The sequence below is a fragment of the Streptomyces sp. NPDC045678 genome, from assembly GCF_056432085.1.
Window position 1 is genome coordinate 1265105 of the sequence record NZ_JBWKJS010000001.1, and the last position, 114021, is coordinate 1379125.

Annotated in this window: 104 protein-coding genes, 1 tRNA gene and 1 pseudogene (2 of these 106 only partly in view); 62 read left to right on the forward strand and 44 right to left on the reverse strand. The window is 70.8% G+C overall.

Annotation, left to right across the window (positions count from 1 at the left end; genetic code table 11):
- On the forward strand, nt 1–1049 hold the 3' portion of the coding sequence (locus AC07DO_RS05585; protein WP_479057289.1) for a lysine N(6)-hydroxylase/L-ornithine N(5)-oxygenase family protein. It extends 403 nt beyond the left edge of the window; 1049 of the gene's 1452 nt are visible here — the last part of the coding sequence; its start codon lies beyond the left edge, outside the window; it ends in the stop codon at nt 1047–1049.
- Nucleotides 1050–1062: 13 nt separating this feature from the next.
- Here AC07DO_RS05585 and AC07DO_RS05590 read toward each other — a convergent pair whose 3' ends face one another.
- Nucleotides 1063–1458, reverse strand: a complete 396-nt coding sequence (locus AC07DO_RS05590) for a hypothetical protein (RefSeq protein WP_479057291.1) — start codon at nt 1456–1458, stop codon at nt 1063–1065.
- Between the two features lie 105 nt (nt 1459–1563).
- Here AC07DO_RS05590 and AC07DO_RS05595 point away from each other — a divergent pair, with 105 nt between their 5' ends.
- The gene (locus AC07DO_RS05595) at nt 1564–2745 is read left to right on the forward strand and encodes a GDSL-type esterase/lipase family protein (RefSeq protein ID WP_479057293.1); all 1182 of its coding nucleotides are present in this window, start codon (nt 1564–1566) and stop codon (nt 2743–2745) included.
- A 24-nt stretch (nt 2746–2769) separates the two neighbouring features.
- Here AC07DO_RS05595 and AC07DO_RS05600 read toward each other — a convergent pair whose 3' ends face one another.
- Nucleotides 2770–4578: a bifunctional metallophosphatase/5'-nucleotidase gene (locus AC07DO_RS05600; RefSeq protein WP_479057295.1), complete on the reverse strand. Its 1809-nt coding sequence runs from the start codon at nt 4576–4578 to the stop codon at nt 2770–2772.
- Between the two features lie 156 nt (nt 4579–4734).
- On the opposite strand from AC07DO_RS05600, the gene AC07DO_RS05605 reads away from it, so the two are divergent.
- Nucleotides 4735–5457 carry an SIMPL domain-containing protein gene (locus tag AC07DO_RS05605; protein ID WP_479057297.1) on the forward strand — a complete coding sequence of 241 codons (723 nt, stop codon included), beginning with the start codon at nt 4735–4737 and terminating at the stop codon, nt 5455–5457.
- 119 nt (nt 5458–5576) lie between these two features.
- Nucleotides 5577–7013, forward strand: a complete 1437-nt coding sequence (gene pyk, locus AC07DO_RS05610) for a pyruvate kinase (protein WP_479057299.1) — start codon at nt 5577–5579, stop codon at nt 7011–7013.
- Nucleotides 7014–7025: 12 nt separating this feature from the next.
- Here pyk and AC07DO_RS05615 read toward each other — a convergent pair whose 3' ends face one another.
- A complete protein-coding gene (locus tag AC07DO_RS05615; RefSeq protein ID WP_479057301.1) occupies nt 7026–7802 on the reverse strand; it encodes a transcriptional regulator in 777 nt (258 codons plus the stop codon).
- Between the two features lie 106 nt (nt 7803–7908).
- Nucleotides 7909–7983 (reverse strand) — tRNA-Leu (locus AC07DO_RS05620).
- 100 nt (nt 7984–8083) lie between these two features.
- Between AC07DO_RS05620 and AC07DO_RS05625 the strand changes: the two genes are divergently transcribed.
- The gene (locus AC07DO_RS05625) at nt 8084–8740 is read left to right on the forward strand and encodes an ANTAR domain-containing response regulator (RefSeq protein ID WP_150183561.1); all 657 of its coding nucleotides are present in this window, start codon (nt 8084–8086) and stop codon (nt 8738–8740) included.
- 82 nt (nt 8741–8822) lie between these two features.
- Here AC07DO_RS05625 and AC07DO_RS05630 read toward each other — a convergent pair whose 3' ends face one another.
- The 5 genes from AC07DO_RS05630 to AC07DO_RS05650 all read right to left on the reverse strand — a co-directional run bounded on the left by AC07DO_RS05630 (nt 8823) and on the right by AC07DO_RS05650 (nt 14499).
- Entirely contained in the window at nt 8823–9539 is a 717-nt protein-coding gene (locus tag AC07DO_RS05630) for an ABC transporter ATP-binding protein (protein WP_479057303.1), read from the reverse strand.
- Nucleotides 9536–10360, reverse strand: a complete 825-nt coding sequence (locus AC07DO_RS05635) for an ABC transporter ATP-binding protein (RefSeq protein WP_479057305.1) — start codon at nt 10358–10360, stop codon at nt 9536–9538. The genes AC07DO_RS05630 and AC07DO_RS05635 overlap by 4 nt, the downstream gene beginning before the upstream one ends.
- Before the next feature lie 3 nt (nt 10361–10363).
- Nucleotides 10364–12211: a branched-chain amino acid ABC transporter permease gene (locus AC07DO_RS05640; RefSeq protein WP_479057307.1), complete on the reverse strand. Its 1848-nt coding sequence runs from the start codon at nt 12209–12211 to the stop codon at nt 10364–10366.
- Nucleotides 12212–12216: 5 nt separating this feature from the next.
- Nucleotides 12217–13146 (reverse strand): branched-chain amino acid ABC transporter permease, encoded by a 930-nt coding sequence (locus tag AC07DO_RS05645; RefSeq protein ID WP_479057309.1) that lies wholly within the window; start codon nt 13144–13146, stop codon nt 12217–12219.
- Nucleotides 13147–13248: 102 nt separating this feature from the next.
- Complete coding sequence (locus AC07DO_RS05650; protein ID WP_479057311.1) at nt 13249–14499, reverse strand: branched-chain amino acid ABC transporter substrate-binding protein; 1251 nt, start codon at nt 14497–14499, stop codon at nt 13249–13251.
- 523 nt (nt 14500–15022) lie between these two features.
- Between AC07DO_RS05650 and AC07DO_RS05655 the strand changes: the two genes are divergently transcribed.
- Nucleotides 15023–15226 (forward strand): hypothetical protein, encoded by a 204-nt coding sequence (locus tag AC07DO_RS05655; protein ID WP_479057312.1) that lies wholly within the window; start codon nt 15023–15025, stop codon nt 15224–15226.
- 148 nt (nt 15227–15374) lie between these two features.
- Here AC07DO_RS05655 and AC07DO_RS05660 read toward each other — a convergent pair whose 3' ends face one another.
- The 3 genes from AC07DO_RS05660 to AC07DO_RS05670 all read right to left on the reverse strand — a co-directional run bounded on the left by AC07DO_RS05660 (nt 15375) and on the right by AC07DO_RS05670 (nt 18634).
- On the reverse strand, nt 15375–15758 hold the full coding sequence (locus AC07DO_RS05660; protein WP_479057314.1) for a hypothetical protein: 384 nt from the start codon (nt 15756–15758) through the stop codon (nt 15375–15377).
- Nucleotides 15759–15837: 79 nt separating this feature from the next.
- On the reverse strand, nt 15838–16305 hold the full coding sequence (locus AC07DO_RS05665) for a PaaI family thioesterase (protein ID WP_479057316.1): 468 nt from the start codon (nt 16303–16305) through the stop codon (nt 15838–15840).
- Between the two features lie 49 nt (nt 16306–16354).
- Nucleotides 16355–18634, reverse strand: a complete 2280-nt coding sequence (locus AC07DO_RS05670; RefSeq protein ID WP_479057317.1) for an FdhF/YdeP family oxidoreductase — start codon at nt 18632–18634, stop codon at nt 16355–16357.
- 124 nt (nt 18635–18758) lie between these two features.
- On the opposite strand from AC07DO_RS05670, the gene polA reads away from it, so the two are divergent.
- The 5 genes from polA (at nt 18759) to pgfA (ending at nt 26099) form a co-directional block, all read left to right on the forward strand.
- Nucleotides 18759–21512: a DNA polymerase I gene (polA, locus tag AC07DO_RS05675; protein ID WP_479057319.1), complete on the forward strand. Its 2754-nt coding sequence runs from the start codon at nt 18759–18761 to the stop codon at nt 21510–21512.
- A gap of 325 nt (nt 21513–21837) precedes the next feature.
- Nucleotides 21838–22803: a serine hydrolase gene (locus tag AC07DO_RS05680; protein WP_479057321.1), complete on the forward strand. Its 966-nt coding sequence runs from the start codon at nt 21838–21840 to the stop codon at nt 22801–22803.
- A 219-nt stretch (nt 22804–23022) separates the two neighbouring features.
- Nucleotides 23023–24771, forward strand: a complete 1749-nt coding sequence (locus AC07DO_RS05685) for a lytic transglycosylase domain-containing protein (protein WP_479057322.1) — start codon at nt 23023–23025, stop codon at nt 24769–24771.
- A 174-nt stretch (nt 24772–24945) separates the two neighbouring features.
- Complete coding sequence (locus tag AC07DO_RS05690) at nt 24946–25080, forward strand: SPW_0924 family protein (RefSeq protein WP_150166643.1); 135 nt, start codon at nt 24946–24948, stop codon at nt 25078–25080.
- Between the two features lie 20 nt (nt 25081–25100).
- Nucleotides 25101–26099 (forward strand): cell envelope lipid trafficking protein PgfA, encoded by a 999-nt coding sequence (gene pgfA / locus AC07DO_RS05695; protein WP_479057323.1) that lies wholly within the window; start codon nt 25101–25103, stop codon nt 26097–26099.
- On the opposite strand, the gene hrpB is transcribed toward pgfA, so the two are convergent.
- Both hrpB and AC07DO_RS05705 read right to left on the reverse strand, forming a co-directional pair.
- The gene (gene hrpB / locus AC07DO_RS05700) at nt 26096–28645 is read right to left on the reverse strand and encodes an ATP-dependent helicase HrpB (RefSeq protein WP_479057324.1); all 2550 of its coding nucleotides are present in this window, start codon (nt 28643–28645) and stop codon (nt 26096–26098) included. The genes pgfA and hrpB overlap by 4 nt on opposite strands.
- 4 nt (nt 28646–28649) lie before the next feature.
- Nucleotides 28650–29600, reverse strand: coding sequence for a class I SAM-dependent methyltransferase (locus tag AC07DO_RS05705; RefSeq protein ID WP_479057325.1), 951 nt, complete (start codon nt 29598–29600; stop codon nt 28650–28652).
- A gap of 227 nt (nt 29601–29827) precedes the next feature.
- On the opposite strand from AC07DO_RS05705, the gene rpsA reads away from it, so the two are divergent.
- Complete coding sequence (gene rpsA, locus AC07DO_RS05710; protein WP_150183547.1) at nt 29828–31336, forward strand: 30S ribosomal protein S1; 1509 nt, start codon at nt 29828–29830, stop codon at nt 31334–31336.
- Between the two features lie 152 nt (nt 31337–31488).
- Here the strand turns inward: rpsA and AC07DO_RS05715 are convergent, their stop codons facing one another.
- Entirely contained in the window at nt 31489–32460 is a 972-nt protein-coding gene (locus AC07DO_RS05715; RefSeq protein ID WP_479057326.1) for a right-handed parallel beta-helix repeat-containing protein, read from the reverse strand.
- A 233-nt stretch (nt 32461–32693) separates the two neighbouring features.
- On the opposite strand from AC07DO_RS05715, the gene AC07DO_RS05720 reads away from it, so the two are divergent.
- The 3 genes from AC07DO_RS05720 to AC07DO_RS05730 all read left to right on the forward strand — a co-directional run bounded on the left by AC07DO_RS05720 (nt 32694) and on the right by AC07DO_RS05730 (nt 34859).
- Nucleotides 32694–33632 (forward strand): PAC2 family protein, encoded by a 939-nt coding sequence (locus tag AC07DO_RS05720; RefSeq protein WP_479057327.1) that lies wholly within the window; start codon nt 32694–32696, stop codon nt 33630–33632.
- A 24-nt stretch (nt 33633–33656) separates the two neighbouring features.
- Nucleotides 33657–34256 (forward strand): dephospho-CoA kinase, encoded by a 600-nt coding sequence (gene coaE / locus AC07DO_RS05725; protein WP_479057328.1) that lies wholly within the window; start codon nt 33657–33659, stop codon nt 34254–34256.
- Nucleotides 34257–34493: 237 nt separating this feature from the next.
- Nucleotides 34494–34859 carry a tetratricopeptide repeat protein gene (locus AC07DO_RS05730; RefSeq protein ID WP_479057329.1) on the forward strand — a complete coding sequence of 122 codons (366 nt, stop codon included), beginning with the start codon at nt 34494–34496 and terminating at the stop codon, nt 34857–34859.
- A 42-nt stretch (nt 34860–34901) separates the two neighbouring features.
- Here the strand turns inward: AC07DO_RS05730 and AC07DO_RS05735 are convergent, their stop codons facing one another.
- On the reverse strand, nt 34902–35162 hold the full coding sequence (locus AC07DO_RS05735) for a DUF6343 family protein (RefSeq protein WP_479057537.1): 261 nt from the start codon (nt 35160–35162) through the stop codon (nt 34902–34904).
- A gap of 129 nt (nt 35163–35291) precedes the next feature.
- On the opposite strand from AC07DO_RS05735, the gene AC07DO_RS05740 reads away from it, so the two are divergent.
- Together AC07DO_RS05740 and AC07DO_RS05745 are read left to right on the forward strand one after the other, a co-directional pair.
- Nucleotides 35292–36191: an acyltransferase domain-containing protein gene (locus AC07DO_RS05740; protein ID WP_479057538.1), complete on the forward strand. Its 900-nt coding sequence runs from the start codon at nt 35292–35294 to the stop codon at nt 36189–36191.
- Nucleotides 36192–36261: 70 nt separating this feature from the next.
- On the forward strand, nt 36262–36957 hold the full coding sequence (locus tag AC07DO_RS05745; protein WP_479057330.1) for a class I SAM-dependent methyltransferase: 696 nt from the start codon (nt 36262–36264) through the stop codon (nt 36955–36957).
- A gap of 40 nt (nt 36958–36997) precedes the next feature.
- Here the strand turns inward: AC07DO_RS05745 and AC07DO_RS05750 are convergent, their stop codons facing one another.
- Nucleotides 36998–37504 carry an RNA-binding S4 domain-containing protein gene (locus AC07DO_RS05750; protein ID WP_479057331.1) on the reverse strand — a complete coding sequence of 169 codons (507 nt, stop codon included), beginning with the start codon at nt 37502–37504 and terminating at the stop codon, nt 36998–37000.
- 165 nt (nt 37505–37669) lie between these two features.
- Here AC07DO_RS05750 and AC07DO_RS05755 point away from each other — a divergent pair, with 165 nt between their 5' ends.
- From AC07DO_RS05755 to AC07DO_RS05780, 6 genes are all read left to right on the forward strand, one after another.
- Entirely contained in the window at nt 37670–39040 is a 1371-nt protein-coding gene (locus AC07DO_RS05755; RefSeq protein ID WP_479057332.1) for a M20/M25/M40 family metallo-hydrolase, read from the forward strand.
- Complete coding sequence (locus tag AC07DO_RS05760; RefSeq protein ID WP_479057333.1) at nt 39037–40620, forward strand: YfcC family protein; 1584 nt, start codon at nt 39037–39039, stop codon at nt 40618–40620. The genes AC07DO_RS05755 and AC07DO_RS05760 overlap by 4 nt, the downstream gene beginning before the upstream one ends.
- Before the next feature lie 84 nt (nt 40621–40704).
- Nucleotides 40705–41436 carry a uracil-DNA glycosylase gene (locus AC07DO_RS05765; protein ID WP_479057334.1) on the forward strand — a complete coding sequence of 244 codons (732 nt, stop codon included), beginning with the start codon at nt 40705–40707 and terminating at the stop codon, nt 41434–41436.
- An 87-nt stretch (nt 41437–41523) separates the two neighbouring features.
- A complete protein-coding gene (locus tag AC07DO_RS05770) occupies nt 41524–42660 on the forward strand; it encodes a nitrate/nitrite transporter (protein ID WP_479057539.1) in 1137 nt (378 codons plus the stop codon).
- 25 nt (nt 42661–42685) lie between these two features.
- The gene (gene pip / locus AC07DO_RS05775; protein WP_479057335.1) at nt 42686–43639 is read left to right on the forward strand and encodes a prolyl aminopeptidase; all 954 of its coding nucleotides are present in this window, start codon (nt 42686–42688) and stop codon (nt 43637–43639) included.
- A gap of 207 nt (nt 43640–43846) precedes the next feature.
- Complete coding sequence (locus AC07DO_RS05780) at nt 43847–44800, forward strand: glycoside hydrolase family 6 protein (RefSeq protein WP_479057540.1); 954 nt, start codon at nt 43847–43849, stop codon at nt 44798–44800.
- A gap of 3 nt (nt 44801–44803) precedes the next feature.
- Here the strand turns inward: AC07DO_RS05780 and AC07DO_RS05785 are convergent, their stop codons facing one another.
- The 4 genes from AC07DO_RS05785 to AC07DO_RS05800 all read right to left on the reverse strand — a co-directional run bounded on the left by AC07DO_RS05785 (nt 44804) and on the right by AC07DO_RS05800 (nt 48615).
- Nucleotides 44804–45217 (reverse strand): RidA family protein, encoded by a 414-nt coding sequence (locus AC07DO_RS05785; RefSeq protein WP_479057336.1) that lies wholly within the window; start codon nt 45215–45217, stop codon nt 44804–44806.
- 97 nt (nt 45218–45314) lie between these two features.
- Nucleotides 45315–46316, reverse strand: a complete 1002-nt coding sequence (locus AC07DO_RS05790) for a TolB-like translocation protein (protein ID WP_479057337.1) — start codon at nt 46314–46316, stop codon at nt 45315–45317.
- Nucleotides 46313–47611 carry an MFS transporter gene (locus AC07DO_RS05795; protein WP_479057338.1) on the reverse strand — a complete coding sequence of 433 codons (1299 nt, stop codon included), beginning with the start codon at nt 47609–47611 and terminating at the stop codon, nt 46313–46315. The genes AC07DO_RS05790 and AC07DO_RS05795 overlap by 4 nt, the downstream gene beginning before the upstream one ends.
- Before the next feature lie 20 nt (nt 47612–47631).
- On the reverse strand, nt 47632–48615 hold the full coding sequence (locus AC07DO_RS05800; RefSeq protein ID WP_479057339.1) for a metallophosphoesterase family protein: 984 nt from the start codon (nt 48613–48615) through the stop codon (nt 47632–47634).
- A gap of 301 nt (nt 48616–48916) precedes the next feature.
- On the opposite strand from AC07DO_RS05800, the gene AC07DO_RS05805 reads away from it, so the two are divergent.
- On the forward strand, nt 48917–52135 hold the full coding sequence (locus tag AC07DO_RS05805) for a DEAD/DEAH box helicase (protein ID WP_479057541.1): 3219 nt from the start codon (nt 48917–48919) through the stop codon (nt 52133–52135).
- Nucleotides 52132–54261, forward strand: a complete 2130-nt coding sequence (locus tag AC07DO_RS05810) for an SWIM zinc finger family protein (protein ID WP_479057340.1) — start codon at nt 52132–52134, stop codon at nt 54259–54261. The genes AC07DO_RS05805 and AC07DO_RS05810 overlap by 4 nt, the downstream gene beginning before the upstream one ends.
- 49 nt (nt 54262–54310) lie before the next feature.
- Here the strand turns inward: AC07DO_RS05810 and AC07DO_RS05815 are convergent, their stop codons facing one another.
- The 5 genes from AC07DO_RS05815 to AC07DO_RS05835 all read right to left on the reverse strand — a co-directional run bounded on the left by AC07DO_RS05815 (nt 54311) and on the right by AC07DO_RS05835 (nt 58245).
- Complete coding sequence (locus AC07DO_RS05815) at nt 54311–54895, reverse strand: DUF4291 domain-containing protein (RefSeq protein WP_479057341.1); 585 nt, start codon at nt 54893–54895, stop codon at nt 54311–54313.
- Between the two features lie 131 nt (nt 54896–55026).
- A complete protein-coding gene (locus AC07DO_RS05820; RefSeq protein ID WP_479057342.1) occupies nt 55027–55548 on the reverse strand; it encodes a DUF3574 domain-containing protein in 522 nt (173 codons plus the stop codon).
- A 190-nt stretch (nt 55549–55738) separates the two neighbouring features.
- On the reverse strand, nt 55739–56356 hold the full coding sequence (locus AC07DO_RS05825; protein ID WP_479057343.1) for a 2'-5' RNA ligase family protein: 618 nt from the start codon (nt 56354–56356) through the stop codon (nt 55739–55741).
- Nucleotides 56353–56913, reverse strand: a complete 561-nt coding sequence (locus AC07DO_RS05830) for a heme-binding beta-barrel domain-containing protein (RefSeq protein ID WP_479057344.1) — start codon at nt 56911–56913, stop codon at nt 56353–56355. The genes AC07DO_RS05825 and AC07DO_RS05830 overlap by 4 nt, the downstream gene beginning before the upstream one ends.
- A gap of 375 nt (nt 56914–57288) precedes the next feature.
- A complete protein-coding gene (locus tag AC07DO_RS05835) occupies nt 57289–58245 on the reverse strand; it encodes an endonuclease/exonuclease/phosphatase family protein (protein ID WP_479057345.1) in 957 nt (318 codons plus the stop codon).
- 126 nt (nt 58246–58371) lie between these two features.
- Between AC07DO_RS05835 and AC07DO_RS05840 the strand changes: the two genes are divergently transcribed.
- From AC07DO_RS05840 to AC07DO_RS05850, 3 genes are all read left to right on the forward strand, one after another.
- The gene (locus AC07DO_RS05840) at nt 58372–59895 is read left to right on the forward strand and encodes an amidohydrolase (protein WP_479057346.1); all 1524 of its coding nucleotides are present in this window, start codon (nt 58372–58374) and stop codon (nt 59893–59895) included.
- 213 nt (nt 59896–60108) lie between these two features.
- Entirely contained in the window at nt 60109–60792 is a 684-nt protein-coding gene (locus tag AC07DO_RS05845; RefSeq protein ID WP_479057347.1) for a DUF899 domain-containing protein, read from the forward strand.
- Between the two features lie 164 nt (nt 60793–60956).
- Complete coding sequence (locus AC07DO_RS05850; RefSeq protein ID WP_479057542.1) at nt 60957–61148, forward strand: hypothetical protein; 192 nt, start codon at nt 60957–60959, stop codon at nt 61146–61148.
- 47 nt (nt 61149–61195) lie between these two features.
- Here the strand turns inward: AC07DO_RS05850 and AC07DO_RS05855 are convergent, their stop codons facing one another.
- Together AC07DO_RS05855 and AC07DO_RS05860 are read right to left on the reverse strand one after the other, a co-directional pair.
- Nucleotides 61196–61618: a hypothetical protein gene (locus AC07DO_RS05855; RefSeq protein ID WP_479057348.1), complete on the reverse strand. Its 423-nt coding sequence runs from the start codon at nt 61616–61618 to the stop codon at nt 61196–61198.
- Nucleotides 61619–61698: 80 nt separating this feature from the next.
- Nucleotides 61699–62208, reverse strand: a complete 510-nt coding sequence (locus tag AC07DO_RS05860) for an ATP-binding protein (protein ID WP_479057349.1) — start codon at nt 62206–62208, stop codon at nt 61699–61701.
- Between the two features lie 158 nt (nt 62209–62366).
- Between AC07DO_RS05860 and AC07DO_RS05865 the strand changes: the two genes are divergently transcribed.
- The 3 genes from AC07DO_RS05865 to AC07DO_RS05875 all read left to right on the forward strand — a co-directional run bounded on the left by AC07DO_RS05865 (nt 62367) and on the right by AC07DO_RS05875 (nt 64424).
- Nucleotides 62367–63227, forward strand: a complete 861-nt coding sequence (locus AC07DO_RS05865; RefSeq protein ID WP_479057350.1) for a helix-turn-helix domain-containing protein — start codon at nt 62367–62369, stop codon at nt 63225–63227.
- Nucleotides 63228–63330: 103 nt separating this feature from the next.
- Nucleotides 63331–63546 (forward strand): DUF397 domain-containing protein, encoded by a 216-nt coding sequence (locus AC07DO_RS05870; protein ID WP_479057543.1) that lies wholly within the window; start codon nt 63331–63333, stop codon nt 63544–63546.
- An 80-nt stretch (nt 63547–63626) separates the two neighbouring features.
- On the forward strand, nt 63627–64424 hold the full coding sequence (locus AC07DO_RS05875) for an SAM-dependent methyltransferase (protein ID WP_479057351.1): 798 nt from the start codon (nt 63627–63629) through the stop codon (nt 64422–64424).
- Between the two features lie 19 nt (nt 64425–64443).
- On the opposite strand, the gene AC07DO_RS05880 is transcribed toward AC07DO_RS05875, so the two are convergent.
- Complete coding sequence (locus AC07DO_RS05880) at nt 64444–64923, reverse strand: anthrone oxygenase family protein (protein ID WP_479057352.1); 480 nt, start codon at nt 64921–64923, stop codon at nt 64444–64446.
- Nucleotides 64924–65105: 182 nt separating this feature from the next.
- Nucleotides 65106–65819 (reverse strand): DUF2293 domain-containing protein, encoded by a 714-nt coding sequence (locus AC07DO_RS05885; protein WP_479057353.1) that lies wholly within the window; start codon nt 65817–65819, stop codon nt 65106–65108.
- A 108-nt stretch (nt 65820–65927) separates the two neighbouring features.
- Between AC07DO_RS05885 and AC07DO_RS05890 the strand changes: the two genes are divergently transcribed.
- Together AC07DO_RS05890 and AC07DO_RS05895 are read left to right on the forward strand one after the other, a co-directional pair.
- Complete coding sequence (locus tag AC07DO_RS05890) at nt 65928–66569, forward strand: nucleoside/nucleotide kinase family protein (RefSeq protein ID WP_479057354.1); 642 nt, start codon at nt 65928–65930, stop codon at nt 66567–66569.
- A gap of 112 nt (nt 66570–66681) precedes the next feature.
- Complete coding sequence (locus AC07DO_RS05895; RefSeq protein ID WP_479057355.1) at nt 66682–67101, forward strand: CBS domain-containing protein; 420 nt, start codon at nt 66682–66684, stop codon at nt 67099–67101.
- Between the two features lie 88 nt (nt 67102–67189).
- On the opposite strand, the gene AC07DO_RS05900 is transcribed toward AC07DO_RS05895, so the two are convergent.
- Complete coding sequence (locus tag AC07DO_RS05900) at nt 67190–68335, reverse strand: magnesium and cobalt transport protein CorA (protein WP_479057356.1); 1146 nt, start codon at nt 68333–68335, stop codon at nt 67190–67192.
- 146 nt (nt 68336–68481) lie between these two features.
- Between AC07DO_RS05900 and AC07DO_RS05905 the strand changes: the two genes are divergently transcribed.
- On the forward strand, nt 68482–69330 hold the full coding sequence (locus AC07DO_RS05905) for a methyltransferase domain-containing protein (protein ID WP_479057357.1): 849 nt from the start codon (nt 68482–68484) through the stop codon (nt 69328–69330).
- 22 nt (nt 69331–69352) lie between these two features.
- Here the strand turns inward: AC07DO_RS05905 and AC07DO_RS05910 are convergent, their stop codons facing one another.
- Together AC07DO_RS05910 and AC07DO_RS05915 are read right to left on the reverse strand one after the other, a co-directional pair.
- Nucleotides 69353–70345, reverse strand: a complete 993-nt coding sequence (locus AC07DO_RS05910; protein ID WP_479057358.1) for a carbohydrate kinase family protein — start codon at nt 70343–70345, stop codon at nt 69353–69355.
- Nucleotides 70342–71247, reverse strand: coding sequence for a pseudouridine-5'-phosphate glycosidase (locus tag AC07DO_RS05915; protein ID WP_479057359.1), 906 nt, complete (start codon nt 71245–71247; stop codon nt 70342–70344). The genes AC07DO_RS05910 and AC07DO_RS05915 overlap by 4 nt, the downstream gene beginning before the upstream one ends.
- Before the next feature lie 109 nt (nt 71248–71356).
- Here AC07DO_RS05915 and AC07DO_RS05920 point away from each other — a divergent pair, with 109 nt between their 5' ends.
- Nucleotides 71357–71722, forward strand: coding sequence for a cupin domain-containing protein (locus AC07DO_RS05920; RefSeq protein WP_479057360.1), 366 nt, complete (start codon nt 71357–71359; stop codon nt 71720–71722).
- Between the two features lie 37 nt (nt 71723–71759).
- Here AC07DO_RS05920 and AC07DO_RS05925 read toward each other — a convergent pair whose 3' ends face one another.
- The 3 genes from AC07DO_RS05925 to AC07DO_RS05935 all read right to left on the reverse strand — a co-directional run bounded on the left by AC07DO_RS05925 (nt 71760) and on the right by AC07DO_RS05935 (nt 74641).
- Nucleotides 71760–73022 carry an MFS transporter gene (locus AC07DO_RS05925; protein WP_479057361.1) on the reverse strand — a complete coding sequence of 421 codons (1263 nt, stop codon included), beginning with the start codon at nt 73020–73022 and terminating at the stop codon, nt 71760–71762.
- A 113-nt stretch (nt 73023–73135) separates the two neighbouring features.
- The gene (locus tag AC07DO_RS05930; protein WP_479057362.1) at nt 73136–73693 is read right to left on the reverse strand and encodes a methylated-DNA--[protein]-cysteine S-methyltransferase; all 558 of its coding nucleotides are present in this window, start codon (nt 73691–73693) and stop codon (nt 73136–73138) included.
- A 57-nt stretch (nt 73694–73750) separates the two neighbouring features.
- Nucleotides 73751–74641, reverse strand: a complete 891-nt coding sequence (locus AC07DO_RS05935; RefSeq protein ID WP_479057363.1) for a glycerophosphodiester phosphodiesterase family protein — start codon at nt 74639–74641, stop codon at nt 73751–73753.
- 275 nt (nt 74642–74916) lie between these two features.
- Between AC07DO_RS05935 and AC07DO_RS05940 the strand changes: the two genes are divergently transcribed.
- The 6 genes from AC07DO_RS05940 to AC07DO_RS05965 all read left to right on the forward strand — a co-directional run bounded on the left by AC07DO_RS05940 (nt 74917) and on the right by AC07DO_RS05965 (nt 83288).
- Nucleotides 74917–75801 (forward strand): MHYT domain-containing protein, encoded by an 885-nt coding sequence (locus AC07DO_RS05940; RefSeq protein ID WP_479057364.1) that lies wholly within the window; start codon nt 74917–74919, stop codon nt 75799–75801.
- A 99-nt stretch (nt 75802–75900) separates the two neighbouring features.
- Complete coding sequence (gene uvrB, locus AC07DO_RS05945; protein WP_479057365.1) at nt 75901–78054, forward strand: excinuclease ABC subunit UvrB; 2154 nt, start codon at nt 75901–75903, stop codon at nt 78052–78054.
- A 177-nt stretch (nt 78055–78231) separates the two neighbouring features.
- On the forward strand, nt 78232–78810 hold the full coding sequence (locus AC07DO_RS05950; protein WP_479057366.1) for a TerD family protein: 579 nt from the start codon (nt 78232–78234) through the stop codon (nt 78808–78810).
- 99 nt (nt 78811–78909) lie between these two features.
- Nucleotides 78910–80862, forward strand: coding sequence for a TerD family protein (locus AC07DO_RS05955; RefSeq protein ID WP_479057367.1), 1953 nt, complete (start codon nt 78910–78912; stop codon nt 80860–80862).
- Nucleotides 80863–81113: 251 nt separating this feature from the next.
- On the forward strand, nt 81114–82112 hold the full coding sequence (locus AC07DO_RS05960; RefSeq protein WP_479057368.1) for a TerC family protein: 999 nt from the start codon (nt 81114–81116) through the stop codon (nt 82110–82112).
- Nucleotides 82113–82187: 75 nt separating this feature from the next.
- Nucleotides 82188–83288, forward strand: coding sequence for a calcium:cation antiporter (locus AC07DO_RS05965; protein ID WP_479057369.1), 1101 nt, complete (start codon nt 82188–82190; stop codon nt 83286–83288).
- On the opposite strand, the gene AC07DO_RS05970 is transcribed toward AC07DO_RS05965, so the two are convergent.
- A complete protein-coding gene (locus AC07DO_RS05970; RefSeq protein WP_479057370.1) occupies nt 83278–84570 on the reverse strand; it encodes an MFS transporter in 1293 nt (430 codons plus the stop codon). The two genes, AC07DO_RS05965 and AC07DO_RS05970, sit on opposite strands and share 11 nt — an antisense overlap.
- A gap of 101 nt (nt 84571–84671) precedes the next feature.
- Nucleotides 84672–84863: pseudogene (locus tag AC07DO_RS05975) on the reverse strand (LD-carboxypeptidase); the annotation flags it as partial.
- Nucleotides 84864–84946: 83 nt separating this feature from the next.
- On the opposite strand from AC07DO_RS05975, the gene aroQ reads away from it, so the two are divergent.
- The gene (gene aroQ, locus AC07DO_RS05980) at nt 84947–85414 is read left to right on the forward strand and encodes a type II 3-dehydroquinate dehydratase (protein ID WP_479057371.1); all 468 of its coding nucleotides are present in this window, start codon (nt 84947–84949) and stop codon (nt 85412–85414) included.
- 16 nt (nt 85415–85430) lie between these two features.
- Here aroQ and AC07DO_RS05985 read toward each other — a convergent pair whose 3' ends face one another.
- A complete protein-coding gene (locus tag AC07DO_RS05985; RefSeq protein ID WP_479057372.1) occupies nt 85431–86087 on the reverse strand; it encodes an MBL fold metallo-hydrolase in 657 nt (218 codons plus the stop codon).
- 10 nt (nt 86088–86097) lie between these two features.
- Complete coding sequence (locus tag AC07DO_RS05990; RefSeq protein ID WP_479057373.1) at nt 86098–86781, reverse strand: maleylpyruvate isomerase family mycothiol-dependent enzyme; 684 nt, start codon at nt 86779–86781, stop codon at nt 86098–86100.
- Between the two features lie 229 nt (nt 86782–87010).
- On the opposite strand from AC07DO_RS05990, the gene uvrA reads away from it, so the two are divergent.
- Together uvrA and AC07DO_RS06000 are read left to right on the forward strand one after the other, a co-directional pair.
- Nucleotides 87011–90169 (forward strand): excinuclease ABC subunit UvrA, encoded by a 3159-nt coding sequence (uvrA, locus tag AC07DO_RS05995; RefSeq protein ID WP_479057374.1) that lies wholly within the window; start codon nt 87011–87013, stop codon nt 90167–90169.
- A gap of 173 nt (nt 90170–90342) precedes the next feature.
- Entirely contained in the window at nt 90343–91131 is a 789-nt protein-coding gene (locus tag AC07DO_RS06000; RefSeq protein WP_479057375.1) for a crotonase/enoyl-CoA hydratase family protein, read from the forward strand.
- Between the two features lie 60 nt (nt 91132–91191).
- Here the strand turns inward: AC07DO_RS06000 and AC07DO_RS06005 are convergent, their stop codons facing one another.
- Entirely contained in the window at nt 91192–91767 is a 576-nt protein-coding gene (locus AC07DO_RS06005; RefSeq protein WP_479057376.1) for a YceI family protein, read from the reverse strand.
- Between the two features lie 118 nt (nt 91768–91885).
- Here AC07DO_RS06005 and AC07DO_RS06010 point away from each other — a divergent pair, with 118 nt between their 5' ends.
- A complete protein-coding gene (locus AC07DO_RS06010) occupies nt 91886–92740 on the forward strand; it encodes a helix-turn-helix domain-containing protein (protein WP_479057377.1) in 855 nt (284 codons plus the stop codon).
- 21 nt (nt 92741–92761) lie between these two features.
- Here AC07DO_RS06010 and AC07DO_RS06015 read toward each other — a convergent pair whose 3' ends face one another.
- Nucleotides 92762–93712, reverse strand: coding sequence for a carbohydrate kinase family protein (locus AC07DO_RS06015; protein ID WP_479057378.1), 951 nt, complete (start codon nt 93710–93712; stop codon nt 92762–92764).
- A 177-nt stretch (nt 93713–93889) separates the two neighbouring features.
- On the opposite strand from AC07DO_RS06015, the gene AC07DO_RS06020 reads away from it, so the two are divergent.
- Nucleotides 93890–94315 (forward strand): Rieske (2Fe-2S) protein, encoded by a 426-nt coding sequence (locus tag AC07DO_RS06020; protein ID WP_479057379.1) that lies wholly within the window; start codon nt 93890–93892, stop codon nt 94313–94315.
- 25 nt (nt 94316–94340) lie between these two features.
- Here AC07DO_RS06020 and AC07DO_RS06025 read toward each other — a convergent pair whose 3' ends face one another.
- Nucleotides 94341–95300 (reverse strand): hypothetical protein, encoded by a 960-nt coding sequence (locus AC07DO_RS06025; RefSeq protein ID WP_479057380.1) that lies wholly within the window; start codon nt 95298–95300, stop codon nt 94341–94343.
- A 224-nt stretch (nt 95301–95524) separates the two neighbouring features.
- Between AC07DO_RS06025 and AC07DO_RS06030 the strand changes: the two genes are divergently transcribed.
- Entirely contained in the window at nt 95525–96241 is a 717-nt protein-coding gene (locus AC07DO_RS06030) for a papain-like cysteine protease family protein (RefSeq protein WP_479057381.1), read from the forward strand.
- Between the two features lie 5 nt (nt 96242–96246).
- Entirely contained in the window at nt 96247–97083 is an 837-nt protein-coding gene (locus tag AC07DO_RS06035; protein ID WP_479057382.1) for a hypothetical protein, read from the forward strand.
- 69 nt (nt 97084–97152) lie between these two features.
- Here the strand turns inward: AC07DO_RS06035 and AC07DO_RS06040 are convergent, their stop codons facing one another.
- Nucleotides 97153–98100, reverse strand: a complete 948-nt coding sequence (locus AC07DO_RS06040; protein WP_479057383.1) for a L,D-transpeptidase — start codon at nt 98098–98100, stop codon at nt 97153–97155.
- Between the two features lie 124 nt (nt 98101–98224).
- On the opposite strand from AC07DO_RS06040, the gene AC07DO_RS06045 reads away from it, so the two are divergent.
- The 14 genes from AC07DO_RS06045 to AC07DO_RS06110 all read left to right on the forward strand — a co-directional run.
- A complete protein-coding gene (locus AC07DO_RS06045; RefSeq protein WP_479057384.1) occupies nt 98225–98779 on the forward strand; it encodes a SigE family RNA polymerase sigma factor in 555 nt (184 codons plus the stop codon).
- Nucleotides 98769–99398, forward strand: coding sequence for a L,D-transpeptidase (locus AC07DO_RS06050; protein ID WP_479057385.1), 630 nt, complete (start codon nt 98769–98771; stop codon nt 99396–99398). Before AC07DO_RS06045 ends, AC07DO_RS06050 begins: the two co-directional genes overlap by 11 nt.
- Before the next feature lie 36 nt (nt 99399–99434).
- The gene (gene uvrC, locus AC07DO_RS06055) at nt 99435–101633 is read left to right on the forward strand and encodes an excinuclease ABC subunit UvrC (protein ID WP_479057386.1); all 2199 of its coding nucleotides are present in this window, start codon (nt 99435–99437) and stop codon (nt 101631–101633) included.
- Nucleotides 101630–102565: an RNase adapter RapZ gene (gene rapZ / locus AC07DO_RS06060; protein WP_268770561.1), complete on the forward strand. Its 936-nt coding sequence runs from the start codon at nt 101630–101632 to the stop codon at nt 102563–102565. The genes uvrC and rapZ overlap by 4 nt, the downstream gene beginning before the upstream one ends.
- Nucleotides 102562–103584 (forward strand): gluconeogenesis factor YvcK family protein, encoded by a 1023-nt coding sequence (locus AC07DO_RS06065; RefSeq protein ID WP_479057387.1) that lies wholly within the window; start codon nt 102562–102564, stop codon nt 103582–103584. Before rapZ ends, AC07DO_RS06065 begins: the two co-directional genes overlap by 4 nt.
- Nucleotides 103575–104564, forward strand: coding sequence for a DNA-binding protein WhiA (gene whiA, locus AC07DO_RS06070; protein ID WP_150166515.1), 990 nt, complete (start codon nt 103575–103577; stop codon nt 104562–104564). Before AC07DO_RS06065 ends, whiA begins: the two co-directional genes overlap by 10 nt.
- Before the next feature lie 150 nt (nt 104565–104714).
- Nucleotides 104715–107675 carry a M14 family metallopeptidase gene (locus AC07DO_RS06075; protein WP_479057388.1) on the forward strand — a complete coding sequence of 987 codons (2961 nt, stop codon included), beginning with the start codon at nt 104715–104717 and terminating at the stop codon, nt 107673–107675.
- 189 nt (nt 107676–107864) lie between these two features.
- A complete protein-coding gene (gene gap, locus AC07DO_RS06080) occupies nt 107865–108875 on the forward strand; it encodes a type I glyceraldehyde-3-phosphate dehydrogenase (protein ID WP_055566781.1) in 1011 nt (336 codons plus the stop codon).
- Between the two features lie 101 nt (nt 108876–108976).
- Entirely contained in the window at nt 108977–110188 is a 1212-nt protein-coding gene (locus AC07DO_RS06085; RefSeq protein WP_479057389.1) for a phosphoglycerate kinase, read from the forward strand.
- Nucleotides 110189–110194: 6 nt separating this feature from the next.
- The gene (gene tpiA / locus AC07DO_RS06090) at nt 110195–110971 is read left to right on the forward strand and encodes a triose-phosphate isomerase (RefSeq protein ID WP_479057390.1); all 777 of its coding nucleotides are present in this window, start codon (nt 110195–110197) and stop codon (nt 110969–110971) included.
- Between the two features lie 104 nt (nt 110972–111075).
- Nucleotides 111076–111306, forward strand: a complete 231-nt coding sequence (secG, locus tag AC07DO_RS06095) for a preprotein translocase subunit SecG (RefSeq protein WP_150166510.1) — start codon at nt 111076–111078, stop codon at nt 111304–111306.
- 159 nt (nt 111307–111465) lie between these two features.
- Nucleotides 111466–111801 carry an RNA polymerase-binding protein RbpA gene (locus AC07DO_RS06100; protein ID WP_003957010.1) on the forward strand — a complete coding sequence of 112 codons (336 nt, stop codon included), beginning with the start codon at nt 111466–111468 and terminating at the stop codon, nt 111799–111801.
- 189 nt (nt 111802–111990) lie between these two features.
- On the forward strand, nt 111991–113643 hold the full coding sequence (pgi, locus tag AC07DO_RS06105) for a glucose-6-phosphate isomerase (RefSeq protein WP_479057391.1): 1653 nt from the start codon (nt 111991–111993) through the stop codon (nt 113641–113643).
- A gap of 87 nt (nt 113644–113730) precedes the next feature.
- Nucleotides 113731–114021, forward strand: the 5' portion of a protein-coding gene (locus AC07DO_RS06110; protein WP_479057392.1) for a DUF2087 domain-containing protein. Its footprint extends 204 nt past the window's final position; only the first 291 of its 495 coding nucleotides appear in the window; it begins with the start codon at nt 113731–113733; its stop codon lies beyond the right edge, outside the window.

The following is a 114021-nucleotide window of genomic DNA, read 5'->3' on the forward strand; positions in this document are numbered from 1 at the left end:
TCGACGCCGTCCGCTGGAACCCCGAACGCGACCTCTTCGAAGTCGACTACACCCAACTCGACACCGAAGGCGAAGCCGAAGCCCTGGGCCGCACCCACACCAAGAACATCGCCCTCGGCATCGGCACCGCCCCCCACATCCCCGACCCCCTCAAACCCCTGGCCGAAGCCCCCAACGTCCCCGTCATCCACTCCGCCCACTACCTCGACCATCGCGAACACCTCCTCACCGCCGACCACATCACCGTCATCGGCTCAGGCCAGTCCGGCGCCGAAATCTTCCTCGACCTCCTGCGCGCCCGCCCCACCGGACGCGAAAAAATCCACTGGCTCGCCCGCACCGAAGCGTTCGCCCCCATGGAGTACTCCAAACTCGGCCTCGAACACTTCACCCCCGACTACACCCGCTACTTCCACGCACTCCCCGAAGCCGTACGCGACGGCCTCGTCCCCCACCAATGGCAACTCCACAAAGGCATCGACACCGACACCATCACCGCCATCCACGACGAGCTCTACCGCCGCACCCTCCACGGCGGCTGGCCCGACGCCGTCCTCACCCCCGGCGTCTCCGTACGCACCGCAGGACGCGTCGCCACCACCCGCGTCGAACTCCACCTCGAACACCTGCAACAAGGCACCCGCTCCCGCCTCACCACCGACGCCGTCGTCCTCGCCACCGGCTACCGCGAACGCCCCCTCGACCAACTCCTCGCCGGCCTCGACCCCTACATCCGCAAGGACTCCTCCGCCCGCCCCCGCATCGACGACCAGTACCGCCTCGTCCTCGACCCCTCCGTCACCGGCTCCGTCTACGTACAGAACGCCGAACGCCACACCCACGGCGTCGGCGCCCCCGACCTCGGCCTCGCCGCCTGGCGCAGCGCCACCATCCTCAACAGCCTCACTGGCCGAAACCCCTACCCCCAGCCACAGCGCACCGCCTTCACCAGCTTCGGCCTCCACACCCCCGACCGGCCCACCCACACCACCGGCACCACCGGCCGCATCGGCGAACAGCGCGGAAACCTCGTACGCCTCAAGACATGACAGACACTCCGCCCTAAGACTCCTCCACAGGGCCACCCAATTCCCCGATCCGGGCCGCCACCCGCCCCGACCTCGGACACGACCACACCGCGACACCCCTCACCACCCCGGCCGCCAACGGATGCGCGTCGGGGTGCTCCGGACACTCCGGCCACACCGCGGGCTCCCGCTCCGCACACAGCGCCTCGACCGCCCAGTCCTGCGCCTGATCCGCGAAGTCCGCCACCCGCTCGGCCGCACTCGACCCGAACCGCGGCACAAGCCCCGCACCCGAACCGTCCGGACCGTAGAGCACCACCAACTCACCGACCGCGTCGTCCCACTCCTCCCGGACCTTCATCCGCACCGCACACGTGGCCCTCACATCGCGGAGCACCGGATCGAGCAGCGTCGCAAGTTCCTCATTCATGGGCTGAATTGTCCGGCCCCAAGCGCTCGTACGCCCGCGAATATTCCTTCACAAAAAAGGGCCCACCAGCGAAATAGCCCGCCCCGCACGCTGGTTCGGACCACCATGACCACAGACTCCACCGCCGCCTGGACCGCAGCTTTCCGCTCCGCCGTCATCAGCCCGTACGAAAGCATCGACCTCTTCGGACTCCGCGGCTTCGCAGGACACACCCTCCGCCAGATCATCCGCCTCGACGGCGGCGGCACCGCCCTCCGCATCCGCCTCAGCAACCGCTACGGCAAGGAACCCCTCCACATCGGCGGCGCCCACCTCGCCAGACGCACCGAAGGAAGCGGCATCGACAGCGGCACCGACACCCCCCTCCGCTTCTCCGGCGCCGAAGACCTCACCATCCCCGTCGGCGAGGAAATCGTCAGCGACCCCGTCGAACGCACCGTCACCGCAGGCGACGAACTCGCCCTCACCCTCTGGCTCCCCGACGAAACCGGCCTCTCCACCTACTCCGCCGTCCCCCTCCGCACCGGATACGCCGTCCCCGGCAACGCCCTCACCGCCGACACCCTCGACGGCACCGAAGGACTCGAAGAGCTCACCACCCGCCACTACATCACCGGCGCCGACGTCCTCGCCCCCGCAGGCAACCGCATCGCCGTCGCCTTCGGAGACTCCTGGTTCGAAGGCACCGGCACCACCAACGACACCGACCGCCGCTTCCCCGACCTCCTCAACCAGCGGCTGCGGGACACGGGACACACCGGCTGGGTCGTCAACCAAGGCCTCTCCGCCAACCGGCTCCTCACCGACGAAATCGGCGAACACGCCCTCGCCCGACTGCAACGCGACGCCCTCGACGTCCCCGGCGCCACCCACGCCCTCATCCACTTCGGACTCAACGACCTCGGCATCCCCGGCCAAGAGTCCTACCCCGAACCCGCACCCACCCCCACCGCCGCCGACCTCATCGCCGGCTTCACCGCCCTCGCCGACCGCCTCCACACAGCAGGCCTCACCACCACCATCACCACCATCGGCCCCTACAAGGACACGATCTACGAGGGCTACTCCACCCCCGAAGGCATCGCCGTCGCCCGCGAAGTCAACGACTGGATCCGCAGCGGCAACCACCCCTTCGACTCCCACGCCGACTTCGCCGCCGCCGTCGCGGACCCCGCCGACCCCGACCGGATCCGCGACGACCACGACAGCGGCGACGGCCTCCACGTCAACGACGCCGGAGCACAAGCACTCGCCGACGCCGTCGACCTGGACACCCTGAAGATCTAGGGCCGAAGGCCCCGCACCGAGGGCCTAGAACACCGGCGTGCCGTCCCGGGTCAGCTTCCAGTCCACCGACGCGAACCGACCCGGGTCCACCGTCCCCTTCGCCTTCACCCACCCAATGATCGTGTTCCGGATCTCCTCCGAATTCGCCCACAACTGCTTCGCCTTCGCGATGTGCGGGAAGTTACCGCCACCACTCGCCCGATAATTGTTCACCGCAAGCACGAACTCCGCCTTCGGATCCAGCGCCTTGCCCTCGAACATCACATTCACGACCCGCGAACCCACCGGCTTCGCGATATCGATCTCATACGTCAGACCACTCACCGCGTCATAGTTGTAATCCGGGATGTTGTCCGCGTTCGTCAGCTTCGCCGGATCCACCGGACCACCCGCCGGCGTCTGCACGTAATACCGCGCCGAGAACTCCAGATACTCCTTCACCTGCGCACCCGTGAGCAGCCGCGCCTCCAGGGTGTTCTCGAACGGGTACAAGCCCGCCGCATCCCGAATCGTCACCTCACCGGCAGGAATCTGCGCCGTACGCGAGAAACACGACGCCTGCGACAGCACAGGCAGCGCCGCATACGCGCCACCCTTAAGCGCCTCCGCGACCGTCTCCCGCTGGACGAGGTTGATCAGGTCGATGATCGCGACATCCTTCACCGGACCCTCGGCCGTGCTCATCGCCGCCGTCGACGTACCGATCACCTGGTTGACGTACGCCACGACCTTCTTGTGCTCGTCCGCGAGCAGCCGCGTGACCTTCTTGTCCTCCTCGACCGTGTTCGAGTTCAGCACCTTCGCGCCGACCTTCTCCACCGTCCAGCGACCCTTCGACCACACCAGATCGAAGTCGAACAACGTCAGCCGCTGCCCCCACTTCAACGGCTCCGACAGCACGACCTTCTTCCCCGTCTTCTTGTTCTCCACGAAGTACTCGGGAATCTCCGTGTGCGCATGCCCCACCAGAATCGCGTCGATCCCCGGCACCTGCTCCGCCACCAGACCCGCCGCGTTCTCCACATACGGCAACTGATCCCCGTACGACGACGTACCACTCGAACCCGAATGCGCCGACACGATCACCACATCCGCACCCATCGACCGCAGCCTCGGCACCCACTTCGCCGCCTGCTCCTCAAGACCCGGGAACGTCATCTTCCCCTGCACATTCGCCTTGTCCCAGATCGCGATCCCCGGATTCGTCAACCCCAGAACCGCCACCTTCACATCACGACCGTGCGGCGTACGGAGCCGCTTCATGAAATACGGCGGGAAAGCGGGCTTCTGCGTCTTCGCGTCCAGCGCGTTCGCCCCAAGCAGCGGGAAATCACACTGCTCCTCGAACTTCCGCAACACCGGAATACCGTAATTGAACTCGTGATTGCCGAGCGCCGCCGCGTCGTACCCGATCGCGTTCATCGCCTGCGCCATCGGATGCACCGGACCACGCTTCGCCGTGATCGGATCGACCTTCGCGTAGTAGTACGACAGCTGCGTACCCTGAATCGTGTCGCCCGCGTCGATGAGGAGAGTGTTACCACGGCCCTTCTCCTTACGGACCCGGTTCACCAACGTCGAGATCTTCGCCAGACCCACATCGTTGTGGTCCTTGTCGTCGAACTCCTTGTCCGTGAAGTAATCCCAGTTGAAGACGTTCCCGTGCAGATCCGTCGTCCCGAGCACCGTGAACGAGTACCGCCGCGGGCGACGCGAGGGCTTCCCGGAAACGTGCGCGGACGCGGACGACGGCGCGACCGCCGCACCCGTCACCGCCACCCCCACACCAGTCGCGGCGGACGTGCCCAGGAACTTCCTGCGGTTCAACGGCATCTCTGAACTCCTCGCTACGGCCACAGGGCCACACTCAACTCAACGCACATGGTTAACGCGCGTAGATTCTGTCCCCAGCGCCCACACGGACAACAGACCCCGCAGGTTGCGATCCGATGACTGTCCGGTACGCCCACGCGATGCCAGAGTGACCCCATGGACACAGACCCGCACCCCACCCCGGCCACCCCCTACGGCACCCCCGACGCCCCCCGCCTCGCCGTCCGCGGCGAAGCACACCTCGAAGTCGACCCCGAAATCGCCCGCATCGGCATCACCGTCCAAGCCCGCGGCACCGACCGCCGCGACGCCCTCAACGACCTCACCCACCGCAACACCACCGTCCTCGACCTCATCAAGACCTACGGCCAAGCAGTGGAGAGCATCGAAACCGGCACCTTCTCCATCAGCCCCGAACTCACCAAACACGGCCGCGGCGAACGCATCCGCGCCTACCACGGCCGCGTCCACACCACCGCCGAACTCACCGACTTCACCGCACTCGGCGAACTCACCACCCGCCTCGCCGACCTCGACCTCACCCACGTCGAAGGACCCTGGTGGGCACTCCGCCCCGACTCACCCACCCACCGCCACGCCAGGCAACAAGCCGTCCGCGAAGCCGTCCAACGCGCCCGCGAATACGCCGAAGCACTCGGCACCGGACTCGCGGCCCTCGTCGAACTCGCCGACATCGGCGCCGACAACCCCCCACCCCCCGCCTACGGAGGCTTCGCCGGCGGCATGCGCTCAGCCGCCGCCTACGGAGGAGCCCCCGACCTCACCGAAGCCGCCCCCCTCGACCTCGAACCCCAACGCCAACACGTCTACGCAACCGTCAACGCACGCTTCACCATGACCCCACCGCACCTGTCGTAACGCTCATCGGAGCGGTGCCCCGCACAATTCAACACTTGTCAATAACCCTTCATGCAAAGGTTGTTGAGTAGTCACCCCCGACCAATTCTCTACCCACGGGTAAGGCCTAGGGTCGAACCATGCGCCGAGCGAAAATCGTCTGCACCCTGGGACCCGCAACCGACTCGTACGACCAGATCAAGGCACTGGTCGAAGCCGGAATGGACGTGGCACGCTTCAACCTCAGCCACGGCACCCACGCCGAGCACGAGGAGCGCTACCAGCGCGTGCGAAAGGCCTCCGAAGAGACAGGACGCAGCGTCGGCATCCTCGCCGACCTTCAAGGCCCGAAGATTCGCCTCGGCCGCTTCCGCGAAGGACCCGTACTACTCGAACGCGGCGACGAGTTCACCATCACCGTCGAAAACGGCATCGAAGGCGACCGCCAACTCTGCGGCACCACCTACGACGGCCTCGCCGACGACGTCACCACCGGCGAACGCATCCTCGTCGACGACGGCAAAGTCACCCTCGAAGTCACCGCCGTCGACGGCCCCCGCGTCACCACCACCGTCATCGAAGGCGGCATGGTCTCCGACCACAAAGGCCTCAACCTCCCCGGCGTCGCCGTCTCCGTCCCCGCCCTCTCCGACAAGGACCGGGACGACCTCCGCTGGGCCCTGCGTTCAGGCTTCGACGTCATCGCCCTCTCCTTCGTACGCAGTGGACGCGACATCGAAGACGTCCACCGCATCATGGACGAAGAAGGCCACCGACTCCCCGTCATCGCCAAGGTCGAGAAACCTCAGGCCGTCGACAACATCGAAGACATCGTCGCCGCCTTCGACGGCATCATGGTCGCCCGAGGCGACCTCGGCGTCGAAATGCCCCTCGAACAAGTCCCGATCGTCCAGAAGCGAGCCATCAAACTCGCCAAGCGCAACGCCAAGCCGGTCATCGTCGCCACCCAGATGCTCGACTCCATGATCGACAACTCCCGCCCCACAAGGGCGGAAGCGAGCGACGTCGCCAACGCCGTCATCGACGGCACCGACGCCGTGATGCTCTCCGGCGAGACCAGCGTCGGCAAGTACCCCATCGAGACGGTCAAGACGATGGGCCGCATCGTCGAAGCGGCGGAAGAGGACATCCTCGCGAAGGGCCTCCCCCCGCTCACCGAACGCAACAAGCCCCGCACCCAAGGCGGCGCCGTCGCCCGCGCGGCAGCGGAAATGGGCGACTTCCTCGGCGCGAAGTTCCTGGTCGCCTTCACACAGTCCGGCGACACGGTCCGCCGCCTCTCCCGCTACCGCTCACCCATCCCGCTCCTCGCCTTCACCCCCGACAAGGCGACGCGCTCCCAGCTGAACCTCACGTGGGGCGTGGAAACGCTGCTCGGCCCGCACGTCGACTCCACCGACGCGATGGTCGACCAGGTGGACGAGCTCCTCCTCAAGATCGGCCGCTGCCAGAAGGGCGACACGGTCGTCATCACGGCCGGCTCCCCGCCCGGGGTCCCCGGCTCCACGAACCTGGTCCGCATCCACCACATCGGCGAGGACGACAGCCCGAAGTAGGGGTGGGGCGGGTCAGTGTTTCGGGCCGACGTGGACGTCCATGAGGGCCACGTCGGCTTTGCGGGCGACGGAGATGTTGTACGGGGTGCCGTGGCGGGTGCAGTGCGTCCAGCTGACGCCGAGTGCGTCGAGGGTGCGGGTGAAGAGCTCCCTGATGTCGTCGGAGACGTTGGTGAAGAAATAGCGGGGGTATTCGTAGCGCTTGCGCGCGCCCGCGACGACCCGGGTGGTCCAGTTGGTGATGCGGCAACCGTCGGAGTGGATGAGCCCCCGGACGAACTCCCACGGGTGGGCGTCGACGATCTCCTGTTGCCAGGGTTCCAGGGCGATCTTCCGGTCGTGCTTCTTGCCGGGCCCGTGCTGGGGAAAGAGGCAGGGCCAGTGTTTGCTTGAGGAAGTGACGTACTGGCAGCCGACGCTGCGGACACGACACACCTTGTTGTTCGGACGTACGGCCGAGATGGCTGCGGCGCAGGCTTCGATGAGGCCGGGCCAAGCATCGGCACAGGCAATCCGCAGGGAATGGACGCCGCGCGGCTGGAGGCTGATGCAGCCGTCACCGAGATAGAGCCCCAGCAGGTACGAGTACGCGGCGGGATCGTCGGGAGCATGCGGGCTGCCCGCACATCGAGGACAGGGATCGGCGCGGCCTCGGTCGAGTGGCTCGATGCGCCTCTGCCAGGCTCGGAGGGCAGCTCGCGAGACGCCGGTCTCCTTGCTGACGGAGTTCAGGCTGCGGCCCTGCCCGACCAGAACCATTGCCCGCTTGCGTGCGCTCATGTCGTACATGAGCTCACTGTGCGGGGCTCCGGAATTCGGCACGCAGCAAAAAGCGGATGTTCACGGGAACGGGAACATCCGCTTGCAGCTGCCGACCTTGGAGATTAAGGAAAAGTGCCCCGGGTGGGACTCGAACCCACACTGTAAGGTGTTTGAGACCTTCGTCTGCTGCCAATTGGACTACCGGGGCCCAGCAAATCAAAGGTTTACCCTGACCCGCTGCCCACCCACCATACCGCAGCTAGGTAGGCTCTTGGGAGCTGCACCCCTGCCCTGATCTAGGAGCCCCCGTGACCGCCCCCGAGTCGCCCCAGCCCACCGACGCGTCGGACGACGACAAGTCGCACGTGCCTCCGCTGACGACCCGCGTCGTCATCGCCGAGGACGAGGCCCTGATCCGGCTCGACCTCAAAGAGATGCTCGAGGAAGAGGGCTACAGCGTGGTCGGCGAGGCCGGTGACGGTCAGGCGGCCGTCGAGCTGGCCCGCGAGCACAAGCCGGACCTGGTGATCCTGGACGTGAAGATGCCCGTCCTGGACGGCATCTCCGCGGCGGAGAAGATCGCCGAGGAGTCCATCGCCCCCGTGCTGATGCTGACCGCGTTCTCGCAGCGCGACCTCGTGGAGCGCGCGCGGGACGCCGGCGCGATGGCGTACCTGGTGAAGCCGTTCAGCAAGAGCGATGTCGTGCCGGCGATCGAGATGGCCGTGTCCCGCTTCACGGAGCTGAAGGCGCTGGAGCAGGAGGTCGCGGACCTTTCGCAGCGTCTGGAGACGCGGAAGCTGGTCGACCGGGCGAAGTCGATTCTGCAGACGGAGTACGGTTTGACGGAGCCCGCCGCGTTCCGGTGGATCCAGAAGACGTCGATGGATCGTCGTCTGTCGATGCAGCAGGTGGCGGAGGCGGTCATCGAGGACGCCGAGGAGAAGAAGGCGTCGAAGGGCTGAGCGCCCGGTAGAGGCGTACGACGAGGCCCGCACCCCCGGGCAAGACCGGGGTGCGGGCCTCGTCGTACGAGGGGGGGGCGCCTCAGTCCTCGCCCAGGTACGCCTTCCGCACGGACTCGTCGTGCAGGAGGTCGCCTCCCGTGCCGGAGAGGACGATCTTGCCGACTTCCATGACGTGGCCGTGGTCGGCGAGGGAGAGCGCGGCCTGCGCGTTCTGCTCGACCAGGAGAATCGTCGTGCCGTTGGCCTTGAGCTCGGAGATCGTCGCCATGATCTTCTGCATCATGATCGGCGAGAGGCCCATGGAGGGTTCGTCGAGCATGAGGAGCTTGGGCTGGGACATCAGGGCGCGGCCCATGGCGAGCATCTGCTGTTCGCCGCCGGACAGTGTTCCCGCGGCTTGCTTCTTCCGTTCTCCGAGGATGGGGAAGAGGTCGTAGGCGCGGTTGATGTCCTTTTCGATGCCCGCCTTGTCGGAGCGGAGGTAGGCGCCGAGGCGGAGGTTGTTCTCGATGGTCATGCGGGGGAAGATGTGGCGGCCTTCGGGGGAGTGGGCGAGGCCCTGGGCGACGATTTGGTCGGCGCGGTATTTGCGGAGTGGCTTTCCGTTGAACTTGATGGAGCCGCCGACCGGCTTCAGCAGGCCTGACAGCGTGCGGAGCGTTGTCGTTTTGCCTGCGCCGTTCGTCCCGATCAGGGTGACGACTTCTCCGGCGTCGACTTTGAAGCTGATGCCTTTGACGGCTTCGATTTTGCCGTAGGCGACGCGGAGGTCCTCGACTTCAAGGAGTGCGGTCATTTGTTGTTCTCCTCGAAGGGTTCGCCGAGGTATGCGGCGATGACGCGGTCGTCCTGTTGCACGGTTTCGCTGGTGCCTTCGACGAGTTTTTCGCCTTGGACGAGGACGGCGACGCGGTCGCAGAGGTTGAAGATGAAGCGCATGTCGTGCTCGATGACGAGGACGGCGATGCCCATGTCGCGGATGGCGAAGACGAGTTCTTCGGTGGCGCGGGTTTCTTGGGGGTTCATGCCGGCGGTGGGCTCGTCGAGGAGGAGGAGGCCGGGTTCGCTGGCGAGGGCTCGGGCGATTTCGAGCTTGCGTTGTTCTCCGTAGGGGAGGTTGCGCGAGAGGTGTTCGGCTTTGTCGGCGAGGCCGACGAATTCGAGGAGTTCCATGGCTCGGGCCTTGGAGGCCGCCTCCGCCTTGTGGAAGCCGGGGCCGCGGAGCAGAGCCGACCAGAGGCCTTCCTTCGTCCTGGTGTGGCGTCCTACGAGGACGTTTTCGAGGACGGTCATGTTGGCGAAGAGGCGGATGTTCTGGAAGGTGCGGGCGATGCCTGCCGCGGTGACCTTGAAGGATTTGGCGGGGAGGATGTCGCCTTTGTAGCGGACTTCGCCTTCGGTGGGGATGTAGAGGCCGGTGAGGCAGTTGAAGAAGGTGGTTTTGCCTGCGCCGTTGGGGCCGATGAGGCCGACGATTTCGCCGCTGTCGACGGTGAGGTCGACGGAGCGTACGGCGGTGAGGCCGCCGAAGCGCATGGTGACGCCGCGGGCGTCGAGGATGTGCCGGCCTGTCGGGGTGGCGGGGGTGCGGTCCTCTTGGGTGGTGTCGGTGGTCATGGGTCAGACCCCTGTCTTGCTGAGGGCTGCGGGTGGCGGCGTCTCGCCGGGGCTGAGTTCGGCCTCGTGGAATTCGAGTTGGCGGCGGCGGTTGGGGATGAGGCCTTCGGGGCGGAAGCGCATGAGGAGGACGAGTGCGAGTCCGAAGGCGAAGAGTTGGTAGTCGCCGAGGAATTGGAGTTTGTTGGGGATGAGGTAGAGGAGTGCGGCGCCGACGAGGGGTCCGCTGATGGTGCCCATGCCGCCGAGGACGACGGCTGCCAGGAGGAAGGCGGAGTTGGGTGGTACGGAGTTCGCGAACTGGTATTGCTCCGGCGTCACGGTGTAGGTGACGTGTGCCTGCACCGTACCCGCGAGTCCGGCGAGTGAGGCGCCGAGGGCGAAGGCGATGAGTTTGACGCGGAAGCCGTTGATGCCCATGGCGAGTGCGGCGGTTTCGTCTTCGCGGATGGCGACCCAGGCGCGTCCGATGCGTGAGTTTTCGCTGCGTCGGAAGACGAGGACGACGACGAGGGTGATGAGCAGCATCAGGAAGAAGTAGTTGGCGAAGCGGCCGATGGTCTGGCCGAGGATGCTGTGTTCGACGCCGAAGTCGAAGCCGAGGATTTTGAGGTTGGGGATGGAGGAGATTCCGTTGGATCCGTTGGTGATGTCGGGTCCGGAGGAGCCGTCGGAGTTGTTGGCGGCGAGGCGGAAGATTTCGCCGAATCCGAGGGTGACGATGGCGAGGTAGTCGCCGCGGAGGCGGAGTGTGGGGGCGCCGATGAGGACGCCGAATATGAGGGATGCGCCGGCGCCGACGAGGATGGCTCCCCAGAAGGGGAGGTGGATGTCGAAGGGGGACGAAGGCGATCCGGAGACCATGGATGCGGCGTAGGCGCCGACGCCGAGGAAGGCGACGTATCCGAGGTCGAGGAGTCCTGCGAGTCCGACGACGATGTTGAGGCCGAGGGCGACGGTGGCGAAGATGAGGATGTAGACGCCGATGGTGGCGTATTGGTCGTCGCTTTGGGTGAAGGGGAATGCGGCGGCGGCGAGGAAGGCGCCGGTGAGGGTGACGTTGCGGTGGCGTGCCGTGTACGTGGACACCTGCGCTACGAGGCCGGCTTTGGCGAGTGCGGCGAAGCAGAAGCCGACGGTGAGGAGGAAGCCGATGAAGAGTTCGTCGTATTCGGTGCCGATGCCGTAGGTGAAGACGAGCAGGCCGACGGCGAGGGCCGCGATGATGATCAGGATCTCGAGGTACGAGTTGAGTTTGCGGGCCGGTGCTGGGGTGGTGTCGGCGGTGAAGGCGCCCTTGGCGATGGTGCTGGCGTTGCGGCAGCGGTGTTTGAACTGTTGCCAGGTGCTGTCTTCTTCGTCGACGGGGTAGGTGTGGGGTCGGGTGAAGGGGAGGGCGAGGGCGCCGGTGAGGGCGGTGAGGGTGGCGATGGCTGCGACCCAGCCGCCGGGTTCGAGGTTGGCGAGGCCGCCGAGTGTGTCGCTGATCGCGAAGATCGTGTACCAGGCGGTGGTGAATGCGGCGATGGTCGCGTATTTGAGGGCGGCGTCGGTGCCGGCGGGGGCGAGGGTGCGGAGGCCTTTTACTCCGTAGGAGGCGAGTCCGAGGAGTGTGGTGAGGGCGCCGGCGATGAGGACGAGGACTTGGAGGCCGCCGGGGTAGCCGTAGACGGTGAGGTCACCGGGGAATTTGGCGGTCCAGGTCCAGGCCATGAAGGTGGAGATGATGGTGAGGATGCCGCCGCCGGTGGTGAGGGCGCGGGCGGGGCCGACGGGGATGGGGATGAGCCCGGTGGGGGGCTTTTCCTTGTGCGGCTGGGGGCTGTCGGCCTGGGTGGTGTGTGTGGTCATTGGTGTCACGCCCTGTCCGCGACGCGCTCGCCGAGGAGGCCTTGGGGCCTGACGAGGAGTACGACGATGAGGAGTACGAACGCCCAGACGTCGGCCCAGGACTGACCGCCGAGCTTGTCCATGCCGGGTACGTCGTTGATGTAGGCGGTGGCCATGGATTCGGCGAGTCCGAGGACGAGGCCGCCGATCATGGCGCCGTAGATGTTGCCGATGCCGCCGAGTACGGCTGCGGTGAAGGCTTTGAGGCCGAGGATGAATCCCATGCGGAAGTCGATCTGGCCGTATTTGAGTCCGCGGGCGACGGCGGCGATGCCGGCGAAGGCGGCGCCGATGGCGAAGGCGACGACGATGACGCGGTCGGTGTTGATGCCCATGAGTTTGGCGGTGTCGGGGTCTTGGGCGGTGGCTTGCATGCCGCGTCCGATGCGGGTCTTCATGACGAACCAGCCGAGGGCGACCATGCAGATGGGGGCGGTGATGAGGAGGAAGACGTCGCCGGGTTGCATGGTGACGGAGCCGATGTGGATGGAGCCGCCGGGGAGTTCGGGGAAGGATCGGGCGGATTTGGCTTCGGGGTACCAGGCCCAGACGGCTTGTTGGAGGGCGAGGGAGAGGCCGATGGCGGTGATGAGTGGGGCGAGGCGTGGTGCTCCGCGCAGGGGTCGGTAGGCGAAGCGTTCGGCGCCGATGGCGATGGTGGTGGAGACGAAGATGGCGCCTATGAGCATGAGGGGGAGGGCGGCCCAGACGCTGGTGCCGGCGGGGAGCCAGAGCCAGACGGTGAGGGCGCCGAATCCGCCGGTCATGAAGATCTCGCCGTGGGCGAAGTTGATGAGCTGGACGATGCCGTAGACCATTGTGTAGCCGATGGCGATGAGGCCGTACATGGATCCCAGTAGCAGGCCGTTGACCAGCTGTTGCGGCAGTTCGTGCACCGCAGTCCTCCGAGTCTTTCGTGCGACGGATGCGACGCCGCGCGGGGCGCTTGTCTGCGGCGCCCCGCGCGGGGGTTGTCGTGTGGGCTACGGGCCGGGGGGTCAGTTGCTCCCGGTGTAGGTGCCGGACTCGACGGGCTTCCAGCCGCTCTTGGGGTCGGTGGTCTTGACCTGGTAGACGGTGAGCTGCTTGTTGGTGGCGTCGCCGTATTCGTCGAAGGAGACCTTGCCGGTGACCCCGTCGAAGGAGACGTCCTTCATGGCGTCGATGACCTTGGTGCGGGCGTCGTCGGGGAGTTTGCCGTCGTTGTCGTCGACGACCTTCTTGACGGCTTCGATGATGGCCCAGGCGCTGTCGTAGGAGTAGCCGCCGTAGGCTTCGTAGGCTTCTTTGAAGCCGGCTTTCTTGTAGTTGGCGATGAACTCTTTGGCGGAGGGGAGTTCTTCGACGGGTTGGCCGACGGAGGTGGCGTAGTCGCCGACGCCCTGTTTGCCGGAGAGTTTGATGAAGTCGGCGCTGTAGATGCCGTCGCCGCCGACGAGGGGGGCTTTGGATCCGGCTTGCTTCATCTGCTTGCTGAGGGGTCCGGCCTGGGGGTATTCGCCGCCGTAGTAGACGAGGTCCGCGTCGGAGTTGCGGATCTTGGTGGCGACGGCGCCGAAGTCCTTGGTGTCGGGGTTGATGTGTTCGGTTCCGACGACCTTGCCGCCGAGTTTGGTGAACTCGTCCTTGAAGGTGGCGGCGAGTCCGGCGCCGTAGGTCTTCTTGTCGTCGACGACGAAGACCTTCTTCTTCTTGGCCTTGTTGTACAGGTACTGGGCGGCGAAGGGGCCTTGGATGGCGTCGGTGGTGGCGGTGCGGAAGTAGGACTTGTAGGGGCGTGCCTTCTCGCCGCCGTTCCAGTCCGGGCCCTGGGTGAGGGCGGGGTTGGTGTTGGCGGGGGAGACCTGGACGAGTTTGGCGTCGTCGAAGACCTTCTGCATGGATTCGGCGACGGAGGAGTTCAGGGGGCCGACGGCGCCGAGGACGTCCTTGTCGGCGACGAGTTTGGTGGCGTTGGTCTGGCCGGACGAGGGCTGGCCCTGGTCGTCGAGGGCTTCGATCTTGAACGTGACGCCGTCGACGTACTTCTTGGCGTTGGCCTGTTTGGTGGCGAGGTCGACGGAGTTGCGGATGCCGAGGCCCAGCGCGGAGAGTTCGCCGGTCAGTGGCGCGTCGACGCCGATGACCACGGTGGTGCCGCCACCTGCTTCGTCTCCGTCGTCCTTGTCGTCGCGCGAGCCACAGGCGGTGAGGGTGAGAGCCCCCGCGGTGAGTGCAGCGGTGATGGCTATGAGCGAACGTTGACGCACGATCAGTCCTTTCCCCTGGCACGGCTGTCCCTTGTTGGGATGCCGAGTCGAGCGCGGAACCGAACTGACAGGAATCCGGTGGGCGCGGTGACTGGCCGTGACTCTAAGGGCGCCTTTGTTCTTGGTGGAGTGGTCGGACCAAGGCTGTGACGCTCTTGTTATGCCACGGAGTATTCCGGGCTGGAACGCGGGGGGCGGTTGGGGCTGAATATGGCCTTGTTCGGTGGATCTAGACGTATCCGCATGCTGAGAATCCCCAGGGCAACTTGCAGGACTGTCTTGCGGTTTGACTCATGACAGCGGTGTTCGTGGGCATGCGGCCGTCAGGGCGGCGGAAAGATCATTCGCGTATTCCGGACCCAGGATGTAACTCTGCTTCTCGTTTGCGCGCACATTACGCAGTGTTACTTCCAGGAAAGGGAGTCCCGCATTCCGGGGCACTTCTCCGCATTCGCGAATGTGCATCGTAATGATCAACTTCCGGGGTGATCCCGATTTGACCTCGAAAGGGGCGAGAGGAGACGTGCTGACCGAAAGGGCCGCGGACGGCTGGCCGACCCGCCGGACGGTCGTGGGCGGTCCCGACTCCTGCGCGAACGCGACGGCGAAGGTGAACGTACGGGCCCCGGCACGGGGGCGCGACATGTCGCCCTCGTACGTCACGGAGACGCTCTGTGACGGCCACGGCTGGGGCGGCGGGGGTGGCGGTTCCGGTCGCGTCACGTAGAAGCCGATCGCGGCGGCGCCGATGATCGCGGCGGTGGCGGCGGCGAAGGCGGTGCGGCGGAACCGGAAGGGGCCCGGCCGGGCGCTGCGAGGTGGTGCGGACTCGTGGTCGTAGGTGTCCTCGCCCGGCTCGACCGGTCCGATGGCCATCACGTCCACGGCCCGCCGCTCGGCCCGCCGTCGCGGTGCCGCTCCGCGCACCGTTCACGGGCCTGCCGGGCGAGCAACTCCCGCCCCGCGGACGTGTTTCCACGGCTGCGCTCGGCGCGCGCGGCGTCGAGGATGTCGCGCAGGATGAGGTACTGCCCGTTCGACAGGCCCATCGACTGGTAGTCGCCGTAGGTCCTGTCCCCCGCGTCGTAGATCTTCCGCGCCCACTTGGTGATGATCGTGGTGCACAGGTCGGCGGGGGACGTGGAGCCCTGGGAGGGGCTGCGGGCCGCATCCGGTTCGTCGGATCCGGAACCATTGCATCCGGCGATGGCGGTGAGGGTGGCGAGGACGAGCGCACAGAGCGATATCCGGTGCCTCATGAAGCGACGCTAGACCGAAGCCGCCGCTCCGACAATGCGCAGGCCCTTGATATCCCTCGTCCAGGCCCCTCGTGAAGGGTCAGCCCGCGGCGCTCTCCGCGTCCCGCAGCATGCACGTCAGGCGTGCGGTGCACACCCGCTTGTCGTGCTCGTCGGTGATGGCGATCTCGTACGTCGCCGTGGAGCGGCCCCGGTGCACGGGCGTCGCGACACCGGTGACCAGGCCGGAGCGGGCGCCGCGGTGGTGTGTGCAGTTCAGGTCGACGCCGACGGCCAGTTTGTGCGCGCCGCCGTGGAGCATCGCGCCGACCGAGCCGAGGGTCTCCGCGAGCACCGCGGACGCGCCGCCGTGCAGCAGTCCGTACGGCTGGGTGTTGCCCTCGACCGGCATCGTGCCGACGACGCGCTCCGCCGAGGCCTCCAGGATCTGCACGCCCATGCGGGTGCCGAGGTGCCCGGCCGAGAACAGGGAGGGCAGGTCGACCCCGAGCGACGCGTACTCGTCGAGGACTTCCTGCGGGAACTTCACGCTGTGCTGCTCACCCATGGGCCCGGCTCCGTTCGTTCGTCGTCGCGCTTGTCGACTGAGCGAACGCTCAGTCGACGGCCGATTGTTCCAGGCGGACGACGACGGACTTGCTGGCAGGGGTGTTGCTGGTGTCCGCGGTGGCGTCCAGGGGCACCAGGACGTTGGTCTCGGGGTAGTACGCGGCGGCGCAGCCGCGTGCCGTCGGGTAGTGCACGACGCGGAAGCCGGGGGCGCGGCGCTCCACGCCGTCCTGCCACTCGCTGACGAGGTCGGTGTACGTTCCGTCGGCGAGGCCGAGCTCGGCCGCGTCCTCGGGGTGGACGAGGACGACGCGGCGGCCGTTCTTGATGCCGCGGTAGCGGTCGTCGAGGCCGTAGATCGTGGTGTTGTACTGGTCGTGGGAGCGGATGGTCTGGAGCAGCAGCCGTCCCTTCGGGACGGCCGGGTATTCGACGGGGGCGGCCGTGAAGTTGGCCTTGCCGGTGGCGGTGGGGAAGCGGCGTTCGTCGCGGGGTGCGTGGGGCAGGGCGAAGCCGCCCGGGTGGGCGATCTTCGCGTTGAAGTCGTCGAAGCCGGGGATCACGCGGGCGATGCGGTCGCGGACGGTGGCGTAGTCCTTCTCGAACTCCTCCCACGGTGTGCGGGACGTCTCGCCGAGTACGCGGCGTGCGAGGCGGCACACGATGGCGGGCTCGGAGAGGAGCTGCTTGCTCGCGGGTTCCAGGCGGCCGCGTGAGGCGTGGACCATGCCCATGGAGTCCTCGACGGTCACGACCTGCTCGCCGCTTTTCTGGAGGTCGCGTTCGGTGCGGCCGAGTGTGGGCAGGATCAGGGCGCGCGCGCCGGTGACGACGTGCGAGCGGTTGAGTTTCGTGGAGACGTGCACGGTGAGGCGGGCGCGGCGCATCGCCGCTTCGGTGACGTCGGTGTCGGGGGAGGCGGAGACGAAGTTGCCGCCCATGGCGAAGAAGACCTTCGCGTCGCCGTCTCGCAGGGCGCGGATGGCGCGGACGACGTCGAGGCCGTGGTGGCGGGGCGGCGCGAAGCCGAACTCCTTCTCCAGGGCGTCGAGGAAGGCGGGCGCGGGGCGTTCGAAGATGCCCATGGTGCGGTCGCCCTGCACGTTGGAGTGGCCGCGCACGGGGCAGACGCCGGCGCCGGGGCGGCCGATGTTGCCGCGCAGCAGCAGGAAGTTGACGACTTCGCGGATGGTCGGTACGGAGTGTTTGTGCTGGGTGAGGCCCATCGCCCAGCAGACGACGGTGCGCCGGGAGGCGAGGACCATGCGCAGCGCTTCCTCGATGCGTTCGCGGTCGAGGCCGGTGGCGCGGAGTGTGTCGTCCCAGTCGGCGTCCCGGGTGGCGGTGACGAAGTCCTCGTAGCCGTGGGTGTGCTCGCGGACGAACTCTTCGTCGACGGCGCCCTCGGTCTCCAGGATGAGCTTGTTGAGGAGGCGGAAGAGGGCTTGGTCGCCGCCGAGGCGGATCTGCAGGAAGAGGTCGGTGAGGGCGGTGCCCTTGAGCATGCCCTGTGGGGTCTGCGGGTTCTTGAACCGCTCCATGCCCGCTTCGGGCAGCGGGTTGACCGTGATGATCTTCGCGCCGTTGTTCTTCGCCTTCTCCAGGGCGGAGAGCATGCGCGGGTGGTTCGTGCCCGGGTTCTGCCCGGCGACGATGATCAGGTCTGATTTGTAGAGGTCCTCCAGGAGGACGCTGCCCTTGCCGATGCCGATGGTCTCGGTGAGTGCGGAGCCGGACGACTCGTGGCACATGTTCGAGCAGTCGGGGAGGTTGTTCGTGCCGAGCTCACGGGCGAACAGCTGGTACAGGAACGCGGCTTCGTTGCTGGTCCTGCCGGAGGTGTAGAAGACGGACTCGTCGGGGGAGTCCAGCGCGGCGATCTCCTCCGCGACGATGTCGAAGGCGCGGTCCCAGGACACCGGCTCGTACCGCTCGGCGCCCTCCGCCAGGTACATGGGGTGGGTGAGGCGGCCCTGCTGGCCCAGCCAGTACCCACTGCGGGTGGCGAGGTCCGCGACGGGGTGTGCGGCGAAGAAGTCGGGGGTGACGCGGCGCAGGGTGGCTTCCTCGGCGACGGCCTTCGCGCCGTTCTCGCAGAACTCCGCCTTGTGCCGGTGGTCCGGCTCCGGCCAGGCGCAGCCGGGGCAGTCGAAGCCGTCCTTCTGGTTGACACGGAGCAGGGTGAGCGCGGTGCGGCGCACGCCCATCTGCTGCTGTGCCATGCGCAGCGTGTGACCGATGGCGGGAAGGCCGGCGGCCGCGTGCTGGACCTCGGCGACCTGCGGCGCGTCCTGGACCGGATCGCCCTTGGGCGGCTTGCTTGCCATGGTCGGCTCCCCTTCGAGCACGTACGTGAGCTACGTCTCCGATCCTCCCACGCACCGGTGACAATGCCGGGGGTCGGGGTTCGGTGGAGCCGGAGTGTCAGTGGGGCGTGGCAGGATCGGGGGCGTGGCAGAAACAGCATCGAAGAAGAAGTCCGAGACCGTGGCGGCCAAGGGCGGGCAGGCCGGTGGTGAGCGGCGCCCGCTCCTGATGCTCATGGATGGGCACTCCTTGGCGTACCGGGCGTTCTTCGCGCTGCCCGCGGAGAATTTCACGACCGCGACGGGCCAGCCGACGAACGCGATCTACGGCTTCGCGTCGATGCTGGCGAACACGCTGCGCGACGAGGCGCCCACGCACTTCGCGGTGGCGTTCGACGTGTCGCGCAAGACGTGGCGTTCCACGGAGTTCCCGGAGTACAAGGCGAACCGTTCCAAGACCCCGGACGAGTTCAAGGGGCAGGTCGAGCTGATCGGCGAGATGCTCGACGCGATGCACGCGGTGCGTTTCGCGGTCGACGGCTTCGAGGCGGACGACGTGATCGCCACGCTGGCCACGCAGGCGGAGGCGGCCGGTTTTGACGTGCTGATCGTCACGGGTGACCGTGACTCGTTCCAGCTGATCACCGACCACGTGACGGTGCTGTATCCGACGAAGGGCGTCTCGGAGCTGACGCGCTTCACGCCGGAGAAGGTCCAGGAGAAGTACGGGCTGTCGCCGAGCCAGTATCCCGACTTCGCCGCGCTGCGCGGTGACCCGTCGGACAATCTGCCCGGCATCCCCGGTGTCGGTGAGAAGACCGCCGCGAAGTGGATCAACCAGTTCGGTTCGTTCGCCGACCTCGTCGAGCGTGCCGAGGAGGTCAAGGGCAAGGCGGGGCAGAACTTCCGCGACCACCTGGAGTCGGTCAAGCTGAACCGTCTCCTGACCGAGATGGTGCGTGACGTCGAACTGCCCAAGACGGTCGCGGACTTGGAGCGCGCCCCGTACGACCGTACGGCGCTGGCGATGGTCCTGGACACCCTGGAGATCCGCAACCCGTCGCTGCGGGAGCGGCTGCTCGCCGTCGACCCGGGTGTGGAGGAGGCCGAGCAGGCCCCGGCCGAGCCGGGTGTGGAGCTGGACGGGTCGGTGCTCGGCACGGGTGAGCTGGCGCCGTGGCTGGCGGAGCACGGCAAGGCGGTCCTGGGGCTCGCCACGGTCGACACCTGGCAGCTCGGCACGGGCACGGTCACCGAGGTCGCGCTCGCCGCGGCCGGGGGAGCGGCCGCCTGGTTCGACCCGGCGACGCTGGACGAGGCCGACGAGAACGCGTTCGCCGCGTGGATCGCCGACCCGACCAAGCCGAAGGTCCTGCACAACGCCAAGGCCGTCATGCGGGTCTTTCCCGAGCACGGGTGGACGGTGGCGGGCGTCACCATGGACACGGCTCTCGCCGCGTATCTGGTGAAGCCCGGCCGTCGCTCCTTCGCGCTGGACGCGCTGTCCCTGGAGTACCTGGGCCGTGAGCTGGCGCCCGCCTCCGCGGCCGACGGGCAGCTCGCCTTCGGTACGGAGGAGGACGACCGGGCCGAGGCCGACTCCCTGATGTCGCAGGCCCGCACCATCCTCGACCTCGGTACCGCTTTCGGCGAGAAGCTGACGGAGGTCGGCGCGAGCGATCTCCTCGCGGACATCGAGCTGCCGACGTCCGCGCTCCTCGCCCGCCTGGAGCGGCACGGCATCGCGGCGGACCGCGAGCATCTGCAGGCTATGGAGCAGCAGTTCGCGGGCGCGGTGCAGCAGGCCGTGAAGGAGGCACACGCGGCGGCGGGCCACGAGTTCAACCTGGGCTCGCCCAAGCAGCTCCAGGAGGTCCTCTTCGGCGAGCTGAACCTCCCCAAGACGAAGAAGACGAAGACCGGGTACACCACGGACGCGGACGCGCTGGCGTGGCTCGCGGCGCAGACCGAGAACGAACTGCCGGTCATCATGCTGCGCCACCGCGAGCAGGCGAAGCTGCGCGTCACGGTCGAGGGCCTGATCAAGACGACCGCTGCGGACGGCCGCATCCACACCACGTTCAACCAGACGGTGGCGGCGACGGGCCGGCTCTCCTCCACGGACCCGAACCTGCAGAACATTCCCGTCCGCACGGACGAGGGCCGGGCGATCCGTCGCGGCTTCGTGGTCGGCGAGGGCTTCGAGTCCCTCATGACCGCGGACTACAGCCAGATCGAACTGCGGGTGATGGCGCACCTCTCCGAGGACGAGGGCCTCCTGGAGGCGTTCTCCTCCGGCGAGGACCTGCACACGACCGTCGCCTCCCAGGTGTTCGGTGTGGACGGCTCGGCCGTCGACGCGGAGATGCGGCGCAAGATCAAGGCGATGTCGTACGGCTTGGCGTACGGCTTGTCCGCGTTCGGTCTGTCCCAGCAGCTGAACATCGAGGCGGGCGAGGCACGCGCGCTGATGGACACGTACTTCGAGCGGTTCGGCGGGGTACGTGACTACCTCCGCCGCGCGGTCGACGAGGCCCGCGCCACGGGTTACACGGAGACGATGCTCGGTCGCCGGCGGTACCTGCCCGACCTCAACAGCGACAACCGCCAGCGCCGCGAGATGGCCGAGCGGATGGCTCTGAACGCGCCGATCCAGGGCACGGCGGCGGACATCGTCAAGATCGCGATGCTGAACGTCCACGGGGCCCTCACGGACGCGAAGCTCGACTCCCGCATGCTGCTCCAGGTCCACGACGAAATCGTTCTGGAGATCGCGCCGGGCGAGCGGGCGCGGGTGGAGGAGCTGGTCCGCAGGGAGATGGCGGGCGCGGTGTCGCTTCGAGCGCCGTTGGACGTCTCGGTGGGGGTTGGCCCGGACTGGGAATCCGCGGCGCACTAGCCCTCCCGGGCCGGGGAGCGGGCTGCCCTCCCGGGCGGGGATCCGGGAAGGTGCGGGGCCGCTCCGCGGGGGGTGTGGGTTCGGGTGCGGGGCCGCGGTGGCTGGTCGCGCAGTTCCCCGCGCCCCTGACTCGTCCACCCGGAGGCCACACGCTCCTCCCGCGTCCACTCAGGTGCGCGGGGACGTACCGTGACTCCCAGGTGGTCTGCCCAGGGGCGCGGGGAACTGCGCGACCAGCCACGACGGGCCCGCGGTCATGAACGCACCTCACCCACGTGGCCCCCAAGGAGGCGCCCCCCTCGACCCCCCGGGTCAGGATGACCGCATGGCTTCTCACCTGCGGAACTGCCGCGCAGCCTTCGCCGCGGCGCTCACGACGGCCCTGCTGGCCCCCATACCCGTAACCGCCGCCGAGGCCAGCCGGCCCCAGCAGGGCAGTGCCGCCCTCTGCACGGCGGGCCAGGACCGTGCCCTCGCCGCCCGGATGTCCAAGGACATCCGGGCGGCGCTGTCGTCCAGGGCGGGCAGCGTCTCCGTCGCCGTCCACGACACCCGCACCGGCCTCGCCTGCCACCTCGCGGAGGAGCGGCGCTACGACGCGGCGAGCGTCACCAAGGTCCTGATGATGGAGGCCGCGCTGCGCCGCGCGCAGGAGTGGAGCCGCAACCTCACCGCGTGGGAACGCCGCCGCATCCGTCCCATGATCACCTCGTCGGACAACAACGCGGCGGGCCGGCTCTGGAACGACCTCGGCCACCCCTACCTCTCGCGTTTCCTGCGTCGCGTCGGCACGACGGCCATCACGCTCGGCCCGTACGGACGTTGGGGCCTGACCCGGACCACCGCCGCCGACCAGATGCGGCTCCTCGGCGTGCTGACGGGGGCTGGTCACGCACGTGACGTACTGAAGCGGCGGGCGCGCGCATACGGCCTGCGACAGATGGCCGACGTACGGCGCGACCAGCGCTGGGGAGTACCCGCCGGTATGCCGCGCGGCGTCCGCGCCCACCTCAAGAACGGCTGGCTGCCCCGCGCCACCCTCGGCTGGCGCGTGCACAGCGTCGGTGTGTTCAAGGGCGAAGGACGGACGTACCGGATCGTCGTGCTCAGCCACGGGAACCCGTCGATGGCGTACGGCGTGCGGACCGTCGAGCGCATCGCGCAGGCCGTCCACCGGGGGCTCAACAAGGGGCGTGCTCCGGGGCAGGGGCTGACTCCGGAGAGCGAGATCAGTGAGGTTCCTGACGGCTCGGTGCCGCCGGAGGGGGAGCCCGGGGACCCCGCTGCGTAACAGACCTGTCGCGGCGGCCCGTCCAACCGGTAAAAACCGGGCACGAACGGGTGCCTGGGCGCGTGAAGTTGTCGTAGTGTCGGCTGAGTCGACCCACTGAGAGCACGCGCGTACGAAGGCAAGCGTGTCCGCGCAGGACCGCTGCGCTGCCGCAGATGAAGCGTGCACCGGGGGTGGGGCGACGCGCAACAGTCGTCAATGGGGAGGGGTGGCTCGGTCATGGCGCCGGTAATCGGCAGGCGACTGCGCAGAGGAACGGTGACCGCCGCGGTGGCCGCGGCGGCGGTGGCGGCCCTCGCCGCGTCGCAGGCACCGGGCGTGACGGACGTGGGGCGCGAGGGGCCGGCGGCAGGCGCGGCCGACACCCCGCCGCCGTCCGGTGATTCCGCGACCGGCGACTCCCCTTACTTCACCGACCTGCCGCCCCTGAAGAGCCCCGTCCCGCCGACCGCCCCGAACGGCGGGGACAAGGAGGACGAGGCGGGCGTTCCCGCCACGGTCCTCGACGCGTACAAGAAGGCCGAGGCGGCCCTCAACAAGGACAAGCCCGGCTGCAACCTGCCCTGGCAACTCCTCGCCGCCATCGGCAAGGTGGAGTCCGGCCAGGCCCGCGGCGGCCGCGTCGACGCGAACGGCACGACGACCAAGCCGATCCTCGGCCCGCCCCTGAACGGCAACGGCTTCGCGAAGATCACCGACACGGACAAGGGCGCGTACGACAACGACACCACGCACGACCGTGCGGTCGGCCCGATGCAGTTCATTCCGTCGACGTGGGCGACCTGGGGCCAGGACGGCAACGGCGACGGCCAGAAGGACCCCAACAACATCTACGACGCGGCGCTCGCCGCGGGCCGCTACCTGTGCGCGGGCGGCCGTGACCTGTCCGTCGAGGCCGACCTGCACAAGGCGATCCTGAGCTACAACCGGTCGACGGAGTACCTGAACACGGTCCTGTCGTGGCTGGAGTACTACCGCAAGGGCACCCACGAGGTTCCCGACGGCCAGGGTGTCCTGCCGGACGACCGCAGCGACACTCGTTTCCCGGGCCTGCGTCCGGACCCGACACCGTCGAACTCGCCGTCGTCCAAGCCGAAGCCGCGGCCGGGCTCCGGCAACGACAAGCCGGGGAACAACGGCGGCAGCTCCAAGCCGAAGCCGCCGGGCAACGGCGGTTCGCAGAAGCCCACGCCCGCGGACGTCGACGAGCTGGCGAACGCCGGGACGGGCGACCTCGTCGCGAAGACGGGCAACGCCTTCAGCGAGCGCGTCGCGGTGCGCGCCCTGAGCAAGTCGGGCGATTTCGTGCCCAAGGTGAAGGTGCGGTTCACCGTGTCCGGCGACACGGACGCCCGCTTCGAGGGAGGCGTGCGGGGCGTCACCGTCACCACGAACTCCCAGGGCAAGGCCACCGCGCCGGTGCTCGAAGCGGGGCAGAAGGCCGGCAAGTTCGTCGTGCAGGCCCGGGTTCCCGGCCGGGCGGCGTCCCGAGTCGACTTCGAGGCGCAGACCGTCGCCCGCGTCGCCGACGCGCTCGCCAGGACCGGCGACAAGCCGCTGGTCTGCGAGCCGGGCAAGGAGTTCGCGGAGCGGGTCGAGGTCAGGGCGACGCACCGGGGCAAGGTCGCGGACGGCGTCGCGGTGACCGCCACGATGATCAAGTCGGCGACGGACGCGTCCGCCAACGACAAGGGCCCGTACTTCAAGGGCGCGGACGGCAAGCCGGTCCGCACCCTGACGGGCCTGAAGACCGGCGCGAACGGCGTGCTGAAGCTCCCGCGGATGTACGCGGACGACGCGGCCGGCACGTACCTCCTGCGCATCGTCACGGAGGGCGGTGCCACGCTGACCGTCGAGCTGAAGGTGACCGCGCCGGAGCCCGACGCGACGCCGTCGCCGTCGGACTCGGCCGGCGCCTCGCCGAGCGCGTCCCCGAGCGCCTCCACGAGCGCTTCTCCCGGCGCCTGATCCGGACGGGCCGCTCGGGCCCGCCCCGCGACTCCACAGGACCGCCCCTCCGCCACCCCGGCGGAGGGGCGGTCCTGTGTTGTGCAACGTGTTCTCATCTCGCCCGTCCGTTGCTACGGTGCCCGGCCTGACGACCTATCAGTTCCGGCCGTACGCCGAATCGGGAGGCCCCGCATGCGCGCTCTCATCGCCGCCGCCGCAGGTCTCGCCGCCGCGCTCGCACTGGTCCTGACCATCACGGCGATCGGCGCCCCACCGGGCGAGACGTCCCCCGAGCCGCTCCTCACCACTGTCCCCAAGCACCCATAGACGTAGGGAGGGCCGCCGCGATGCGCCGCAAGGCCAGCCTCGTCCTGCTCGCCTTCGCCGTGTTCTGCACGGCCATGTCCCCGCTCATGCGCTGGTACGCCTTCCCGCGGCTCGCGAAGATCCCGCCGAGCCAGTACCAGGAGGCCGTCCTGGAGGCGGACGACCCGACCCTCATCGACTACGGCTCCATGAAGGCCAAGAAGATCGACAAGGTCACCATCGTCCAGACCCTCAAGGGCAACGTCGAGGCCTCCGAGAAGATCGAGAAGACGGCGGACCGCGACGTCGTGGTCTGGGACGCCCTCTCCTACGTCCAGGACGCCGACGGCAAGATGGTCTCCAAGATCCCCGAGCGGTACATCTTCGACGCACACAGTCAGGAACCCGTCCACGCCACGGGAGAAGCGGTCGACGGGGACCCCGTCAAACGCGAGGGCATCGAGTTCAAGTGGCCCTTCCTGACCGAGAAGCGGGACTACGAGTACTTCGACGCGCAGGCCCGCATCACCCGCCCCATCCACTACAAGGGCACCCAGAACTTCCGCGGCCTGAAGGTCTACTACTTCGAGCAGACCATCCCCTGGACCGAAGTGCCCTTCCCGAAGACGATGCCCGTCAAAGGCATCACTCCGGAGTCCCTCGCCAAGACGGGCACCACCCGCTGGTACACCACCGTCCGCAAGTTCTGGGTCGAACCCACCACCGGAGCGCCCGTCTACGGAGAGGAGATACAGAACAACGAACTCCGCGGCGGCACCCTCCTCGGCGGCCGCGACAAGGTCACCGTCTTCTCCGGGCACGTGAAGATGCGCGAGGACTACATCAAGGACACCGTCGACCTGGTCACGTCCCAGCGCGTCCTCGTCCTCCTGCTGACCTCGTACCTCCCCTGGGGCCTCCTCGGCCTCGGCATCCTCCTGCTGGCCCTCTCCCTCTGGCTGGAGGCCCGCAGCCGCAGGCCCGGCGACCCGGCCCCCACGGCGGAGAGCGACCCGGAACCGGAGCCCGTCAACGCCTAGGGCCCGTCCCCGGAACGCTGTTCGGAGCCCCGCGCGGCCTGCCGGGCCTTGGTGTAGCGGGTCGGCTCGGCCGTCGCCGGGTCCTCAGGCCACGGATGCTTCGGGTAACGGCCGCGCAGGTCGGCGCGGACCGCGCGATACCCGGACTGCCAGAAGGAGGCCAGGTCGGCGGTGACGGCCGCGGGGCGCCCGGCCGGGGACAGGAGGTGGACGACCACGGGGACCGTGCCGTCCGCGATGCGCGGGGTCTCGGCGAGGCCGAACATCTCCTGCAGCTTGACCGCGAGCACCGGCTGTTCGGGGTCGGAGTAGTCGATCCGGATCCTGGACCCGCTCGGCACCCCCAGGCGCTCGGGGGCGAGTTCGTCGAGGCGCGTCGCCTCGCCCGTCGCCCACGGCAGCAGCCGCGCCAGCGCCTGCCCGGCGTCGATCCTCGCCAGGTCGGTCCGGCGCCGGGCCCTGGAGAGCTCCGGCTCCAGCCACTCGTCCACGCGCGCGTGGAGCGCGTCCTCCGATACGCCGGGCCAGGGCGCCCCGAGGTGCCGGTGCAGGAACGCGAGCCGCTCCCGCAGCTCCCGCGCACCCCGGGACCACTTCAGGAGCCCCGTCCCCTCCTCCCGCAGCCCGGCGAGCAGCGCCTCCCGCACCAGCCGGGGAGCGGACTCCTTCAAGGGGCGCACCGCGAGCTCCACCGCGCCGAGCCGCTCCACGTGCCGCGCCACGACGTCACCGCCGCTCCACGCCACCTCGTCACCCTCGAAGTACAGGGGGGCTGCCGCGTCACGCGCCACGTCCTCGTCGACGTGCCCGGCCAGGAGCACGCGCGCGTGGCCCGCACCCACCGGACGGTCGGCCACGGCCACCGCGAGCCACCGCGCCCCCGACAGCGCGGAGCCCTGCCGGACCTCGGCCCGGGTCCCGCCCGCCATCAGATACGTCCCGCCGCCCACGCTCCGGGCCACCCGCTCCGGAAACGCGAGCGCGGCCACCAGACCGGCCACGTACTCGTCGCTCCCGTCCCCCTTGGCAGGCCCGCCGGAAGCCGACGACGCGAGGCGCCTCGCCTCGGTCCGCCACCGCGACCCGTACGCGTCCTTGCCGGCGCGCGCCGCCCGCCACGCGCCCGCCAGATCGTCGCCGTACTCGCGCGGCGGCTCCTCGCTCAGCAGCGCCACCGCCTCCGCCGCACGCCGGGCACCGACCCGCGGCGCCGCGTCGAGGAGGGCCCGCGCAAGGCGGGGGTGCAGCCCCACCCGCGACATCCGCGTCCCCCGCTCCGTCGCCCGTCCCGTGCCCGCGTCGACCGCACCGACCGCCGCGAGGACCTCACGGGCCGCCGCCATCGCGCCGCCCGGCGGGGGATCGAGGAGCGCGAGCCCGGAGGCGTCGGGATCGCCCCAGCACGCCGCCTGCAACGCGAACGCCGCGAGGTCGGCCACCTTGATCTCCGGCGCGGGAAAACGCGGCAGGCGCCCGTCCTCCGCCTCGGCCCAGCACCGGTACACGGCCCCCGGCGCCTCACGCCCGGCACGCCCCGCCCGCTGCCGCCCCGCCGCCTGCGAGGCTCGCACCGTCGTCAGCGCGCTCAGCCCGCGCGCGTGATCCACCCGCGGCTCCCGCGCCAGCCCCGAATCCACCACCACCCGCACCCCGGGCACCGTCAGCGACGACTCCGCCACCGACGTGGCCAGCACCACGCGCCGGCCCGCCGACCCGGCGAGCACCGCGTCCTGCACCGCCGCGGGCGCCCGCCCGTGCACCTGCAGCACCTCCACACCGCCGAGGCCCGTCAGCTGTCCGGCGACCCGCGCGATCTCACCGACCCCGGGAAGGAAACACAGGACGTCCCCGTCCCGCTCGGCCAGCGCCCGACGCACCACCGACGCCACATGGGACAGCAGCGCGGGATCCACCCGCATCCCGTGCGGCGGCCGCACCGCGCGCGGCGGCGGCGCCCAGACCACTTCTACGGGGTGAGCGGTCCCGCGCGCCTCCACCACGGGCGCGTCGCCGAGGAGCCGGGCCCAGCCCTCCGCGTCGGTCGTCGCGGACGCCGCCACCAGACGCAGCTCGGGCCGCAGCGCCGCCCGCACGTCCACCAGGAACGCCGCCACGGTGTCCGCGTCCAGATGCCGCTCGTGGCACTCGTCGAGGATGACCACGTCGACGCCCGCCAGCTCCTGGTCCCGCTGGAGCCGCTGCAGCAGGACGCCGGTCGTGACGACCTCCACGCGCGTGTGCGGGCCCACCACGCGCTCACCGCGCACGGTGTAGCCGACGCTGTCGCCCACCTTCTCGCCGAGCAGCCACGCCATCCGCCGGGCGGCCGCCCGCGCGGCGATCCGCCTCGGCTCGGCGACGAAGACGCGACGTGACCCCCGCGAGGCATCGAGCAGCCCGGCCAGGTCCAGCGGCACCAGCGTCGTCTTGCCCGTCCCCGGCGGGGCGCACAGCACGGCGCTGCCCGGCCCCTCCAGAGCGGAACGGAGGGCGGGCAGCGCGTCGCGTACCGGCAGGTCCAGCGCTTCGTTACGGAGACCGATCACGTACTCAGTCTCGTACGCAGACGTAGATCGCCGTCCCCGGGATCAGGTTTCCGCGCAGCGGGGACCAGCCGCCCCACTCCTGCGTGTTCCAGGCGGGCCACTCCGGCTCCACGATGTCGACGAGCCGGAACCCGGCGGCCACGACGTCCCGCACCCGGTCGCCGATCGTCCTGTGGTGCTCCACATAGACGGCGTTGCCCTGTTCGTCCTGCTCCACATAGGGAGTGCGGTCGAAATAGGAGGCCGCTACGGAGAGGCCCTCCGGACCCGGCTCGTCCGGGAACGCCCAGCGGATGGGGTGCGTCGCGGAGAAGACGAAGCGGCCGCCGGGCCGCAGCACGCGCCGCACCTCCTTGAGGACGAGCACGGGATCCGCGACGAAAGGCAGCGCTCCATAAGCGGAGCAGGCCAGGTCGAAGGAGTCGTCCTTGAAGGGGAGCACCCCGGCGTCGGCCTGCACCAAGGGAACGTTTCCGCCGATCCGCAGCGCGTGCTGGAGCTGGCGGTGGGAGAGGTCGAGCGCGACCGGCCTCGCGCCCTGCGAGACCAGCCAGCGCGAGCACTGGGCGGCGCCGGCACCGATCTCCAGGACGTCCTTGCCCTTGAGCTCCTCGGGCGGACCGAGCAGCTCCGCCTCCACCTCGTCGAGTCCTTCGGGACCCCACACGAAGCGATCGTCCCCGAGGAACGTGCCGTGCTCGATCTGGTACTCGTCGGCATTCCGGTCCCACCAGCCGCGGTTGGCGCTGCTGCTCTCCGTGACGTTCGCGTCACGCCGGGTGGCCTCGGGTTCGGGCAGCTCGGATTCTTGGATGATCGGCTCCATCGTCGTACTCTTCCGTGTCTTCCGTCGAACCTCGTCGCGAAGGGGGCGCGGTACGGCCCGTGTGGCCTCATGCGACAGGTTTTGTGCCGGGTATGCGGCGATCCGCCCCGGGTGTGCGCCTTCGCGCATTGACCCTGTCCGGCTGCCCCCGTATGCTACAAGTTGCGCTGCGAGCCTGCGCTCCTCAGACATAGCAGGCTGCGCTCGTGTCTGTTGTATGTCCCCTCGGTTCTCGAGGCGCCTTCCGTTCCGCGGAAGTCGCGCTTCCAAGGCTGTCCGGCTTCTACAGAGTGCGAAATCGGCTCCGGCGTTGCAGTACCTACGACTTCAATGTCCGTACCGGAGCCCTAACCCACATGACGAGCAGCACCGAGACCACCGCCACCACCCCGCAGGTAGCGGTCAACGACATCGGTAACGAGGAAGCCTTCCTCGCCGCGATCGACGAGACGATCAAGTACTTCAACGACGGCGACATCGTCGACGGCGTCATCGTGAAGGTCGACCGGGACGAGGTCCTGCTCGACATCGGTTACAAGACCGAAGGCGTCATCCCCAGCCGCGAGCTCTCCATCAAGCACGACGTCGACCCGAACGAGGTCGTCGCCGTCGGTGACGAGATCGAGGCCCTGGTTCTCCAGAAGGAGGACAAGGAAGGCCGTCTGATCCTGTCCAAGAAGCGCGCTCAGTACGAGCGTGCCTGGGGCACGATCGAGAAGATCAAGGAAGAAGACGGCATCGTCACCGGTACCGTCATCGAGGTCGTCAAGGGTGGTCTCATCCTCGACATCGGCCTCCGTGGCTTCCTTCCGGCCTCCCTCGTCGAGATGCGCCGCGTCCGCGACCTCCAGCCCTACGTGGGCAAGGAGCTCGAGGCCAAGATCATCGAGCTGGACAAGAACCGCAACAACGTGGTCCTGTCCCGCCGTGCCTGGCTCGAGCAGACCCAGAGCGAGGTCCGCCAGACCTTCCTCACGACCCTGCAGAAGGGCCAGGTCCGCTCCGGCGTCGTTTCCTCGATCGTCAACTTCGGTGCGTTCGTGGACCTCGGTGGCGTCGACGGTCTCGTCCACGTGTCCGAGCTCTCCTGGAAGCACATCGACCACCCCTCCGAGGTTGTCGAGGTCGGCCAGGAAGTCACCGTCGAGGTTCTCGACGTGGACATGGACCGCGAGCGTGTCTCCCTGTCGCTCAAGGCGACGCAGGAAGACCCGTGGCAGCAGTTCGCCCGCACGCACCAGATCGGGCAGGTTGTTCCCGGTAAGGTCACCAAGCTCGTTCCGTTCGGTGCGTTCGTGCGCGTCGACGAGGGCATCGAGGGCCTGGTCCACATCTCCGAGCTGGCCGAGCGCCACGTGGAGATCCCGGAGCAGGTCGTCCAGGTCAACGACGAGATCTTCGTCAAGGTCATCGACATCGACCTCGAGCGTCGCCGGATCTCGCTGTCGCTGAAGCAGGCCAACGAGTCCTTCGGTGCCGACCCGTCGGCCGTCGAGTTCGACCCGACCCTGTACGGCATGGCCGCGTCCTACGACGACCAGGGCAACTACATCTACCCCGAGGGCTTCGACCCCGAGACGAACGACTGGCTCGAGGGCTTCGAGACCCAGCGTGAGGCTTGGGAGGGCCAGTACGCCGAGGCGCAGCAGCGCTTCGAGCAGCACCAGGCTCAGGTCATCAAGTCCCGCGAGGCGGACGCCCAGGCCGAGGCCGAGGGTGCGGCGGCTCCGGCCGGCGCGGCCCCGTCCGCCGGTACCGGCGGCGGCGGTTCGTACTCCTCGGAGTCGGACGACAACTCCGGCGCCCTTGCTTCCGACGAGGCGCTCGCCGCGCTGCGTGAGAAGCTCGCCGGTGGCCAGAGCTGAGTCTCGCCCCCGGGCGTAGCTGAGTGACGCTGCGGGCCCGCGTTCCCCTTCGGGGGGATGCGGGCCCGTTTCGTTTGCCGTCACGAAGATGCGTGCCGTTACGAAGATGCGTGCCGCTACGAAGCAGTATGCCGTTACGAAGGTGGGTGCCGTTACGGAGTCACCGGGATGTTCGTCAGGCCCCTGCCGCCCGTCACCGTGTTGCCGGCGTAGACCGTGGTCGTGCACGATGTGCTCTGGTTCGTCACGTTGATCGCCAGCTGCTTGTCGCCCGTCGCGCCCGTCAGGGTGGACCTGTTGCCGCGGAAGACCGTGCCGCAGCCCCAGCCGGACTGCTGGGAGTGGGTCTCGTAGCCGTTGTTCGTGGTGTTCTTGCCCGTGTTGTTCTCGACGACGTAGTTGTTCCCCTTCACGTCGATCCACGAGTCGTCGTAGTGGTTGCCGGTCAGGCCCCTGCCGTCGAACGTGTTGCCCGAGACCTTGCCGCCCGTGGTGCCCTCCTTGAGGTCGACCGCCTCGCCGCCCACGTCCGGGCCGATCGTGTTGCCGAGGATCTGAACGCGGTCGCTGTTGTCGGTCAGCGTGTTGGCAGTGCCTACGTAGACGCCCTCTCCCATGCCGCGGTCGTCGTTCCCCGTGTCGTAGATCCGCGAATCCTTGATCACACCGTCGCTGCTCGACTTGCGGAAGTGGACGCCCTCCATGTCGAGGCCGTGGACAGTGACGGTCTCTATGACGACGCCCCGCGCGGAGTCGATCATGATGCCCTTCTGGCCGCCGGTGACGGTGACGCCCTTGACCGTCCAGTACGCGGCGCCGTTCAGGTGGAGGCCGTAGCCGCCGCCCGCCTTGAGCACGGCCTTCGACGAACCGGTCAGCGTGATGCGGGAGTTGGCGCTCGCCGCCATGGAGGTCTTGAAGTTCCCGGAGTACGTTCCGTCGGCGAGGTGGATCGTGTCGCCGGGGGAGGCGTCGCCGAGGGCCGCCTTCAGCTCGGCGGCCGTGGAGACCTCGATGGTCCGCGCCGGCGAGGGTGAGGCGGTCGCAGCGGAGGGCGCGGTCAGGAGCGCCGCGGTGGCTGTTGCGGCGAACAGGGCGGTGAGCAGCGGGCGTCGGGTGCGCATGGGTGTGGCCTTCCCGTCGGCGGGGTGCGGAATACGCTCGTGGGTGTGTTCTCGTACATGAACGTTGGATGTGGCTATGAACGTAGAGTGAGGGCATGTCCGCGTCAAGGTATGGACCAGCTCTTCAACTCCGAGGCTGCGCAAGGACGACTCCGAGGCTGCGCGAGAGCCGACGGGAATGCCCGTGACGCTGCGCGTGTTCTTCACTACGAACACGAGGAGGAGCGGTCACAGTGCTTGATCCGCAGGGTTTGTACGCATGGGAGCCGAAGGGTCTCGCCGTCGTCGACATGGCGCTCGCCCAGGAGTCGGCCGGACTTGTCATGCTCTACCACTTCGACGGATACATCGATGCGGGCGAAACCGGCGACCAGATCGTCGAGCGGCTCACGGAGAGCCTTCCCGGGCAGGTGGTGGCCAGGTTCGACCACGACCGGCTCGTGGACTACCGCGCCCGCCGCCCGCTGCTCACCTTCCGGCGCGACCGCTGGAGCGACTACGAGGTGCCGGCGCTCGAAGTCCGCCTCGTCCAGGACGCCACCGGCGCGCCCTTCCTGCTGCTCTCCGGGCCCGAGCCCGACGTCGAGTGGGAGCGGTTCGCGACGGCCGTCCAGCAGATCGTGGAGCGGCTCGGCGTGCGGCTCTCCGTGAACTTCCACGGCATCCCCATGGGCGTGCCGCACACGCGCCCCGTGGGCCTCACCCCGCACGGCAACCGCACCGACCTGGTGCCCGGCCACCGCAGCCCCTTCGACGAGGCGCAGGTGCCGGGCAGCGCGGCATCCCTCGTGGAGTACCGCCTCCTGGAGGCGGGCCACGACGTGCTGGGTGTCGCCGCGCACGTGCCGCACTACATCGCGCGCTCCGCGTACCCCGACGCCGCCCTCACGGTCCTCGAGGCCATCACGGCCGCGACCGGCCTGGTGCTGCCGAGCGTCGCCCACGGACTGCGCACCGAGGCGCACCGGACGCAGACCGAGATCGACCGGCAGGTCCAGGAGGGCGACGAGGAACTCGTCGCGCTCGTCCAGGGCCTGGAGCATCAGTACGACGCGGCCGCGGGCGCGCAGGAGCGGGGCAACATGCTCGCCGAGCCGCTCGACATCCCGTCGGCGGACGAGATCGGCCGCGACTTCGAACGCTTCCTCGCCGAGCGCGAGGGCGACGCGTAAAGCCGGGGCCCTATGCTTCCGGGCATGCTGAAAGTTGGCCTGACCGGCGGCATCGGTGCCGGCAAGAGCGAGGTGTCGCGGCTGCTCGTCGCGTCCGGAGCCGTGCTGATCGACGCGGACAAGATCGCGCGGGAAGTCGTGGAGCCCGGAACCCCCGGCCTCGCGGCCGTTGTTGAGGCCTTCGGGCCGGAGGTTCTTGCTCCGGACGGCTCGCTGGACCGGCCGAAGCTGGGCGCGGTCGTCTTCGCGGACGCCGAGAGGCTGGCCGCCCTCAACGCGATCGTGCACCCCCTCGTGGGCGCCCGCTCCGCCGAGCTCGAGCAGGCCGCGTCCGGCGACGCCGTCGTCGTCCACGACGTGCCCCTCCTCGCCGAGAACGGCCTCGCACCGCTCTACGACCTCGTGATCGTCGTCGACGCGAGTCCCGCCACCCAGTTGGACCGTCTGGTGCGCTTGCGCGGCATGAGCGAGGAGGACGCCCGCGCGCGGATGGCCGCCCAGGCCACGCGCGAGAAGCGTCTGGAGATCGCGGACATCGTGATCGACAACGACGGCCCGCTGGAAGGCCTCCAGGAGAGGGTCGGCGAGGTCTGGGCAGACCTGGAACGAAGGGCACGCGCGTAGCACCCGCATTGCGGCGGCGCTGATCGGCGGCGAGCGCACCGGTGTCGACCCGACCGGGCTTTCGTCGGCGCGGGCATCGCGCTGGTGGTGCTCGGGGCGGTTCTCGCCGTGACGGTGGGCTGAGGCAGCGAACCGCTGTCACGCCGCACGCGCGTGTGGGGCACGAGTTCACGCCCGAGCGGAATAGGGCGGGGTGCGGCGGGCGTTGACGCGGGGGAGCGAGGGAAGGAGCCCGGCGTGCCCGAAATCACCCCGGAGACCCATGTCATCGACTTCCGGGCGGCTGAGCAGCTTCTTGCCGCCCGGGACCCGCGCGGCGCGGTGAAACTGCTCGACACCGTCATCGCCGCCCACCCCGAGAACACGGCCGCCCGTCTGCTGCGGGCCCGCGCCTTCTTCGCCGCCGCGCAACTGCGCGCCGCCGAGCTGGAGTTCAGCATCGTCCTGGAGCGTGAGCCGGACAACGCGTTCGCGCACTTCGCGCTGGCCCGCACCTACGAACGTGGCGCGCGGCCCGACCAGGCGCGCCGCCACTTCCGGCTCGCGGCCGCCCTCGACCCGCAGCCCGACTATCTGGCGGCGGCCCGCTTCGACGAGCAGTAGGCGCACGTCGACCTCGATCTCGACCTGCCCGGCATCCGGTGGCTACCGGGCGCCGGGCGGTTCGTACGGCGGTACGCTCCTGCCCGGCTGGTAGTGCGGGCCCTGCCGCATCCGGTGTACGACCCACGCCATGTCGGCTGCGATCACGACGAGCAGCGCCCCGCACACCACCGCCCACCCCGTCCGGCCGGCGAGCGCGAAGGTCACGGTGCCGAAGACGGCCCAGGCCAGGCCCCATACGCTGAACCAGAGACGCATCCGCAGGGGACTGCGTGCGGTCACCGGTTCACTGCCTGTACGCATCATGGGAGGTCATCTCCTCCCTTACAGGATAAGGAGGGTGGGAACGTGCTGGAAGCGCTCAGGGCCGAGGAACATCTCGCCGCGTGGCTGAGGGACCTGGAGAGCGCCGGGGAGCCACGGGCCGCCGCGGTGCTTCCGGACGCCGACGCACTCCCTGAGGTGCTCCTCGATCTCGCCGTGCCCCACGAGGACATCAACCCGCTGGTGGCGCTGCGCGGCCGCTTGTGGGCCGATCCGGAAGCGCGCTGGCTGCTCGACCGCTGCACGGACGCCGTCGTGCGCGACATGGGGAAGGTCGGCGGTGGCCGCCTGCCCGTGCTGCCCGAGGCGTGGGGCGAGCTCGGGCGCTGCTTCTTCGTGTACGTGTACGTGGCGGCGCTGGAGCACGTGCGTGCGTACCACCGCGGCCGCGGCATCCCCGACGACGTGTCGCGGCGCACCCTCGCCGACCTCGGGCGCCACCTGGCGGTGCACCGCAGGGCGCGCGGCAGCCGTGGGCTCCTCGTGCCCGACTGGCTCGGCCTGCACTTCCGGGGCGAGCTCTACCAGTTGGGGAGGCTGCAGTTCCAGCGTGCCGTGCTGGGCGGGCGCATGGGCGGCGCGACCGCGGCGGCCGGGCACCGGGCGGGCCCGGGGGACCCCTGCCTGAACGTCCACATCACCGATTTCCGGGGCGCGTTGACGCCCGAGGCGTGCGATCGGTCGATATCCCTGGCCCGGGAGTTCTTCGCCCGCCACTTCCCCGAGGAACGATTCGAGACAGCCGTCTGCCATTCCTGGCTGCTCGACCCACAGCTGCGGACGTACCTTCCCGACGACTCGAACATCGTCCGCTTCCAGCGGCGATTCCGTCCGGCGGGCGGGTACGGGCAGGAGTCGTCGGACGGCGACCCCGTCGCCTTCGTCTTCGGCGACCGGGACCTTCCCGTGGCCGGACTTCCCAGGCGTACCCGGGTGGAGAGGGCCGTCGGCGACCATCTGCGGGCGGGCGGCCACTGGTACACGGGGCATGGCTGGTTCCCGCTGTAGCCGGCGGGACGCCACGGGTGCGGGGAACCGGACGCCCCGCACGCCTCGTTGGGCGGGCATGAGCGTGGAGATGCGTGAGGGATACGAGGGGACAGGACCGGGCGCGATCACGCCGGACGGGTGCGCGGTCGAGTTGTACGCGCGCCTGTCCGTCGGGGACGAGCCCGATGTCATCGAGGCCGCGGTGCCCGCCGGGGCGCACATCCTGGAGCTGGGCTGCGGTGCGGGCCGGGTGACCCGTCCGCTCCTGGAGCGGGGTTTCCGGGTGACGGCCGTGGACGAGTCCGCCGAGATGCTGGAGAAGGTCGCCGTGCTCGACGGCGGGGTGCGGACGGTCCGCAGTCCCATCGAGAAGCTCGACCTGGACGAGAAGTTCCCCGTGGTGATGCTCGCGTCGTTCCTCGTGCACACGGGCGACGCGGCGGTCCGGCGCGGGATGCTGCGCGTCTGCCGTAACCACGTCACGGACCAGGGGTGCGTGCTGATCCAGCGGGAGGGCGCGGACTATCACACGAACCTGCCGAGGGAGCGCGTCGACCCGGGTGGCTACACGGTGCGGATCGTCTCGGCGACGCCGGTCGGCGACGGCGTGAACGAGGTCTACGCGGAGTACGTCTTCCCGGACGCCGAATGGACGCAGACGTTCCGCGCCAGACCCCTCGACAAGGAACAGTTCGAGACGGCGCTCGCGGAGGCGGGCCTGAAGGTCGACGCGTACCTCACGGACGACGGCACGTGGGTGCGGGCCGTCCCGGTGGCGTCCTAGGGCCCGCCGGGGCCTGGCCTCCGCTTCCCGGAGCCGGGCCCTAGCCCTCCGCTCCCCGGAGCCGCTCCATCTCGCGGCGGTCCCGCTTCGTGGGGCGGCCGGTGCCACGGTCGCGGATGCCCGCGGGGGCGACCGCCTCGCGGGGCGGCGGGGGTGGCGAGTTGTCGACGTAGCACTCGACGGCGACGGGTGCGCCGACGCGCTTGCGGATGAGGCGCTTCACGACGACGATCCGCTCCCGGCCGCCGGCGTGCCGTACGCGCACCTCGTCGCCCACGTGCACGCCGTACGCGGGCTTGACGCGCTCCCCGTTGACCCGGACGTGGCCGCCCTTGCACGCGGCGGCGCCCGCCGAGCGGGTCTTGGCCAGGCGGACCGACCAGATCCAGCTGTCGACGCGCACCGAGCCCTCGCCCGCCGGACCGCTGCCCGGGCCGCTGCTCGGGCCGCCGCCCGGACCGCTGCTCGGACCACCGGCCGGTCCGGCGTCCGGACCACTGCCCGGTCCGGCGCTCCGTCCGCCGTCTCCTGAAGTCTCCGAAGCCATGTGTCGACCTTAGTCCGGCTTCGGCGCGGCATGCCCGCCTCCCGGCGAGCCGTCCGGAATCCGCTGACCCCGGCCGCCGATAATTCGGACCGATCGCATCAATTCGGTCCGGACTTCACGGTCCGGACGTGCGGACGTGCCACGCGACTCCCGGGAGTGCTGCCCATGACGTCTTTCGAAGCCACCGTCGACGGCCTGATGGACGGACTCCGCGCCGACCTGGAACGGCTCGCCGCGATCCCCTCGATCGCGTTCCCGGGGTTTCCCGCCGAGCCGGTCGAGGAGGCGCACGACCTGGTGGCCGGGCTGCTGCGCGACGCCGGGGTCCCGCACGTCGAGCGGCTCGACCTGCCGGACACCGCCCCGGTGATCTACGGGGAGATCCCGCCGCCGTCGCCGGACGCCCCGACCGTCCTGCTCTACGGCCACTACGACGTGCAGCCGCCCGGCGACGCGTCGCTCTGGAAGTCCCCGCCCTTCGAGCCGACACCGGTCGAGGGCGGGCTGCGCGCCCGGGGCATCGCGGACGACAAGTCCAACGTCATCGCGCACCTCGGGATGGTGCGGGCGTACGAGGGGCGGCCGCCGGTCGGGATCAAGTTCGTCATCGAGGGCCAGGAGGAGTACGGCAGCTCCTTCGACGACTACCCGCCCACCGACCCGGAGCGGTTCGCCTGCGATGCCATGGTCATCGCCGACCTCGGCAACCTGCGCCCCGGCACCCCCACCCTCACCACCGGACTGCGCGGCGCCGCCGAGGTGACCGTCGAGGTCCGCACCCTCGAGGAGCCGCGCCACAGCGGCGAGTTCGGCGGGGCGGCGCCCGACGCACTGCTCGTCCTCCTGAAGGCCCTCGCCACCCTGCACGACGTTCACGGAGACGTCGCCGTCGAGGGGCTGCGGCGCGAGGAGTGGGCCGGTACCTCGTACACCGAGGAGGAGTTCCGCTCCCTCGCGGGCGTGCGCGAGGGCGTGCCTCTCGTCGGCAGCGGCAGCCTCGGCGAGCGGCTGTGGAGCGGGCCCGCGATCACCGTCATCGGTCTGGACGCGCCGAGCGTGCAGCACGCCGCCTCCGCCGTGGTGCCGTACGCCAGAGCCAAGCTGAACCTCCGCTTCCACCCGAGGCAGGACCCGGGGGAGGCGCAGCGCAGGCTCGTGGAACACCTGCGCTCCCTCAGGCCCTTCGGTGTTCCGCTCACCGTCACGCCCGGCGACACCGGGCCCGGCTTCGAGGCCGCCACCGGTGGTCCCGCCTACCGTGCCGCGCTCGCCGCGCTGCGGGAGGGCTGGGGGCAGGACGCCTCGTACGTGGCGACCGGCGGGTCCATTCCGCTCGTCAACGGGCTCGCCGAGGCGGCATCCGGCGCCGAGGTGCTGCTGTTCGGGGCGCAGGACAGCATGTGCAATCTGCACGCCCCGAACGAGCGCGTCCTCTTCTCGGAGCTGCGCGGCACGGTCATCGCGCTGTGCGCCTTCGTACGGGAGTACGCGGACGGCTTCCGGCAGCAGGGAGAGTCGCGAGGCGGTGCCGCATGAGTACGGCACGGCCACCCCGGGACGAAGAGCCGCCCCGAGACGAAGAGCCGCCCCGAGACGGAGAGTCGGCCTTGGACGGAAAGCCGCCCGAGAAAGCGAAGTTCACCTTCCCCAGCGCCCTGACCGTCCTCGCGATCGTCACCGTCGCCGTCTGGCTGCTCGCCTTCCTCGTCCCCTCGGGACAGTACGACCGCAACAAGTCGGGCGCCCCCGTAGAGGGCACTTACCACCGCGTCGACTCCGGACAGTCCTTCGTCGACCGCCTCAACGACCTCTTCCTGTCGCCCGTCAACGGGCTCTACGGCATCCAGGACGAGAAGACCGCGCTGGTCGCGCCCGACAACACCGGCTCGTTGTACGGCAGCGCCGGGGTCTTCCTCTTCGTCCTCGCCATCGGCGCGTTCATCACCGTCGTCTTCGCGACCGGGGCGCTCGACCGCGGCATCGCACGGCTCGCGCACCGGCTGCGCGAGCGCGGGGCGCTGCTCATCGCCGGTGTCATGGTGGTGTTCTCGCTCCTCGGCACGGTCGAGGGCTTCGCCGAGGAGACGCTCGGCTTCTACGGTCTGATCGTGCCGCTGATGCTCGCCCTCGGGTACGACCGCATGACCGCGGTCGGCGTGATCATCCTCGGCGCGGGCGTCGGAGTGCTCTGCTCGACGGTGAACCCCTTCGCGACGGGCGTCGCCTCGTCCGCCGCGGGCATCTCGCTCGGCGACGGCATCGTGCTCCGCTCCGCCATGTGGATCGTGCTGACCGGCGTCACCGTCGCGTACGTCATCCGCTACGCGCAACGCGTCCGCCGCGACCCCGAGCGCTCCCTCTCCGGCTTCCTGCCCGGCGACCGGGACCGCGAGCGGGCCTCCGACGACGCTTCCGAAGTGCCCGGGCTCACCGGTCTGCACAAGGCGGTGCTCGTCACCACGGGCCTCGTCTTCGCCTTCATGATCTTCTCGGTCGTGCCGTGGTCGAGTGCGCTGACGGGCAAGGCCGACGCGACACCGTACGGCTTCGAACTCGGCTGGTCCTTCCCGCAGCTGGCCGCACTCTTCCTGTGCGCGGCGGTCCTCGTCGGGCTCGTCGCGCGCATGGGGGAGCAGCGGCTCAGCTCGACGATCATCCAGGGCGCCGCCGACTTCGTCTCGCCCGCGCTGGTCATCCTGCTCGCCCGCGGCGTCACGACGATCATGAACAACTCGAAGATCACGGACACCGTGCTCCACTCCATCGAAGGGGTCGTGAAGGGAACGTCCTCCGGACTCTTCGCGGTCATCGTCTTCCTGGTGAACCTGCCGCTCGCCTTCCTGATCCCCTCCACCTCAGGCCACGCCACGCTCGCCATGCCGATCCTCGCCCCGCTCGCCGACTTCGCCGGCGTCTCGCGGGCGGTCGTCGTGACGGCCTGGCAGGCGGCCAGCGGCTGGATGAACCTGTGGGTCCCGACGACGGCCGTCACCATCGGCGGTGTGGCGCTCGCGAAGGTCGGCTACGACAAGTACCTGCGGTTCGTGTGGCCGCTGCTCGCCGTTCTCGCCGTGCTGATCTGCGGGTTCGTGGCGCTGGGGGCGGCGGCGACCTGAGCGGGCGCCGGTCCGGGCCCGATCCGGGGCGGCAGCGGCGCAGGCCATGATCCAGGACGGCACGGGCGTACGTACGGTGGAGGCATGGACGGCCTGAGCGAACTGGACCAGCGGATCACCGAGTGCCGCGCCTGCCCCCGCCTCGTCGCGTGGCGCGAGGAGGTGGCGCGCACCAAGCGCGCGGCGTTCGAGGACTGGGACTACTGGGGGCGGCCCGTGCCCGGCTTCGGGCCGCACGACGCCGCGCTCCTCATCGTCGGCCTCGCGCCCGCCGCGCACGGCGCGAACCGCACCGGCCGGATGTTCACCGGCGACCGCTCGGGCGCGTTCCTCTACCCGGCGCTGTACGACGTCGGGCTCGCCTCCCGCCCCACGGCGGAGAGCGCCGACGACGGCCTGACGCTGTACGGCACCCGCATCACCTCACCCGTGCACTGCGCGCCGCCCGCCAACAAACCCACCACGCAGGAGCGCGACACCTGCCGCTCCTGGCTGGTGAGCGAGCTGAAGCTGCTCGCCCCGACGCTCAGGGCGGTCGTCGTGCTCGGCGGCTTCGGCTGGCAGGCCGCGTTCCCCGCCTTCGCCGCGGCGGGCTGGCAGGTGCCGAGGCCGCGCCCGACGTTCGGGCACGGGGCGCACGTGCGGCTCGCGGCCGACCCGGAGCAGGAGCCGCAGGAGCCGCTCGACGTGTTCGGCTGCTACCACGTCAGCCAGCGCAACACGTTCACCGGACGGCTCACCCCAAAGATGCTGCGGGAGGTGTTGCGCACGGCGGCCTTCGAGGCGGGGCTGCACCCGAACGGCCCAGCACAGTGAGCCGCGCCGGGCCCTGATTCCTACGTTGAGGACGTGGACGAGACTCGCACGGCCAAGCCCTCCGGCGCCGCCTACCGCAACCTGGCGATGGCGACCATCGGGTTCACGCTCACCTTCTGGGCGTGGGACCTGGTGGCCCCGCTCGGCAGCGACTTCAAGGACCGGCTGAACCTGAGCTCCTTCGAGCAGTCGCTCCTGGTCGCCGTCCCGGTGATCGTCGGCTCGCTGGGCCGCGTACCGGTCGGCGCCCTCACCGACCGGTACGGCGCCCGGAAGATGTTCCCCCTCGTCTCGGCGCTCACCATCAGTCCGGTGCTGCTGATCATCCCGGCCAAGCACAGCTTCGGCGCGATGCTCGCGGTCGGCTTCCTGCTCGGCCTCGGCGGGACGACGTTCGCCATCGGCATCCCCCTGGTGAACTCCTGGTTCCCGCCCGCCCGCAGGGGCTTCGCCCTCGGCGTCTTCGGCATGGGCATGGGCGGTGTGGCGCTCTCCGGCTACTTCACCCCGCGCATCGCCAAGCACGGCGAGAACCTGCCGTTCATCATCGTGGCGATCGCCCTCGCCGCCTTCGCGGTGCTCGCCTCGCTCCTCATCACCGACCGCCCCGACCGGCCCGTCCCCACCAGCTCCCTCGGCACCAGGCTCGGGCAGGCGGGACGTCTGAGGGTCACGTGGGAGCTCTCCGCCCTCTACGCGATCGGCTTCGGCGGAATCGTCGCCTTCGGGGTGTACCTGCCCACGTACCTGAAGACCTGGTACGACCTCTCGCCCACCGACGCGGGCACCAAGGCGGCCGGGTTCGCGCTCGTCACCGTGATCTTCCGGCCCATCGGCGGCTGGCTCTCCGACCGGATCCACCCGGCCACGGTCACCACGGTCGCTCTCGCGGTCGTCGCGCTCTTCGCCGTCGTGCAGGCCTTCGACCCGACGCTGAACCCGGTGGGCACGATCTGCTTCCTGCTCATGGCGGCGGGCCTCGGCACCGCGAGCGGCAGCGTCTTCGCGCTCGTCTCCCAGGTCACCCCGCAGGCGCAGGTCGGCTCCGTCACCGGCATCGTGGGCGCGGTGGGCGGTCTCGGCGGGTTCCTGCCGCCGCTGGTCATGGGCGCGATCTACAGCGCCAAGGACTCGTACTCGATCGGCTTCATGCTCCTCTCCGACCTGGCGCTCGCGGGCTGCGTGTACGCCTACGGGCGCATGCGAAACGCGAAGGCGGATTGAGCCGGGGCGCGGTTACCCTGCCCCGATGGCTCTCTATCCGGATATCGAACCCTACGACCACGGCATGCTCGACGTCGGCGACGGCAACCGCGTGTACTGGGAGGCCTGCGGCAACCCGCACGGCAAGCCGGCCGTGGTGCTGCACGGAGGCCCCGGTTCCGGCTGTACGCCCTTGTTCCGCCGGTACTTCGACCCCGACGCGTACCGGATCGTCCTGCTCGACCAGCGCGGCGCCGGCCGCTCCACGCCCCACGCGAGCGACCCGGCGACCGACATGGGCGTCAACACGATCAAGCACCTGACGGCCGACCTGGAGCTGCTGCGGCGTCACTTGGGCATCGGGCGGTGGCTCGTGTGGGGCGTCTCGTTCGGGTCCGTGCTGGGCCTCCGTTACGCGCAGACGTACCCGGACCGCGTCTCGGAACTGGTCCTCACGGGCATCGCCACGGGCAGCCGCGCCGAGGTCGACCTGCTGACGCGGGGGCTCGGCCGGTTCTTCCCCGAGGCGTGGGAGGCGTTCCGCGACGGAGTGCCGGAGGCGGAGCGGGACGGGGACCTGGCCGCCGCCTACAACCGGCTCCTGGAGTCACCCGACCCGGACGTGCGGGCGACCGCGGCGCGGGCCTGGACGGACTGGGAGACGGCGTGCGTACCGGCGCCGCCGCGGTCCGTGCCGCGCTACGAGGACGCGGCCTTCCGGGCCGGTTTCGCGCGTACCGTCACGCACTACTTCGCCCACGACCACTGGCTGGGCGGCGACGAGGTCGTCCTGCGGGACGCGGATTCCCTCCGGGGCATCCCGGGCGTGATGGTGCAGGGCACCCTGGACTTCGGGAATCTCCTCGGCATCCCGTGGCGGCTGCGGCAGGCGTGGCCCGACAGCGAGCTGGTGCTCGTCGATCTGGCGGGCCACAACGCGGGGGCGAGCGGTGTCGCGGAGGCGCTGACGGCGGCGACGGACCGGTTCCGTCGGCGCTGACCCCGAGCGGCGGCCGTCGGAGTGATTTTCGGGTGAACCGTGGTCGTGGCGGCGGGGGTTCGGGGTGCCGCGAGGGCGGGCCGACCGCAGACTCCGGGAAAGCGCCGGGCAGGACCGGCGCCGAGCCACTGGAGCCGCCCGGTGTCCCCGTCGTCCCCCCGCCGCCTCCGTTCGCGTCTTGCTTCCCTCTCTCCTCGCCGCCCCAGCCTGCGGGTGGCTCTCGCCGCGGCGCTGCTTCTGGGCGGGGTGGGGGCAGGCTCCGCCGGCACCGCCTCCGCCGATGCCGTCGCCCCCGCGTTCTGGGTCGACCCGCAGAGCGCCGCCGCCCGTCAGGCCGCGCAGTGGCGGCGGGCAGGGCGGGAGGGCGACGCACGGCTCATCGAACGCATCGCGACGCGGCCCCAGGCGGGCTGGCTGCACAGCGACGGGGCCGGTGCCGTGGTGCGGGAGCACGTCGAGGCGGCGTCCGGGGCGGGACGCACGGCGGTGCTCGTGGCGTACTTCATTCCGCACCGGGACTGCGGCGCGTACTCGTCGGGCGGGGCCCGGGACGCGGCGCACTACCGCCGGTGGATCGACGACTTCGCCTCGGGCCTCGGCGCGCGCGGCGCGTACGTGATCGTCGAACCGGACGCGGTCGCCCATCTGGTGGCGGGCTGCCCGGGCGCGGACGCGGCCGAACGGTACGAGCTGCTCGCCTACGCCGTCCAGCGCCTGAAGCGGCAACCGCACACGAAGGTGTACCTCGACGCGGGCAACGCGGGCTGGATCCCCGACGAACGGCGCCTGATCACCCCGCTGCGCAGTGCGGGCATCGCCCAGGCCGACGGCTTCGCCGTGAACGTCTCCAACTTCCAGACCGACGCGACCAGTTCCGCGTACGCCCACCGTCTCGCCCGAGAACTCGGCGGCGGCAAGCACTTCGTCATCGACACCAGCCGCAACGGAAACGGCCCGTACCGAGGCGCCCAGTCCTGGTGCAACCCGCCCGGCCGCGCCCTCGGCACACCCCCCACCACCAGAACCGGCGACCCCTCCCTCGACGCCTACCTGTGGATCAAACGCCCCGGCGAGTCGGACGGAACGTGCCGGGGCGGCCCACGGGCGGGCCAGTGGTGGCCGGAGTACGCACTGGGCCTGGCAAGTCGGGCGCGGGGGTAGGCCCTAGGGGCGGTCGGGTACGCCGGCGGTGGCGGTGATCTCGACGAGCTGCCCCCGATAGCCGAGGCAGGACGTGCCGAGCAGGGTGGACGTGTGCGGCCCGGCGTGCAGGGCGGAACCGCTCACGACCTCCCACGCCGCGCCGAGCGCCTCGGGCTGGTCACCGACCACGTACACCGTGCTGGCGACCACCTGCGACAGATCGCTGCCCACCGCGCGCAGGGCCTCGTCGAGATTGGCGATGACCTGAGCGGTCTGCCGGGGGATGTCGCCCTCCCCGACGAGGTTCCCCTCGGCATCGAGCGGGACGGAGCCCGCCATGAAGGCGAGCCGGGTGCCGGCCTCGACGACGGCGGCGTGGGCGTAACCGGGAGGCGGGAAGAGGGTGGGGACGACGGTGCGTTCGGGTGCGGTCATGGGACGAGCGTGCGGGGCCGTCGCCGCGTACGCATCCGATTTTCGCCCGGCTGCGAGGCGGCCCGGGGCGGCCTCGTGGTTCGGCCCTCCAGGTGGCTCACCGCACAGCCGCCGGTGAACTTCCCCCGCGTACCCGCAGAGCGGGGCTCCCCGAGCCGTCCGCCCGGGTCGTCCAGATGTCCTGCTTGCGGCCGTTCCCGCCCGGCAGGGCGTACGCGAGGGTGTCGTTGTCCAGCCAGGCCGCCTGGTCGTCGACGCTGTGCTGTTCGGCGAGCGGATGCTCGCGCATGGTGCGCAGGTCGAGGACGTACAGCCGCCACGGGTCCCGCGTCCCCTTTCGTACCCGCTTCTTGAAGGCGATGCGCGTGTTGTCGGGGGAGAGCGAGGGGCACTCGACGTTGGCACGCAGGGTGGTCGCCGACCACTTCGCCATGTCGCCACGGACCAGGTACGTCTTGCCCTTCGTCGACACCGTCGCGTAGAAGCGGTTGTCGTCCTTCGCGAAGGTCACGCCCCAGTAGTTGACGTCGGGGGAGTGGTAGCGGCGGCCGCCGAGGGTGAGGGGGATCTCCTCCATGTTCTTGATGAGGTAACCCGTACGGGTGTCCAGGATCGACGTGCGGGTGGAGAACGACGAGCCCGCGTACGAGTCGCCCGTGGCGAACATCGTCCAGGACAGCATCCGGCCCGACGCCGAGACGCGCGCCCGGTTGGGGATGCCGGTCAGGGCGATCCGGCGCTTCTCGCGGAGCCGGTCGTCCAGGACGACCGCGTACGACTTGGGCGGGATCCCGGACCTGCGTTGCAGGCACAGCCCCGTGCCCGCGGCGGCGTAGAAGCGCTCGCAGGACGGGCCGCCGCCGGTGCGTGCGCCGCCGCCCCCGCCGGAGACCGGGACGCGTGCGACCCGGCCCGCCGTCTCCGTCGTACTGCGGAAGTAGAGCTTGCCGCGGGCCAGGCCGAATTCCGACGTCGCATCGGCTGATGCGGCGCGGTCCGCCGCCTGCAGCGTGTACGTGACGGCGACGCCCGTGAGGACCGCCGCCGCGGCGGCCACGGCGACGACGCGGGAGCGGAGGGAGGGGGACTGTGACTTCACGAGGGGCCTCCGGAAGATGTGTCGGACCGCGGGAGCAGCACCGCCGCCCCGGCGACCGCCACCGTCAGGGCGAGCACCGCGCAGGTCAGCGCGGTCTCGACGCCCCACAACGTCCACGCCGCACCGAACCCGGCCGCGGCGACGAGCCGGGCCAGGGCCTGCCCGGTCTGCAGGACGGCCATGCCGCTCGCCCGCCGCTCCTGGGCGACCACGGGGGCGACCAACGCCATCAACACGCCGTCGGTGGCCGCGTAGAAGATTCCGAGGAGCAGCAGTACGCCGATGAGGAGAGGCCGGCCGTCGGTGGGCGCGAGCAGGAGGACGTAACCGCCGAGCAGCGCGACGTGCCCGGCGAGGAACGGCACGCGGCGCCCGACGCGGTCGGCGAGCCGCCCCGCCGGGACGGCGAGCAACAGGTAGACGGCGGCGGCGCCGAGCGGCAGCAGCGGGAACCACGAGATGGCGAAGTCGAGCCGCCGCTGGAGGAGGAGGTAGAGGAACGCGTCACCGATGGTGGCGCCGCCGAGCAGAGCCGCCGCGCCGAGGACGCGCCGGAAGGCGGGGGCGCGGAGCAGACCCAGGGCGCGAGGACGTGGGGCGGCGGGGTGGTGGCGGTCGGGGGCGGGGCTCGGTGGTCGCGGCGGTCGCGGTGGCGTCTGCGACAAGTGCCCCGGCACGAACGCGACGAGCATCAGCACCCCGAGCAGCCCGAAGCAGAAGCTGACGACGAACACGGCGTCGTACGCGTCCGCCGTCGCCCACAGCAGCGCGAAGGCGGCGAGCGGTCCGAGCAGCGCGCCCGTCGTGTCCATCGCCCGGTGCACACCGAAGGCGCGGCCCAGCGTGTCGGGCGGGCTGCTCAGCGAGATGAGGGCGTCGCGCGGCGCGGTGCGCACGCCCTTGCCGATGCGGTCGGCGGCGAGGGCCGCGCCGATCCCCGCGGTGGCGCCGCCCGCGAGGAGCAGTCCGAGCCGGGAGAGCGCGGAGAGGGCGTAGCCGCCGCCCGCGACCAGCTTGTGCCGGCCGCCGCGGTCGGCGGCGTACCCGCCGGCCAGCCGCACCAGGGCCGTGACTCCGTTGTAGAGCCCGTCGAGGAAGCCGAACTGGAGAGGGGAGAGGCCGAGTTGGAGGACGAAGTAGAGCGGCAGGACGGCGGTGACCATCTCGGAGGAGATGTCCGTGACCAGGCTGACCGCGCCGAGCGCGAGGACGGGTCCCGCGACGCGGCCGCGCCGGGCCCCGGACTGTTCCTGTTCCGAGGCCTTGGCGACCGCGTCGGTGGTGGCCAGATACATGGCGTTCGCGTTCGTCCGGCTCAGCGGCAGCTGTAGGACGGGCTGGTGTCCTTCGTGGACCCGTCCGTGCCGACGAGGTTCCAGGAGAAGCCGGTGTCGGTGAAGTTCAGCTTCACGACACCGAAGGTGTCGGTGAGCCGCTTCTGGCTGTTGGGCTGGACTTCCTCGATGTCGTACGGGTTGGCGCCGCCCATGCCGCCGAGCAGCTCGACGATGCCGTCGGCGTCGGCCTTGCCGTCCGCGTTCTGCGGGGCGAACCGTTCGTAGTGGTGGTCGTGGCCGTTGAGGACCAGCTCGGCCTTGTTGGCCTGGAGCAGCTTCCAGACCGGGCGGCCGACCGGGTCGTTGCCGTGCTCGCCGGAGGAGAAGAGCGGGTGGTGCCAGTACGCGGCGACGCACTTCTTGGAGTTGGCGGCGAGATCGTCCTTGAGCCAGTCGATCTGTTCGTCGTCGTCGAAGTTGTTGGAGTCGAGGGCGATGAAGTGCCAGTTGCCCTGGTCGAAGCTGTAGTAGCTCTCGCCTTCGGGATAGGCGACGGACCCGAAGTAGGACTTGTAGCCCTTGAACGCGCCCGCCGGGTCGTAGCTCTCGTGGTTGCCGGGGACGGGCCGCGTCTTGTTTTTGAAGGCGCCCCAGGTCGTGTCGTAGTACTTCTGGAAGTCCTTCAGGCGCGCGTCGTCGTACTGGTTGTCGCCCATGGTCATCACGAAGGACGGGTTGATCTGCTTGACCAGAGCGGCGGTCTTGGGGTGCTTGCAGCTGCTGCTGCTCGCCGTGCACTGCTCCGCGATGTCACCCGCGGCGACCGCCGTGAACCCGGCGCGGGCCGCGGCGGTGGGAGAGGCGTCGGCCTCCCCGGCGGGGGACCACAGCAGTACGCCGCCGACGAGGGCGAGCGAGGCGCCGGCGGCGATGGGGAGGCCCAGGCGCGCCTTGCGGGAGTTCTTACCGGGGTTCTTACCGGAGTTCTTGCGGGGATTCGTGGCGCGAGGGGTGAGCGGCATGTCCGTCTCCTCGGGTGGCGTGGGGGGGTGCCGAGCCGTCTTCGGGAATCCTGGCGATGCGGCATGTGCGCGTCAATAACTTGGGGTGAATTATTGTTAGGAAAGTTTCCTGCCAGTGTTCATGTGGGGTGGGTGCCCGGGGCGGGTGGGGAGTTCGGGGCGTGTGGGGTGATTCGGGCTGGGGGGGGGGCTTGCGGGAGGTTGCGGTGCTGGTTGCGGCGGCGTTGTCAGTGGCCTCGCCTAGGGTGGCGAGCACGAGTGGCAGGTGCGTGAGCAGGGGCTGAGCGAGGCGGTGGTGAGGATGGGGGCCGAGGTGCCGAAGGGTGGCGACGACGCCGCTCCCGTACGCTCCGGTGCCGCTCTTGTACGTTCCCGTGCCGCTCTCGTGCGTTCCTGTGCCGCCGTCTTCCTTCCGGCGGAGGTGCCGCGGGAGGGGCGGGTCGCCTTCTGGGACCCCGGCCTGAACCGGAACGCGAACCCGCATCCGGACCGGAGCCCGAGCCCGGAGAGCGGGTCCGTCGAGGCCGGCGTCGGCGGGCAGCTGCTGGACGGTTGCGGCGGCGTACGCGGTGACCTGGTCGTCGCCCGCAAGCACGGCAAGGGCGCGCGGAGCCGCACGGTGCCCGCGCTGTTCCTGCCGGTCGCCGAAGCGGTGCCGCTGCTGCTCCGTGCCGAGCGCCCGCACCCCGCGGTGGCCTGCTGGGGCGCCGCCGCCCGGCACGCCCTGCACCTGGCGGCGCGGGGCAGGATGCTGCCCGGCCTGACGCCGGGAGACGTGGACGCGTGGCGGGCGGGCCCGCTGGACGAGGCCGACGTCGTCCACCTGCGTGCCATCGCCGCGGCGCTCCCCGCGGAGGCGCACGCGGTGCCCCTGCCGGGGCGCGGGCCGGGCCCCCTGCTGCTTCCGCAGCCGTTCGCCCTGATCAGAGCCTTCGTGGACGCGGTGCTCGACGCCCTGCCCCGCACACCGGCCGCCCCGCACGCGGTCGGCGCCCCCTTCGCCGCGCGCGAGCCGCAACACCTGCCGGGCGCCCGGGAGTGGGCGGCCGAGGTGGCCGCCGGCATGGACGCGGGGGTACGCGTGTCCCTGCGCCTCGACCTGCGGGCCCACGAGGTGTTCGACGGGGGTGAGACGGAGGGCTCCCGGGGCGGAGCGGGCGACACCGGTGGGGAGGCCGCCGACGTGGCCGTCGCCGATGCGGGGGCCGACCCCGCGGAGCGCCGCGCCGCCGTCGCCAGTCCCGCCGCCGCTGTCGTCCAGGTGCACAGTCTCGCCGACCCGGCGCTCGTCGCGGACGTGCCCGAGCTCTGGGCCGGTACCGATCACTTCGGGCCGCGTGCCCGCGTCGACACACTGCTCGCGCTGCGCCGCGCGGCCCGCGTGTGGCCTCCGCTCGGCAGGCTCCTGGAGCGGCCGCGGCCCGACGTGCTGCCGCTGGGCGAGGAGGAGTTGTACGACCTCCTGGGTGCCGCGGCCGGCCGGCTCGCCGCGGCGGGCGTGGCCGTCCACTGGCCCAGGGAGCTCACCCGCGGCCTCACCGCGACCGCCGTCGTCCGCCCCGCCCCCGGTACCGCGGCCGACAACTTCGACTTCTTCAAGACCGAGGAACTCCTCGAATTCCGCTGGCAGTTGGCCCTCGGCGACCAGGCGGACGACCCGCTGACCGAGGCGGAGCTCGACGTCCTCGCGGAGGCGCACCGCCCGGTCGTCCGGCTCCGGGACCAGTGGGTTCTGGTCGACCCCGAACTCGTCCGCAAGGCGCGCAAGCGGGACCTCGGCCTGCTCGACCCGGTGGACGCCCTGTCGGTCGCGCTGACCGGCACCGCCGAGGTCGACGGCGAGCAGGTGCCCGCCGTGCCGGTCGGCGCGCTGGCGAGGCTGCGCGAGCGGGTGACGGGAGACCTCGACGTACTGGCGCCGCCGCCGGGCCTGCACGCGACCCTCCGTGACTACCAGCTCAAGGGTCTCGCCTGGCTCGACCGCATGACGTCCCTCGGCCTCGGCGGCTGCCTCGCCGACGACATGGGCCTCGGCAAGACGATCACCGTCATCGCCCTGCACCTGCACCGCGCGCAGGGCGAACACCCGGTCGGCGCGCAGATCGAACACCCGGTCGCCGCGGAGGGCGAACATGCGCTCGGCGCGGAGGGTGAAGACCCGCTCGCCGCGGAGGGCGAAGACCCGCTCGGCGCGCGGGCCGAAGACCGCCGGCCTGTGCGGGACGGCGGTTCCGCGCCGACGCTCGTGGTCTGCCCGGCGTCGCTGCTCGGCAACTGGCAGCGCGAGATCGAGCGGTTCGCGCCCGGCGAGCCGGTCCGCCGCTTCCACGGCACGGGCCGTACTCTCACCGGCCTGACCGGCGGCTTCGTCCTCACCACGTACGGCACGATGCGCACGAGCGCATCCGAACTGGCCGCCCAGAAGTGGGGCCTCGTCGTCGCGGACGAGGCGCAGCACGTCAAGAATCCGTACGCGGCGACGGCGAAGGCGCTGCGCACGATCCCCTCCCCGGCGCGCGTCGCGCTCACCGGTACCCCGGTCGAGAACAACCTGTCCGAGCTGTGGGCGCTGCTCGACTGGACGACGCCGGGCCTGCTCGGCCCCCTGAAGGCGTTCCGGGCCCGCCACGCACGCCTGGTGGAGGGCGGCGACCCCCCAGGGACCGGCGCGGACGACGACGCGCTGGACCGCCTGGCCCGCCTCGTCCGCCCCTTCCTCCTGCGCCGCAAGAAGTCGGATCCGGGTATCGCGCCGGAGCTGCCGCCGAAGACGGAGACCGACCACCCGGTGACCCTCACCCGTGAACAGACCTCGCTGTACGAGGCGGTGGTGCGCGAGACCCTCGCCCGCATCGAGGCGTCGGACGGCATGGCGCGGCGCGGCCTGGTCATGAAGCTGCTGATGGCGCTCAAGCAGATCTGCAACCACCCGGCGCAGTACCTGAAGGACGGCATGCTCACGACCCGGACGGGCCGCCCGCGTTCGGGCAAGCTGGAACTCCTGGACGAGCTCCTCGACACGATCCTCGCCGAGTCGGAGAGCGCGGGCGCGGTCCTGATCTTCACGCAGTACGTGGAGATGGCACGCCTCCTGGAGGCGCACCTGACCGCGCGCGGCATCCCTTCCCAGCTCCTGCACGGCGGCACGCCGGTCGCGCGCCGCGAGGAGATGGTGGACCGCTTCCAGTCGGGCGAGGTCCCGGTTTTCCTGCTCTCCCTGAAGGCTGCGGGCACGGGCCTGAACCTGACCCGGGCGGGCCACGTGATCCACTACGACCGCTGGTGGAACCCGGCAGTCGAGGAGCAGGCCACCGACCGTGCGTACCGCATCGGCCAGACCCAGCCCGTCCAGGTCCACCGCCTGGTCACCGAGGGCACGGTCGAGGACCGTATCGCGGAACTCCTCGCCGCGAAGCAGGCGTTGGCGGACGCGGTGCTCGGCGACGGCGGCGAGGCGGCGCTCACGGAACTGTCCGACGCGGAACTGGCGGACCTGGTCGCACTGAGGAGGGCGGCATGACGCCGCGGGGCAGGCCGGTACGGGGCGGCGGGCTCGGCTGGGCCAGCGGCATGAGCGAGACGAGCCGCATGGGCAGCGGCCGCGTCTTCCCCGCCCTGCCGAAGCATCCCGACCCCGGGGCGCCCTTCGCCACGTCCTGGTGGGGCAACGCGTGGATCGACGCGCTGGAGGAGAGTGCGCTGGACCAGGCGCGGCTGGCCCGTGGCCGTACGTATGCGCGCGACGGCGCGGTCGACACGATCACCGTCGCGCCGGGCCGCATCGTCGCGTACGTCCACGGCAGCCGTCCCCGTCCGTACCGGGCGGAGATCCGCATGCGGACGATGCTTCCCGAGCACTGGGACCGCTTCCTGGACGTGGTCGCCACGGATCCCGCGCGCATCGCCGCGCTGCTCGACCAGGAGATGCCGCACGCGCTGGCCGCCGCGGCGGACCGGGCGGACGTCCCCCTCCTCCCCGGCGCCCGCGAACTGGCCCCCTCCTGCACGTGCCCGGACCGCGGCCACCCCTGCAAACACGCGGCAGCCCTCGCCTACCAAACGGCCCGCCTCCTGGACGCGGACCCCTTCGTACTCCTGCTGCTGCGCGGCGGAGAGGAACAGGACCTGCTGGACGAACTGTCCCGGAGAAACGCTCGGAGAGGAGCGGCGGAGGCGGCGGAGGCGCTTCGGGGGGCGGGGGCCACGGATGAGCCCCGCGAGGCGGGGGCCGCGGGCGAACCCCGCACCGCGGGGGCCGCGGGCGAACCCCGCACCGCGGGGACCGCGAGAGGGCGCCGCTTCGCGTCGGGGACGGCGGGGGAGCGCAGGGGCGCGGAGGCGGCGGAACGGCCCTCGGCGGAGGCTGCCCGCCAGCCGTCCCCCGGTGAACGCCAGCCGCCCTCGGGTGACGGCCCAACCCCTCCGGGCGGACAGCAGCCGCACACGGACAGCGGGCCCGGCCCTGTCGGGAGACAGCAGCTGTACTCGGACGGCGGTTCCGTCGCTCCCGGCGAGCGGCAGTCGCACTTGGACGGCGGCCGGGTTCCTGCGGGCGGGCCGCAGTCGCACTCGGTCAGCGGTCCCGGCCCTGGCGGAGGGCAGCAGTTGTACTCGGGCGGTGGTTCCGTCGCTCCCGGCGAGCGGCAGTCGCACTTGGACGGCGGCCGGGTTCCTGCGGGCGGGCCGCAGTCGCACTCGGTCAGCGGGGCTGACCCGGCGGGCGGGCAGCAGTCGCACTCGGTCAGTGGGCCCGACCCTGTCGGCGGGCAGCGGTTGTACCCGGACGGCGGTCCCGCCGGCCTCGGCGAGCAGCAGTCGCACCCGGACATTGCCCCCGCAGGCGGACAGCAGCCGACCCCGGACAGCGGCCACGCCCTTCCGGACGGACAGCAGCCGACCCCGGGCACCCGCCCCGCCCCTTCCGGCGGCCAGCGGTCGTACCCGGACAATGGCCACGCCCTCCCGGGCGGACAGCAAGCGCCCCGGGACACCGGCCCCGTCCTCCCCGGCGTCCTGGCTCGCGAGGCTCTCGCTACGGCGTATCGCTCACCGTTGCCGGCTCCGCTCGCGCCACCGTCGCATCCGGGCGAGCCCCCGGTCCTTCCCGCCCTCCCCGGCGCCCCGGACCCGACGGCGTTGGAGTTTCTGGTGACGGACGCGGCGCGCAGGGCCCACGCGTTTCTCACGGCGGAGGCGGGTGCGGAGCCGTTCGCGGGGGACGCTTCCCTCTGGCACGACGCGGTCCGCCTCGCGGCCTCGCACCCGGGCCTCACCGGTCGCCGCACTTTCAGCCGTCAGTTCGCCGAGCTGGCCCGGTCGGTGGGGCGCACCCCCGCCGACCTCTCCCGCGCGGCGGCCGCCTGGCGGCAGGGCGGTGAGGAGGGTCTGAGAACGCTGGAGAGTCCCTGGGACCCGCCGGCCGGCCCCTTCGACAGGGCCCGCGGTGCCCTGGTCGCGGCCGACCTGCCGCGGATGACGATCCACCGCAACCGGCTCACCAACGCGCAAGGCACGCTCCAGCTACGCTACGGGACGGACGGCCGCTGGTACCCGTACCGGAGCGAGCCGGGCGGCGACGGCTGGTGGCCCGAGGGGGAGGCGGACGTCGACCCGGTGGGGGCGCTGGCGGGCGTGGCCGAGGCGTAGGTCGGGCCAGGGATCAGCCCCGAGATCACGTCAGGGATCAGGCCCGGGATCAGGCCCGGAGGTGTGACAGAAGCTCGTCCCCCGCCGGGTAGGGGCGCTCCTCCGGCAGCAGCCGAGCCGCCGCTTCCTCGTCCCCGTCCCGTACGAGGCCGTGGATCTCACGCGCACGGTCGGTGACGTCGGTGATCGAGACCGTCCACTCGTCCGCGAAAGAGCGGGATGCCTCGCCGGAGAGGCCCAGTTGAAGGCTGCGGTACGGGAGGGCGTTGAGGTGGAGGTCGCGTTCCGGGTCCCACTGGACGCGGGCGGGCGAGCGGCGCAACTCGCGCTTCCACGCGGCCTCATCGGTGTGGAGGCCGCGCACGTAGTGGGAGAGGCACGCGTTGCGGAGCGCCCAGTCGAAGCCCTCACGGGTGATCTCGACGGCCAGGACGGTCTGTTGGTCCTCCTTGGTCGCCCAGCCGCAGCGGTACATCATCCACAGGAAGGACGGCTTGATCCACGTCATGCGGTCCCGCTTCCAGGCGGCGGGAAACCGCCCGGTGCGGGCCGCGGGGACGCCGAGTGCCGGGGCGTACGCCTGATAGACGGTGATGGTCGTGTCGGTGTGCAGGGCACGGATCCGGTGGTTCATAGAAGATCAGCCTGCAGCCGCAGGTGGCGGCGCGCCAGCGAATTTCACCCGGTCAGGAGGGCGTTGAAATACCTTCGGAGATACTTTCGTACATGCCTTGGGACATGCCTTGGGAGATGTCCTGGGGGTCCTCAGAAGTCGACCCGGGTCCGTTCGTCCAGCCGCGCCACCGAGTCCTGCGCGAACTTCTTCTCGTAGTCGCTGCGGATCTCCTCGATCTGGACGTCCCGCCTGCGCGCCTCGGTCGTCGGGTACAGCAGGATCAGTTCGTACGAACGCTCGCGCTCGATCTTGCCGTTGGAGTCGCGCCACTGCCCGCGCCCGTTCTGGATGGTCAGCCCGTCGGGGAAGCCCGGCGTGACCTCCTTGTCGATGAAGGCCATGAACTGCTTGTCCGTCACGGCGGGCCCGCCGTCGGGGCGTTCGGTGCCGAAGAAGAGCCGCGTCTCGGTGAAGGGCTTGCCACGGGCGACGGTCGACGCGGCGGTCGACGTGGCGGCCTGCGCGTCGGACGACGAGGACGAGGGCGGTGTGGACTTCGCTCCGTCGTCGAGTGAGGCGTAGGCGGCCGGGGCGCCGACGGCCAGCACGGCGGTCGCCACGCCGGCCACGGCGAGGCGGGTGCCGGAGAGGCGGGGGAGGGTGAGGGCCATGGCGGGTTCCCTTTCCGGACAGGGGTTGGGGGACGAGGGGAAGGGGCGGGGGTTTTGGCGGCGCCGACCCCCGCGTACGCGCGTAGCCGAGGCGGGAGTCGTGGATCCTTGACGGCGGCAAACCGTAGCGGAACCGGATGCGTCCGATGCCCTTCTTCCTGCGGTATGGCCTGTTTGGCCCCCTGTTGGTTTAACGCGGGCGTGACACTCGCCCCGTTCCCAGCCGGTAGGCCCTGAGGTCCCGCCAGCCCTTCCCCGGGCCGTCCGTCGCGATCAAGTGGACGGAGCTCACGTGGCTGGTCAGGGGCAGCGACGGGGCGAGCTGCGACTCCAGGGCGTCGTAGGCCGCCGCATAGGTGTCCGGGCCCTCGTCGTTCGCCAGGGTGAGGTGGGGTGCCGGGGGCGGGGTGAAGATGCCGCGGTAGGGGAGCGCCTCCGGCCAGCGGTCCGTGAGGGACCGGGTGAGGGCGCTCACGGGGGTCTCCGGGGTCGGTGCGAGGTACAGGACGCCCGGGTAGCGGCGGAATTCGTCGAACGTGAGGGTGAAAGCGGGGTGGGCGGCGAAGAGGTCCGTCAGGTCGGCGTGGGTGCTTGGGGTGAGGCGGGACTCGTTGAGGAACGGGTAGAGCACCGTCACGTGGGCGGGAAAGCCGGCCCGCACCAAGGGGTTCGCCTCGGGGATGCGGAGGGTGAGGGCCGTGTCGCCGGGGACGTCGGGCCAGCCGTCCGAGTCCGCCGCCCCGGCTTGCGCCGTCCCTGTCTCCGCCGCCCCGCTTTCCTCCGTGCGTTCGCGTGTCTCCGTGCTCACTGCGTGCGGCGCAGGTGTGCCGAGAGGTGGTGCTGCAACGGCTGGTTCACCGCCGCCATGTCGTGGGTGAAGGCGAGCGTGCCGTCGTCGGCCAGCGTGTAGCGGCGGCGGGTCGCCGTGACGTTCTTGGCGGTGGGGGTGAGCGCGACGTCGTGCGTGGAGAGGTCGACCGTGCCGTCGGCCGCGTGGCCGACCGCGATCTCCGCGATGCCGGTGGGCTGGGTGACCAATGCCTCCACCCGGCCGTCGGGCTGCAGCCGCCACCAGCCGCTTTCCCGCGCCGCGGGCCGCAGCGGGGCGTCGTCGGCGTCGAGCAGCCAGGCCCTGGCCTCGTAACGGAGGAAGGGCCGGCCGTCGTGGCTGAACGTCACCTCCTGCGCGTACGTGAAGTCCGCGGGCAGCGTCGGGTACTCGCCCCGGCCCCGCCCGTGCCACCGGCCCAGCAGTCCGAGCACGGGCGCGAGCAGCGCGTGCGGGGCGGGGGCCGCCGCGGTCTCGCCGCTGTGGCTCTCGGGGTACGGGTACGAGGACGGGTGCTCCGGCGCGGGGTCGAACACGGTGGGGCTCCTGGGGGAGGGGCGACAGGTGAGCTGACTCGGCGAAGCTTAGGGCTCCCGCTCCCACGCGACCCACGGACGTCACCCCGACCCCGCACAGACACCCCCCCGCCCCCGGCGACAGGCGCGACCCCACCCTCGGTGACGAGCACCCTCCTGCCTCGGGTGACGGGCCCGGCTCTGCTTCTCGTGACGAGCACCCTCCTGCCTCGGGTGACGGGCCCGACTCTGCTTCCCGTGACGGGCGGCGCCCTGCTTCCCGCGACGGGCCCGGCCCTGCCTCCCATGGGCACGGCCCCGCCTCCCCCGGCAGGCACAGCCCCGCCCCCCCGGCAGGCACAGCCCCGCCTCCCCCCCCACGACCGGCACCGCCCCCTAAGGCTGAATCCGTATCCACACCGGCGCGTGGTCCGACCCCGGCGCCTCCCTCCGTACCGCCGGATCCCCGTCCTCCACCGACGGCAGCGCGCTCGCCGCGGCGCCCGGCGCGCCCGTGCCCGCGCCGCGGACCTGGTCCATCAGGCCACGGCTCACCAGCACGTGGTCGATGAGTTCGCGGCGGCCCGCGTGGATGCGCGAGAAGCGCTGGTCGGCCGGGATCAGTGGCGCGACGTTCCACAGCCGCGTCGCGTCACCCTTGTCCGGGCGGTCGAAGCCCGGCGTGCCGATCTCGGAGCCGGGCGGGCCCAGCAGGATCTGCGTCGTCGCGGCCCCCACCTCGTCGTTGAGGTCCCCGAGCACGGCGACCCCGTGCTCGCGACCGTCGCCCCGCAGCCGCTGATCGGCGACGGCACGGACCGTGGTCGCCTCGGCCGCGCGGCGGTTCAGGGCGTACGCGCCGTACCGCGCGCGTTCGCCCTCGCCGTGCGGGAAGAAGCGCCCGCCGGGGTACGACAGCAGCTTCGACTTGAGGTGGCACACGACCGCGTCGAAGAAGAACGCCCGCGTCGACACCGTCACCGCGAGGACGCCCCGCCCGGCCCGCGCCGTCGTCCGGCCCGAGTCGTCGACCTGCACCGGCCGCACCGGCTCCGGGAAACCGGACTCGTCGGCGACGACGAAGACGGGGAGGCTGGTGAGGAAGCCGACCCGTATCCCCCGGTCGTCCGCGTGCTGCGAGAGCGTGACGTGCCAGGTGCCCTCGAGCAGGCCCGCCAGATCTTCGAGCGCCGCAGGGTCGCCGACCTCCTGCACCCCGAGGACGCTCGGCCTCAGCGTGGTGATCGTCGCCGCGAGCGAGGCCAGCTTCGCCTCGTACGCGGCCTTGTCCTTGGGGCCGAACTGCCCGCCGGGGCGGTAGAGGTTCTCCAGGTTCCACGTGCCGATGATCATCGCCGACTCCTCGTCCCGACTGCCTGGTCCGCGTCCCCTCGGCCGATCGGCGGGTAGGGCCAGCGTGCCCGCGAAACCGTCCCCGCGACAGGGCTGCCGGATGCGCACTCGCACTACCTTGAAAGGATGACGCCGCCTCCCGCGCCCGGACCCGCCGGACTCATCACGCACGGCCCCGACGGCCCCGCCGACCTCGTCATCACCGGCTGCACCGCGCTGACCCACGATCAGCGAGGGGAGATCGTCTTCGTCGAGGACGCCACGATCGTCGTACGGGACGGAATCATCACCTCAGTCACATCAGGCGCTCCCGCAACCGCCACTGCCCCTGCAACCGCAACCGTTCCCACAAACGCCACTACCCCTGCAACCGCAACCGTTCCCACAAACGCCACTGCCCCCGCAACCGCAACCGTCCCCACAAACACCCCCGCAACCGCGACCGTCACGCACATCGACGGCCGCGGCACCGTCGCCCTCCCCGGGCTCATCAACTGCCACACCCACACACCGATGGTCGCCCTGCGCGGTCTCGCCGAGGATCTGCCCGCCCACGCGTGGTTCAACGACTGGATCTGGCCCGTCGAGTCCAACCTCACCGAGCGCGTCGTCGGGCTCGGCGCGCGGCTCGCCTGTGCCGAGATGATCCGCGGCGGCGTCACCACCTTCGCCGACCACTACTTCGCGATGGACGAGGTCGCCGCCGCCACCGACGAGAGCGGCCTGCGCGCCGTCCTCGGCCAGGCCTGCTTCAGCACGCAGGGCCCCGAAGGCCGTGCCGCCTCCCTCGACTTCGCGCTCCGGCAGCGGGGCGCGGCCGACGGGCGCATCACCACCTGCCTCGCCCCGCACGCCCCCTACACCGTCGACGAGGCCGACCTCGCCGCGACCGCCGAACTCGCCCGGCGGCACGGCCTCCTGGTCCACATCCACGCCGCCGAGAACCGCGAGCAGACCGACAACAGTTTGGCCCGCCACGGTCGCACGCCCATCGAGATCCTGGAACGCGCGGGGCTCCTCGACACCGACGTGCTCCTCGCCCACGTCACCGGCCTCGACACCGCCCGCGACCTGCCCGTTCTGCGCAGGGCCGCGGAACGCTCCGGGGGCCGCGTCGCCGTCGCCTCCGCGCCCCGCGGCTATCTGAAGTTCGGCTGGGACACGACACCCCTACGGGCCCTGCGGGAAGCGGGCGTCCCGGTCGGCCTCGCCACGGACGGTGCCGCGTCCAACAACACACTCGACGTGTGGGAGTCCATGACGCTCACCGCGCTCGTCCAGAAGTCCGTGGAGCGCGACCCCACCTGGCTCACCGCCCGCCAGGCCCTGGACCACGCCACCCTGCAGAGCGCGCGGGCCGTCGGACTCGGGGACGAGATCGGCAGCCTCGCCACCGGGCGGCGGGCCGACATCGTCCTCGTCGACATGACGGGCCCGCACACCCAGCCCGTGCACGACCTCGCGGCCACGCTCGTGCACAGCGCGCGCTCCGGCGACGTACGGACGACGATCGTGGCCGGACGGGTCCTGATGCGCGACCGCCGCCTGCTGACCCTCGACGTGCCGGACATCGTCGGCGAGTTGAGCGGGCTGCTGCCCGGACTCGTCGACCGCAGCCATGGGAAACGGATCCAGGAGTACGAGGGGTAGGCGGAGGAAAGAACGGGGCGGGGCGACGGACGGGCCGCGAGATCCGGTGGCGCCCGTCGACGCGTTCCAGGGGTCCGCGCGAACTCCCCGTGACGCTCTGAAAGTTCTCCGGAACTTCTTCGCCCGCGAGCGATGAGTTCCGCGAAGTCCGCCGGTCCACCCTTCGCAGACGTATCGAAGACGTACGCGCCCGAAGGGTGGAGGAGACACACCATGGGACTTCCGGACATCGTCACGCGCGAGGAGTGGCTCACCGAGCGTGAGGAGTTGCTGGCCAAGGAGAAGGCCGCCACCCGCGCACGCGACGCGCTCAACGCCGAACGGCGCGGGCTGCCGATGGTCGAGGTCGACAAGGAGTACTACTTCGACGGCTACGACGGAAAGGCGACCCTGCTCGACCTCTTCGACGGCAGGGACCAACTGATCGTCTACCACTTCATGTTCGCCCCCGAATGGGACGCGGGCTGCCGCAGCTGCTCCGGGTTCCTGGACCAGATCGGGCACCTCGCGCACCTGCGGGCCCGGAACACGAACTTCGTCGCCGTGTCCCGCGCACCGTTCACCAAACTGCTGACGTTCAAGGCACGGATGGGCTGGACCGTGCCCTGGTACTCGACGAACGGCGGCGACTTCAACCACGACTTCCTGGCGTCCTCGCCCGAGGAGCCGCACGATGTGCCCGCGATCAACTGCTTCCTGCGGTACGGCGACCGGATCTTCCACACCTACGCGACGTTCGCCCGCGGCCTGGACGGCATCGGCTCCACCACGAGCCTCCTCGACCTCACCGCGCTGGGCCGGCAGGAGGAGTGGGAGGAGCCCGCGGGGCGCGCCTCGGTGTACGGAGCACCGGCGGGCAGCGCACGGGTCCGGTACCACGACGAGTACGACGACTGAGCGAAAAACCGGGGAGACCCCGGGGAGAACCCTGGGAAATGCCCCGACTCCGTCTCGATTCTGTCACGTCGCGCATCCTTGGGAGCGTCCCACGCGTTCTCTTCGATACGGCGCACGCGACGACAGCGCGCGCAACGGAACGACGACGGGGGACAGGGATCATGATGAACGGACGACTGGTACTGGAACGCTTTCCCGCGGGCGGACCGCGCGGCTCGTGGCCCGCGGAGGAGTTCGCGCGGGACCGGCGGCAGGAGGGCCAGCCCGCCGAGGTCGTCATGGACCTCGCGTCGGACGCCTTCCTGGTGATCGTGCGCGTACCGGCCGAGGTCGCGGAGATGGCCCCGGCCGCCTGAACACGAGTACGAAGGCCGGCCCGGAACCGCCGGGCCCGGCGGCGCGCTCAGGCCGTGAGGGCCCGGGACCACCCCGGCACGGTCCCCGTGACCCGGCACAGCGCCAGATACAGCGGAATCGGCGGGGTATAGGGAACGTCGTCCGCAGGACGGTTGATGAGCACCGGACGACAGTCCGCGTCCCGCACCACCGCTCCCGCCGAGTACGCGACCGGCGCGGGCCACTCCATCGCCACGTCGGAGTCCGCCGGCACGATCCACCACCACCGCGCCCCGTCCTCGTACACACACCCCACCCGGGGCAGCCGGGACATCAGACCGGGGCCCAGTGCCGCGGGCACCGCCACCGCGTCGCAGCCGAGCGGCTCCGTCATCCCCTCGGGCAGATCGAGCCGCAGGGACCGCGGTGCCGGTCGTCTCCCGGCGCGCTGCCGCCGTCGCGACAGACGGACCAACGTGTTCAAGTCCAACGGCCGCACCGTACCCGCGCTCACATGCCCCCCGCCCGTGCCACTGCCACTGCCACGCTCGATCGTTCCGTTCTACGTCTCTACGCGTACGCCGCCGCTGTCGTCGTCACCGACGACGCCGTCCGCCGCAACTCCGCCCACACCGTGCGCCCGATACCGGGCCCCGCGTCGTGGACGCCCCACGCACTGCTCACCGCGTCGACGAGAAGCAATCCCCTCCCGTGCTCATCGTCGGCCCCCCTGTGCACCGGGCGCGGCATCCCTGAACCGCAGCCCTCGTCACGTACGGCTATGCGCAGCTTCTCCGAATCCGCGCAGAGCTCGCAGATGATCCGCCGGCTCGCGGTGTGCACCACGGCATTGGTGACCAGTTCGGAGAGAACGAGTGCCGCCGCGTCGCAGGCGTCGTCGTCGCGCACCGCCCACCCGTCCAGCTGCGTCCGCATCAGGCGTCTGGCCTGTGCGACGGAGCCCGGACGAGGTGCGAGGGCGAAACTGACGCAGACCTCGGCGCCCTCGGGCGACGCCTCGGCGAGATCGCCAGGACGGCCTTCGGTGGCTTCGGTTCGTAACGGCGCGGGCGGAGTCACGCTCTCCACTATCGCCCCGCCCCGAACACCTTGGCAAGACCCACTCTGAAAAGTGCACAGTGGCGTGTTCCTCCGAGACGGCACATGGCACACTGCTCGCTACAGCTCGCGGTGCGGTGTGAGTTGAGGCAACGCGGAGTCAGGTGGAGGTAGGAGACGTGAGCGAACCGCGGTCCGCGCCGACCGTCGGCCAAGTCGTTCTCGGTCGTCGCCTGCAGGACCTGCGTGAGGGCGCGGGTCTGAAACGCGAGGAGGCGGCGAAGATCCTGCGCGTCGCCCCCGCCACCGTCCGGCGGATGGAGACGGCCGAGGTCGCGCTGAAGATCCCGTACCTCCAGCTGCTCCTGAAGTCGTACGGAGTCGCGGACGACGAGGCCGACGCCTTCGTCATGCTCGCCGAAGAGGCCAACAAGCCCGGCTGGTGGCAGCGGTTCCACGACATCCTGCCGAACTGGTTCAGCATGTACGTGAGCCTGGAGGGGGCCGCGAGCCTCATCAGGTCGTACGAACCCCACTTCGTGCCGGGACTCCTGCAGACCGAGGAGTACGCGCGCGCGGTGATGCGCTCCGGCGCCATCGGCCAGACCCGGCCCGCGGACATCGAGCGGTACGTGGCGCTCCGGATGGAGCGTCAGGCGCTGCTCACCCGTGAGGACGCGCCCCGCCTGTGGGTGGTGATGGACGAGACCGCGCTGCGCAGGCCGGTCGGCGACGCGGATCTGATGCGGGACCAGGTCGACCGGCTCCTCGAAGCCGCCGAACTGCCCCATGTCACCCTGCAGGTCGCGACCTTCGCGGCGGGCCCGCATCCCGGCACGTTCGGACCGTTCGTGCTCTTCCGCTTCGCCATGGCGGAGCTGCCCGACATGGTCTACAGCGAGTACCTGACCGGCGCCGTCTACCTCGACGCGCGCACTGAGGTGGCGACCCACCTCGAGGTCATGGACCGCATGGCGGCGCAGGCCGCCACCGCACAACGCACGAAGGAGCTCCTCCGGGACCTCCGCAAGGAGCTGTGACATGGACCGACACCGATCCGGAACGCGCCCTGCCGGTCCGCGTTCACCCGGGGCCCGCGACGACTCGCGCAGTGAGATCAGGGAGTCCCGGATCTACAACGGCATGCCCGCCCGCGACCTCGGCACCGAGGGCTGGCACAAGCCCTGGAGCGGCGGCAACGGCGGCAACTGCCTCGAAGCCATGAAGCTGGCCGATGGACGCGTCGCCGTGCGCCAGTCCGCCGACCCCGACGGTCCCGCGCTCATCTACACCCACGGGGAGATCAACGCGTTCATCCAGGGCGCGAAGGCGGGCGAGGCGGACTTCCTGCTCTCGTAGCCGCACTCTCCCACTGCCGTCTCCTCCCGCAACCGCCGTACGTCTCCGGGTCCCCGCCGCCGCCCCCGCTTGGAGTTCGCATGACCGACTCGTCGTACATCGACACCAGCAAGCCGCACCCCGCGCGGATGTACGACTGGTTCCTCGGGGGCAAGGACAACTACCCCGTGGACGAGGAGATGGGCCGGCAGCTCGTCGCCATGGACGGGCGGGTCCTGACGACGGCGCGGGCCAACCGCGCGTTCATGCAGCGCGCCACGCGCTGGCTCGCCTCCCAGGGCGTACGGCAGTTCCTGGACATCGGCACCGGCATACCGACCGAGCCGAACCTCCACCAGATCGCCCAGAGGGTCGCCCCCGAGTCCCGGATCGTCTACTGCGACAACGATCCCATCGTCCTCGCCCACGCGGAGGCGCTGCTGCGCTCGACCCCGCAAGGCGTCACCGAGTACATCCAGGCGGACTTCCGCCAGCCGGAGACAATCCTGGAAGAGGCCTCGAAGGTCCTCGACCTCGAACGGCCCGTCGCCCTGTGCTTGGTCGCGCTGCTGCACTTCATCGCGGACGAGGACGGCGCGTACGACCTGGTGCACCGGCTGATGCGGGCACTGCCCGCCGGCAGCCACCTGATGCTGTCGCACGGTACGGCCGACTTCACCCCGGACACGGCGAAAGAGGCCGGGGAGCTCTACAAGGCGCGGGGCATGACGCTGGCACTGCGCTCGCAGGCCGAGGTGGAACGCTTCTTCGAGGGGTACGAGCTGGTGGCGCCCGGCGTGGCGGTCCTCGACCGGTGGAAGCCGGAACTGGGCGAGTGGACACCGGAGTCGGGGGACGGCCCCACGCCGGGGTACGGGGCGGTGGCGCGCAAGCCCTGACGCCGCCCCCGGCCGCCGGTTAGGTGAGGGCCAGGATGAAGGCCGCCGTCGCGGCGAGCGACGCGCCGGTGCGGACGTGGTTCCACACGGTCCACTCACGGACGTACGTACGCCAGTACGCGGCGCCTTCCGCGCTGTCCGGGTCCACCTCGGCGAGGGCGTCGTTGCGCGGAATGTTCGCCGCGACGGTCACCCCGAACGAGCCGACGACATAGAGCGCGCTGCCCAGCAGCAGCTCGACCGTGCCCTCGTCGGGCCAGAGCACGAACGTCACGACGGCCAGCACCACGCACAGCCCCGTCGCCCCCAGGAAGACGGCCATGAAGGCGGGAGTGACCGCGGCGACGTTGATGCGGTTCATCGCGGTGATGCCCTGGGCCGGGGGCAGCGCGGCGAGCCCCTTCATCACGAAGGTCGAGAACGCGGCGAAGACGCCGGCGGCGAGGCCGCAGGCGAGCGCCCCCAGCACGGTGAGCACGAAGTACGGTCCGTCGATCATGACAACTCCCGTGGGGACTGGGGCGGTTGTGCCCGGTGGTGGGCGGGGCGAGTGATCCTCCAGGGCGACACCCCGTCCCCACAAGTCAATTGCCGCAGGTCCACGAATGCCATACGCGACGCTCGCGGCCGCATGCGCCGTCGTCTCCCACGGTCCGGACCTCAGGGTTCCTGGTTCGGACTTCAGGGTTCCCGGTTCGGACCTCGGGGTTTCCGCCAGGCGCGCAGCGTCGACTCGACATCGGCGGCGATCCGTCGCCGCGCCTCCCCGCGGGGCACTCCGCCCATCAGCAACTGGTCATAGGGCGTGGCCGTGTGGCGTACCGCCGCCGCGACCGCCGCTGTCACCGCCGCCCTCGACAGGGCCCGCCCCGCCGCGCTCCGCCCCACCCGGCCGCTGCCCCGCACCGACGCGTGCGCGGCGATGGCGTGGGCGCGGTCCCGGGGGCAGCCGGGGAAGAGCCGGTGGATCTCCGCGGCGAACGCCTCCGTGAAGCGGATGTCCTCCGCGGCCCGGCGCGCCGCGTCCCGGATCCGCCGCCGCGCCCTCGCCTCCGCGTCCGCGAGGCAGCGCTCCTCGGCGCGGGCGAGCGCGGCCTCCTCGACGAGGACGCCCTGCCGCTCGTACCGGCCGCGGCGCCGGTGGAAGCGGACGACGACCGCCGAGAGCCCGCTGTCCTCACGGGCCCGACGGGTGAGAGCGGTGTCGCCGCGCGGCAGGTACACGAGGTGCCCGAGGTCGGCACAGTCCAGGCAGCGCGGCTCGCCGCCCTCCAGGGCGAGCAGTGTGAGCGGTCCCGCGCCGCACTCCGCACAGTGCCGCCGCTTCAACGGCTGGACGACAAGGGGGCCGGCGGGGACGGCCGGGGCGGCGGAAGGGTCGGGTCGGGTCGCCATGCCCTGTTCATCCCCGAGACGGTTCCCCGAGAAGCGGCACCGTTCTCCGAGAAGCGGCACCGTTCCCCGAGAAGCCGCGCCTTCGCCCCCGCGCGGCATCATGGGCCCGTGCGACTCGAACCGATCACCTGGGAACGACTGGCCGACACCCTCGCCGACCGCCTGCTCGACCTGAAACCGGCCGACGGGGGCTCCTGGCCGCGCGTCGCCGTCGACGGAGCGCCAGCCGACGGGACGGGCGGCACCGGCGAGCTGGCGGACCGGGTGGCCGACGCGCTGCGGCTGCGGGGGCGGAGCGCCCTCGTGGTCGGCACGGAGGGCTTCCTGCGGCCCGCGTCGCTGCGGTTCGAGTACGGCCACCAGGACGTGGAGGCGTACTACAGCGGGTGGTTCGACACCGGCGCGCTGTGGCGCGAGGTCTTCGGGCCGCTCGACCCCGGCGGCACGGGGCGGATCCTGCCCGACCTGTGGGACCCGGTGGCCGACCGGGCGACCCGCAGCCCGTACGTGCGGCTGCCGCCCGGCGGCGTGCTGTTGCTGCACGGCCCGCTGCTCCTCGGCCACTGGTTCCCGTTCGACCTGACCCTGCACGTGCGGCTCTCGCCCGGCGCCCTTGCGCGGCGCACGCCGCAGGGCGAGCGGTGGACGCTGCCGGCTTTCGAGCGGTACGAGTCGGAGGTCGACCCCACGGCGACGGCTGATGTGGTGGTACGCGCGGACGACCCGCGGCACCCCGCGTGGCGGGGATGAGGGCAGGAGTCCGGATGCGTGCCCGCCGGCCCGCCGCGACAATGGGGAGGGCCGGGACCAGGCGCGCCCTCGCGTCGCCGCTCCGGACACGGCCCGGCAACGGGAGGTAGCGATGACCACCGCCGGAGACATCATGCACCGGGGTGCCCAGTGGATCCCGCGGCACGAGACCCTGGACCGTGCCGCGCAGCTGATGAGTGAACTGGACGTGGGCGCCCTGCCCATCAGCGACGAGAACGAACGGCTCTGCGGGATCCTCACCGACCGCGACATCGTCGTCGGCTGTGTGGCGAAGGGCCACGACCCGTCCCGGATCACCGCGGGCGAGATGGCCAAGGGCACGCCGCGCTGGATCGACTCGAGTGCCGACGTCGACGAGGTCCTGCGGGAGATGCAGGGCCACCGGATCCGCCGGCTGCCGGTGATCGAGAACAAGCGGCTCGTCGGCATGATCAGCGAGGCCGACCTGGCCGTCCACCTCACCGACGAACAGCTCGCGGGCTGGGTCGAGAGCGTGTACGCCAAGGGGTGATGTCGACAGGGCGTGACGTCTACGGGGCGTTACGTCGATGGGGCGTGATGTCGGCGGGGCGTGATGGCGACGGGGCGCGGGCCTCGCCTCAGAGCCAGCCGTTCCTTCGGAAGCCGCGGTACAGCGCCACACAGGCCACCGCGATCAAGGACATGGCCAGCGGGTAGCCGAACCGCCAGTGCAGCTCGGGCATGTGGTCGAAGTTCATGCCGTACATGCCGCAGACCATCGTCGGCACCGCGATGACCGCCGCCCATGCGGTGATCTTCCGCATGTCCTCGTTCTGCGCGACCGTCACCTGGGCCAGATGCGCCTGGAGGATCGAGTTCAGCAACTCGTCGAAGGCGGCGATCTGTTCGGTGGCCCGCTTCAGATGGTCGTCGACGTCCCGGAAGTACGCCTGTATCTCCGGGGCGATGACGCGCATCGGCTGGGTGGCGAGCACCTGGAGCGGACGGCCGAGCGGCACCACCGCCCGCTTCAGTTCGAGCAGTTCGCGCTTGAGCTGATAGATGCGGCCGGGGTCGGTCCGGGCGCCGTCCGGGGCGAACACGTCGGTCTCGACCTGGTCGATGTCCGCCTGCACGGCGTCCGTCGCCGCGAGGTAGTCGTCCACGACGTGGTCCGCCAAGGCGTGCAGCACCGCCGCGGGGCCCTTGGCGAGCTGCTCGGGCGAGGATTCGAGCTCCTCGCGCATCGGGCCGAGCGAGCCGTGCCGTCCGTGCCTGACCGTGATGACGAAGTCCCGGCCGACGAAGACCATGATCTCGCCGGTGTCCACCACCTCGCTGGTCGCGGTCAGTTCGGTGTGTTCCACGTAGCAGACCGTCTTGAAGACGGCGAACAGCGTCTGGTCGTACCGCTCCACCTTCGGGCGCTGGTGGGCGTGGACCGCGTCCTCGACGGCCAGGGGGTGCAGGCCGAAGAGGTCGGCGATGTCGGCGAACTCGTCCTCCGTCGGCTCGTGCAGCCCCAGCCAGACGAAGCCGTCACCGGTCTTGCGGATGCGCTCCACCGACTCGACCAGGTCGCGGCCGGGCGGCTGGCGCACGCCGTCCCGGTACGTCACGCAGTTCACCACCGACGAGCCCAGCGGGGAGCGGGCCGGGTGGCTCAAATCGACACGCGTGCCGCGGCGGGCCAGCCGCGCGACCTTCCGGAGGCCGCCGACCCCGCGCAGGCCGCCGACCTTGCGCAGGTTGGTCACCTTGCGCAGATTGCCTGCCATCGACATGTGGGCTCCTCGCACCGACGATTCGGCGTGCCAGTCTGCCAGTACGGTCCGATGCCACGCCAAGGCCTGGGGGAACGGAGGGCTCCGTTCCGGATTGTCCGGTTCTGCCTCCCGGGAGCAAGCGGGACAACTGGGATGATCGCGGCATGACGCGAATCGACGGTCACCTCCTCGACCCCCGGCAGTACCCAGGTCCCCGTGCGCTCTCCGACCACCGTCAGCTCTCCGACTCCCCCTCGTCCGGGGCGCGATCGTGCTCCGACGCCTTCGCCGCGCTCTTCGACGCCACGACCTTCGGACACGTCGAACGCCTCGGCATCGGGCCGGGCTGGCGCTGCTGGGAGGTCGGGGCGGGCGGCACGTCCGTGATCTCCTGGCTCGCCAAGCGGGTCGGGCCCACGGGACGGGTCCTTGCGACCGACATCGACATCTCCTGGCAGACGCGTGCCGCGCGCTCGCCCCTTGAGGTGCGGATCCACGACATCGCGGCCGATCCGCCGCCCGTCGGCGGCTTCGACCTCGTGCACGCGCGGCTCGTCCTGGCCGACGTGCCCGACCGGGAGCGGGCGCTGGCGTCGATGCTCAGGGCGCTGCGCCCCGGGGGCAGGCTCCTCATCGAGGAGCCCGATCCCGCGCTCCAGCCGCTGGCCTGCCCCGACGAGCACGGTTCCGCCCAGGAGGCGGCGAACCGGCTCCGCCGCGGGGTGCACGCACTCCTCACGGAGCGGGGCACGGACCTCGCGTACGGGCGCCGGCTGCCCCGTCTCCTGCGCGACGCGGGCCTGCGCCAGGTGGCGTCCGACGTGTACTTCCCGCTGGCCTCCCCGGCCGTCGCGGCCCTGGAAACGGAAACGCTCCGGCACCTGCGCCCGGACCTCATCGCGGCGGGCCTGGCCACGCCGGAGGACATCGACCATCACGTGTCGACGGTGGCAACGGGCACGTTGGACCTGGCGACGGCTCCGCTGGTCTCGGCTTGGGGGAGGAAAGCGTAGGGGGCAGGTGCGGGCCCGCGCCCTACGGAGTTACGTCACCGGCGCCGGGTGGTCCGGGGTTTGCCGCCGGGTGGTCCGGGGGTCTGCCATCGGGTGGGTCCGGGGGTCTGCCGCCGGTCAGTTCCACCGCTCGGGCCCCCGCAGCGCATCCCTCCGCCGCCGCCTCGCGCAGCCCCGCCCCGGTCAGGCGTGCGGCCAGGAACGCACCGGTGAAGGCGTCGCCCGCGCCCGTTGAGTCACGGGCCCGTGCGGGGGGTGCGGGAATGCGGCGCGGGACCTCGCCGTTCCGGGCCACCAGCGCTCCCTCCGCGCCCAGTTTGACCACGACGGCCGGGAAGTGGCGGCTCAGCTTCGATGCCGCGTCCGCCGGGTCGGGCAGGCCGGTGAGCAGTTCCGCCTCGTCCCGGCTCGGGAGCAGGACCGCCACCCCGTCCACCGCCGACAGGAACCGTTCCGGCCCTGTTTCCGCCAGGAACCCCGCCGACGCGGGATCCACGCTCACGGGCACCCCCCGCGCGCGGGCCGCCGACAGCGCCGCGCGGGCGGCCGCCCGGCTCGGTTCCGCGAAGAACAGGTAGCCGGAGAGGTGCAGCAGGGCCACGCCGTCGAGGTACCGGGGCGACCAGTCGGCGGGGGAGAGCCGCAGCGCGGCGCCGCTGTCCGTGAGGAACGTCCGTTCCGCCGCGGCGCCCCCGTCCACCAGACAGATCACCGTCCCCGTCGGCGCCCCGGCGTCGACGACGAGCCGGGACCGCACCCCCGCGCGCGTGAGAGCCGCTTCGTGCCAAGCCGCCGAGTCGGCACCCACCCGGCCGATGAGCCGTACGTCGGGACACCCCCGATGCGCGGCCCAGCACGCCACGTTGGCGCCCGCGCCGCCCGGCACGGTACGGATGGCCGCCGCCGTGTCGGTGCCCGGTGCGAGCGGGGAACGGTGGCGGGCCACGATGTCGGTGACGACGTCCCCGACGACCAGCAGCGCGCCCGGGACCGCGCCGGCGGCCCGAACGCTCAACGCCCCGCCCAGGCCACCGCCACCCGCCCCGCGAGCCGCACGTTGCCGCGGACCGCGGCGAGGTTGGCCTCCAGCGACGCGCCCCCGGTGCGCCGCACCAACTCACCCAGCAGGAACGGCGTGATCGCCTGACCCGTGATGCCCTGCTCCTCGCACGCCGCCAGCGCCTCGGCCAGCACGCGCGCGTGGAGCGCGGGATCGAGCTGTTCGGCGCGCGGCACCGGGTTGGCCACGATGAGTGCCGAGTCGGGGCCGCCGAGCGCGTCCTGGGCCCGTATCACCTCGGCTACCTCGCCGGGCGTGCGCAGCGTCCAGTCCACCGGATGGCCGGAGTCCGCGAGGTAGAAGCCCGGGAAGCGGTCGGTCCCGTACCCCGCCACGGCGACGCCCAGCGTCTCGAGACGCTCCAGCGTCGCCCCGACGTCCAGGACCGACTTCACGCCCGCGCACACCACCGCGATCCTCGTGCGGGCCAGCAGCCCCAGATCGGCCGACTCGTCCTGAGCCTGCGTCCACTGCCGGTGCACGCCGCCGAGCCCGCCCGTGGCGAACACCCGCAGGCCCGCGCGTGCGGCGAGCAGCGCCGTCGCCGACACCGTCGTTGCGCCGCTCGCGGACGTCGCGACGGCGAGGGGCAGATCGCGGTGGCCCAGCTTGCGGATGCCGTCCTCGTCGGCGACGCGCTGCACCTGGTCCTTGGTCAGGCCGACGCGCGGGACGCCGTCCAGTACGGCGATCGTCGCGGGTACGGCACCCTCGTCCCGTACGACCGCTTCGAGCTCCTCGGCCACCTGGAGATTGCGCGGCCGCGGCAGGCCGTGCGCGATGATCGTGGACTCCAGGGCCACCACGGGGCGCTGCTCCGCGACCGCCGTCCGTACCTCTTCGGACACCACCAGCACGGGCCTGCCTCCTGCCTGTCGGGTCTCCCCCTCATCCCTGGCGGGCGGTGCCTCCCGTCAAACCCCCGCTGCCCAGGGGCCTCCCGCCCCCGGGCTAGGGTGACCGGCCATGACCACGAATGAGCAGACCGTTTCGTCTTTTGCCGTGCACATTCCGGATGTTGAGCTGGACATCGAGCCGCTCGACCCGGCGCAGATCGTCTCCGGCGACCCGGTCGTGACCGGCAAGGTGCTGTGGGAGTCCGCCGACGGCAAGCAGCTGCGCGGCATCTGGCAGATCACGCCGGGCGTGGTCACCGACACCGAGGCGAACGAACTCTTCGTGGTCGTCAGCGGCCGCGCCACCGTCGCGGTCGAGGGCGGCGACACCCTGGAGGTCGGCCCGGGCGACGCGGCCGTGCTGCGCCAGGGCGACCGCACCACCTGGACGGTGCACGAGACGCTGCGCAAGGCGTACCACATCACGCTGCCGTGAGCCCGTCGCACGCCCGACCCGCTCCGCGCCCCCGCGCTCACGCCTTCTTGAGTGCCCGCCGCATGGCGAGCGCGGCCATCGGCAGCAGCACGCAGACGCCGACCAGGTTGAGCCAGCCGTAACTGGCCCGCGCGACGATCAGACCCGCGGCGGCGCCACCGATGCCCGCCGCCGCGTTCATCGTCAGGTCCGAGAGCCCCTGCACGGCCGCCCGCGCGGGCGGCGGAACCGAGTCGGTGAGCAGCGCCGAGCCGGAGACCAGCCCCGCGGACCAGCCGAGGCCGAGCAGGAAGAGCCCGGCGGCGGTCTGGCCGTGGCTGGGCCCCGCCGTGCCGGCGAGCAGCGCGGCACAGCACAGCAGCCCCACCGCGAGCCCGATCACGGAGAGCCTGCCGAACCGGTCGGCGAGCCACCCCATCACCGGCGAGAACGCGTACATGCCCGCGATGTGGCCGCTGATGACCAGACCGACCAGCTGCAGGCTCGCCCCGTGGTGCCCGAGGTCGACCGGCGTCATCACCATGATCGAGACCATCACGGTGTGGGAGGCGGCCACCGTCACCAGGGCGAGACGCGCCATCGGTGAGGCGACCACCGCCGCGATGCCGGCCTTCAGCGATCGGCTCTGCGCGGTCCCGCTCTCCCGGGGCGCCAGCGCGCGGGCCGTGAGCAGCGGATCGGGCCGCAGCAGCACCGCCACCACCGCGGCGGCGGCGACGAAGATCCCGGCGGCGAAGAGGAAGGGCCCGGCCTCCTCGGGGATCGAGGTGTCGGTGAAGACCCGGCTCGCGGGTGCGGAGATGTTGGGTCCAAGGACGGAACCGATCGTCGTGGCCCAGATGACGTGGGAGATGGCACGTCCGCGCCGGTCGGGCTCCACGAGGTCGGCCGCGGCGAAACGTGCCTGCAGCGTCGCCAGCGAGCCCGCGCCGAACGCCGCCATACCGAGCAGCAGCAGTGCGAAGCTCTCGACGACCGAGGCGAGTACGACGAGACCCGCGCCCAGCGCGCCGATCACATAGGCGAGGACGAGCCCGGCGCGCCGGCCGCGCGTGTTCATCAGTGCGGCGAGCGGCAGCGAGAGGACGGCCGTGCCCGCCACCGAGGCCGTCGGCGCGAGTCCGGACAGCGCCTCCGTCCCGCTCACGTCGGTGGCCAGCATCGGGGCCAGGGCGATGCCGATCGGCACCCCCAGGCCTCCCAGGATCTGACTGGCGATCAGTACCGCGTTCGTACGGCGGCGCAGGGCTGCGAGCGCTTCCGGGCCGGGTATGTCAGGGGCGTCGACGGTCGAAGTCACTGACGCAGTGTGCCAGGGCGTTCGCACGCCCGAAACAGAGAATTGTCGGCCAGGCCCTCGCCTGTTTGGCCGGGCTCCCGTCGGCTCGCGCAGGTTCCGGTCAGAACATCCGGTCAGAACAGCGGCTGGGGAAGCACCCCTTCCAGGGCGAGCAGCTGCCGCTTGGTCTCCAGGCCGCCTCCGAAGCCCCCGATTCCGCCGTCGCTCTCCACCACACGGTGGCACGGCACCACGACCGGCACCGGATTGGCGCCCATTGCGAGGCCCACGGCCTGGGCCGCGCCCGGACTGCCGACGCGGCGGGCCAGGTCCCCATAGCCCACCACCGCGCCGTACGGCACGCCGGAGGCGAGTTCGCGCAGCACCTGGCGGTTGAAGCCGGTGACCAGGGACCAGTCGAGCGGCAGCTCGAAGTCGTGCCGCTCGCCCGCGAAGTACTCCCGGAGCTGGCCCGTCGGCCCGGCGAGCAGGGGCGAGTCCGGCGCGTGGACCGGCTCGGCGCCCAAGCGGGAGCCGAGCCGGTCCAGGGTCTTCTCGCGCACCGCCTCCGTGGCGTGGAAGCCCACGGTGATCAGTCCGTCGCCGGTCGCGGCGAGCAGCAGCGGACCGATGTCGCTGTCGACGACGGTCCACACGGCGGCCGTACGCCGGTCCTGCGCAGTGGCGTTCATACCGATACCGTACGACCGCCCACTGACAACGCCGTCGGTCGGCGACGGACGGTGCCGTCAGTCGCCGCGCAGCGCCTTGCGCACGACGTCCGGCGTGTTGGTGATGATCCCGTCCACGCCGAAGCCCGCCGCCCGCTTGGCGTTCGGGGCGTCGTTCACGGTCCACGTGAAGATTTCCAGGGGCTTGCCGTGCGGGCCCTTGAGGGCGTGGATCGCGGAGACGTACGCGGCCGAGATGGACGTGTGCGTCGAGTTGATCTGGTCGGCGAAGCGCGCGTACGCGGGCAGCTCGGCGACCGACGGGGTGCCGAGGAAACCGGTCTTCACGTCGGGCCGCAGCTTGTGCACTGTCTTCACGCTGTCCGCACTGAAGCTCTGGATGACCAGCTTGCTCTTCACGTGGTGCTTGTCGAGCCAGCCCTCGTTGCGCAGGATCCGCAGACCCTGCTTCTCGATGCCCGGGTACAGCTCGGGCTTCTTGAACTCGAAGACCAGCTTCTGGTGGTTGTGCGACACCCGCCGCATGTACTGCTTCAGGGTCGGGACGCGCTGGCCCGCGTACTTCTTGCTGAACCAGCTGCCCGCGTCGAGCCTGGCTATCTCGGCCGCCGTGAAGTCCTTGACCTTCCAGGGGGCACGGTCGGGGTAGAGCTCCTCGACGTTCGTCGTCCGCTTCAGGGTGTCGTCGTGCACGATCACCAGCTCGCCGTCCTTGGTGCGCTGGACGTCGTTCTCGACCCAGCGGAATCCCATGTCGCGGGCCTTGTCGATGGCCGCGAAGGTGTTCTCCGGGGCGTAGGCCGACGCGCCGCGGTGGGCGACGACCAGCGGCTGGTCGTGTCGGACGGTGTTCGGTGCCGGGGTCTGCGCGGTGGCGGTGGCGGTGGGGAGGACGAGTGCACCGGCTCCCAGGAGGGCAGCGGTGGTGGCGGCAGCACGTGCGTACACGGGTACTCCTCGCGTCGTGTGATCGCGGACCGCTCGAGAGTGACAGTCCACGGCCAACGGGAGACAGGTGCAGGATGGCCACAGGTTGAACGGAGTCGTCAAAGACAAGGACCCCGCGCGTGGGGTTGGCGATTCTTTGCCGGAAAATCGTTCGTACGTTCCGGGCTGAGCTTTACTCTCAGCCTCAGTCGACGGTCTTTCAGATGGCCGCCGGACGGGGGTGCATGGGGCGTATTCAGGGCATTTGGGCACAACAGGTGGAAGGGCTACCGCGCATGCAGGGCACGGTCGACGGGTTCAGCTACGGAGTCGTCACGCCGGTGGTGGCCTACCTCATGGCGTGTATGGGAGGGGCGCTCGGGCTGCGCTGCACGACCAGATCGCTCCTCGTCGAGCACTCCTGGCGGCCCGGCTGGCTGGCACTCGGCTCGGCCGCGATCGGCTCCGGGATCTGGACCATGCACTTCGTGGCGATGATGGGCTTCACCGTCCAGGAAGCCCCGATCCACTACGACAAGCCGCTGACCTTCGCGAGTCTCGCCGTCGCCATCGTCATGGTCGGCATCGGGATCTTCATCGTCGGCTACCGCGGCGCGACGGGCACGGCCCTCTTCACCGGCGGGACGATCACCGGACTCGGCGTCGCCACGATGCACTACCTGGGAATGGCCGGTATGCGTCTTCGCGGGACGCTGGAGTACAACACCCTGACCGTCGCCGCGTCCGTGGTGATCGCCATGGTCGCCGCGACCGCCGCGCTCTGGGCGGCCGGACAGGTCAGGGGAATCCTGTGGAGCCTCGGCGCCAGCCTCGTCATGGGACTGGCCGTGAGCGGCATGCACTACATGGGCATGGCGGGCCTCAGCGTCCATCTGCACGGCTCGGGCGCCGCCCCGCCCGGTGACTCGCCCGCCGAGATCCTCGCGCCCATGATGATCGGACCGCTCGCCTTCCTGCTCCTCGCGGGCGTCATCGTGATGTTCGACCCGCTCATGGTGATGGGCGGACAGGCGGACGTCAGGAACCCCGCGAACGGCAACCGCGTCCGGCAGGCCTACCCCGTCCCGCGCTCCGGCGACCGGCACGTGCCCGTCTCCCGCCGCAGGACCCGCCCCCGCTCCCGCACCCGCCCCGGCTCCCGCACCCCGCAGAACTGGTGAACCCGGCCGCCCCCGGCCGCACCCCGCGGGACCGAACCGGAGCGCCGCCGGACGGCCGGTCCCGCCCCGTTGTCAGTGCGGGGTCGTACGGTGGATTCCATGCGGCCCGTATCCAAGATCGAACGCACGGTGGCACCTTTCGAGGTCGTCAGTCCGTACCAGCCCAGCGGCGACCAGCCGACCGCCATCGCCGACCTTGAGCGGCGCATCCGCGCAGGTGAGAAGGATGTCGTCCTGCTCGGCGCGACCGGCACCGGCAAGTCGGCCACCACCGCGTGGATGATCGAGAAGCTCCAGCGCCCCACCCTCGTGATGGCGCCGAACAAGACACTGGCCGCCCAGCTGGCGAACGAGTTCCGCGAGCTCCTGCCGAACAACGCCGTCGAGTACTTCGTCTCGTACTACGACTACTACCAGCCGGAGGCGTACGTTCCGCAGTCGGACACGTACATCGAGAAGGACTCCTCGATCAACGAGGAGGTGGAGCGCCTGCGCCACTCCGCCACGAACTCGCTGCTGACCCGCCGCGACGTGGTCGTGGTCGCCTCCGTCTCCTGCATCTACGGCCTCGGCACCCCGCAGGAGTACGTGGACCGCATGGTCCCCCTCAAGGTCGGCGAGGAGATCGACCGCGACCAGCTCCTGCGCCGCTTCGTCGACATCCAGTACACGCGCAACGACCTGGCCTTCACCCGTGGCACCTTCCGCGTCCGCGGCGACACCATCGAGATCTTCCCGGTCTACGAAGAGCTGGCCGTGCGCATCGAGATGTTCGGGGACGAGATCGAGGCGCTCTCCACCCTGCACCCGCTCACCGGCGAGGTCATCAGCGACGACGACCACCTGTACGTCTTCCCGGCCTCGCACTACGTAGCGGGTCCCGAGCGCCTGGAGAAGGCCGTCACCGGCATCGAGAAGGAGCTCACCGAGCGCCTCGCCGAGCTGGAGAAGCAGGGCAAGATGCTGGAGGCCCAGCGCCTGCGCATGCGCACGACGTACGACCTGGAGATGCTCCGCCAGATCGGCTCCTGCTCCGGCGTCGAGAACTACTCGATGCACTTCGACGACCGCGCCCCGGGCACCGCCCCCAACACCCTCCTGGACTACTTCCCGGAGGACTTCCTCCTGGTCCTCGACGAGTCGCACGTCACGGTCCCGCAGATCGGCGCGATGTACGAGGGCGACGCCTCCCGCAAGCGCACCCTCGTCGACCACGGCTTCCGGCTGCCCTCGGCGCTGGACAACCGCCCCCTGAAGTGGGAGGAGTTCCTCGGCCGCATCGGCCAGACGGTCTACCTCTCGGCGACCCCGGGGAAGTACGAGCTCTCGCGCGGCGACGGCTTCGTGGAGCAGATCATCCGCCCCACCGGCCTCGTCGACCCCGAGGTCGTCGTCAAGCCCACCGAGGGCCAGATCGACGACCTCGTGCACGAGATCCGCACGCGCACCGAGAAGGACGAGCGCGTCCTGGTCACCACGCTCACCAAGAAGATGGCCGAGGACCTCACGGACTACTTCCTGGAGCTCGGCATCCAGGTCCGCTACCTGCACAGCGACGTCGACACCCTGCGCCGCGTGGAGCTCCTGCGCGAACTGCGGGCGGGGGAGTACGACGTCCTGGTCGGCATCAACCTCCTCCGCGAGGGACTCGACCTGCCCGAGGTCTCCCTCGTGGCGATCCTCGACGCCGACAAGGAGGGCTTCCTGCGCTCCGGCACCTCCCTGATCCAGACCATCGGCCGCGCGGCGCGCAACGTGTCCGGCCAGGTCCACATGTACGCCGACAAGATCACTCCGGCGATGGAGAAGGCCATCGACGAGACCAACCGGCGCCGCGAGAAGCAGATCGCGTACAACAAGGAGAGGGGCATCGACCCGCAGCCCCTCCGCAAGAAGATCAACGACATCGTGTCGCAGATCGCCCGCGAGGAAGTCGACACCGAGCAGCTCCTCGGCTCCGACTACCGCAAGGCGAAGGCCGGCAAGGCCCCGGTGCCCTCGCTCGGCGGCGAGGCGGCCAAGGCCGGCAAGGCCGCGGCGCCCGCCAAGGGCAAGGCGAAGGGCAAGAAGGGCGCGGAGACCGTCCCGACCGACCGCCCCGCGGCCGAACTGGCCGAGCAGATCGACGAGATGACCGAGCGGATGCGCGCGGCCGCCGCCGACCTGCAGTTCGAGATCGCGGCCCGGCTGCGCGACGAGGTGTCGGAGATGAAGAAGGAACTGCGGCAGATGCGGGAGGCCGGCCAGGCCTGAGGCCGTGACGGCAGGGTCTGGAGAGCACGCCTGGGGCCCGGGAAACGGCGTACTGCCCGGTCTGTTGCAAGACCGCCACAAAGTATGGCCCGGAGTGCTGCTTCGCAGGTCGGAGTGCATAAGGTGCTGGGCAACCGCAAGAGGCGGTTGCCCAGGCAGTTCGAGAGGGGACAGCGCGTGACGGTCAATATGACCAAGGGTCAGGCCATCAGCCTGCAGAAGGACGACGGGGGCGCCCTGTCCGCGGTGCGCATGGGCCTCGGGTGGCAGGCCGCTCCGCGCCGCGGTCTGTTCGGCTCGCGGACCCGTGAGGTCGATCTGGACGCCTCGGCGGTGCTGTTCGCGGACAAGCAGCCGGTGGACGTCGTGTTCTTCCGCCACCTGGTCAGCGACGACGGCTCGGTGCGGCACACCGGCGACAACCTCGTGGGCGGCGTCGGCGCGGGCGGGGACGACGAGGCGATCCTCGTCGACCTCCAGCGCGTCCCCGTCCACATCGACCAGATCGTCTTCACGGTGAACTCGTTCACCGGCCAGACCTTCCAGGAGGTGCAGAACGCGTTCTGCCGCCTGGTCGACGAGACCAACGGCCAGGAGCTCGCGCGCTACACCCTGGACGGCGGCGGCCAGTACACCGCGCAGATCATGGCGAAGGTCCACCGGGCGGGCGAGGGCTGGCAGATGACGGCCATCGGCACTCCGGCCAACGGCCGCACCTTCCAGGACCTGATGCCGTCGATCCTGCCGCACCTGTGAAGCACCACGAGCGGTAACCGGCACCAGAGCAGTACCCGGCGCCACAAGCACCACCGGCACCGCGAGCACCATCCGTACGTACGAGGGGGAACGAACGCGATGACGGCCGAGCTGGTGCGGGGACAGAACCACCCGCTTCCCGGGACCCGCCTGGAAATCCGCGTGTCGGCGGGCCGGCCCGTCGTCGCGGGCGCCACGCTGGGCGACGACCGGGGCCGGGTCCACGGCGTGGAGTGGGTGGCCCACCCCGGTTCGCCCACCCTCCCGGGCCTGGAGGTGTCCAAGCAGGCGGCCGCCGACCACCGCCTCGCCGTCGACCTCGGCGCCCTCCAGGACACCGTGCACCGCGTCAGCGTCCTGCTCGCGCTGCCCGTCGGCGTCGAGGGCCCGGCCACGTTCCGTGCCCTCGCCGCGCCCTTCGTCGCGGTCACCGGACTCGACGGCACCGAGATCGCCAGCTACACCATCACCGATCTGGACGCCGAGTCCGCCGTCGTCGCCCTGGAGCTCTACCGCCGCCGGGGCGCCTGGAAGGTCCGCGCCGTCGGCCAGGGGTACGCGGGCGGCCTGGCCGACATGCTCACCGACCAGGGCCTGCCCCAGGCCCGCGAGCTGGCCGCCGCGATCAACGAAGCGGTCGCCCGGGGCCTGGCCCGCTCCGTGGCCGCCCCGCCGCCCCGCCCCGCCGACGGAACCCGGGTGCGCACCGCCTCCCAGGGCCAGGACGGCCACCCCGCCCCGACGCCCGAGGGCCGGCCCGACGTCGCACAGGGCCGCCCCGCGCGGCAGCCGGGCGACGACACCCCCCTCGCCCCCGCCGACCAGCCGAGCGGCGGCCCCGTCGACTACGCGCACCCGGGGCGCCAGACCACCGCGCCCCCGCCGCCCCCGCCCACCGTGCCCCCGGCCCGCCCCGGAGAGCACGCCCAGCCGGTCGCGGGCGACGCCACCGGCTGGTCCATGGAGGAGCGGCTCTACAACCAGGTGTGGGGCATGTTCGAGGACCTGGCCCGCACCACGGCGGCGTACCGCAGCGCCGTCGACTTCGCCGACTCCCGCATGGAGCAGGAGCTGGACAAGGTCCTCTCCGACCCGCGCGGCCGCATCGGCGGCGCCGGCGACGCGGCACGCGAGAGCGCCCGCGCCAAACACGCCGACCTCGTCGCCCGGGCCAGGGCCGCCCTCGACCGCGACCTGGCCCAGCTCGCCGCGGAGGCCGACGTCGTCGAGCCCGCCCTGCCCCCGGCGTACGCCTCGTGGAGCAGCCCCGCCTGGCACGCCTACCGCGCGCCGATGGAGATCCCCATGGCGCTGCGCCTCGGCGATCTCCACCTGCCCGAGCGCGTCGACCTGCGGATCCCGATGCTCGTCCGGCTGCCCCTGGAGCGCGGCCTGTGGATCGACAGCGGCAAGGCCCTCACCAACTCCTTCACCGACCCCGCCGAGCTGCGCAGGCTGGCCATGGACACCGCCGTCGCACACGCGGCGCGGCTCCTCGCGGCCTATCCGGCGGGCGAGTTCCAGGTGCACGTCATCGACGCGGCGGGCGCCGCCGCCCCTTCGCTCGCCCCGCTCGTGGAGGCCGGTGTGCTCGCCGGGCCCCCGGCCACCGGGGCGGCGGGCGTCGCGGACGTCCTCGGCGGGCTAACCCAGCGCGTGGACCTGGTCCAGATGGCCGTCCGCGGCGGCGCCGCCGACGCGCTGCCGCCGGACCTGGACATCGCCGAGCAGCTCCTGATCGTCAACGACTTCCCGCACGGCTTTGACGACCGCGCCGTGACCCAGCTGCGCTACCTCGCGGACGAGGGCCCGGCCGTCGGCGTCCACCTCATGATGGTGGCCGACCGCGAGGACGCCGCCGCGTACGGCCCGCTGCTCGACCCGCTGTGGCGTGCGCTGCTGCGGCTGACGCCGGTGCCCGACGACCATCTCGCCGACCCCTGGGTCGGGCACACGTGGACGTACGACCCGCCGGTGATCCCGCCGGACAGCCAGGTCCTGAGGCAGCTCCTCGACCGGATCGCCACGGCCCGACGCAACGGCGGGCGTTGACGTCAAAGCGACTTTTGTACCGCCCTGACCAGGGCTTTTGGGTCTTGTTTGCCGTCCCCTTTACCAATGCTTGGTGTTTCGCGTACGCTTCTATCTGCGGAGGGGAGTACTCCCGGCTGCGACGTACCCGTCAATACGGACCGCCATCGGTCCCGGGGCGTCGGCCCGACACATGGCGGCAACCGCCTCGGGTGGAAGAGACCTCCGGCAGCGACGACGCTGATCAGTAGCCGTACGACGCCGGAGGCGCAGTGGACGTTTCAATGACCCTGTGGGTGACGACCGTTCTCGGTCTGTGTGCCCTGATCGCGGTCGACTTCTTCATCGGGCGCAAGCCTCATGACGTGTCGATCAAGGAAGCCGGAATCTGGACGATCGTCTGGATCGTCCTCGCGGCGCTCTTCGGACTCGGCCTGCTGATCGCGGGCGAGAGCCAGGCGTCCGGCGAGTTCTTCGCCGGCTTCATCACCGAGAAGTCCCTCTCCGTGGACAACCTCTTCGTCTTCATCCTGATCATGGCGAAGTTCTCGGTCCCCTCCCACCTGCAACAGCGCGTGCTGCTGTTCGGCGTGCTGATCGCCCTGGTCCTGCGAGCGATCTTCATCGCCGCCGGCGCCGCGGTCATCGCCAACTTCTCGTGGGTCTTCTACATCTTCGGCGCGTTCCTGATCTACACCGCCTGGAAGCTCATCCAGGAGGCCCGCGCCGACGAGGAGGAAGAGGACTGGGAGGAGAACCGCCTCCTGAAGTCCATCGAGAAGAAGTTCGGCGTCTCGGACCGGTACGAGGGCACGAAGCTGTTCGTCAGGAAGAACGGCAAGAAGATCATGACGCCGCTCATGGTCGTCATGCTCGCCATCGGCACCACCGACGTGCTCTTCGCGATGGACTCCATCCCGGCGATCTTCGGCCTCACCCAGGACCCGTACATCGTCTTCACCGCCAACGCCTTCGCCCTGATGGGCCTCCGCCAGCTGTACTTCCTCATCGGCGGACTCCTCAGGAGGCTGGTCCACCTCAGCTACGGCCTGTCGGTGATCCTCGGCTTCATCGGCGTGAAGCTCGTCCTGCACGCCCTGCACGAGAACGGGGTGCACGTCCCCGAGATCTCCATCCCCGTCTCGCTGGGTGTCATCTGCGGCGTCCTGGTGATCACCACGATCACCAGCCTCATCGCCTCCAAGAAGCAGGAGCGGCAGGCTGCCGCCGAGGCCGGGGACGACGCCCGCAAGGACAGCGTCGAGGCCTGACGGCACCCCTCCCGCCCGGCACCGGGCGGGAGGCACCGAGTAGCGGCACCAGAGCGCCCGGGGCAGCATCGAGTCATGGTCACTCGGCTCCGGGCGCTCGGCACGCAGTGGACGGCCGTGGTGCCGGTCCTCGCCATCGTTCTCCTCGCCCTCACCTGGGGGCGGGACCTGCCCGGCGTGGTGGTCGCCGTGGTCACGCTGATCCTCGCCGGGGCGGTGCTCGCCGCCGTCCACCACGCCGAGGTCATCGCGCACCGCGTCGGCGAGCCCTTCGGCTCACTCGTCCTCGCCGTCGCCGTCACGATCATCGAGGTGGCGCTGATCGTCACCCTCATGGCCGACGGCGGCGACAAGAGTTCCACCCTCGCGCGGGACACCGTCTTCGCCGCCGTGATGATCACCTGCAACGGCATCGTCGGGCTCTGCCTCCTGGTGGGGGCGCTCCGCCACCGCGTCGCCGTCTTCAATCCCGAGGGCACCGGCGCCGCCCTCGCCACCGTCGCGACGCTGGCCACGCTCTGCCTGGTCCTGCCGACGTTCACCACCACCAAGCAGGGCCCCGAGTTCTCCACGGCCCAGCTCACCTTCGCCGCGATCGCCTCGATCGTCCTCTACGGCATCTTCGTGACCACCCAGACCGTGCGGCACCGCGAATACTTCCTGCCCCTCACCGAAGAGGGCGAGGTCATCGACACCGACAGCCACGCCGGGGGCCCCTCCTCCAAGGCGGCGCTGCTGAGCCTGGCACTGCTCGGGCTCGCGCTGATCGGAGTGGTCGGCCTGGCCAAGGGCGTGTCCCCGACGATCGAGTCGGGTGTGGAGAGCGCCGGCATGCCGCACGCCGTCGTCGGTGTGATCATCGCGCTGCTCGTGCTCCTCCCGGAGACCATCGCCGCCGTGCGCGCCGCCCGCCGCGACCGTGTCCAGACGAGCCTGAACCTCGCCCTCGGCTCGGCGATGGCCAGCATCGGCCTTACCATCCCGGCCGTCGCCGTCGCCTCCGTATGGCTGTCGGGACCGCTCGTGCTGGGACTGAGCCCCACCCACATGGTGCTGCTCGCGCTCACCGTGATCGTCGGAACGCTCACGGTCGTGCCCGGACGCGCCACGCCGCTGCAGGGCGGCGTCCATCTGGTGCTGTTCGCGGCGTTCCTGGAGCTCGCCGTCACCCCGTAGCGGCAGCCGGATCGGGGACCGTGGCGGGACGGGTCTCCGGCAGCAGCGCGAAGCAGCCGAGGCTCAGCAGCGCGATGCCCGTCAGATACGCGGCCACACCCCACGGCGTCCCGTCCCCCTGCGCCGCCGCCGTCGCCACGATCGGGGTGAGCGCGCCGCCCACCACCCCTCCGAGGTTGTAGCCGACCGCGGCCCCCGTGCACCGCATCCGGGGCTCGTACAGCTCCGGCAGATACGCGCCGATCACCGCGAACATCATGATGAACGCGAGCATCGCCACCAGGAACCCGGTGAACATCAGAAGCGGCTGGCCGGTCGAGAGCAGCGCGATCATCGGGAACATCCACAGGGCCGTCGCGGCGCACCCGAGCAGGCACAGCGGCCGCCGCCCGTAACGGTCGCCGAGCACGGCGACCACCGGTGTCAGGGCGCCCTTCACCACCACCACGGCCATGATGCAGCCGAGCATGACGGTGCGGCTCACGCCGAGTTCCTCCACGCCGTACGAGAGGGACCAGGTCGTCACGGCGTAGAACACCGCGTATCCGACCGCGAGCGCGCCCGCCGTGAGCAGGACGAGGCGCCAGTGGTCGCGCACCACTTCGGCGAGCGGCACGCGCGCGTGCTCGCGCAATCCCAGGAAGTCCGGGCTCTCGGCGAGCGAGCTGCGCAGCGCGAGGCCCACCGCCACGAGCAGCCCCGCGATCCAGAACGGCACCCGCCACCCCCAGGCCGCGAACTGCGCCTCGGTGAGCGTGGCGGACAGGGCCAGCATGATGCCGTTGGCGAGCAGGAACCCGACCGAGGGGCCGACCTGCGGGAAGCTCGCCCACAGCCCGCGCCGCTCGGCCGGCGCGTGCTCCGCGGTCAGCAGCACGGCGCCGCCCCACTCGCCCCCGAGCCCGAGCCCCTGCAGGAAGCGCAGGACCAGGAGCAGCGCGGGTGCGGCGATCCCGATCGACCCGTACGTGGGGACGCAGCCGACGGCGACCGTGGCGACGCCGGTGAGGAGCAGCGACGCGATGAGGACGGGCCGCCGTCCGTGCCGGTCCCCGATGTGCCCGAAGAGGACGGACCCCAGCGGGCGCGCGACGAACCCCACTCCGAAGGTCGCGAAGGCGGCGAGGGTTCCGGCGAGCGGCGAGAAGGTGGGGAAGAACAGCGGTCCCAGGACCAGTGCGGCCGCCGTCCCGTAGATGAAGAAGTCGTAGAACTCGATGGCGGTCCCGGCGAGCGAGGCGGCCGCGAGGCGCGGCAGTGAGGGTGGTGCGGTTCGGTGCATGCCGCGACAGCTACCCACAGTGACCACTTGTAACGCATGGCGACCGCGCCGGTCTCAGTAGGTCACCGTGATGCGCCGCGCCGGGCCGTCGACACGGACGGTTCCTCCATAGGGGATGACGAGTTGCGGGTCGTCGGGTACTCGACGGGTTCGAGGCCGAACTCCTCGCGGAGCCGTGCCAGTCCCAGCTCGTAGGGGAGCGGGAAAAGCGCGGGCAGCCCGCTGGACGGGGAGAGCACGGCGATGCGGTCACCCGGCGAGGGCTTGGGCGGGTACACGGGGTCGACGATCATGCGGGGAGCGCAGGCGGGCCCTACGGAGAGCGCATCCACAAGTGCGGCGTTCCCGCGCGCGGGAGGCGTGATAGACCTCCCTTATGACGCGCAGCCTCGCCACCGCCCCGATCATGATCCTGAACGGCCCGAACCTGAACCTCCTCGGCCGCCGCCAGCCCGAGATCTACGGCACGGACACCCTCGCCGACGTCGAGGCGCTGTGTGCCAAGGCGGCCGCCGCGCACGGCGGGACCGTGGACGCGCGGCAGAGCAACCACGAGGGCGAGCTGGTCGACTGGATCCACGAGGCGCGCGAGCACCACGCGGGCATCGTCATCAACCCCGCGGCGTACTCCCACACGTCCGTCGCGATCCTGGACGCCCTCAACACCTGCGACGGCATGCCTGTGTTGGAGGTGCACATCTCCAACATCCACCAGCGCGAGGCGTTCCGGCACCACAGCTACGTCTCGCAGCGCGCCGACGGCGTCATCGCGGGATGCGGTGTGCAGGGGTACGCGTTCGCGGTGGAGCGGGTGGCGGCGCTGGTGGCCGCCCGCCAGGCGTGACGCGTACCCCTCCGGCTCACCAGCCCCGCGCGCGCCACTCGGCGAGGTGCGGGCGCTCGGCGCCGAGCGTCGTGTCGCCGCCGTGGCCGGGGTAGACCCACGTCTCGTCCGGCAGCGTCCCGAAGATCTTCGTCTCCACGTCGTCGATGAGGCTGGCGAAGGCCTTTGGGTCCTTCCACGTGTTGCCGACGCCGCCCGGGAAGAGACAGTCGCCGGTGAACACGTGCGGGTGGCCGTGCGGGTCGTCGTAGACCAGCGCGATCGAGCCCGGGGTGTGGCCCACCAGGTGCCGCGCGGTCAGTGCGACGCGGCCGACCGTGACCGTGTCGCCGTCGTCGACCAGGACGTCCGTCGGGACGGGGATGCCCGTGGCGTCCTCGCGGCCCGCGTACGTCCGCGCCCGTGTCGCCCCGACGACGGCCGCGAGGGCCTGCCAGTGGTCGCCGTGCTGATGCGTGGTGACGACGGACGCGATGCCGTCGTCACCGATCAGCGTCAGCAGCGTCTCGGCGTCGTTCGCCGCGTCGATCAGCAGCTGCTCGCCGGTGGCCCGGCAGCGCAACAGGTAGGCGTTGTTGTCCATCGGCCCGACCGCGACCTTCGAAATCATCAGGTCCGGCAGCTCGTGCACATCCGCGGGCCCGCCGACCTTCACCGCTCCGCTGTACGTCATGTGCGCCAGCCTATAGCGGGGGCAAGGCGGGCAGGAGGCCGCCTTCGGCCGTGAGTGCGGTGCCGTCGCGGCGGCCCGCGAGCCAGCCGACCACGTCGGGCGCGGACCCGGAGACGGTGACTTCGGGACTGCCCTCCCGGCCGGTGCTCCACGCGTGCGTGCCGTCCGTGACCAGTACGGGCGGGACGTCGGGGTTCCCCGAGAAGCGTGCCGTCAGGAACGCGATCTCCCGCTGCACGAACTCCGCCGGCAGATCCTCGAGGTCGTACCCGATCGCGAGGTCGACGTGGTGCAGCTCGACCTCGACCCAGCGCCGGAAGGGCACTCGCGCCGCCGAGTCCGTGACGCCGTTGCGGAGCTCCACGGTGCGGGACCAGTCGGCGGGCCGCTCGCCCTCGGCCAGGAAGCGGGCGCCGCTCTCGCGCACGTCCTCCAGCTGCGCGGTCAGCGGCCGCGGGGCGTCCCGCTCGATGTCCGCGTCCCGGGCCTGCGCGCTCTCGTACATCGGTCGTCCGGCGAGGACGTTGACCAGCGCGTCCGCGTTCCGTGCGAGGTGGGCGAGGACGTGGCCGCGGCTCCAGCCGGGGAGCCGTGACGGCGCGGCAGTCGAATCGTTGTTCAGTTTCGCCGCTGCGCTGAGCAGCCGGTCGGTCGCGTCACGTACAGACGCCAGGTCGCGCACATGATCAATCATGCGGTCGACGATAGCTGCGCCACACGTTCGGGTGAAGAGCTCTCGGACAGCCGCAAATCGAATACGCGTGCTATATGGTCGATGGTGGCATCGGGCATTCTTGAAGGTCCGGGTTTGTTGTGCATGTGGAACCAGGGAAGCGGCCCGGCGTTGTCAGTGGCTCGCCCTAGTCTGTGAACGACGGGGGTTCTGCCCCCTGTCTCTTCTCTCTAGAAAGGTGCGGACCGGCGTGGCCGACCGTCTCATCGTCCGTGGCGCGCGCGAGCACAATCTCAAGAACGTCTCGCTCGACCTCCCGCGCGACTCACTCATCGTTTTCACCGGACTCTCCGGGTCGGGCAAGTCCTCGCTCGCGTTCGACACGATCTTCGCCGAGGGCCAGCGGCGGTACGTGGAGTCCCTCTCCTCGTACGCCCGGCAGTTCCTCGGCCAGATGGACAAGCCGGACGTCGACTTCATCGAGGGCCTCTCGCCCGCGGTCTCCATCGACCAGAAGTCGACCTCGCGCAACCCGCGCTCCACGGTCGGCACCATCACCGAGGTGTACGACTACCTGCGCCTGCTCTTCGCGCGCATCGGCAAGCCGCACTGTCCCGAGTGCGGCCGCCCGATCTCCCGGCAGTCGCCGCAGGCCATCGTCGACAAGGTCCTCGAGCTGCCCGAGGGCAGCCGCTTCCAGGTCCTCTCCCCGCTGGTGCGCGAGCGCAAGGGCGAGTTCGTCGACCTCTTCGCCGACCTCCAGACGAAGGGGTACTCCCGCGCGCGGGTCGACGGACAGACGATCCAGCTCTCCGAGCCGCCCACGCTCAAGAAGCAGGAGAAGCACACCATCGAGGTCGTCGTCGACCGCCTCACGGTGAAGGACTCCGCCAAGCGCCGCCTGACCGACTCCGTGGAGACGGCCCTCGGCCTCTCCGGCGGCATGGTCGTGCTCGACTTCGTCGACCTCCCCGAGGACGACCCCGAGCGCGAGCGGATGTACTCGGAACACCTCTACTGCCCGTACGACGACCTGTCCTTCGAAGAGCTGGAGCCCCGCTCCTTCTCCTTCAACTCGCCCTTCGGCGCCTGCCCGGACTGCACCGGCATCGGCACGCGCATGGAGGTCGACCCCGAGCTGATCGTCCCGGACGAGGACAAGTCCCTCGACGAGGGCGCCATCCACCCCTGGTCGCACGGCCACACCAAGGAATACTTCGGCAGGCTCGTCGGAGCGCTCGCCGACGCCCTCGGCTTCTCCACCGACATGCCCTGGGCCGGACTCCCGCAGCGCGCCAAGAAGGCCCTGCTCAACGGCCACAAGACACAGATCGAGGTCCGCTACCGCAACCGGTACGGCCGCGAGCGGGTCTACACCACCGCCTTCGAAGGCGCCGTCCCCTTCGTCAAGCGCCGCCACAGCGAGGCCGAGAGCGACGCCAGCCGCGAGCGCTTCGAGGGGTACATGCGCGAGGTGCCCTGCCCCACCTGTGAGGGCACCCGCCTCAAGCCGATCGTCCTGGCCGTCACGGTCATGGGGAAGTCCATCGCCGAGGTCTCCGCGATGTCCATCAGCGACTGCGCGGACTTCCTCGCCGAACTGAAGCTGGGCGCCCGCGACAAGAAGATCGCCGAGCGGGTCCTCAAGGAGGTCAACGAACGCCTGCGCTTCCTGGTCGACGTCGGCCTGGACTACCTCTCGCTGAACCGCGCCGCGGGCACCCTCTCCGGAGGCGAGGCCCAGCGCATCCGTCTGGCCACCCAGATCGGCTCCGGCCTGGTCGGTGTCCTCTACGTCCTGGACGAGCCGTCGATCGGCCTCCACCAGCGCGACAACCACCGCCTGATCGAGACCCTCGTCCGCCTGCGCGACATGGGCAACACCCTCATCGTCGTCGAGCACGACGAGGACACGATCAAGGTCGCCGACTGGGTCGTCGACATCGGCCCCGGCGCGGGCGAGCACGGCGGCAAGGTCGTGCACAGCGGCTCCATGAAGGAGCTGCTCGCCAACGACAAGTCGATCACCGGGCAGTACCTGTCGGGCAAGAAGGCCATCCCGGTGCCGGACGTGCGCCGCCCGGCCGACCCCTCCCGGCAGCTCACGGTGCACGGCGCTCGCGAGAACAACCTCCAGGACATCGACGTCTCCTTCCCGCTCGGCGTCCTGACCGCGGTCACGGGTGTCTCGGGCTCCGGCAAGTCGACGCTCGTGAACGACATCCTGTACACGCACCTGGCCCGCGAGCTGAACGGCGCCCGGTCCGTCCCGGGCCGCCACACGCGCGTTGACGGCGACGACCAGGTCGACAAGGTCGTGCACGTCGACCAGTCGCCCATCGGCCGCACCCCGCGGTCGAACCCGGCGACGTACACGGGAGTCTTCGACCACGTCCGCAGGCTCTTCGCGGAGACCACGGAGGCGAAGGTCCGGGGCTATCTGCCCGGCCGCTTCTCCTTCAACGTCAAGGGCGGCCGCTGCGAGAACTGCTCCGGCGACGGCACGATCAAGATCGAGATGAACTTCCTCCCGGACGTGTACGTGCCGTGCGAGGTGTGCCACGGCGCGCGCTACAACCGCGAGACGCTGGACGTGCACTACAAGGGCAAGTCCATCGCCGAGGTCCTCGACATGCCGATCGAGGAGGCGCTCGACTTCTTCGAGGCCGTCCCCGCCATCGCCCGTCACCTGAGGACGCTCCACGACGTCGGCCTCGGGTACGTACGCCTCGGGCAGTCGGCGCCCACGCTCTCCGGAGGCGAGGCCCAGCGCGTGAAGCTGGCCTCCGAACTCCAGAAGCGGTCGACGGGCCGGACCGTGTACGTCCTGGACGAGCCGACCACCGGTCTGCACTTCGAGGACATCAGCAAGCTGATCACGGTCCTCTCCGGCCTTGTCGACAAGGGCAACACGGTCATCGTCATCGAGCACAACCTCGACGTGATCAAGACGGCCGACTGGGTCGTCGACATGGGCCCCGAGGGAGGCAACGGCGGCGGTCTGGTCGTCGCCGAAGGTACGCCCGAGGAGGTCGCGGGCGTCCCGGCCAGCCACACCGGCAAGTTCCTGCGGGACATCATCTCGGCGGACCGGATCAGTGACGCGGTGCCCGCGCGGGGGCGCGGGGCGGCGAAGAAGGCTCCCGCGAAGAAGTCCGCCGCCAAGAAGTCGACCGCCAAGAAGGTGGTGGCGGCGAGCGCCACGGCCACGCGGAAGACGGCCACGGCGAGGACGGGTACCGGCTCGGCTTCCGGCGCGGCCGCGAAGAAGGCAGCCGCTGCAAAGCCGGCCGCCACCGCCAAGAAGACCGTCGCCAAGAAGACCGTCGCCAAGAAGGCCACGGCCGAGAAGACCGCCTCCACGAAGAAGGCCGTCGCGAAGAAGACGACCCGGGCCCGCAAGGCCTGACCGGCGTCGGACCGCGGCCGGCAGCGCTCCGCCCTCCGCGGGCCGCATCCGGCCGGCGCCCCTGTACGACGCGCCCCGCCCCTCACCAGGGGCGGGGCGCGTCGTCGTACGCGGGGGAGGGGCGGCCCGAACACACCTTGTCCGGCGCCCCGGTTCCATGGTCGGCTTGCCCCATGCCGGTACGCAGCGAACGCGCAGGCCCCGTCACCACCATCGTGCTGTCCCGCCCCGCCGCGCGGAACGCCGTCGACGGGCCCACCGCCCGTGCGCTCGCCGACGCCTTCCGCGACTTCGACGCCGACCCGCACTCCTCCGTCGCCGTGCTGTGGGGAGAGGGCGGCACCTTCTGCGCGGGCGCGGACCTGAAGGCCATCGGCACCCCCGACGGCAACGAGGTGACCAAGGACGGGGACGGTCCCATGGGTCCGACCCGGATGCGCCTGACGAAGCCGGTGATCGCGGCGATCTCCGGCCACGCCGTCGCGGGCGGCCTCGAACTCGCCCTCTGGTGCGACCTGCGCGTCGCCGACGAGGACGCCGTCCTCGGGGTGTTCTGCCGGCGCTGGGGCGTCCCGCTCATCGACGGCGGGACGGTGCGGCTGCCCCGGCTGATCGGCGAGGGACGCGCCCTGGACCTGATCCTGACCGGCCGCCCGGTGGGCGCCGCGGAGGCGCTCGGCATGGGCCTGGTCAACCGGACCGTGCCCACGGGCACCTCGCGCGCGGCGGCCGAGCGCCTCGCCGCCGAGATCGCCGCGTTCCCGCAGACCTGCATGCGGCGCGACCGGCTCTCCCTCCTCGAACAGAGCGGTCTGCCCGAGGAGGAGGCGATGGCCGGCGAGCTGGCGCACGGCCTGCACTCCCTGGCCGAGGCGGCACAAGGAGCGGCACGGTTCGCGGCGGGGGCGGGGCGGCACGGGGCGTTCAACGGGCGCCGGGCCCAGGGGACAGGGCGGTCCTGAGCCCAGGGACAGGGCCCGAGTCCCGAGTCCCGAGTCCCGAGTCCAGGGACGGGGTCGCGTTCAGCGCTCCGCGACCGGCTCCAGGAACTGCATGTCCAGCTGGATCTTCACGGCATCGCCGAGCAGTCCCGGGGCGAAGTCGAGTCCGAAGTCGCCGCGGCGGATCTCGCCCGACGCCTCGAACCCGGCGTGCCTGCGCTCCTGGCCGGCGAAGCCCTCGACGCCGCCGAACTCCACATCCAGCGTCACCGGCCTGGTCACGTCGCCGATGGTCAGCGCGCCCTCCATGACCCACTCCCCGTCCGCACCCGCGATCCGCGTCGAACGGAACGTCATCGAGGGCCGCTTCTCGACGGCGAGCAGATCCGAGGAGACCACGTGCGCGTCCCGGTCCTTGTTGCCCGTGTCGATCGAGGCGAGGGCGATGGTGGCCGTCACCGAGGAGTCCTCGGCACGCCCGCCCACCACCAACTCGGCCCGTACGTCGGCGAAACGGCCGCGCACCTTGGAGATGCCGAGGTGGCGGATGGAGAAGTTGACGGCGGAGTGCAGGGGATCGATCTCCCAGACTCCGGCGGCCAGCGGCAGGGCGGGAGCGGACGAGGAGGGGGACGTGTCGGTCGTTTCGATAGTCATGCGTCCACCCTGCGCCGCGGTCCGGCCGCGAGGGAGGCCGAGCCGAGGCTGGTAGTGACAGGGCCACGATCCGCGGCCCCGACCGTTGATACGTTCGCACCGTGAGCGGGAACGAGTCGTGAGCGAGAACGAGCTGGGCGTCTTTCTGCGGGCGCGACGGGAAGCCGTCACGCCCACCGAGGTCGGCCTGCCGACCGGCCCCCGCCGCCGCACCCCCGGCCTGCGGCGCTCCGAGGTCGCCGCCCTCGCAGGCATCAGCGTCGAGTACCTCACCCGGCTCGAACAGGGCAGGGACCGCCACCCGTCCGCCCAGGTGCTCGGCGCGCTCGCCGACGCGCTCCGCCTGCGCGTCGAGGAGCGCGTCCACCTGCGCCGCCTGGAGAAGGAGAGCGGCGTGGACCCCTGCTGCCCGGCCGCCGTCGCCCCGGCCGAGTCGGTCCGGCCCACCGTGCGCGCCATCCTGGACAGCATGGAGCCCACGCCTGCCGTCCTGCTGAACCGTCTCGCGGACGTGCTGGCCTGCACGACCGGGTACCGGCGGATCGCGGAACCCCTCGGCATCCTGGACGGCGCGCGCCCCAACCTGGCCCGGTACGTCTTCACCGACGAGCGGGCCCGCGCCGCCCACCCCGAGTGGGACCGGCTCGCCGACGACCTGGTCGGACACCTGAAGACCGATTCGATGCTCGACGACTCCCATGTGCGGGGCTTCATCGACGAGTTGACCGTCGACGCGGGCGCGCCCTTCGCCGACCGGCTCACCGGCGCGCCCGTGCTGCCCCGCCGCAGCGGTGCCCAGCGGATGATCCACCCCGACGCGGGCCCGCTCCGCCTCGAGTACGAGACGCTGGCACTGCCCGACGCCGACCCGCAGCGTCTGATCGTCTACGTACCGGCCGACGACGCCACCGCGGCCGCCCTTGACCGGCTCAACGGCCGCAGACCCGGCGGCCTGCACGTCGTCAACGGCTGACGGCACACCGACCGGCGACGGTCAGGCCAGTTCCGCCGCGTACGGAGGCTCCGCGCCCGCCCGGGAACACGTGAGCGCCGCCGCGCGCGCCGCGAACCGCAGCACGTCGGTCCAGCCCTCTGCACCGAGACCGGCGAGCGCCCCGTCCGACAGCGCGTCCCGCGCGCGAAGGCCGTGCAGCAGCGCCGCGTTGACGGTGTCGCCCGCGCCGATCGTGTCGACGACGTCGACCTTCTCGCCGGGCACGCGCAGCTCCGTACCGTCCCGCGTGTACAGCGACAGACCGTCCCCGCCGTGGGTGACCACCACGGCCGCGGGCCCGGCGGCCAGCCATTCGCGCGGGGTGCCGCCCAGCCAGTCGGCGTCCTCCCGCGACAGCTTGAGCAGCGTCACCGACGGCAGCCAGCTCTTGAAGCGCGTGCGGTAGGCGTCCGCGTCGGGGATCAGACCCGCGCGTACGTTCGGGTCGAGCGCCGTGAAGACGCCGCTCGCCGCCGCCCGCCGCATCAGTTCCTCGTACGCGCTCGCGCCCGGCTCCAGGACGAGCGAGCAGGTGCCGAACGACATCGCCCGTACCCCGTGGGGGAGCAGGTCGGGCGCTTCGAAGAGCCGGTCGGCCGTGCCCTCGACGTAGAAGGAGTAGCCGGCCGAGCCGTCGGCGCCGATCGAGGCGACGGCGAGCGTCGTCGGCTCCGGGCCGCGCCGCACGGGCGTCACGTCGACACCGGCCGCCCGCAGCCCGTCCAGCAGCGCCTCGCCGAACGGGTCGCGGGAGACCCGCGAGCAGAAGGCCACGGGGGAGCCGAGCCGGCCGAGCGCCACGGCGGTGTTGTACGGGCCGCCGCCGAGGCGCGGCGCGAGCGCGGGCAGCCCCGCGCCTCCTGCCCCGCCGGCCTGCCGGTCACCGTCCGGCTCCCCGCCCGCGTCCTGCGGTACGAGGTCGATCAGGGCCTCTCCTGCGACGACAATCACGGGTCATTCCTCTCGGGCACCGTCCGGGTGGGCTCGCCGCGCCCAGGCTAGGCCGTGTGCGGCGCGGTGTGCGGAACCGGGCAGGACTCGGGCGCGGTCGTGCCCGATCCGGTCGGAACGTGGTGCACCGGTATGGTCTGATCCGTCACCGATGCCCTCCTGACCTGTGGAGACACCATGTCCGGCACCCCTCACGCCCGCCGCACCGTGCTGCGGGCCGCCGCTCTCGTCCCGGCCGTCGGACTCGGGCTCACCGCCTGTTCCTCCGGCGACGGGTCGAACCGGTCTGCGCCGACCGCGCCGGTGGACCTCGGGAAGGCGGACGACGTGAAGGTGGGCGCCTCGAAGCTGTACAAGGACAGCAATGTCGTGGTCAGCCGGATCTCCGACGACGAGTACAAGGCGTACAGCACGATCTGCACCCACGCGCGCTGCCCCATCCAGAACCTGGAGGGGCACAAGCTGATCTGCCAGTGTCACGGCAGTGAGTTCGACGCCACCAACGGCAAGGTGCTGCACGAGCCGGCCAACGAGCCGCTCCCCGAAGTGCCGGTGAAGGTGGCGAACGGCAAGATCATCGCGGGTCCGGCGAAGAAGGCGTAAGCCCCGCTGCCCGCGCGGGTCCGGTTCACTCCCAGTCCCACGCGATCCCCAGGATCCCCGCCCGCACCTGCGGCTCGACCACGTGCACCGACCGGTGGTTGCCGCTCAGCGTCAGCTCCTGCCGGCCGCCGCGCGGGGCCGCCGCCGAGTGCTGGGTGAAGCGGTGGCAGCGTACGGGCAGGGCCGTCTCGTCGTACCGGATCTGCAGCGCGTACTGCCCGCCCCCATAGGTGAAGCCGCGCATGTACTCGGTGGCGGCTCCGGCCGTGCCGTCCTCGAAGCCGTAACCGAACAGATGCGTGTCGCCCGCGCGCAGCCGGGCGTCGAAGAGCAGCTCGGCGACCAGCACCCCCGTGCCCTTGTGCCAGCGCACCCTGCCCGTGCGGCAGTTCTCCAGGGCGAGCACCCGTACGCGGTCGGGGGCGCAGCCGGGATCACCGTGGTGGATGGCCACGTAGCGGTCCACGCCGTCCCGGTGGGCGCGCACGACGTGCTGCGACTCGCGGCCGAGCAGCTCGCGTTGCGCGCCGATCCGCACCCGTTCGTGGTGGCCGATGGTGTGCAGCCCCCCGTCGAGCGGCGAGCCGAGGTCGGTCAGGAGGGACCGCAGCACGTCGGACGCCTCCACGAGCGAACGGTACGAGCGGGCGGCGGGCCGGGACTGGTCCGCGCGCTCCGCCGGCCGCACGAGCAGCCTGATCAGTGACTCCTCCGGGAGCTGGAGGATCTCCTCCAGGGCGCGTACGGCGCGCAGGGACTCGGGACGCTGCGGTCTGCGGGCGCCCTGCTGCCAGTAACTGAGGCTCGTCACGCCGACGTTGACGCCGTGCCGGACCAGATGGTGGCGTATGCGCTGCAGGGGCAGCCGCCGCGCGGCGATGGCGGTGCGCAGCGCGAGGTGGAAGGGGCCGGTGCGCAGGGCGGCCTCCAGGTCCGCGGGCGCCTCGGGCCCGGGTTCCGCCGCGAGTGGTGTGCCGTGCCGCAAAACGGGCTCCTCCTGTGAACGTTCACATCTGCCGTTCCGGCGTTCGCGCCGGTGGGGGCGGGCTGCCAGGTGGACGCACGGCCCGCGTTCACATCCGTACGCCGCCGTTCACGTCCCAAGTAATTCCGCATTGAAGCGTGTTGACCTGCACCCGACAACACTTGATGCTCAATCGCAGCGTCCGGACGCGCTCCTCCACACCCCACCCGCACGGGAGGAACGCGATGCGCTCACCACACAGCAGGAGCGGCGGCGCCGGCAGACAGAGATGTCTTTCCGCGCTCGCCGTCATCACGGCGGCCCTGTTCGCCGCGCCGGTGGCCACGGCCACGGCAGCACCGCTCCACCCCGCCCCCGCCACGTCGGCCGCGCCCGAGGCCCGCACGGCGAGCGGCACCACCACCGGTTCCGACAGCGTCACCGGCATCGGCGGCAACGGCGCCGCCGGCCCGTCCGTCCTCGCCGCCAAACGGCTGAACATCACCATGCAGGCCCAGCAGAAGACCAACTGGTGCTGGGCCGCGGGCGGCAACACCATCGCGACCTACCTGGGCCGCAACTACAGCCAGAACCAGTTCTGCAACGCCGCCTTCGGGCGCAGCCAGAACACCGAGTGCCCCAACAACCAGGCCACCCTCGGCAATGTGCAGAACGGCCTGCGCTGGGCGGGCATCAACTCCGGCTCGTACGTCACCGGCTGGCTGCGCTATCCGACCGTGAAGGCCGAGATCGACGCGGGCCGCCCGGTCGAGACCCGCATCCAGTGGTCCAACGGCGGCGGCCACATGCACGTCCTCTACGGCTACGACGACGCGAGCAGCTGGGTCTACTGGGGCGATCCCTGGCCCTCCAGCGACCGCTACAACTGGGCCTCGCACGCTTGGTACGTCGACAACGACACCTTCTCCTGGACCCACTCGCTCTACCGGATCGGGGCGTGAGAGCGATGACCCGTCACCTTTCCCGCCCGCTGCCGGGCCACTTGGTCAGGGCCGCGCTCGCGGGCACCGCCGCCACCCTGCTCCTGGGCCTCGCCGCCCCGGCGGCCTCCGCCGACGCCGCTCCCGCCGCGCCCTCCGCCGCGTCCAGGGACGCCGCGCACCGGGCGGCCGAGGCGCCGAAGAACCTCGACACGCTCTCCCGTTTCTTCGCCAGGGAGGGAGCGGTCGCCAAGGCCGCGGCCGACCCGCGCGTCGAGGGCGAGACCGTGCCCGTGTACTACCTCTCGCCGGACTTCGTCGCGGGCAAGAAGGGCGCTCCTGTCGCCCGCCTGGAGTTCCTCGCCAGCAAGGCGGTCTCCTCCGACGGCCAGGAGGCGTCCCTCTGGACCGTCCGGCAGGGCGGGGCCTGGCAGGTCGTGAACATCGCCACCGGGGACGACGAGACCCACTACGCGCGCGTGGGCGCGAAAAAGGCGCCTCAAGGCACCGTTTTCCACGAGCCGCAGATCAACGCCTGGTACGTCCTTGACGGTCGGGACGACGCCCACGCGCGCGTGCTGCCCCTCGACAAGGACGCGATACGTGCCGTGGGCGCGAAGGGCACCTCGGTCACCGCCTACCGCGAGCGCGTGCGGAAGGCGTACGCCGACAAGCTGCCGGGCTCCGCGTACGAGAAGTCGGGCAAGGCGGGCGGCTACGAGGAGCCCGCGCCGGCACCGAAGACGGACGACGGCGCCCCGGTCACGGTCGCCTCGTCGCTGGCGGGCGCGGGGGCCCTGGCCGCCCTCGGCCTCTCCGGAGCGGCACTCGTCCGGCGCCGCGGCGCCCGGCAGCGGGGCTGACCCAAGGGAGCGGCGGCCGGGACGCCGGCCGCCGCTCCGTACCCCGACGGACCGAACCGCGGGACCCTGTCAGCGCAGCGCGCTCCCGGCCCGCCACTGCTTCCAGTCCACGTTCCAGTCGCCGTACCCGTTGCCCGTCGCCACGGTCTCCTTGGAGCCGACGACCCGCACGATGTCGCCGGGGATCACCTCTTCGTAGAAGCGCCGCGCGGTCCCGTCGGTGGCCAGGCCTATGCAGCCGTGCGTGACGTTGCTCTCCCCGGCGGTGGCGTTCGCGTTCGGGTTCTCGTGCAGGTACGTACCCGAAGTCGTCAGGTGCACCGCGTAGTTGTAGTAGTCCTTGTAGGCCTTTCCGTAGCCCACGGTCCGGGAGTCCATGAGGACGCGGGACTGCTTGTCGAGGACGACCATCGTGCCGTTCCAGGTGTCCATGCCCGGGGCGCCCGCGGTCACCTTCACCTCGCGCGCCCTGCCGTCCTTCACCACCTTCATGGTGTGCGTCCGCACGTCCACGGTGGCGACGAGCGAACGGCCCACCTCGAACGTCCGGGTGGTCCGGGAGCCCGCCCGGACGGTGACCTTCGTACCGGGCCTCCACGGCTCGCGCGGCCGGTAGTCGACGCGCTGGCCGTCGTGCAGGTTGCGGTCCTTCACCCAGCTCCACGACCCCGTCACGCCGGGGTCCGTCGCCACCTTCAGGCGCCGCTCGACCGCGGCCCGTTCCGCCGCGGGCACCGGACGGCCGAAGGTGAGCGATATCGGCATGCCTACGCCGACGGTCTGGCCGTCCGAGACGTTGACCCGCACGTTCTTGAGGGCGGCGGGATCCGGAGCGGGCCTCTTCGTGGGTTCCTGCCGCGCGGCCGCCCGGTCCGCCGAGGTCGGCGCGGGCTTCGGGTCGGACGCCCGTCCCTCGTCCGCCCCGCCCTGCGCGGAGCAGCCCGCGAGCGCCAGCGAACAGAGCACCGCGGCCCCCCACGCGCGCGCGGCGCGTCTCGTCGTCATTCCTGTGGTCATCGTTCCCCCTGGGCTGTGTTTCGATATACGCGACCTGTACGCACGGGAGAGGCGACGGGTTGCACGCGAAGTGCGGGAGTTTCCAGAACATGTGATCCGGCGGCGCCGGACGGGGGCGCGGGGCATGACGGAGGACGAGTTCGACGCGTTCTACGCCGCTGCCTTCCCGCGCCTTGTCGGCCAGTTGTACGCGCTGACCGGTGATCACGGCGAGGCGCAGGACGTCGTCCAGGAGGCGTTCGTACGGGCCTGGGACCGCCGCCGGAGCTTCCTCGCCGACGAGGCCCCCGAGGCCTGGATCCGCACCGTCGCCATGCGCCTCGCCGTGAGCCGCTGGCGCCGGGCCCGGCGCTGGGTCGACCTGGTGCGGAGGAACCCGCCCGCCGACCGCGTCCCCGGCCCGGGCCCCGAACACACCGCCCTGGTGCAGGCGCTGCGCACCCTCCCGGAGGCGCAGCGCACCGCCGTCGTCCTGCACCACCTGTGCGACCTGAGCGTCGAGCAGGTAGCCTCCGAGACCGGCTCGCCCGTCGGGACGGTCAAGGCCCGCCTCTCGCGCGGCCGGGCGGCGCTCGCCGCGCGGTTGTCCGCCGAGCCGGACGGACGGGACTCGCTCGGCGCACGCGACGACGACGGCGGCGACGGGCGGAGCGCGAAGGAGAGTGGCCGTGTCCGATGACCTGACCTCCGCACTCCACGACCTGGCCGCCGACCGCGCGACCCCGCCCCCCGTACCCGGCTCCGAGATCCGCCGCCGGGCCGTGGTGCGCGGACGCCGCCGCCGCGCCGCGGCCGCCGGAGTGACCCTCGCCACGGCGGCCGTCGCCGTCACCGTCGTCGCCGGACTCCTGACCGGCTCCGACGACGATCCGCGTCCGCACAGGAAACCGGCCCCGGTCGCCACGGACAGCGCCCGCGGCCCCGTCGCCACCGTCGACCTGTCCCGGCACCGCATGACGCTCGACGGCCGGGACCTGCCGGTCTCCGCGGGCACCGCGGCGCACCCGACCCCCACCGGCCGGATGACGGTCGTCGCCACGTACCCCGAGAAGCGCATGACCGCAGGGAACGTGGGCCTCGACAAGTACGACCTGACGCTGCCCTGGGTCGTCGAACTGCGCACCCCCGACGGCGGCACCAACTACGTCGTCGCCCTGACCTACAACGAGAAGGCGCCGGGCAACATGGACGTCACCAAGGGCTGGATCGGCCTGCGCACGGCCGACGCCCGCACGTTCCACGCCGCCGTCGAACCCGGCGACGTGATCACCGTCCGCACCGGTCGCCCCGCTCGCTGACCCGTACTGTCAGCGCCCGCCAGTAGGCTGTCCGACATGGCCGACCCTTCCAGCTACCGCCCCAAGCCGGGACAGATCCCCGACGCCCCGGGGGTCTACAAATTCCGCGACGAGCACCGCCGGGTGATCTACGTCGGGAAGGCCAAGAGCCTGCGCCAGCGCCTGGCGAGCTACTTCCAGGACCTGGCTGGGCTCCACCCGCGGACCCGCTCCATGGTGACGACGGCCGCCTCCGTCGAGTGGACGGTCGTCAGCAACGAGGTCGAGGCGCTCCAGCTGGAGTACTCCTGGATCAAGGAGTTCGACCCCCGGTTCAACGTCAAGTACCGCGACGACAAGAGCTATCCGTACCTCGCGGTGACGATGAACGAGCAGTTCCCGCGCGTGCAGGTGATGCGCGGCGCCAAGAAGAAGGGCGTGCGCTACTTCGGTCCCTACGGCCACGCGTGGGCGATCCGCGACACCGTCGACCTGCTCCTGCGCGCCTTCCCGGTCCGTACGTGCTCCGCGGGCGTGTTCAAGAACGCCACCCGCACCGGCCGTCCCTGCCTCCTCGGCTACATCGGCAAGTGCTCGGCGCCCTGCGTGGAGCGCGTCACGCCCGAGGACCACCGCCAACTCGCCGAGGACTTCTGCGACTTCATGGCGGGTCGCACAGGCACGTACATCCGCCGTCTGGAGCGGCAGATGACGGAAGCGGCCGAGGAGATGGAGTACGAGCGGGCGGGACGCCTGCGCGACGACATCGAGGCCCTCAAGAAGGCCATGGAGAAGAGCGCCGTCGTCCTCGCCGACGCCACCGACGCCGACCTCATCGCCCTCGCCGAGGACGAGCTGGAGGCCGCCGTGCAGATCTTCCACGTCCGCGGCGGGCGCGTGCGCGGCCAGCGCGGCTGGGTCACCGACAAGGTCGAGGCGGTCACCAGCGGCGACCTCGTCGAGCACGCGCTCCAGCAGCTGTACGGGGAGGAGCGCGGCGACGCCGTGCCCAAGGAGGTGCTCGTACCCGCGCTGCCCGACCCCATAGAGCCGGTCCAGGAGTGGCTGACCGGGCGCCGCGGCGCGAACGTCTCGCTGCGCATCCCGCAGCGCGGCGACAAGAAGGCCCTCATGGAGACCGTCGCGCGGAACGCGCAGCAGTCCCTCGTCCTGCACAAGACCAAGCGCGCCTCCGACCTCACCACGCGCTCGCGCGCCCTGGAGGAGATCGCCACCGCCCTGGAGCTGGACAGTGTTCCGCTGCGCATCGAGTGCTACGACATCTCGCACCTCCAGGGCGACGACGTCGTGGCGTCGATGGTCGTCTTCGAGGACGGCCTCGCCAGGAAGAGCGAGTACCGCCGCTTCCAGATAAAGGGCTTCGAGGGCCAGGACGACGTCCGCTCCATGCACGAGGTGATCACGCGCCGCTTCAAGCGCTACCTCGCGGAGAAGGAGAAGAGCGGGGAGTGGGTCGACGAGGAGACGGGTGAGGTCGCCGACCTCGGGCCCACCGAGGAGGACGGCCGCCCCAAGCGGTTCGCCTACCCTCCGCAGCTCGTCGTGGTCGACGGCGGCCAGCCGCAGGTCGCCGCCGCCAAGCGGGCCCTGGACGAGCTCGGCATCGACGACATCGCGGTGTGCGGCCTCGCCAAACGCCTGGAGGAGGTCTGGGTCCCCGAGGAGGACGACCCGGTCGTCCTGCCGCGCACCAGTGAGGGTCTGTATCTCCTCCAGCGGGTACGTGACGAGGCGCACCGCTTCGCGATCACCTACCAGCGGACCAAGCGGGCCAAGCGCTTCAAGGCCGGACCGCTCGACGAGGTGCGCGGCCTCGGCGACGCCCGGAAACGTACGGTGATCAAGCACTTCGGTTCGGTGAAGCGGCTGCGGTCCGCGACAATCGACCAGATCTGCGAGGTTCCGGGAGTGGGCCGCAAGACGGCCGAGGCCATCGCGGTGGCCCTCGCCCAGGCGGCACCCGCGGCCCCCGCGGTCAACATGACCACCGGAGAGATCCTGGACGAAGACGAGCCGCTCGCCGTAGCCGAAGACGAGCCGCTCGCCGTAGCCGAAGAGGAGCCGCTCGCCGTAGCCGAAGAGGAGCCGCTCGCCGACGGGCCGATTACCGACGAGCCGCTCGCCGCGGCCGACGAGGACCGGGAGCCGACCGCCGAGGCCGGGCCCGGGGAGAATGAGAGCGGGGAGCCCGTGACCGCGGGCACCCCGGAAGATCGACGGGGGCAGAAGACATGACCGAGCACGACGAAGGTGGAGAGCAAGTGAGTGCGGGCACGCCCATGGAGACGCCGGCCGTCCCGGACGCCGCGATTCCCGAGCTGGTGATCATCTCGGGCATGTCCGGCGCCGGACGCAGCACCGCGGCGAAGTGCCTGGAGGACCTCGGCTGGTTCGTGGTCGACAACCTGCCGCCCGCGCTGATCCCCACGATGGTGGAGCTCGGCGCCCGCTCGCAGGGCAACGTCGCCCGCATCGCGGTCGTCGTCGACGTGCGGGGCAGGCGCTTCTTCGACAACCTCCGCGAGTCCCTCGCGGAGCTGGAGTCGAAGAACGTCACCCGGCGCATCGTCTTCCTCGAGTCCTCCGACGAGGCCCTGGTCCGCCGCTTCGAATCGGTCCGCCGCCCGCACCCGCTGCAGGGCGACGGCCGCATCGTCGACGGCATCGCCGCCGAGCGCGACCTGCTGCGCGAGCTGCGCGGCGACGCCGACCTGGTCATCGACACCTCCAGCCTGAACGTGCACGAGCTGCGCGCCAAGATGGACGCCTCGTTCGCGGGCGAGGAGGAGCCCGAGCTGCGGGCCACCGTCATGTCCTTCGGCTTCAAGTACGGCCTGCCGGTCGACGCCGACCTGGTCGTGGACATGCGCTTCCTGCCGAACCCCCACTGGGTCCCCGAGCTGCGCCAGTACACCGGCCTCAACGAGGAGGTGGCGGCGTACGTCTTCAACCAGCCCGGCGCCAAGGAGTTCCTCGACAGGTACGCGGAGATGCTCCAGCTCATCGCCGCGGGCTACCGCCGCGAGGGCAAGCGCTACGTGACGATCGCGGTCGGCTGCACCGGCGGCAAGCACCGCTCCGTCGCCATGTCGGAGAAGCTCGCGGCGCGCCTGGTGTCCGAGGGCGTGGAGACGGTCATCGTCCACCGGGACATGGGGCGCGAATGAACCCGAACCGCCGGAGCGTCCGCCTGAGCCGACTGGGCCGCAAGCGGGGCACCCAGCCGAAGGTGGTCGCCCTCGGCGGGGGCATGGGCCTGTCCGCCTCGCTCGCCGCGCTGCGCCGCATCACCGGCGCCGGTGACCTCACCGCCGTCGTCACGGTCGCCGACGACGGCGGCTCCAGCGGCCGGCTCCGCGACGAGCTCGGCGTGCTGCCGCCCGGCGACCTGCGCAAGGCACTCGCCGCGCTCTGCGGCGACGACGACTGGGGCCAGACCTGGTCCCGCGTCATCCAGCACCGCTTCCAGTCCAAGGGCGAGCTGCACGAACACGCGGTCGGCAATCTGCTGATCGTCGCCCTGTGGGAGCAGCTCGGCGACCACGTGCAGGCGCTCGACCTGGTCGGCAGACTGCTCGGCGCGCAGGGCCGCGTGCTGCCCATGTCGGCCGTGCCACTGGAGCTCCAGGCCCTGGTCAGGGGCCACGACCCGGAGCGCCCCGACGACGTGGACACCGTGCGCGGGCAGGCCACGGTCGCCCTCACGCCCGGCGAGGTCCAGTCCGTGCACGTCGTCCCGCACGACCCGCCGGCGGTCCCCGAAGCGGTCGCCGCCGTGCTCGACGCGGACTGGGTGGTCCTCGGCCCCGGCTCCTGGTTCTCCTCGGTGATCCCGCATCTGCTGGTCCCCGAACTGCTCGACGCGCTCACCCAGACGAAGGCCCGCAAGGTCCTCTCGCTCAACCTCGCGCCGCAACCGGGAGAAACCGAAGGGTTCTCTCCGCAGCGTCATTTGGAGGTTTTGGCCCGACACGCCCCTAAACTCGCCCTGGACGTGGTGCTGGCCGACGAGGCCGCCGTGCCCGACCGTGAGTCACTGACCGATGCCGCCAAGCGGCTCGGTGCCACGGTCGAGCTGGCGCCGGTGGCCCGGCCCGACGGGACTCCGAGGCACGACCCGGAGCTCCTGGCAGCCGCGTACGACCGTATTTTTCGGATGCATGGAAGGATCGGCCCATGGCGATGACGGCAGCGGTGAAGGACGAGATCTCCCGGCTCCCCGTCACCCGGACCTGCTGCAGAAAAGCAGAGGTCTCGGCGATCCTGCGATTCGCGGGCGGCCTTCACCTGGTGAGCGGCCGCATCGTGATCGAGGCGGAGCTGGACACCGCGATGGCCGCCCGGCGGCTCAAGCGGGACATCCTGGAGATCTTCGGGCACAGCTCCGAGCTGATCGTGATGGCCCCCGGCGGCCTCAGGCGCGGCTCGCGCTACGTGGTCCGGGTCGTCGCGGGCGGCGACCAGCTGGCCCGCCAGACGGGTCTCGTCGACGGCCGCGGCCGTCCCATCCGGGGCCTGCCGCCGCAGGTGGTCTCGGGGGCCACCTGCGACGCGGAGGCGGCCTGGCGCGGCGCGTTCCTCGCCCACGGCTCGCTGACCGAGCCCGGCCGCTCCTCCTCCCTGGAGGTGACCTGCCCGGGCCCGGAGGCCGCGCTCGCGCTGGTCGGCGCCGCGCGCAGGCTGCAGATCGCGAGCAAGGCCCGCGAGGTGCGGGGAGTGGACCGCGTGGTCGTACGCGACGGAGACGCGATCGGCGCGCTGCTCACCCGTTTGGGGGCACACGAATCGGTACTCGCCTGGGAGGAGCGGCGGATGCGCCGCGAGGTGCGGGCCACCGCCAACCGCCTGGCCAACTTCGACGACGCGAATCTGCGCCGCTCGGCCCGTGCGGCCGTCGCCGCGGGCGCCCGCGTGCAGCGCGCCCTGGAGATCCTCGGCGACGAGGTGCCGGAGCACCTCGCGGCCGCCGGACGCCTGCGCATGGAGCACAAGCAGGCCTCCCTGGAGGAGCTGGGCGCGCTCGCGGACCCGGTGCTGACGAAGGACGCCGTCGCGGGCCGCATCCGCCGCCTGCTCGCCATGGCCGACAAGCGCGCCCAGGACCTGGGCATTCCGGGCACGGAGTCCAACCTGAGCGAGGAGCTCGCGGACAACATGGCGGTCTGACCCGCCGCTCCCGTACGTCCCGTCAGCCGCCGGTGTCCCACAGGACACCGGCGGCTTTCGCGCGCCTTCACCCGCTGTATTGACATGATCATGCACTGTCACGAGCCTGGCATCCCGCACATCTGTGTCGGACAACCGCAAGGGGGGCTCATGAGACGAAGAGCGAAGGCGAGATCCGTTCTCGCCACCGGCGCACTGCTCATCGGCGGTCTCGCCGCCGCACCGACCGCCCAGGCGAACGGCCCGGGCAAGGCCCCGGCCGCCGACGACCCGGCGGCTCTGCGGGTCTACCAGGCAGACGTCACCAAGAAGCAGATCCCGATCCTCGTCGAGGCCGGCCAGGACGCCCACGAACTGGCAGGACAGACACCCGAGAGCGGCACCGGCCGCGTCGAGCTCTACCTGACCGAGGGCCAGGCCGAGGCCATCGAGCGCAAGGGCGTCGAGCTCAGCGAACACAAGGTGTCGGCGGCGGCGCAGAAGCGGCTCAGGGCCGCGGGGGACGGCGTCTACCGCCCGTACAGCGGAAAGGGCGGTCTCCAGGAGGAGATCGTGAAGACCGGGCAGGCGAACCCCGGCATCACCAAGGTCGTCTCCATCGGCAAGACCCTTCAGGGCAAGGACATCCTCGCCCTGAAGCTCTCCAAGAACGCCAAGAAGGCCAAGGACGGCTCCAAGCCCTCCACGCTGTACATGTCCAACCAGCACGCGCGCGAGTGGATCACCCCCGAGATGACCCGCCGCCTGATGCACCACTACCTGGACAACTACGGCAAGGACAAGCGCATCACCAAGCTCGTGGACTCCACCGAGCTGTGGTTCGTGCTCTCCGCCAACCCCGACGGCTACGACTACACGCACGCCGCCGGCGGCAACCGCCAGTGGCGCAAGAACCTGCGCGACATCGACGGCGACGGCAAGATCGCGCCGGGCGACGGCGTCGACCTCAACCGCAACTTCGCCTACAAGTGGGGCTACGACAACGAGGGCTCGTCCCCGGAGCCGTCCTCCGAGACCTACCGCGGCACGGGCCCGATGTCCGAGCCCGAGACCAAGGCGCTCGACCGCTTCCAGAAGCGCATCGGCTTCACGTACGGCATCAACTACCACTCGGCAGCCGAACTGCTGCTCTACGGAGTGGGCTGGCAGGTCGCCACGCCGACCCCGGACGACGTGCTCTACCGGGCACTGAACGGCACCCCGGAGAAGCCCGCCGTCCCCGGCTACCACCCGCAGGTCTCCTCCGAGCTGTACACCACCAACGGCGAGGCCGACGGCCACGCGGGCAACATCAACGGCATCTCGATGTTCACCCCGGAGATGTCCACCTGCCAGACCGCGTCGAACGTGGACCCCAATGACGCGTGGAAGCCCGAGGACTGCGCCTCGATCTTCACCTTCCCGGACGACGAGAAGCTGATCCAGCAGGAGTTCGCCAAGAACGTCCCGTTCGCGCTCGCCGTCGCCGAGACCGCACTCCACCCCGACCAGCCGGTCTCCGTCACCGGCATCGAGGCCCCCGACTTCACCCCCGACTCCTTCACCACCTCCTACGCCCGCGGCGGCGACCAGGAAGTCGCCGTCACCGCACGCAAGTCGGTGCGCGGCAAGGAGCTCAACTACCGCGTCAACGGCGGCCGCACGCACGACGAGAACCTCAAGGCCTGGAAGGGCGGCGAGACCTACGGCGGCGAGGACAACCTCCACTTCGACGAGTACCGGGCCGAGATCGAGAACGCGCGCGTCGGCGACAAGGTGGAGGTGTGGTTCACCGGGCGCGCCAAGAAGGGCCGCACCCAGAGCGAGCACTTCACCTACACCGTCGCCGAACGCCCGAAGGCGAACACCGTCGTCGTCGCCGAGGAGGGCGCGACGGCCACCCAGACCCAGAAGTACGTCGACGCCATCAAGGCCAACGGACGCACCGCCGCCGTCTGGGACGTCGCCAAGCAGGGCGTCCCGCACCCCCTCGGCGTCCTGTCGCACTTCTCCGCCGTCGTCCACTACACCGGCGACCCCGTCCCCGGCGCGCCCACCCAACTCGCCCTGCGCGACTACCTCAACGAGGGCGGCAAGCTCATCGAGTCCGGCGAGCGCACCGGCGGCAACGTCGACCTCGGCGAAGCCCTCACCGACGACTTCGCGCAGTACTACCTCGGCGCCTACCAGCGGCTCAACGCGGCCGGCGTCACCAGCTTCAAGGGCAGCGGCGCACTCGCCGGGGTGACCACGCCGCTCGCCGCAGCCGACACCAACCCGCTCGACAAGGCGGGCCGCTTCGCCGTCACCTCCGAGACGCTGCCCGCCGAGCGGTTCCCGCAGTTCAAGAGCGCGGCCGCGGGCTCCTACCCCGGCCTCACCAACCCGTACGCACCCTTCGAGGGCCAGGGCATGGCCTCGGCCACCCACGCCGACCAGGACTGGAAGCGGCTCACCCGCACCATCGACCTGACCGGCGTCACGGCGGCCGACGCGCCCGAACTGCGCCTCGCCCTCAACTGGAACCTGGAACCCGGCTACGACCACGGCCTCCTGGAGGCGCACACCACCGGAGCCGACGACTGGACCACGCTGCCCGACAAGAACGGCAACTCGTCCGCCGCCGTCCCCGCCGAGTGCGAGGCCGGCTTCTTCGTCAACGGCCACCCGTTCCTGCGCCACTACCTCACGGTCGGCGCGGGCGGCTGCACGGCGTCCGGCACCAGCGGCGCCTGGAACAGCTTCACCGGCTCATCCGGCGGCTGGAAGCCCGTCGCCTTCGACCTCAGCCCCTACGCGGGCAAGAAGATCGAGGTGGCGCTCAGCTCCGTCACCGACCCCTCCACCGGCGGCCGCGGCCTCTTCGCCGACAACGCACAAATCATCATCAACGGCAATGCCACGGAGACCGAGGGATTCGAGTCCTCGCTCGGCTCCTGGAGCGTCGCGCCGCCCCCGGCCGGAAGCCCCAATATCACAGGCGACTGGGCGCGGACCGGCGAGCTCTTCCGCTCCTTCGCGGCGGTCACAGCGCGTGACAGCGTGCTCCTCGGCTTCGGCTTCGAGCACGTGCCCACGAACGCCGAAAGGGCCGCTCTTATGGGCGCCTCCCTGGCACATCTGCGCAGCTGACACTGCGTAATCGGGACCAAGGTCCCGGTGGCCCGTACCCCTACTGAGGGGTACGGGCCTTTGTGCCGCCAACGGCCCCTCTCGATGTCACCTCAGAGGCCTCAGAGAGGTAGGGTCGGAGGCGGTCGGGGACATCCCATACAACTCGCCGGCGTCTAAAACCGGCGTACCAACGAGGAGATCGGTTTCGTGACGATCCGCGTAGGCATCAACGGCTTTGGCCGCATCGGTCGCAACTACTTCCGCGCGCTGCTGGAGCAGGGTGCGGACATCGAGATCGTGGCTGTCAACGACCTGGGTGACACCGCGACCACGGCGCACCTGTTGAAGTACGACACCATCCTGGGCCGCCTCAAGGCCGAGGTGTCGCACACCGAGGACACCATCACCGTCGACGGTCACACCATCAAGGTGCTGTCCGAGCGCAACCCCGCCGACATCCCGTGGGGCCAGCTCGGCGTCGACGTGGTCGTCGAGTCCACCGGTATCTTCACCAAGAAGGCCGACGCCGAGAAGCACATCGCCGGTGGCGCCAAGAAGGTCCTCATCTCGGCTCCGGCCAAGGACGAGGACATCACGATCGTGATGGGCGTCAACCAGGACAAGTACGACGCGGCCAACCACCACGTCATCTCCAACGCCTCCTGCACCACCAACTGTGTGGCGCCGATGGCGAAGGTTCTCGACGAGAACTTCGGCATCGTCAAGGGCCTGATGACCACGGTCCACGCGTACACCAACGACCAGCGCATCCTGGACTTCCCGCACTCGGACCTGCGCCGCGCCCGCGCCGCCGCCGAGAACATCATTCCGACCACGACCGGTGCCGCGAAGGCCACCGCCCTGGTCCTGCCCCAGCTCAAGGGCAAGCTCGACGGCATCGCGATGCGCGTCCCGGTCCCGACCGGCTCCGCCACCGACCTGGTCGTCGAGCTGCAGCGCGAGGTCACCAAGGACGAGGTCAACGCCGCGTTCAAGAAGGCCGCCGACGACGGCGACCTGAAGGGCATCCTCTACTACACCGAGGACCCGATCGTGTCGTCCGACATCGTCAGCGACCCGGCGTCCTGCACCTTCGACTCCTCCCTGACCATGGTCCAGGAGGGCAAGACGGTGAAGATCCTCGGCTGGTACGACAACGAGTGGGGCTACTCGAACCGCCTCGTCGACCTCACCGTCTTCGTCGGCGGTCAGCTCTAGTCACCAGAGCAGGCACCTAGATGTGAGCACAGGGTCCGGACCGCGCAACGTCGCGCGCTCCGGGCCCTGTTGCGCGTCAGCCCACCCAAGGAGTCCAGTTCATGAAGACGATCGACGAACTTCTCGCCGAAGGAGTCGACGGCAAGCGGGTCTTCGTCCGCGCCGACCTCAACGTGCCGCTCGACGGCGCCACCATCACCGACGACGGCCGCATCCGCGCCGTCCTGCCGACCGTCAAGGCCCTCGCCGACGCGGGCGCCAAGGTGGTCGTGGCCTCGCACCTGGGCCGCCCCAAGGGCGCCCCGGACCCGGCCTTCTCGCTGCTGCCCGCCGCCGAGCGGCTCGGTGAACTCCTCGGCGGGCCCGTCGCGTTCGCGCAGGACACCGTCGGCCCCGCCGCGCACGACGCGGTGAACGGCCTGCAGCCCGGCCAGGTCGCCGTCGTCGAGAACCTCCGCTTCAACGCCGGCGAGACATCCAAGGACGACGCCGAGCGCGGCGAGTTCGCCGATCAGCTGGCCGCCCTTGCCGATGTCTACGTGGGCGACGGCTTCGGCGCCGTGCACCGCAAGCACGCGTCCGTGTACGACCTGCCGGCGAAGCTCCCGCACTACGCGGGCTACCTCATCGCCACCGAGGTCGGCGTCCTCAAGAAGCTCACCGAGGACGTGAAGCGCCCGTACACCGTCATCCTCGGCGGCGCCAAGGTCTCCGACAAGCTCGCCGTCATCGACGAGCTGCTCGGCAAGGCCGACCGGCTCCTCATCGGCGGCGGCATGGCGTACACCTTCCTCAAGGCCAAGGGGTACGAGGTCGGCATCTCCCTCCTCCAGGAGGACCAGATCGCGACCGTCACGGAGTACATGGAGCGAGCCGAGAAGAACGGCGTCGAGCTCGTCCTCCCCGTCGACGTCCTGGTCGCCACGGACTTCCCCGACCTGAAGACGAAGGCCCCGGCCACGTTCGAGACCGTGGACGCCGACGGCATCCCCTCGAACATGGAGGGCCTGGACATCGGCCCCAAGACCCGTGAGCTCTTCGCCTCCAAGATCGCGGACGCCGAGACCGTATTCTGGAACGGCCCGGTCGGCGTCGCCGAGCACCCCGACTACGCGAACGGCACCGCCGCTGTCGCCCGGGCCCTGCTCAACTGCGACGGCTTCACCGTGGTGGGCGGCGGCGACTCCGCCGCGGCCGTCCGTAACCTGGGCTTCGACGAAAACGCATTCGGCCACATCTCGACCGGCGGCGGCGCCTCCCTCGAATACCTCGAGGGCAAGACGCTCCCCGGCCTCGCCGCACTGGAGAACTGACACCTGATGACTACGCGTACCCCGCTGATGGCGGGCAACTGGAAGATGAACCTCAACCACCTCGAGGCCATCGCCCACGTCCAGAAGCTCGCCTTCGCCCTGGCGGACAAGGACTACGAGGCCTGTGAGGTCGCCGTCCTGCCGCCCTTCACCGACCTGCGCTCCGTGCAGACCCTGGTCGACGGCGACAAGCTCAAGATCAAGTACGGCGCCCAGGACATCTCGGCGCAGGACTCCGGTGCCTACACCGGCGAGATCTCGGGCCCGATGCTGTCGAAGCTGAAGTGCACCTACGTCGCCGTGGGCCACTCCGAGCGCCGCCAGTACCACAACGAGACCGACGAGATCTGCAACGCCAAGGTGAAGGCCGCGTACAAGCACGGTCTGACCCCGATCCTCTGCATCGGCGAGGGCCTGGACATCCGCAAGGCCGGCCAGCAGGTCCAGTACACGCTGAACCAGCTCGACGGCGGCCTGAAGGACATCCCGGCCGAGCAGGCCGAGTCCATCGTCATCGCCTACGAGCCGGTCTGGGCCATCGGCACCGGCGAGGTCGCGACCCCCGAGGACGCGCAGGAGGTCTGCGGCGCGATCCGCCGCCGCCTCGCCGAGCTGTACTCGCAGGAGCTCGCCGACAAGGTCCGCATCCAGTACGGCGGCTCCGTGAAGGCGAAGAACGTCGCCGACATCATGGCGCAGCCCGACGTGGACGGCGCCCTCGTCGGCGGCGCGGCGCTGGACTCGGACGAGTTCGTCAAGATCGTTCGCTTCGGCGACCAGTGAGTATGCGCTAGCGGCGTTACGTCGTACCCTGACGGGGGTCGAAGCTCGAAGCCTTCGGCCCCCGTCGTCGATTCAGATCCGAGGAAGTTGGTCCAGCCGTGGTTATGGGGTTCTCGATCGCCCTCATCGTCTTCAGCGCTCTGCTGATGTTGCTGGTGCTGATGCACAAGGGCAAGGGCGGCGGTCTTTCCGACATGTTCGGTGGCGGCATGCAGTCGTCCGTCGGCGGTTCCTCCGTCGCCGAGCGCAACCTCGACCGCATCACGGTCGTGGTCGGTCTGCTGTGGTTCGCGTGCATTGTCGCGCTCGGCCTTCTCATGAAGGCGAACAACTAGCGTCAGCCACTGGTCGCTTGTCCGGTGCGCGCCCGCGTGCGCGGCTTATCATGGGGCTTGCGTCCGGGGGTGGGGTGTAACTCCCAACACTGGACGCGCGTTGGGCCTTACGTAAACTGAGGCGCCCGCAGCAGCACCATCACGCAGGGAGTTACGACCGTGGCAAGTGGCAACGCGATCCGAGGAAGTCGGGTCGGGGCGGGGCCGATGGGCGAGGCCGAGCGCGGTGAGTCCGCGCCGCGACTGCGCATCTCCTTCTGGTGCTCCAACGGGCACGAGACGCAGCCGAGCTTCGCCAGCGACGCGCAGGTCCCCGATACGTGGGACTGTCCCCGCTGCGGCTTTCCGGCAGGTCAGGACCGGGACAACCCGCCGGACCCGCCGCGCACCGAGCCGTACAAGACGCACCTGGCGTATGTACGCGAGCGGCGCAGCGACGCGGACGGGGAGGCCATCCTCGCGGAAGCGCTCGCCAAACTGCGGGGCGAGATCTAGCACTTGAATACGACAAAGGAACCGGCCGGACGCCGAAAAGTGTCCGGCCGGTTTCTTGTCGCGGCACGTTTCCGGTACGTGTGCGGACAGACAGTTTCGGACATCTCATCCCGCTCCCTGATCGATTAGGTTGGAGGGTGCAGCGGGGCAATTAACGTACGCACGTACGAGAGAAGGCTGAAGTCCGAGATGAACGCAGAAAGCCGCGCCAGGCTCGACCGGATTCCCGAGTGGACGGCGCTCACCGAGCACCGTGACCAGCTGGGGGAGGTGCAGCTGCGAGAGCTCTTCGCCGCGGACCCGGCGCGCGGCACGGCGTACACCCTCCAGGTCGGCGACCTGCACATCGACTACTCCAAGCACCTAGTCACCGACGAGACGCTGACGCTCCTGCGCGAGCTGGCGGCCGCGACCGACGTCTTCGGACTGCGGGACGCCATGTTCCGCGGCGAGAAGATCAACACCACCGAGGACCGCGCCGTCCTGCACACGGCGCTGCGCGCCCCGCGGGACGCCGTCATCGAGGTCGACGGCGAGAACGTGGTGCCCGCCGTGCACGCCGTCCTCGACAAAATGGGCGCCTTCTCGGAGAAGGTCCGCTCCGGCGAGTGGACCGGTCACACCGGCAAGCGCATCAAGAACGTCGTCAACATCGGCATCGGCGGCTCCGACCTCGGTCCGGCGATGGCGTACGAGGCGCTGCGCTCCTTCACCGACCGCGGCCTCACCGTCCGCTTCGTGTCGAACGTGGACGGCGCCGACCTGCACGAGGCCGTGCGGGACCTGGACGCCGCCGAGACGCTGTTCATCATCGCGTCGAAGACGTTCACCACCATCGAGACGATCACCAACGCCACCTCGGCCCGCGACTGGCTGCTCACCGAGCTGAAGGCCTCCCCGGACGCTGTCGCCAAGCACTTCGTGGCCCTGTCGACCAACGCCGAGAAGGTCTCCGACTTCGGCATCGACACGGACAACATGTTCGAGTTCTGGGACTGGGTCGGCGGCCGCTACTCGTACGACTCGGCGATCGGCCTCTCCCTGATGATCGCCATCGGGCCCGACCGCTTCCGCGAGATGCTCGACGGCTTCCACCTCGTCGACGAGCACTTCCGCACGGCGCCCGCCGAGTCCAACGTGCCGCTCCTCATGGGCCTGTTGGGCATCTGGTACGGCAACTTCCACGACGCGCAGTCGCACGCCGTCCTGCCGTACTCGCACTACCTCTCCAAGTTCACCGCGTACCTCCAGCAGCTGGACATGGAGTCCAACGGCAAGTACGTCGACCGGGACGGCAAGGAGGTCGACTGGCAGACGGGCCCGGTCGTCTGGGGCACGCCCGGTACCAACGGCCAGCACGCCTACTACCAACTCATCCACCAGGGCACGAAGTTGATCCCGGCGGACTTCATCGGCTTCGCCGAGCCGGTCGCCGACCTGCTGCCCGGTCTGGTCGCCCAGCACGACCTGCTGATGGCCAACTTCTTCGCGCAGACCCAGGCGCTGGCGTTCGGCAAGACGCCGGACGAGGTGCGCGCCGAGGGCGTCGCGGAGGAGCTCGTCCCGCACAAGACGTTCAAGGGCAACCACCCCACGACGACGATCCTCGCCAAGGGGCTGACCCCCTCGGTCCTCGGCCAGCTCATCGCGCTCTACGAGCACAAGGTGTTCGTGCAGGGCGCCGTGTGGAACATCGACTCCTTCGACCAGTGGGGCGTCGAGCTCGGCAAGGTCCTCGCCAAGCGCGTCGAGCCCGCGCTGACGGAGGGCGCCGAGGTGCCGGACCTGGACGGGTCGACGACGGCGCTGGTCGCCAAGTACCGGGATCTGCGCGGCCGTTGAGCAACGCCACTTGTTAATCGGATGCGGGCGGACCGCCCGGCGGGTGACACTGCTTCGGCTCTGTCACCCGCCGGGAGGGACCCCGTCATGGACCAGCTGCACGCCGCGCTCGCCGATCCCGAGAGACTCAGGCTGTACGCGCGGATCGTCCTCGACGACCTGCCGCCCCGCGAGGCCGACTCCGCCGTCGCCCGCAAGCACCTGGGACGCCTCCTCGCCACCGGCCTCGTGGAGCGGCTGCCCGACGGCTCACTGCGGGCCGACCCCGCCGTCTTCCGGCGCTCTCCCGACCCCGTCGACGCGCACGCCCACCCCACGGTGCCGCGCCGCCTCACCGGCTTCTTCGCGCACGGCCGCCTCACGGCCATCCCGGTCCGT

What these genes read in the sequence shown, in the direction of transcription:
- AC07DO_RS05590 (WP_479057291.1), bottom strand. Translation starts at nt 1,458, where the DNA reads ATGAATGAGGAACTTGCGACGCTGCTCGATCCGGTGCTCCGCGATGTG.
- AC07DO_RS05595 (WP_479057293.1), top strand. Translation starts at nt 1,564, where the DNA reads ATGACCACAGACTCCACCGCCGCCTGGACCGCAGCTTTCCGCTCCGCC.
- AC07DO_RS05600 (WP_479057295.1), bottom strand. Translation starts at nt 4,578, where the DNA reads ATGCCGTTGAACCGCAGGAAGTTCCTGGGCACGTCCGCCGCGACTGGT.
- AC07DO_RS05605 (WP_479057297.1), top strand. Translation starts at nt 4,735, where the DNA reads ATGGACACAGACCCGCACCCCACCCCGGCCACCCCCTACGGCACCCCC.
- pyk (WP_479057299.1), top strand. Translation starts at nt 5,577, where the DNA reads ATGCGCCGAGCGAAAATCGTCTGCACCCTGGGACCCGCAACCGACTCG.
- AC07DO_RS05615 (WP_479057301.1), bottom strand. Translation starts at nt 7,802, where the DNA reads ATGTACGACATGAGCGCACGCAAGCGGGCAATGGTTCTGGTCGGGCAG.
- AC07DO_RS05630 (WP_479057303.1), bottom strand. Translation starts at nt 9,539, where the DNA reads ATGACCGCACTCCTTGAAGTCGAGGACCTCCGCGTCGCCTACGGCAAA.
- AC07DO_RS05635 (WP_479057305.1), bottom strand. Translation starts at nt 10,360, where the DNA reads ATGACCACCGACACCACCCAAGAGGACCGCACCCCCGCCACCCCGACA.
- AC07DO_RS05640 (WP_479057307.1), bottom strand. Translation starts at nt 12,211, where the DNA reads ATGACCACACACACCACCCAGGCCGACAGCCCCCAGCCGCACAAGGAA.
- AC07DO_RS05660 (WP_479057314.1), bottom strand. Translation starts at nt 15,758, where the DNA reads ATGAGGCACCGGATATCGCTCTGTGCGCTCGTCCTCGCCACCCTCACC.
- AC07DO_RS05665 (WP_479057316.1), bottom strand. Translation starts at nt 16,305, where the DNA reads ATGGGTGAGCAGCACAGCGTGAAGTTCCCGCAGGAAGTCCTCGACGAG.
- AC07DO_RS05670 (WP_479057317.1), bottom strand. Translation starts at nt 18,634, where the DNA reads ATGGCAAGCAAGCCGCCCAAGGGCGATCCGGTCCAGGACGCGCCGCAG.
- AC07DO_RS05680 (WP_479057321.1), top strand. Translation starts at nt 21,838, where the DNA reads ATGGCTTCTCACCTGCGGAACTGCCGCGCAGCCTTCGCCGCGGCGCTC.
- AC07DO_RS05685 (WP_479057322.1), top strand. Translation starts at nt 23,023, where the DNA reads ATGGCGCCGGTAATCGGCAGGCGACTGCGCAGAGGAACGGTGACCGCC.
- AC07DO_RS05690 (WP_150166643.1), top strand. Translation starts at nt 24,946, where the DNA reads ATGCGCGCTCTCATCGCCGCCGCCGCAGGTCTCGCCGCCGCGCTCGCA.
- pgfA (WP_479057323.1), top strand. Translation starts at nt 25,101, where the DNA reads ATGCGCCGCAAGGCCAGCCTCGTCCTGCTCGCCTTCGCCGTGTTCTGC.
- AC07DO_RS05705 (WP_479057325.1), bottom strand. Translation starts at nt 29,600, where the DNA reads ATGCGCGAAGGCGCACACCCGGGGCGGATCGCCGCATACCCGGCACAA.
- rpsA (WP_150183547.1), top strand. Translation starts at nt 29,828, where the DNA reads ATGACGAGCAGCACCGAGACCACCGCCACCACCCCGCAGGTAGCGGTC.
- AC07DO_RS05715 (WP_479057326.1), bottom strand. Translation starts at nt 32,460, where the DNA reads ATGCGCACCCGACGCCCGCTGCTCACCGCCCTGTTCGCCGCAACAGCC.
- coaE (WP_479057328.1), top strand. Translation starts at nt 33,657, where the DNA reads ATGCTGAAAGTTGGCCTGACCGGCGGCATCGGTGCCGGCAAGAGCGAG.
- AC07DO_RS05735 (WP_479057537.1), bottom strand. Translation starts at nt 35,162, where the DNA reads ATGCGTACAGGCAGTGAACCGGTGACCGCACGCAGTCCCCTGCGGATG.
- AC07DO_RS05745 (WP_479057330.1), top strand. Translation starts at nt 36,262, where the DNA reads ATGCGTGAGGGATACGAGGGGACAGGACCGGGCGCGATCACGCCGGAC.
- AC07DO_RS05750 (WP_479057331.1), bottom strand. Translation starts at nt 37,504, where the DNA reads ATGGCTTCGGAGACTTCAGGAGACGGCGGACGGAGCGCCGGACCGGGC.
- AC07DO_RS05755 (WP_479057332.1), top strand. Translation starts at nt 37,670, where the DNA reads ATGACGTCTTTCGAAGCCACCGTCGACGGCCTGATGGACGGACTCCGC.
- AC07DO_RS05760 (WP_479057333.1), top strand. Translation starts at nt 39,037, where the DNA reads ATGAGTACGGCACGGCCACCCCGGGACGAAGAGCCGCCCCGAGACGAA.
- AC07DO_RS05765 (WP_479057334.1), top strand. Translation starts at nt 40,705, where the DNA reads ATGGACGGCCTGAGCGAACTGGACCAGCGGATCACCGAGTGCCGCGCC.
- AC07DO_RS05770 (WP_479057539.1), top strand. Translation starts at nt 41,524, where the DNA reads ATGGCGACCATCGGGTTCACGCTCACCTTCTGGGCGTGGGACCTGGTG.
- pip (WP_479057335.1), top strand. Translation starts at nt 42,686, where the DNA reads ATGGCTCTCTATCCGGATATCGAACCCTACGACCACGGCATGCTCGAC.
- AC07DO_RS05785 (WP_479057336.1), bottom strand. Translation starts at nt 45,217, where the DNA reads ATGACCGCACCCGAACGCACCGTCGTCCCCACCCTCTTCCCGCCTCCC.
- AC07DO_RS05795 (WP_479057338.1), bottom strand. Translation starts at nt 47,611, where the DNA reads ATGTATCTGGCCACCACCGACGCGGTCGCCAAGGCCTCGGAACAGGAA.
- AC07DO_RS05800 (WP_479057339.1), bottom strand. Translation starts at nt 48,615, where the DNA reads ATGCCGCTCACCCCTCGCGCCACGAATCCCCGCAAGAACTCCGGTAAG.
- AC07DO_RS05805 (WP_479057541.1), top strand. Translation starts at nt 48,917, where the DNA reads ATGGGGGCCGAGGTGCCGAAGGGTGGCGACGACGCCGCTCCCGTACGC.
- AC07DO_RS05810 (WP_479057340.1), top strand. Translation starts at nt 52,132, where the DNA reads ATGACGCCGCGGGGCAGGCCGGTACGGGGCGGCGGGCTCGGCTGGGCC.
- AC07DO_RS05815 (WP_479057341.1), bottom strand. Translation starts at nt 54,895, where the DNA reads ATGAACCACCGGATCCGTGCCCTGCACACCGACACGACCATCACCGTC.
- AC07DO_RS05820 (WP_479057342.1), bottom strand. Translation starts at nt 55,548, where the DNA reads ATGGCCCTCACCCTCCCCCGCCTCTCCGGCACCCGCCTCGCCGTGGCC.
- AC07DO_RS05835 (WP_479057345.1), bottom strand. Translation starts at nt 58,245, where the DNA reads ATGATCATCGGCACGTGGAACCTGGAGAACCTCTACCGCCCCGGCGGG.
- AC07DO_RS05840 (WP_479057346.1), top strand. Translation starts at nt 58,372, where the DNA reads ATGACGCCGCCTCCCGCGCCCGGACCCGCCGGACTCATCACGCACGGC.
- AC07DO_RS05845 (WP_479057347.1), top strand. Translation starts at nt 60,109, where the DNA reads ATGGGACTTCCGGACATCGTCACGCGCGAGGAGTGGCTCACCGAGCGT.
- AC07DO_RS05850 (WP_479057542.1), top strand. Translation starts at nt 60,957, where the DNA reads ATGAACGGACGACTGGTACTGGAACGCTTTCCCGCGGGCGGACCGCGC.
- AC07DO_RS05870 (WP_479057543.1), top strand. Translation starts at nt 63,331, where the DNA reads ATGCCCGCCCGCGACCTCGGCACCGAGGGCTGGCACAAGCCCTGGAGC.
- AC07DO_RS05875 (WP_479057351.1), top strand. Translation starts at nt 63,627, where the DNA reads ATGACCGACTCGTCGTACATCGACACCAGCAAGCCGCACCCCGCGCGG.
- AC07DO_RS05880 (WP_479057352.1), bottom strand. Translation starts at nt 64,923, where the DNA reads ATGATCGACGGACCGTACTTCGTGCTCACCGTGCTGGGGGCGCTCGCC.
- AC07DO_RS05885 (WP_479057353.1), bottom strand. Translation starts at nt 65,819, where the DNA reads ATGGCGACCCGACCCGACCCTTCCGCCGCCCCGGCCGTCCCCGCCGGC.
- AC07DO_RS05895 (WP_479057355.1), top strand. Translation starts at nt 66,682, where the DNA reads ATGACCACCGCCGGAGACATCATGCACCGGGGTGCCCAGTGGATCCCG.
- AC07DO_RS05900 (WP_479057356.1), bottom strand. Translation starts at nt 68,335, where the DNA reads ATGTCGATGGCAGGCAATCTGCGCAAGGTGACCAACCTGCGCAAGGTC.
- AC07DO_RS05905 (WP_479057357.1), top strand. Translation starts at nt 68,482, where the DNA reads ATGACGCGAATCGACGGTCACCTCCTCGACCCCCGGCAGTACCCAGGT.
- AC07DO_RS05920 (WP_479057360.1), top strand. Translation starts at nt 71,357, where the DNA reads ATGACCACGAATGAGCAGACCGTTTCGTCTTTTGCCGTGCACATTCCG.
- AC07DO_RS05930 (WP_479057362.1), bottom strand. Translation starts at nt 73,693, where the DNA reads ATGAACGCCACTGCGCAGGACCGGCGTACGGCCGCCGTGTGGACCGTC.
- AC07DO_RS05940 (WP_479057364.1), top strand. Translation starts at nt 74,917, where the DNA reads ATGCAGGGCACGGTCGACGGGTTCAGCTACGGAGTCGTCACGCCGGTG.
- uvrB (WP_479057365.1), top strand. Translation starts at nt 75,901, where the DNA reads ATGCGGCCCGTATCCAAGATCGAACGCACGGTGGCACCTTTCGAGGTC.
- AC07DO_RS05955 (WP_479057367.1), top strand. Translation starts at nt 78,910, where the DNA reads ATGACGGCCGAGCTGGTGCGGGGACAGAACCACCCGCTTCCCGGGACC.
- AC07DO_RS05965 (WP_479057369.1), top strand. Translation starts at nt 82,188, where the DNA reads ATGGTCACTCGGCTCCGGGCGCTCGGCACGCAGTGGACGGCCGTGGTG.
- AC07DO_RS05970 (WP_479057370.1), bottom strand. Translation starts at nt 84,570, where the DNA reads ATGCACCGAACCGCACCACCCTCACTGCCGCGCCTCGCGGCCGCCTCG.
- aroQ (WP_479057371.1), top strand. Translation starts at nt 84,947, where the DNA reads ATGACGCGCAGCCTCGCCACCGCCCCGATCATGATCCTGAACGGCCCG.
- AC07DO_RS05985 (WP_479057372.1), bottom strand. Translation starts at nt 86,087, where the DNA reads ATGACGTACAGCGGAGCGGTGAAGGTCGGCGGGCCCGCGGATGTGCAC.
- AC07DO_RS05990 (WP_479057373.1), bottom strand. Translation starts at nt 86,781, where the DNA reads ATGATTGATCATGTGCGCGACCTGGCGTCTGTACGTGACGCGACCGAC.
- AC07DO_RS06000 (WP_479057375.1), top strand. Translation starts at nt 90,343, where the DNA reads ATGCCGGTACGCAGCGAACGCGCAGGCCCCGTCACCACCATCGTGCTG.
- AC07DO_RS06005 (WP_479057376.1), bottom strand. Translation starts at nt 91,767, where the DNA reads ATGACTATCGAAACGACCGACACGTCCCCCTCCTCGTCCGCTCCCGCC.
- AC07DO_RS06020 (WP_479057379.1), top strand. Translation starts at nt 93,890, where the DNA reads ATGTCCGGCACCCCTCACGCCCGCCGCACCGTGCTGCGGGCCGCCGCT.
- AC07DO_RS06030 (WP_479057381.1), top strand. Translation starts at nt 95,525, where the DNA reads ATGCGCTCACCACACAGCAGGAGCGGCGGCGCCGGCAGACAGAGATGT.
- AC07DO_RS06035 (WP_479057382.1), top strand. Translation starts at nt 96,247, where the DNA reads ATGACCCGTCACCTTTCCCGCCCGCTGCCGGGCCACTTGGTCAGGGCC.
- AC07DO_RS06040 (WP_479057383.1), bottom strand. Translation starts at nt 98,100, where the DNA reads ATGACCACAGGAATGACGACGAGACGCGCCGCGCGCGCGTGGGGGGCC.
- AC07DO_RS06045 (WP_479057384.1), top strand. Translation starts at nt 98,225, where the DNA reads ATGACGGAGGACGAGTTCGACGCGTTCTACGCCGCTGCCTTCCCGCGC.
- uvrC (WP_479057386.1), top strand. Translation starts at nt 99,435, where the DNA reads ATGGCCGACCCTTCCAGCTACCGCCCCAAGCCGGGACAGATCCCCGAC.
- rapZ (WP_268770561.1), top strand. Translation starts at nt 101,630, where the DNA reads ATGACCGAGCACGACGAAGGTGGAGAGCAAGTGAGTGCGGGCACGCCC.
- AC07DO_RS06065 (WP_479057387.1), top strand. Translation starts at nt 102,562, where the DNA reads ATGAACCCGAACCGCCGGAGCGTCCGCCTGAGCCGACTGGGCCGCAAG.
- whiA (WP_150166515.1), top strand. Translation starts at nt 103,575, where the DNA reads ATGGCGATGACGGCAGCGGTGAAGGACGAGATCTCCCGGCTCCCCGTC.
- AC07DO_RS06075 (WP_479057388.1), top strand. Translation starts at nt 104,715, where the DNA reads ATGAGACGAAGAGCGAAGGCGAGATCCGTTCTCGCCACCGGCGCACTG.
- AC07DO_RS06085 (WP_479057389.1), top strand. Translation starts at nt 108,977, where the DNA reads ATGAAGACGATCGACGAACTTCTCGCCGAAGGAGTCGACGGCAAGCGG.
- tpiA (WP_479057390.1), top strand. Translation starts at nt 110,195, where the DNA reads ATGACTACGCGTACCCCGCTGATGGCGGGCAACTGGAAGATGAACCTC.
- secG (WP_150166510.1), top strand. Translation starts at nt 111,076, where the DNA reads ATGGGGTTCTCGATCGCCCTCATCGTCTTCAGCGCTCTGCTGATGTTG.
- pgi (WP_479057391.1), top strand. Translation starts at nt 111,991, where the DNA reads ATGAACGCAGAAAGCCGCGCCAGGCTCGACCGGATTCCCGAGTGGACG.